Here is a 115343-nt window from a genome sequence, read left to right on the forward strand (position 1 = left end):
TACTGTTGTATAATTACGTATAGATGCCTGCACCATGGCGGCACGCTCAGCCTCCGACTCTGCTACTTTATAGGCATCAAAGTATCGGTAGGCTGCATCTATATAATTCTTTTCGTTTGGCTCCATCTTCGCCTTTTCCTCTTTATACCAAGCTGCCAGGCCAAATTGTTCCTTAGCATCCCATTGTACGGCAAGGCTATCGGCCGCAGCTACACTTGGTGTTTTTTTAAATTCATTTTCCAGCTTTACAATTTCTTCAACTTGTAAGGGGAGGTATTTGGCTTTTACCTGCTCTGCATACTTACTCCAGTTTAGTGTATCGGTAACCGTATTAGTTGTCTTTGTGCTATCGCTATCGGTTTTTGCTTTGCCTGTATTTGCTATTGGCAGTTGGTAAATAATATACGTTAGGCAAGCAGCTGCACCTAGTAGCAGTATCAGTTGTATTTTTTTTTGCATGTTAATGATTAGTTTTCGCTTTCTTTTTTTCGGGTATAGTGATATATTATTTTTTCTACTTTTTCGTTCCGCAAGGCTTCCTCATCCATCATTTCATTTATCTCTTCCTGCTCCCATTTATAGAGTTGCTTAGGCTCGCGCCCATCGTGTCTGAACAAATATGCTGCTATAATACCTGAAAGCATACCAAATAAATGTGCTTCGAAACTTACTCGTATCAGCACAGGAAATATTCCCCATATTAAACCGCCATACAAAAACACCATTAACAAGGATATAGCTACCAGTTTTGCCTCCTTGCGAATAATTCCGCTAACAATAAGAAAAGCTGCAAGCCCATAAACTAATCCACTGGCACCAATATGGTAACTTTCGCGGCCTCCCATCCATAAGCCAATGCCTGCAAAAAAAAAGATGGTGGCAAAAACCCGAAACCAAATGCTTCGGTAAAACCACAACAGGCAAGTGCCCAGCACAAACATGGGAAAAGTATTGCTTAACAGGTGATCTAAATCGCCATGTAAAAATGGAGAAAATAAAATCCCCTTCAGCCCTGACAGATGGCGTGGAAGCACGCCATATATTCCCAAATCGCCATGCAGACTTTGATACCCATATACTATCCACATGATAATTACAAAAAAAGCCGGAGGAATAACTCCGGTTACTAGACGTTCAAATATATTTTGGTTTTGCTGCACTTTTGGCAATGGCAATTATTTTGTTTCGAGAATAGTGTTTGAAGCAACCATGGCAAGTGCCCTTCCTAAAGCATAATTAAATACGCGCAAATATTCCTTTTCGTTTTCGGTAGCGTTGGCAAGACTTGTATAGTAATTGCGCCAAAGTGGTTCGGGCGCATTTTCTGACGGCACACAATAATAAAGAGGCGCTACACGCGGGCGACTATAAATTACCAAGATGGCACAGGGCTTCTTTTCGCCAGTACGATATAATGATTTAAATGAGAATGTGCGCTCGCCTTCGGTTAGGTTGGTGATGTCTTCCAGTTTGTATCCCCTTTTCATGGGCAACTCCATTTGGAGTTGCAGGCGATATCCGGTTGCGCAATAGTTATACTCCTCTTCGGTAGTTGGTAATATGGTTTCGTCTTTTACCTGCGCTTGCAAACTACTGCTGACAATCAGCAGCCATAAAGCAATCATCATTTTTCGCATTTGAAACATCTCGTTATAAAATTAATGTCACAAAGTAATAGATTGCCCGATTATAAAAATATGAATTTACATAATTTTTACCCGGATAGTATCCGCCTTCGCAGTACGATCTAACCATTGGATAATAATGCGAAGCATAAAAACGCGATTTTATGCCTGCCAGCAAATACAACAAATTACAGTTTAGTCCGCCTATACAAATTCCGGCCGAGAGCGAAAACCAAAATCCGAAAGAGGCCTTCAATCCAATAATCAACACACTTAATCCTATTAGCAGTTTCAAGGCAAGCCCCAATCGGTGAAATTGCTGTGCAGCTTTGCTGCGTGGAATATAAATGTCGTGCCTGTTATAAATGGTGCTGCTGTATAGTGTGCCATGTGCAACGGTTTCAAACAACAATGGTACACAAACCGGTGGGCCATCTGCTTTCGCGGTGCGCGTAAAAAAACAAGGCGTCTCTTCTACCATAACCGATACCGACCCGGTTTCATAAGCCTTATTAAAAATCTTGATACTTGCCTTTCCTATATGAACAATTCCCTTAGCATAAGGCGCAAGTACATACGACAAGCGCGTTCTGCGTTGTTCTATTCCATCTTTAAAAATAAAATCGTGATTCACATACGGCTTGCTTGCTATTTTAAATCCTTTAAAGTCGGGTCGCCTGAATACGCGCCCTTCGCCCGTATACTCAAACGTAACAATGAGCTCTTCATCAGCCCGCATTATATTCTTATCGGTGCTTATATCAAAATAATACGTTACCGGCAATAAAGGGTCATAAAAATATCCATGTAACAGGTTACTATCGTACATAGCCCGCAATTCAGGATCTGACAACGTCTCGTAAGCAGTTTGTATCAAAAGGAACCTGCTGTAAGCTTCCGTATTGGCCGGATTTCTGTCAGGATGATACTGCATAGCCAGCTTACGGTATGCCTTCTTGACATCGCTGGTGGTGGCTGTACTATTTACTCCTAATATCTGATAGTAATCGGGCATCTTCTTTTACCTTAACATAGTAACTACTTTAAACGAAAATTATTTTCCATTGCTTTGTTTAGTTCAATTGTTCAGTTAAGTAATATTTTAAATCACCACCCAGGTCTCTTGTAAAAAATGCAGTTATAGCTCCTCCATCTTTTAGCATATGTGTCTTTCGCAATTCTTCGGCTGTCAATGGAAAATTGCGTGCTGTGATATTCGCAGTAGTTATTTCCCGCTCACCTAGTAGCTTATTAAAATTCTTCTTGTTATAGGCACCACTTTTAGTCATTCGAAAAGTACGTCCTATAAAATCCGGAATCAAATACTCCGCCAAACCAAAGGTGTAATTATTATTCAGCACCTGCATACCATTTGATTCAAAATACTGCTTACTCAACCCCGATTTAATTATTGCATTTCCTGCTTCATAAAAAAAGTTGTCATTACCCGCAGTCGTATCATATGTTACCGTTCTTTTTTCACTACCACTATAACTCAATACTTTTTCTCTGCTTAATACATCAACCGCAATTCTCTGTAGTTTGGTTTTGCTACTAATATCTATTACAACTAGTATCTCCTTCATCTCATTCTTTTCCGAAATACAATAAATCACCGAAGGGTGCATGACATTTTCAAGCCAGGTAACATCCAGCATGGGCGATAATTTTATCGCACATAGCTTCGCTTTAGCTTTAAGCACCGGCAATAAAGCTATTACATTGGGCGAATAATCGCTAACTCCTAAATTACGGTTGCCATATTCATCGCGCCTGTCAGGGTCAACAAATATTAAATCAAATTGTTTCGAGTCTGCATTTAGATATGCTTCACCTTTTATATTATAGGTTTCTAATTCCTTACCAAACTTTAATAATTCAAAATTACTATTCAATATCGTCACATTCATTCTATCGGCATCACATACGGTCACCATGTCAAAATTCTTTCCCATATAATATGCATCTATTCCTAACCCTGCCGTTAGGTCCAACATTTTTTCTCCCTTAAAAAGTGTAGATTTATATCGTGCTACATTTTCCGATGTACATTGCTCTATCAACTTCCTTGTCAGTATAGGTTGTTGCGCACTCCATTCGGGCAATTTTTTCCTGATGCGCTGCAGCAAATCTATTTGCTGCAAGGCCGTGCGAATATCAAAATCATATTTATGATTTTGCAAAGCATAAGCGCTTGTAACTATGTCTATATGATTTGCAATAAACTTCCTTAGTTCCGCATTCTGTAACAACTCATCCAATTGTGCCTGCTGCATGCCGATCACATTTTATCCAAACAACATTTTAAAAACATCTTCCATACTCTTGGTTGCAATTAATTCTACCGGAGTAGTTTGCTGCAACTCTTTTAACTTAGGATGATATGCTGATAAATAAAATTTTTCGAATCCCAGCTTCTCTGCTTCCTTAATTCGTTGCTCTATCTTACTTATGGGTCGCAACTCGCCACTCAAGCCTACCTCGGCAGCATAGCAGGTGTTGGGCAGCAATGCTATATCATCATTACTGCTAAGTATGGCACACATCACCGCAAGGTCAATAGATGGATCTTCAACTTTAATGCCTCCCGCCAGATTCAAAAAAACATCCTTCATACCCAACTTAAAACCACAACGCTTTTCCAGCACTGCCAGTAGCATAGACAATCTGCGTAAGTCAAAGCCTGTAGCACTGCGCTGCGGAGTCCCGTACACTGCACTCGACACCAATGCCTGCACTTCTATCAACATAGGTCGCATGCCTTCCATCGTGCACGCTATGGCTATTCCACTGTAAGGCTCCTTTCTGTTCGACAACAATACTTCCGATGGATTACTTACTTCGCGCAATCCTTCAGTCACCATTTCATAAATTCCCAATTCAGATGATGATCCAAATCTGTTTTTCAATGTTCTTAATATCCGATACAAGTGGTTTCGGTCGCCTTCAAATTGCAATACCGTATCCACCATATGCTCCAGCACTTTCGGGCCTGCTATCACACCATCTTTGGTAATATGACCTATCAAAAAAACCGGTGTATTCGACTCCTTGGCAAAGCGCAATAATTCGGCTGCACATCCCCTTATTTGCGACACACTTCCCGGTGCCGACTCTATGCTATTCGAGTACAAAGTCTGTATCGAATCTATTACCACAAGGTCAGGCTGCAATGCATTTATGTGTTGGAATATCGCCTCTGTGCCTGTCTCACTAAGTATAAAGCAAGCTTTGTTTAGAATACCCACGCGTTCTGCTCTCATCTTTATCTGCTGCTCACTCTCTTCGCCCGAAATATAAAGGCACTTGCAACCCTCCATTTTAAGCACCAGTTGCAACAAGATGGTCGATTTGCCAATACCCGGCTCTCCTCCCAACAATATCAACGACCCCGGCACTATGCCACCACCCAGCACACGTTGCAATTCCTTGTCTGGCAATTCAAGCCTGTGCTCAGTGCTGCTATGTATTTCACCTATCTGTATCGGTCGCGATTTCCTGCCCGACTTCCCACTTCCATCCGTAATCCATGCAGGCACCTTACTGTCCTTGGTAACTATTTCTTCCACATAGGTGTTCCACTCCCCGCACGAGGCGCATTTGCCTATCCATTTAGCCGATTGCGCCCCGCAATTCTGACAGTAATATACAGTTCTTACTTTACTCATAACCTCGCCAAATATAATCCTATTCCTCCAATTCCATTTTAATTCAACTTGCTTAGGTAGGTAAATAAAAACCATGAACTGCGGTCTGTATCTTGCTAATAACAGTGTAATCGCGCTATCCGCTATATCTTTTATTTTTCTATTGTGTTTGTAAAAAATCGAAAAAAAATAAAAGGATGCCGCTACTATCGCGGTTACTGACATCACTTTATACCTTCGTTTTATTAGTTTATTCCAAATATTAATACAAGTGAAATATATCATGTTGCATCAATTTAAATTTAACAATCAAGCGCTCGTCAGCATTTGCAATGCGGATGTACCATCGCTGGCGCAAGCTTGCAGCTTGTGACGCCAAATTTTTTATTACCCACCACTCATCCGCATTGGCAATGCGGAAGTACCATGTTGTATTTTTAAATAATTTTAACCCACATTGCAGCTACCCCGATAAAGAAGGCTTATAATCTGGGATGGCTGCACTTAAAATTTGGGCTGGGGTGACTACAGATTTTTTTCGGGCAAAAGGCCTTTGCTTATAATTTAAGGCCTGGTAAATTTGTTGTACTTGCTTATTTGGTTCTGAACATTGACGAATAACAATGGATTGGTTGTATTGGTTTTGCATTGTGGTTGTTACTAGTTTTTGCGTATTCATTGTACGTACAATATCGCACCATTGTGTGTTTATGTTGTTTGCTTTTAGTTGATGCCGGATAGTGTTTACAGTCCAGTAAGCGAGTAGCGCCAGGTGTATGTGTGCCATTGATGCTGCATCGGTTTTGTGATATATAGGGCGCAGGTCTATATCTGCTTTAAGGCAACGGAAGGTAGATTCTATTTCGCGAATGCTGTTGTAGATTTGCCATAGTGTGGCGTTGTCTTTTTTATTGAGCGAGGTGCGTATAAAATAAGTGCCGTGTGTGTTGGGGTGTTGGTTGACAGTCCAATTTAAATCGATAGCTATGTTGCCTTTGTATGCAATGTCAATGTTGTAGTGCTTGTGTATGGAAGGATATTTTTGTTTGAGTCGCCCGATGCGTTCGTGTACTTTTTCTTTTTGCTTTACTCCGCTTTTTTTTGACAGTGCATCTTTTATATTTTGCAAGCCGAGTTCAAATTTTTTAGAGAAGCTCTCGTCCATGCTTTTTTCTTTTTTTTCTTTAGCACTCGAGTACACTTTTACAACATGGTCGGTGTTGCTTTTTTGCTTTAAGCTTTGTAGGGAGAGTAATTTTTTGTTACTATCAATGAGCACTTCTTGTGGTGTACTATCATCTATCTGATTGTGTTTGTAAGTTTTACACGATACGCATATATATCTGATAGGGTTTCAATAATCTCACCGATACTTTTGCTATCGCTCATGTTGCCTTCAAATATGTGCGAGTATTTTGGAAAGCCTTGTGTGTTTACAACCAATGCGAGCACTATCAATCGTGCATCGCTGCGCTTCTCTTTGCTCCTTCCAAATTTGGCAATGTTACTGTTGCGCATCGCCCCTTCGAAGTATGTATTGGTGAGGTCGTACAACAATATTTTATCTTCAAGGTCAAATAGTTCATTTGTTTTTCTGCTGAGATATTTTTCGAGTTCATCTTTTTGCTCATACAACCGATGACTAATGGAGTATAATTTATCCTTGGTAATTTTTTGCAACGGGTAATTTGTAATTTCGCATACACCCGAATTTTGTTTTATCCATTTAGCCGTTTTAAATTCTGATGCAGGATATACAGCGCGCCTGATGATGTGCGTATATGCTAACCGTATATGCTCATCGCTCCAATTCTTTTGTTGTAAAAAACTTCCTATCCCTAACTGGTCCAATGCTTGCGAGCAGAGCCATTCCGCTCCTACTTCTACTACATCTTTGTTTTCTATGGACTCAGTATCGATGGCTTGTATTTTATTGTTGGCCGATACATCCAATCGCTTTTTTAATTTTATCTCGTCAAAAAATGCGTTCGCTAATTTTTCAATAACATCCGTTTCGGGCGGAAATAATTTGCCCATGCCTGTTCGACTCTCCTGCACCAATTCGCTAATGCGTATGCCAAGTTTTTTCTTGTCTTCTACATCAGGTAGCGCCTCCAACATTCCTAAATCTAATATCACCTGATGGCGAACACTATCTGCAGTACGATAACTCTCGCACAGTTTAAAGTACAAACGCTGGTCGCCAGTAAGTGTACGTGATTTTCTATATGGTTTGAGGAACACGCGGCAAATCTATGTACAAATTTTTTGTTATAAAAACAAGTTAGGGGGACTACATTTTACTTTTTAAAAAACATGACAACTCCTTTGTAGTATTAGCAACACTTTGCTTTTTTTACCTCCACCCATTCGCCAAATTGGCAATAGTATTTTGCTGTTTTGAGGCGATTTGCCTGCAATGTGGGTTAACTACACAATATTATTAGAACTACTTTTCCAACAACACAGTTTTCGTAAAAACATTTTTCGAATCTTTTGCCCTTAATGTATAAATACCATTCGGCAAAAAACTACCACAGTTGATACTTCAGATAACATATCATCATTGGCTTCTGAAAAGGAGGTTTAACAACCCTGGTTTTTAAAAAAAGAGGCTGCCCCTTTTGAGACAGCCTACTTTATTTTTGTATATCATCAATAGGCGTAGCTTTATTCCTTTATCAGCTTTTGTATCGCGCTATGATTTTCATTGAATACTTTTATATAATAAATGCCTCTTGCTAAATCTGATAAGTCAATGTTGCTTTGATTATGAGTTTTGATAACCGTTTCGCCAAGCGTGTTTACAATTTCAATTTCAAAAATTTCATCCCAAGCAATTTCAATATTTAATTCTTCGTTAGCCGGATTAGGGAAAGCCGAAAAATTAAACACCTCATTTGTTAATGCAAAGGCTCCTTCTTTACATGGAACTGTAATTGCAACCCCTGCCGATGACTTTGTACAACCGTTAATGTTTGTTACTTCAACCCTGTATGTGCCCCCTGTTTTTGCTGCATAGTTTTGAAGCGTTGCACCAGCAATATAGTTGGCTCCTTTTTTCCATTTGTAAGTTAAACCTGTTCCTGCATTTGCCTGTAATATCACGCTATCTCCTGCACAAAAAGATATAGGTCCTAGTGGGGTAATAGTTGCAGTGGGAAGTGCATTAACTGTTACAACGGTTGCAGTAGAAGTTGCCTTGGAACATCCTGTAATGGTATTAGTAATGATAACTTTATAGCTTCCTCCTGCAGTTGCAGTGTAGGATGGTAAAGTAGCTGCAGCAATTGGAGCTGATCCTTTTTGCCATTGATAGCTTCTGTTTGCGGCAACCGTTGCATTTAAAACAACACTTCCACCGCTGCAGAATGTGGTAGGTCCGGCAGGTGTGATGGTGTTTGTTGGCAATGCATTTACAGTAATGCTCAATTCGTTTGAATAATCGATTAATCCGCTTGGGCATGTAACTTTCAATACATAATAGTATGTGCCTGTGGTTAACTTGCCAGTTGTATAAGCTGTGGTAGCAGCACCGCTTCCACCCGATACATTACTATAAGGTCCGCCTGAAACTGTTGCACGCTGCCATTGATAAGTGATACCGGGATATGATGCATAGCCGGTTGCCGACATTACATAAGTTTGCTGAGCACACACTGTTGCTGCATTGGGTGAAACTGTTCCCGCTTCAGCCCAGCATCCTGCCCAATAACAACCGATGTCATGCGGTGCTGTTCTTGTTCTGCAATCTAAATCTGTAGTGATGTATGCCGGAGGTGTAGTTCCAGTTCCATCCAAAGAAGTGGAAGCAGGAGTAGGATGCAAATCAGTTGCATTATTTACAAAATTCGGATTAGCAACCTGCGAATTAGCATCAGTGCCCGGATTCACAGTCATAGCTGCTTGCCATTGAGCTAGTGTTTTAAAATATGTTGAAGTGGCCCTTGCTATATAGCCATTGGCTGTATCAGCAATATAAAAATTATTATTATCTGATAACGAACCGGTATTTCCATATTGTGAAGCAGCATTCGTATAAAAGCAGGTGTGATGGGCTACGCCACTTTGAGGTCCTGTAAAATTTGCAAACACATTATTTCTTATCTGCGATGTTTTACTAACACTGTTCATTGAAATACATACAGAACTAGCATTAGGGAAGGTACTTCCATTTAAACTTACGCTATTGTTATATATTTCAGTTGTTATTGTACCGGTATTGGATTCAATAAAAATTCCAACTACGGCAGCGGTTGTAGTGGCAACTCCTGTATAAGATGATAAAAGATTACTGATACTATTATTAAAAACTTTAAAGCTCATGGTTTGATTGGGCCAATTGATTCTAATACCCGCAATCCAATGGTTCGAAAAAAGCCCTGTAGCGCTTCGCCTTATGGTACGAATAATGTTGTTGCTTATTTCATTTGTACCATGAGAATTGGTAACCCCAATGCCGCTTGTGCTATACCAACTTGTGGCTGTTATATTTTGAATGATACAATTGCGAATGATAAAATTATACTGCCCGCTAATTAATATTCCAGAAGGTGAACTACTAATGATATCATCAGGCACATTCGGGTCTCCTATGTAATTAAAGGTGTTGCAGGAGGAGGTTATAATCTGATTACCAAAGTCAGCCGGACCAGTAGCATTATTTACTCCCACCAAAGCGAATCCAAAATTACAGTCTCTTATATTAATATCCCGCCAGGTATTGTTGGAGTTGGTTCCAGGATTACCTCCGGGCGATGTAGTGCTGAAAGAATAAATTCCATAAACATCTCCCTTAGTTCTGTCAAGGTCAATTGATATTTTATCATAAAAATTATTTTGGGCCCCCTTGTTGCCAAATAATTCAAATTGTGCCAAACCTATTTCAACTGTTTGTGGCGAAGTTCCATGCGTATATAAATTGATATTGCTGATGGTGGTATAAGATGCACATACACCGAGAATTGGTTCTATTTCATCACCTACAGCAGTTGTGCTCACACCTGTTCCAAAACTTCCGGCATTGATGTCGGAACCTCTGTAAGCAAATGTTGCAGCGGCACCTGTTTTCGAAATGGTTAAACGGTTGGTAGTATCACCATTAGGTGTTGCCACAAAAATCGGAAAAATGTTGCTGCCGTTTGCTGCAGTGGTATCATATTTCGCATCGGTTAAGTTTAATGTAACCGCACCGGCAATACCTCTGTGATTAACATCGGCAACTGCTTGTGTTATGCTGTTATAAGTTTTACCTACACCAACATTAAATGTACCTGCTGCAATTTGTGTTGGTATGCCAGGAGTAAAACGAAAATTATATGAAGGCCATCCGCTTCATGGACTTAACATTCGGTGACTTACAATTGATGAACCTGTTACAGCATCAATAAATTTACCGCTCCCACCGGTGCCCCACTCCATAGCAATCATAGCGCCTCCTGATGTTGTTTGGCTGCCAATAATATTTAACGACCCGTAACGAAATTCTATAATGTTAGAAGTTTCATAAAGAATTATCTGGCAATTCATTCTTACGTTACTGCCCGGTATGCCGGTGAATGTTGGATAGTTTGTGTATTGAACAGTAAATGTTCTGCTCCCGGGTGAACCTTTTGTCTGATATAAAATATCTGATGATGCATCATCAATTAAATTATTAAACCATGGCGCAAGCGCCTGATTGGGCGCACTGGTGGTTACCATATTAACATTGCCCACTGTAACTGCAGGTGCAATTGCATCAAACCATATCAATCCGTTTGTGCTTAACCCAACATTTGTGAATGTGCTGTCAGCATAGCCAAAACTAAAACCGATAGGAATGCCGGTTTGATTGGCATTATCACCTGTGGCGGTTGATGAGGTTGCGCCACCTCCTAATGAAATTGGTGCGTAAGTTGAATTGAAAGTTGTACGTGTAAAACGTGTTTGTGCTGTTGCATAAAATTGCATTACAATAAGTGCTGCAATTGTAAATAAGAGTTTTTGTGCGATGACAACTTGCGACCGCTGGTAAATTGAATTTGCTTTTTGCATGGCTATTAGATTTTAAATGATTAAAAATGTTGCTCATTTATTTTCATCCCATTGATGAAAATATTCCATGCAAAAATCTGCGAAACAAGCTTTTAAGTCAATCACCAATTATGGTGAATTGTTATCTAACCTCTTATAGAGTTTAAATCTCTATAAGAGGTATAGTGAAAAGTGGCTTACAGAATTTTTTTCGTATTCGTTTTTGAAACCGCCTCCCCCACAGAATTTACCTTAAGCATTTTATAAATTTTTCGAATGTGCGAATGCACAGTTTCGTAGCTGATGTTTAATGTTAATTGTTTATTTAAAATTAAAAAAATGATTATCAGAATTATTTTCAGCATTTTTGCATCATGACAAGTCAGGAAATACTAGAGGTTATAAAATCAAATAAGAAATTGTTTGAACAAAATTATGGTGTTTTGAATATTGGCATTTTTGGTTCCTATGCCCGTGGCGAAGCCAATGAAGCAAGTGATATTGATGTTTTGGTAGAACTTCGTGAACCTAAGTATAAATATTTGTATGGGTTGAAATCATTTCTTGAAAACCGGTTGCATAAAAACGTAGATATTACAAGAAAGGGAAACCATCTCCGTCAGAATTTTTTAAACTCAATTGAAAAGGAAATTTTGTATGCATGATACCATCATCAACGAGCGACTTCATAATATTTTAGAATCCATTTCACTGATTGAGGAACGCATGTTGGATATTACTAATCCATCAGATTTCAGGTCTACAAAGGAAGGATTAAAAACATTGGATTCTATTGCTATGCGCTTGCAGCATATTGCTGAGAATATAAAAAAGATTGATGGATTACAACCTGACTTTTTTGAAACAAAAATTATAATGGATCCACAACCGATTATAAATTTCAGAGATTTTATTTCTCATCATTATGAAAGAACTGATGTGGAAATTATCTATGACATTTGTTTGAATGATATGCAGGAGTAAAAAGTGAAAATAAATAATTATTGGAAGTTTTCATAACTCGCACACTATACAAGTCCTAAAACAAATAAGTCCTCAGTATATTTTTCGAAATTGTTTTAGATACCGCTTCACCCACAGAATTCACCTGCAGCTTTTGATAAATTTTTCGAATGTGCGAATGCACGGTTTCGTAGCTGATGTTTAATTCATCTGCAATCATTTTATATGATCTGCCTTTCACCAAAAGCTGAAGCACATCCTTCTCGCGACTGCTCAAGTTATAGTTTTCATCGGGTTGCTTAACAGGTTGAATTTTTGCAAATTGAGTTAATACTTTTCTTGCTATAACGGGTGTCATTGGAGCACCACCATGATATAATTCATTTATGTATTGAATAAGCGATTGCATATTGGCATTCTTTAAAATATAACCGTTGGCTCCTGCACACAGCGAAGCAAAAACTTTATCGTCATCTTCAAAACCTGTCAACATTAAAACAGGCAATGCCTGATATTTAGTACGTAATAATTTTACAGCATCAATGCCGGTAATCAGGGGCATATCAATATCCATTAATACAATATCAGGGTTTATGTTTTCAATATCTGCCAGCATATTTTTGCAGGAGTCAAAAGCAGCAACGAGTTGCATGTTATCAGTAGTTGACAATAGCAAACCAATAGATTCGAGCACATTAATGTTATCATCAAAAATAATTACCTGAAGTATTTTCTTTTCCTCTGTTATCATGATGCAAAAGTGAGTGTAATTGTTTTCAATACCAATAACCAATTATGGTGAAGTGAATAGATGGCTTTATACAGTTAATTCAATAATGGTTCCTTTACCCGGAAACGATGTGATTTCTATACTACCCTTTATTTCAGAAGCTCTTGATTTCATGTTCTTAATGCCGTTGCCATTATATGATTTTAGTTCGTCTGAAATAAAACCACTTCCGTTATCTGAAATTGAAACATACAATTTATCTGCATTTTTCTTTATGCTAATGTTTACTTCCGTGCAGTTGGCATATTTAATAATGTTGTGAATGGCTTCTTTGTAAATCAAAAAAATATTTTTCCGTTCCGTCATTTCTAATTTCATTTCAGTAATACGTTCATCATATTCAATATTAAATTGAATGCCTGTTGCTCCTAAAATGGAAGCTGAATAACCTTCCATTCTCAATATTAAATTTTGCAAAGTATCATTTGATGCCTTGGCCGCCCACACCACATCACTGGTTTTATCAATAATTTCTACCGATGAATTTTCTATTTTTTCTAAGATAGATTTTATCTCTCTTGAGTTTTCTCCAACTAATTTAGCATTGGCAATCTGGCTGTAAAGGTGAATACTTCCTAACGTGCTGCCTATATCATCATGCAAATCGCGGGCAATCTTATTCCGAACTTCCTGCAATTTTAAAATCTGCTGGATTCGATAACGATACAAAACGTATACAGATGTCGATATTACTATTAAAAGCAAACTATAAAACCACCAGGTGAAATAAAATGGCGGTGTAATAATAAACGGCAATTCATAAACATCGCTTTCAATTCCATCGCTGTTCACAGCCTTAACATTAAGTGTAAAATTTCCATGCGGCAAATTGGTGTAGGTAATCAGTGGATTGGTTTGATTATTTCGCCAGGTATCATCAATGCCATCAAGCATATACAAGCATGTGGTTTGACCGTTGTCGGAAAAGCTATTTGCAGCAACATTGAATTTCAAAAAGTTTTGATTGTAATTCAATTTCAATTGATCAAACAACAACGAATCAGAAGGCGCATCCATAATCCACAATCTTGAAATACTGACAAATGGTTTTTCGTGGTTTGAAATAATCTGAGAAGGATAAAAGGAAATAAAACCACCATCGAAACCAACACTCATTTCATCTTGTATTGTTGAATTGTCATTTCGAAAAAAATACCCGCTGATATTTTCAGAAATCCCGCTTTGCATGTCAAACAACTTGTAACGGTTTCCTTTTACATTGTAATGCAACAAACCAGTTGAACTAACCATCCAAAGATTATCATTTTTATCTTTTGCCAAACCCTGCAACGACTTAATTTCATTTGCATAAGACACAAATGTTACAGAATTATTCTCGGGAAAAAACTTCAGCAGCCCTTGTCCCTGTGTGGTTACCCAGTAAGAGCCGTCAGTGTTTTCTGTCATGTCAAAAACATTGTTCACTGATTTTACATTTTTTGTATCAGGTCTATTCCAGGTCTTTGATTCGGAATGAATCACCCGCACAATACTGTCGGCAAAAGGAAACTCATCGAATGAAATCCTTTGTGGAATCAAAACCTGATTGATACCATGGGTGGCGCCACAAACCCAGATATTGTTTTTCGAATCACTGAAAATTTTCCGTGATAAATTATCCACAAAAGTTCCTTCTACGTTCGTATCCTTTAAATTGATAAATGCGTTTTTATGTTGGGTATCAAATAGCTTGATGTAATTGCCATAAAGCGAAACAGCAATAAGCGAATGCTCATGATGCCTTATTTGTGTAATTGAATTTGCACGCGAACCACCCATGAAAAAACTTTGGTGCTTGCTTGCTGCATAACTGACCTTAGGGAAAACTAATTCAAGTGTTACGGTATCCAATGTAAACACCGAGCGGTTGGTTCCTATATAAATTATGTTTTTTTCATCAAGAAAAATGCTGGTCAATTCCTGCCTTTCATCGCGATAATAAAAATCCTTATGCAGATAGTTTTCATCATTTGAATTTCTGTAAAAAAAGCCACACTGAGTTACAATAAATTCTCTCCCGCTTTTCAAAATAATCCTGTCATTTGCTTTGCATGAAGTAGTTCCGGGCGGAACAGGCAGCTTTGTAATTTCAAACTGATTTTGCAGCGGGTCGTAAACATACAATCCCGTTTCGGAGGCAATCCATATTCGATTGCGATTATCGCGATACAGACTATTTATTCTGGATGTAACGGGATTTGAAAATTTAATATCGTTGGTAAAGGATTTTGTTTTCAAATCAAAAAAACGAATGCCCGAAGATTTTGTACCACACCATAAAACTTTGTTTTCATCTTCTGCAAGGCAAAGTATTTCATCGCCTGATAGCTTCAACTTTAAACTTCTATCAAAAAACCAGGTTGCCAATCTTTTTCCATTTAAATCAAACTGATGCAACCCGTTATCCCATGCACCGCACCACAAATGATTATCGCTTCCAAGAAATATTTTATTAATAGTCATAGCTGTGTCTGAGACCTGCGTTCTGAATTTGCCAATATTCCCCAACCGTTTAAGCGATTCAATAATTCCTGCAAAATATGGTATGGTATCATTAACAAGTACATCATAATAAGTATTGGTGGAAATCAGCTTTTTATTTTTATCAGTAGCTTTTGTTTTTAAATCGAATAGCTGCAAGCCGGCATTATTCTGAGCAATCCAAAGACAATTTCTGTTTTTATCAAATGTGATGTCGTTGATGTTATTTACATTCAATTCTGAATTTGACTTATTATACGTTTTAAACTTACCAGTTCTGAAATCATAACTACACATCCCTGACGAAGCGCTTCCAATCCAAAGCAATGAATCGTTATCAATTTCAAGGCAAGAAATAATATTACCGCAAAGTGAGTTGATGTCCTTTTCATTGTGTTTAAAAACATAGAAGTCTTGTCCATCATAACGGTTCAATCCATCCTTAGTGCCAATCCACATAAAACCCTGTTTGTCGCGAATGGTACACGTAACCTGGTTGTCTGAAAGGCCTTGCTGTGAGGTGATACGTCTTAAAGTAATATTCTTTTGCTGACTTGAAGAAGCATTGGAAACCAACATGAAAAGCAATAATGATAAAATCTTCTTTCTCATTTTATTGTTAGCTTTTTGGTTGAATTGTCACAAGCTGTGTTCAACAGATAAGTACAACTCTTACCTTGTTTTGTAAAGGTACTTCATTTGGAGATAAGTAACTAAATTTTCTTATAAGTCTATTATCGATTTCGTTTTCAACTCTTTCGACTTCTCTTTTTTTGATTAAAGTGAAGTCTGTTATTTTTGAAATGAATTATCAAAAAACGCATTTCTATTTTTCCATAGTAGCATTATCTTGCAATGTGAATGGTCCGGTAAAATAAGTTATATTTTAAAGTGCTTCTGCTATTTTTTCTTGATGTGTAAATGCCTGGTCATTGTCTAATATCATGGTTTTGCTTTGTGTCTTATATTTGTTTTAGTTTGTGCGAGAGATGTAACATAGATTTTTGCACCTAAGCGTCTTTTTGGAAAGTTGCGCTTGAGTTATCTACATGCAGTGCTCTTGTGCTCACTGAGTGTAATAGAAATCTGTGTTTGTATTTCGCCAGCAATTATATAGGCTTCAATTTTGCACCTCCTATATTTTTTTATAAAAAAATTTACTCCTTCAGCAAAGAAGGCACATTATTAGAACTACTTTTCCAACAACACAGTTTTCGTAAATACATTTTTCGAATCTTTTGCCCTTAAAGTATAAATACCATTTGGCAAATGTGCCAGCGAAATCGAAAAAGTAAAATCGTGCGAAGTGATGTTTGATTGCTCCATTAATACTACGCTGCCTTTGCTATCAATAATTTCGAAAGTGGCATTTCCGCTTAACACTGAATTTGAAATTTCTATGCTGATGACATCACTTGTTGGATTTGGTATTACAAATAATTCGTCACCTGTGTCCGTTACTCCAAACCTTGCAGTGCCAATTACTATAGAAGCATTGCGGCTGCACTTTTTGTTGTCCTTTACTGTTACTACATAGGTGCCGGGTACAAGTCCTGTTGCTGTTTGTGTGGTTTTTATTGGCGATGTATTCCATGAATATCTGTAAGGACTAAAACCATTGCTGGGTGTGGCTGTTGCTGTTCCGTTGTTAAATAGAGGAGAAGTGGCTGGCGTGCCACTCATGGCGATTGCTATTTGAACCGGCTGTGTGAGCGTGTATGTTTGTGTTTTTGTGCATCCCGCAGCATCGGTTATGGTACATGTATAACTTCCTGCTTTCAAGTTGGCAATGGAGTCGATAGTGGCACCTGTAGACCAAAGGAAAGACTAGGGCGAAACACCGTTTGTTGGTGCTGCTTTACACACACCACTTTTTGCACCAAAGCAAGGCAGGTTTTTTTGTGTTGGGTTTGGACTTATGGCCACACTTGGGTTTATTATGGAGGTGGCAGTTATTGTGCAGCCATTGCCATCATTAACTATAACTGTATACGTGCCGGCAGCCAATGAACTAACATTTGCACTCGTGCTGCCATTGTTCCAAAGGTAAGTATAAGGAGGTGTGGCGTTGCTGGCCAAAACATTTGCAGTTCCATTATTGAAGCCACATGTTGTATTCGTATTTGTAGTTGTTGCACTCAGCAACGTTGGCTGTGCAATATTTACATTACATGTTTTAGAGCATCCTGCATTATCGGTTATGGTAACTGTGTAAACCCCGGCAACCAAACCTGTTGCTGTGGGGGTGCTGCTGCTATTGGACCATAAATAGGCAAAAGGAGCAATGCCACTGGTTGTGCTTACACTTGCCTGGCCGCTATTGCCACCATTGCACAATACGGCAGTTGTGGTTGCATTTGCTGTTACCGAATCTACTGTTACCATTACTGTGTCTTTCGCAATGACACCTGAGCGGGCATGAGTAACCGTAAGTATATACGAAGTATTTACTGTTGGAGATGCCTGAGGATTGCTCATAGTACTCGATGATAAACCTCCGGCAGGCGACCAGCTAAAATTCAGATTTGAATTTGTTGACATACCAATAGCTGCAGTGTTTCCTTTGCAAATAAGTTTATCTGCACCGGCTGAGGCGGCCACAGTTGCGTTTAAATTTACATTATCAATGTATAAATTATTGCCAAAGCGACCACGATTACGAAATGCAATATTTACTCCGTTGCCTATAAAACCATTGCCGGCTAATGAAGGTGATGTATCGTACCATCCCGTTAATACTAAATTGCCCGGGCGGGTTACATCAACTATTGTAAATCCATCGCGATAATATGAGCTTACTGCATACTCATCTCTAATATATGTGTTGTGAATGATTGATCCTGAAGCCGGATTCTGAGATTGTATTTTGTCAAGTAATTGAACGTTGTTGGGTCCGAAACATTATATGCAGCAAGGTATGAGTTGCTTACTTCGTCAGTTGTAAAACTACATTCTGTGACCCATTGAGCCAGGTGTTATGACAAAAAGCATTGGGTGTAGTTTGTTTGTTTGCAGCACACTGTAACTACCCTCGCTAAGGGATCCGCCATTGGTTCGTGTCCACAAGATTGCACCATCAGCATCTAGCCGCACTAAAAAGAAATCTGCAAATCCGTTACCATTGCTTTTGGTATAACCGGCTATAATAAACCCTCTATCAGCTGTTGCATTTATCCGCAAATAGACAATCCACATGTTAAAAACTTTGCATATTCTTTATTGACAATACACCTAAGGATTTTGACCTTGTAACCAAAACTTACAAATAATATGTGTTATAAAATTGAATATTCTGATGATAAAGTAAGTGCATGGGGAGGTTTTTCGTTAATGAAAAAATTCAATGATAAAATTGGTTTGAAAAGCGTTTTGCAAAATCTACACATTCCCGAAAGCAAGAGTAATAACAGGTTTGAGAATGAGGAAATCATTGAAAGTTTCCTATTGTCAGTATGGTTAGGCTGTTACAAATTTTCACACACACATGTGTTAAGATTAGATGATACGCTAAAAAAAATATTTGGATGGAAACAAATACCAAGCGATACAACCTACAAACGATTTTTTCAAAAGTTTAATCAAGGCATAAATAATGAGGTGTTTCCAACATTGCAAGAATGGTTTTTTAATCAATTGCAGTTTGATAATTACGCATTAGACTTGGACTCTACCGTTATTACTCGGTATGGTGATTTGCAAGAAGGCAATCATAAGGGCTATAATCCAACCAAAAGAGGTAGAGCCTCTCATCATCCATTATTTGCTTTTTTAGGCAACGAGCGCATGGTTGTAAACAGTTGGCTTAGAAGTGGCGATACCTCAAGCGCACATCAGTGTAATGAGTTTTTAAACGAAACATTATCCATACTCAAAAACAAAACAATTGGTTTGCTACGTGCCGATTCTGGTTTTGCAAGCGATTTAATTTTTAGACATTTAGAGCAAGAACAAATTCCATACGTGATAGCGGGGAGAATGCATTATCCATTACAAGATAAGATAAAGCAACAAAAAACCTGGACAGCTATCGGATTAGGAATTTGGATTAGCGAAACAAGGTATAAGGCATCAAAATGGGAATCAGAACGTAGGGTTATTGTTATAAGACAAAGCGTTGATTTAAGGCCCAAAGCAACAGGTAAAAAACTAAAGCTGTTTGATGATAAGGAATATTATGAGCAATACCGGTATCATACTTTTTATACAAATCAAACGCTACCTGCAACACAAATTTGGGAACAATACAAAGGAAGGGGCGATTGCGAAAATAGGATTAAAGAACTTAAATATGATTTTGCATTAGAAGGTTTTAATATGAAAGATTTTTTTGCAACAGAAGCAGCATTGCGTATGGTAAACTTAGCTTACAATATCATAAGTTTGTTCAGACAGGTTAGCTCCGAAAAGCCAAATCATCAACGATTACAGACATTAAGACTCAACTGCTATGCAGTTGGAGCTTGGATGACAAAAAAAGGAAATAGTAGGATATTGAAATTGGCTGTTCCAATAAAAAAACGAAAATGGATGGATGGAATTTTTGGCAAAGTGGATAGTTGCTCTTTCCCTTTATCATTAATAACTTAAATCCTACTGTCTATTTGCGGATAAATATCTTTTTTAGGGCGGCAACACTTTAGAGCCGGTTTCGATAATATTGCTTATTACAATACGACAAGAATTAGTCAATTATTTTAAAAACTAACGGAGATTTAAACCATCGTCATAATATTTTAAACTAACGTAACTTAAATGGCCTGTTAAATGCAAAAAGCCGGAAGAGTAAAACTCTTCCGACTTTGCTTTGGTTGTAATACTAATTTGTAGGGCAGGCTATTGCTTTACAAATTTGCTGGCATGAACTTCCTTATCGAGCTGTGTTGCTTTGATGATGTACATGCCAGTTTGAAGGCTGCTCACATCAATTACAACTTCTTTTGAACCTGTAGCAGAAGTAGTTTGCAACAAGCGACCATCAAGAGCATAGATGCTGAACTGCGTGGTCATGCCTTCGTCAACATCGTTTATAGTCACCGTTAAGCGACCTTGAGTTACTGGGTTGGGGTGGGTAGTCATAAAATTGGATTTGATTATTTCACCTGTTAATCTCATTGGGCCGCATGGAGTATTAGAAGAATAGCTATCTCCGGTTCCGCACGAAACCGTTTGATTACATTCTGCTGCCCAGGCAATTCCAATGAAAATATCATCACACGAAAACGTTGGTAGAGTAATATCAAAAACCTGGGAGGTTTGATTTAGGTATAAAGGAGATGGTAATATAATCGTTTGGCTGTAAGGTGCAGCACACATACCACCCTGTAAGTGAAAACTACCAACACATGGAAGGAAGGTGTTTTTAACAGCAAATGTAAAATGACGCTCAAATGTAATGGGACCTGTTTGTACACAAGTAATTTGTGGGTTCACAAAATCAATACAACCATTTGGACAATCGGGAAGATTAATGCAATGTGAACTTCCGTTTGCACAACTTGTTTGATTGTCACTTGCACCAAGCCCAAGGCAAATATATTGACCTCCAAATGCAGGCATCCATTGATTAGTAAATCCACACAGAGGTTGATTAGGAGCCAAGCCAGGTAGCGGTAGTGTGTAGGTTACTATATTACCTGTTTGACTTACGGTAACACCGGGAGGTAATGAAGGAAAACTTATTAAAGAATTTGTCCCCACATTCATATGAAATAATGTAATATTCGAACTCCTCTTATTGACAAGACAAAAAGAATGTGTTGGTGCACCACCTGGACCACAACTGAATGATTCATTGGTTAATTCTACACATTCATTACACCCTGATGGTGTAATGTTTACAACTGCACTGTTTGAACAAAATACTGAACTATTAGAACCCCCTACCCGATGTGCACGTAGGCAAATATCATTAATGGCAGTAAGTCCATTTGTTGCACCTGATGGAACAAGCGCGTCAATAAAAACTTCCATGCTTGCACCCGGTGCAAGTTGATTAGCTCCCGAAGTCATCGACATCGATAGCATGTTTGTAAAAGTTCCGCTGGCTGCACAAGGTGTACCATTACAAATAATTTGGTTGCAGCCATCTGAGGTATATAAATCAGGTCCGACAAAATCCACACCACTTGCAGCGGTATATGCCAAATGCGAAGTGCTGTTGCGCGCTACAGGTATACAACTAGAAGTAATATCTCCCGGACGCGGGCGCGTATTGAACAAGCGTATATCGTCAACTGTAACATTGCCATTGTTGGTAAGGGTCAATCGGTACTGAACTGGCGATCCGGCTGAGGCATCTGTTGTTGTGCTAAAATTCCCGCCATTGGTGCATCGAACTTCGAGCATTGCCGTTAGCAGAAGGCTTTCGTTTACTTCTATATTTACAACATTTGAAACTTTCGGTACAGTATAATTTGTTCCTGTAAAATTAAAAGTATTTTGAACGGTAGTGGATGCTGTGAAAGGTCTAACTCTTGCCTGAAACTCAACAATAAATTTATTGGTTAAATCACAAGATGGCAAATTTGCATTGCTTATTGTAATTGTTTGTCCATTAATATTTGATGCAACTGGGGAGCTACCTGGAAATGCAAAATTTGGCATAAAGGAGGAAGAGGTGGGACATATCTGATTCCCGTAATAATATGCTATTGATTGAGGTAGGATATCAAAAATATTACTCACTGCATCGGTTATCAAACCATTAGTTACATTGGCCGAACCGGTATTCCATGCATTTAATCTAAACGTAACTATATCATTTGGCAATACCGATTGATAATAACTGCATGAGCCATTGTTTACAATCCATTTTTGAACTTTTACATTTGGTTTACATGCAACAGGTTTTTTCGAAATTGTTGATGTCCTGGTTTCATTTGCATTATTTAGTATATAATTTACGGTAGCTGTATTTGAAACATTCACATTGACTTGCGCTGTACTATTTAAAGAAAAATCGAGACTATTGGTTATGGTTCCAAAGGCTGGGAATGTGGAGTATCTCCATTGTAGTTGCGTTATTCTACAGCCTGGTAAATTACAATTCATTACATTATTAGACTGAACAAAAATATGAAGCGGAACAGGTGATGGATATTGCACCAAGCCACTATTGGTTGTAGCATACCATAACTCCACTGTTGCACCTGCTGGTGGCACAGGTGTCGTAATTTTTCTTACATCAACAGTAGCTGGAATATTATCGCTGATTACCACATTGCTGGTTGGTAAATGGGTATTGGAAGCATTAAATTGAATATTGTATTGTGGGTTTTTACCTACTTGCCCTTCTTCATAGCATCCGCCCGGGCAATACTCAGTTCCTTGCAAAAGTGTTTTGCTTAATGTTGGCTGAGTAATAACCGCATCACAACATATACTAGTAAATTGAAAAGTTCTTTGAGTTGATTGCATGCATTTTCCAGCTTGACAGCAGTCTGTTCCACTTAGCCTTGCCCTTGTTACATAGTTTGTATTCAACTGAAATAAGCTACATGGAAATTGAACTTTAAAAGTTATCAGATGTGAAATTTCAGGTTGTAAATAATTTGGTACCGGTATATTGGCTGACCAACGTGTTACACCATTAGGGGCATTACCACAACCCGGACTCGTATTTGAAAAAGCAAGAGGCACCCCTTTATAAATCACTCCATGTACAATTGCACCTGTAGGCAGGTCAAGGTATATACGGGGATTTCGTAATCGAATTGCTCCCCTGTATGTTTGCGGATGAGTTAGGTTTGTAGTGATATTAAAAATGCCTCCTAAGCACCGGCTTGCTGCCGCTGCAGGAGTACCTACGATCCATTGGTGGTATGCATTTATTTCACGCTGTAAATTGTTTGAATTAAATGTGCCGCATCCGCCATTATTTCCAGTGAATGTGACTGATGACGAAAAAGTTATTTGATTTAAACCATAGCCCGGAAGTGGCCAACCTCCTTCACAAATTTCTCCCCACTTGGTGCGCAGGTTAAATTGAATATTGGCAACACTACCCGGAGTACCTGTAATAACTAATGTTGTAACAGAATTGTTTTGATTAAAAGATGTGTTTGGTGGAAAAATGCTACTCGTATTTCCTCCTTGAAAAAATGTGCCACCTTCTATTAAAACATTACTCCAATCAATACATGAATTATTGCCGGTAAATGACAATGTTGTTTGCACCTGATTACAATTTAAGGGAAAAGTAAATGCCAGATCAACAATAAACGGGTCATCACTTAGCAATGGATTAGGGCCTTGAAATGTCAAGTTTTGCGTTCGTGATACGAATGAACATACCAAAAGCAGCAGGATTGAAAATAATTTTTTCATAATAATATTGTTTAATTGATTTGATACCAACAAACGTATATTGCTACCGTCAACCAACAAAGCAATATCATACCTGTGCTAATTTTATTTAAACTAACGTTGGTATTAAACAATCGATTTCTAAGATAAATCATCATAAAAAAAAGCCGGAAGAGAAATTTCTCTTCCGGTTTATTACTGCTCTTGACATATAGTGTTGAGAAAACTATTCCTTTACAAATCTACCATTATGCACAACCTGATCCAATTGCATTGCTTTAATAATATACATACCTGCAGGTAATTTGCTAACATCAATGGCCTGTGCTTTTGTACCGGTTATTGTATTTGTTTGCAACAAGCGGCCATCAAGTGTATATATGCTTTGGTGCGTTACCATATCATCAGCTACATTACTAGTATTAAATTTTTGTATGCAATGAATGGTTTGGTTGGCTCGAATTTTAATCATGATTCTATTTATTTCTTAAAATCATTGGAATTTTCTGCAAACTCACCTTTTCCTTTATCGCTCATTTTAAAATTTCAAAACTCAACTTTTATAATAAGTATAAATAAGCATCTTTCCATTATAAATTTTAATAAAAAAGCAAAAAAGGCTGCTATAGATGCAGCCTTTCCTTATAATAATAAGTAACAATTTAGTTCCTGATAAATTTAGAAGTTTCAATTACAATATTATTTTCAAGTACTTGTATTAAATAAATCCCCTTTGCAAAACTAGAGACATCAATTTTCTCTTCAGTGTTGCCCGCTACAGTTAATGATTGCAATAAACGACCATCAATTGAAGTAATTTGAACTTCATTCTTAGCATTTTCATCGCCTGACAAGACCGCAATATTCAAGAAATTTTCTGAAACGGGATTCGGATAAATGCTTAATATACCGGAGGTTGATTCATCTATGCTTCCTAAGCGAGGGTTGCAAGTGGTAAATGAATTGTAACAAGCTTTAGTTGAAAAACTACTAGTACAAGTTGGATAAATCGCTCTTACTTTCCAGGAAAAACATTTATTGAGGAAGAAATTTGTAATTGTCCAATTATTTGTTGACACATTAATCGTATAAGTATTAGCATTGGTTAAAGTAGGGCAACAATCTCCATCATTAGTTCTAATTTGAATTTGATAACTTGTAGCACCCTGCATTGCATTCCACGTTAATATTTTATTTCCACCTTGATTTAATCCGCATGTTAAAAAGGTAGGCGGTGCACATGTTGGTAATACACAATTAGGCAACGGCCCACAAAAGCTACATGGTGCAGCTGCACCGCCACCAGGGTTCTGAAAACATTCTTGTTGTCCATAGCATACTTTGCCACAAGCAGACTCCAATACCCGAATTACCAAATAACACTTTCCAACCTGAACAGGAAATAAGAAATCATCAGCATGATTACTGCTATCTAAAAATGTATAATAATTATTTATTTGATTATATTCATAAATTATCCAAGTTTGGTGAATTTCCAAATTTCCATATTTATTATGACCACTTGGAAACAAGTTGTTGACAAAACCATTTCCTACAATAAATAGCGCAAACGCACCATTTAATGAATTACATGGAGTTGAATTCTTAATGCAAACAAGATCAAAAGCCTGAAAACTCTCTTCATAGGGATCACAGGCATTGGAAACTGCCAATCGTACTTTGTAATTTCTACTATGCGATAATTTATAATTTGGCTGAGTTGCCAATAAAAATTGTGACAAGTTTATAGAGAAGACTTGTCCATTATTCCATGCAATACTGTTCATATTATATCCATTAATAGTTCCCCATACGAAAGGCGCAAAAGGACCGTCAGCATCTTCTCGTTCTTGAATGGCAATTTGAAAGCTCGTCTCGAATTGACTTCCACCACCAATTAAGTATATGTCTTCCCCTAAACAAAACTCAGTCATTGGTTGCCCATACTGGGAATTGCTCAAATAGAAACTGCTTATCGGTGGATCACATTGGCCAAAGGATTTTTCAAAAATACTAACGCTAATTAGCATTGAATAAAATAATACATAAAATAATTTTTTCATAATTTAATTTTTTTAATTGTTTAACATGGGACAAACGTATATCCCCACCGTTAATCAGCAAAGCAATATCATACCTGCGCTAATTTTATTTAAACTAACGTTGGTATTAAACAATCGTAAAAATTTATTTTTAACGCACCTTGCTGAATAGCTCCATGAACTCGGCACGCTTGCGAACCGCAAGCGGCACAAGGGTTTGGTCGCGTAGTTGTATTTGATTGTTGTTAGTTAGATTACTAACATAGTCCATGTTTATCATGTGCGATTTGTGACAAAGAAAAAAACCATGATGCTGCAACGAGGCGGTGTATCTTCCTATATTGTAACTACTTGTTAGTGTGCCTTTCGATTTTGTATGTATGCGCGAGTAGCGATCCCATCCTTCTATATGTATTATATCTTTTATATCAATCAACTCTGTTTGATTATGATTATATACAGCCAGTTTGTGTTCTCTCACATTGCTTTTTTCCATGTTGTACAATAGCGCATCGTACAGTTGTTTTTTTTGTTTCAGCTCCAGACGTTCGCGCACAAGTTGCAGCGCAGCCTTTATATCTTCTACAGCTACCGGCTTTAGCAAGTACGCCAATGCCAGGCAACGTATGGCATCAAGCGCATACTCCTGATGGCTTGTTATAAATACTATTTCAAAATGGATAGTTGAAAATCGCTTTATTAATTCAAACCCTGTTTCCTGAGGCATTACAATATCCAAGAAAACAACATCTGGATTGGTTTCAATTATTTTTTGATAGGCTTGCTCAACACTATTTGCGGTTCCCACAATTTCTACTTCGGGCAGATGTTCGGTCAATATGTATTGCATGGCTTGCAATACTTTATTCTCATCATCTACCAGCAGGCATTTTATTTTACTAGTCGAATTTAACATACGTTACTAAAAATTAGTTTTACTACTGTTCCCTTATATTGAGGCGCATTATCATCCAAATTGGTTATGGTACATTGCAGAGCTCCCGGCTTAATACGATTTACAATTTCCAGTTTTTCCTCAAATATTTCCATGGCGCGTGAGCTTATTATTGAGTTGTTGTGCTGTTTAAATTTTTTGGAATTTTCAACGCCAACTCCGTTGTCGGTTATGGTTATGTGCAAGTCAGCTTTTATTTTGGTAAATGTAAGGTCTAAAATTCCGTGGTCAATACGGTGAAACAAGCCATGCTGTATTGCATTTTCTACAAATGGTTGCAGCAGCATGGTATTTATTTTTACATGCTCAAGGTCAATGTTCGGGTCAATGCTGATGTGATATTCAAACTTGTCTTCGTAGCGTAACTTTTCTAACGTCAAATATCTTGTGAGTAATTCTATTTCATCCTTTAGGTTGATAAATGATTTGCGCGAGGCTTCAAGATACTGCCTTACCAACTTCGAAAAACTTGTAAGAAAATGCTCAGCCTCGGCTTTCTTATTTGCCTGTATATATGACTGAATGGCCGCCATAGAGTTGTATATAAAATGAGGATTCATTTGGGATTCGAGTGCATTTAATTTCAACTCCTTCATACTTAACTCCAATGTTTTAATTTTATTTTCCCGTTCGGCCTTTGCCTGTATCCTATTGCGATATAGCCATATGACAGCGCCTAACACCACAAAATTCACTAATAAGCGAAATAGCAATGTTCCATACCATGGGACTTTTACAGAAAATTTTTTCTCTAATCTTGCGAGCACATCTCCGGTAAATTTATTTGTTGCTGTAACGGTAATTGTATACTCTCCTGATTTCAACTCCTTTAGTCGCAAGTAATTGGTTTCAAGCAACGTTGGCTCAGTATTTTCATTAAGTATATAGGAGTATTGTATTTCATCTACATAATCAAAATTAAACAAACTAAAATACATTTCAATATTTTCGAACGTGTTAGGCGCACTGAATAAGGGCAAAGACGTAAACTCAACACTATCGCACATAGCCTTGTATAATAATAGGGCTTTAGGCTTAGGCGGATTTGGATTAAATGCTATTTGCAGAATTTCATTTCGCATAATTGCGTTAAGCGTATCATTGTTAATATAAAAGTCTATAAGGTCATTACCATTAATACCATCCTGCGTAGTATATGCTATACGGGGCGAGAGCGTATCATTTTGCAATCGATAGTAATATATACCTACATCATTTGAAAACACAATGCCCCCCTTGGCAAACAAAAATTTATTTACCGTCAGGTTGGTTGATACTTTTCTAATTGACCCTGAAGAAATTTTATAAATCCCCTGCCCATCAGTGCCAATAAATATATCACCTGTTTGTGGATGTTGATTTACATGAGTTATAGAAAGTGTTTTAAAATAAGGTTCATATGAAATGGTATCGTTACAAATAAAATTCCTGTTTAAGACATAGATATTGTATTTAGAAAAAAAGTAAATGATGCCATCCTTGTCAATAAATGAAAGCTGGAAACGTTCATTATCAACAAACAGTGGCAGTTCCCTAATCGAATCATGCACAAGACAAAGTAATGATGCCCGTTGCATTTGCCGGCTTATTAGCAATGTATCCTTATTGTAATAATTAACTCTACTTGGGACAGATGGTTCAATACCGGTAAATTTCTCCATATATTTATAAGGAAGCCATTTGCCACTTTTATTTTCAAGCATAATTGGTTTGGAGAGGGTAATTATAAACTCATCATTATGAAAAAAGGGAGAAGCAAATCTTACTTTCGGAATAGTGTACTTATAATTAAATGTAAATGATGCAGTGTCAAACGAATAGATATTGTTATCCATATCCGCATACAAGTTTGATTTGTTATATGGTATTATTGAACTTAATGGAGATGCAGTGTTTAGATCAAGTCGCTTCAGGCTTCTGTTTTTCTTTTTATACAAGTACACCCCCTGTTCGCGCGTAGTTGCCCATATGTTGCCATCATTATCTAAGTAAACTCTATTTAATGCATTTGGCAAGGTGTATTGATACTCCATTTCTAAACTATCCTGATTAAATAAGTGCATTCCTATGCTGGATGATAAAATCAGTTTCCCATTTTTAAAAACAGGCGATCGATAATGAATATCCTTTGCCGAATATAATGTATACGTTTTTTTACTCTTCAACAACGTCACCTCTGCTGTATCCCTAAAGGCATTATATTCAATAGTATAATTATTATTGTAATAAAAATTTGTTTGGGTATTCTGTATTGAAGGCTTACTGACCTTTGAAACGAATTTATAATTATTGTTTTCATACATAAGTACAAAACGAATGGACGTGTCATTGCAATAAATATTTCCATTTTGATCAGACTCTAATAAGTTGATCGAATAAGTTCCCGGCAGATCAACCGCCTTTTTTACCTCCTCATTTTCGATATAATATAATGAACGGTCATACACATGAATCCATATTTTATTTAAAGAATCAATGCTTAAAAACCAAATATCATTGGAGGGCAAGCCATCGTTGATTGAAAAATTTTTGAACCTGTGTCCATCATATCTACTTATGCCACGTGTGCTATAAAACCACATAAAGCCTTGGTAGTCTTGCAGGCAACCATATACTGAATTGGAAGCAAGGCCATCCCCTTTGGTAAAAACCCGATCAGGCTTTCCCAATCGTTCAATGATATGTTGTCCATTTACACTCCTTAAAGTAACCAAAGCGAGTATGCACGCAACAAGAAATATGACTAATGGTTTCAATTACTATTTGAGGCTAAATTTTTCAGGAGATGAAAGTAATTAATTCTGTTCTATTAAACAGAGGAACAAAAAAAAAACGGCACAATTTAAATTGTGCCGGTCTATCTAAAGAAAAGAATTTTAATTTTTAATAATTCTGGTTTTATAAACTACAGCACCATCATTCACCTCTATCATATAAATGCCTGCAGTTAGATTTTGCAGCGAGAGCATCGTAAGATTTTCTCCTTCACTAATGTCAATGTTAGATTGGCTAACAGGCTTTCCAAGCATATCAAATACGCGAATGGTGCCGGTAGTCTGCATTTCGCTAGTGAATAACAAGGCAACGTCATTTTCTGATGGATTAGGGAAAACTTGCAAATCACCCTCATCACTATATTTATTAAACGCTTCATTTAAAGGCATTGATTTTACAAAGTTTGTACTGCTTACGTCCACACGCAGTTTGTAGCAAACAGTATTATTGAACGCTCCATTATATCCATTTACACGTACCTTATAGGTAGCAGCTGTAGTAGCATTACGGATGATAGTTTCATTGGCCGTGCCGTTGTTCTGTGATTTAGCCAACAGCGCATTGCTGCTGCTATACAGACGTAAATCGTAATCTGCAGGCAAATTCTGAAGCGTAACTTTTAATTTTGTATTGGGTGAAACAGTAGCAAATGTTAACCAATCTAAATCGCCAGACACGCCAATCAAGGCAAATATATCAATGCTTACAGGTATTGCTTTGGCAGTACTTGATGAATTGTTGGTTTCATATACATCGGTGCAAGCTGCACCTACCGGTACCAATGCTACGTTTAAATTTGTTAAGCTACCATTAGTGAGAACCACATCTGAAGTAACTTTAGTGGTATAACCCGTTTTACTAACGGTTACTGTATATGTTCCGGAAGTTACCGTTCCTGATTTATACTCACCATTAACTGCCGAAGTTTCGTTTAAGGTGGCTGGTCCGGTGATGCTAACAGTAGCACCTGCTATGATTAATCCCGTTTGCTGATCGGTAATAACACCTTCGATATGGCAGGCCCGTGTATACGTAGGTGTTAATACGAATAAACCATTTTCAATATCACTAACGATTACGTTACCCGATGCAAAATAAGGGTATACACCCCATGCGCCATTAAATCCATTGCCGGCTAATGAAGGTGATGTATCGTACCATCCCGTTAATACTAAATTGCCCGGGCGGGTTACATCAACTATTGTAAATCCATCGCGATAATATGAGCATACTGCATACTCATCTCTAATATATGTGTTGTGAATGATTGATCCTGAAGCCGGATTCTGAGATTGTATTTTGTCAAGTAATTGAACGTTGTTGGGGTCCGAAACATTATATGCAGCAAGGTATGAGTTGCTTACTTCGTCAGTTGTAAAAACTACATTCTGTGACCCATTGAGCCAGGTGTTATGACAAAAAGCATTGGGTGTAGTTTGTTTGTTTGCAGCACACTGTAACTACCCTCGCTAAGGGATCCGCCATTGGTTCGTGTCCACAAGATTGCACCATCAGCATCTAGCCGCACTAAAAAGAAATCTGCAAATCCGTTACCATAGCTTTTGGTATAACCGGCTATAATAAACCCTCTATCAGCTGTTGCATTTATTCAATAACCTTCATCGTCATATTCCCCACCAATGGTTTTAGTAAATAGGGTGTCACCATTGATGTCAAATTTACAAACGTATACATCTTTAAATGCATTGTCTACAATAGAGCTGCCACATGCTGCAAATTTCCCATCGGCCAATGCTACTTCAGAATTGCCGGTACAATTAAATCCATTATTTATCATGATGTTGAAATTGGAATTTTGCGCATTGGTAACATAATAGCTAGCACAAAATACAATTAGGCAGGATAGTAAATACTTAATTGGCCAACAACTGAATTTAAGTTGCCAGTGTGTGTGTAAGCGAAAATGGTTTGCGATGCAATACTGCTGATACTCTCAACTTCGCATACAGTAACCGGTACATTGCCGGATTTGGAGTTTTGATTTTTCATACGTTTGTCTTTTAATTTGTAAATACTGGTAAAAACTCGGAATACAATGTGCCCATAGGCAAATGATTTTTTTGCAAATACAAACTAACGTGATTTATTTTTACAAAAGCAAAATTAATTTGTAGAAGCCATCTGCTTTTGCACCAGAGTCAAATAACTATTTTAATTTTTTCAATAACATCCGCATTTTGAAAAAAAAAGAGGCTGCCTCTTTCGAAACAGCCTCTCTGGTAATTTGCGTTTATTCTTTACTTAAAACTACTTCTTAATAAACCTTACAGTTTCAGTCATACCATTCAACTGAACGTTTACTAGATACATTCCGGCTGCAAACTGAGTCATGTTATACAAACGTGTGTTATTACCTGCAAAGGCTGCTTCCTCTAAATTAAATACCACTCGGCCAATGTTATCATACACAGTTACGCGTACTGTACCATCTTCAGTCGCTTCAAAGTTCATATTCACCATTCCTTCTCCTGGATTAGGATAAATAGTTACCATACCGGTAGTGCTTACGATGTCGCTGGTAATCTTTGGAGGTGCAGGGCAAGTTAACATACTTGAAGTGCTACCTTGTATACCACCGGCCCATGCTCTCAATATATTCCATACCGCTGTACTACACTGCGCAGATGTATAAGGACTTGAACATGCACCAAGTTTCTTATTAGCTTCGTTTAATACTTGCGTTACAGTCATACCAGCAAATGGCGCTGTACCATATATTAGGTCACCTAATGTTACTGTTGGCACAGGCGCAAAGTTCGGATCGTATGCATCAAATACCACACTTAGTTTCAAGCTCACTACCAATGCTGCAAACGAACTGTTAAACGAGCCACTTGTTGGGTTGTTCAGGTTAGAGCTTAACTGTAATGCACCACCTGTTGCAGGTTGACCGGTTAAGAAATTGCGCACTGCCGTAGAGCTGCTTAAGGTAAGAGTCTTGCTTCCACCGCAACCGCCACCTACAACCAAACTAGCCGGGAATGCGGCCGGGAAATGGTTAGTCAGGTAAGTACCTATGTTATTGCCTGCGGCCGGTGTTGTCCAACCTACTGCATTTCCATATGTACCAGGATTCGGGAACTCAGTATGGAATGGTGTACCATTGCTACACAAGAAAGGTGGCTGAGTAATCGTTACTGTTGCTTGGGTTAAGCATCCACTTGCATCCGTTACCGTTACCTGGAATGTTCCTGCGGTTAATCCGATTACATCTTGAGTGGTCCTTACTGGTATGGTATTCCACTGATACGTGTAAGTACCGCCTCCACCGCTTACGCTAATGTATGCTGCTCCATTGTTACCTCCATAGTTGGTTACATTGCTTGTGCTATCAACAACTACAACAATTGACGTTGGTGCTGTTATTACACAACTGCTGCTGTTACTGCAACCGTTTGCATCTGTTACCGTTACGGTATACGTACCCGGAGGCAAGTTGCTAATGCTACTGCTTGTAGCAAAAGTATTCCACACATAAGTGTATGGCGCACTTCCACCTGCTGCGGCTACACTTGATGCACCGTTGCTTCCATTATTGCAAGTAGTATTAGTACAGCTTTGGCTCAATACGATAGCGTTAGGTTGCGTTAACACTACACATAAGGTGATGGTACATCCATTGGCATCTGTAACCGTTACGGTATGTGGTCCTGCTGGCAGGCCAGTGCGGTCTTCGGTAGTAGCTCCGCCTGTCCATATGTAAGTATATGGGGCCGAACCTCCGGTTACGGTAATGTTAATACTACCATTGCTGCCACCGTTGCAAGCTGGATTTACATGCGTTTCGGTAATGTTAAGTCCGCTTGCCGGAGCTGTAACTTCATAGCTTGCCGTGGCAGTACATCCGTTCGCGTCTGTTACGGTCACCGTATATATTCCACCCATCAAGCCTGTTGCTGTTTGAGTAGTTTGACCGTTACTCCACATATAACCGTATGGCATAGTTCCGCCACTTACCGTAGCCGTTGCAGTACCATTGCTATTTCCATTACAACTTGCATTGGTACCACTAGCAGTTACAGCTAATGCTGCAGGCTGCGTTAAGGTAATACTTACTGTTTGTGTACATGTTCCATTACTTACTGTTACTGTATAGATACCTACTCCAATACCCATCAAGTCTTCAGTTGTTGCTCCGGTACTCCATGTATACGTGTAAGTGCCTAGTGGATTGGTGGTCAGGTTAATGCTACCATCCAAACCTCCATTACAACGGATGTTATATCCGCCTGCATAGGTTGGGCTATTCAAACTAGCGGTAAAGCCACCGTTATCTGTAACCTTCACACATACGCTTATTACACATCCGTTGGCATCAGTTACAGTTACAAAGTTATTACCTGGACATAAGCCGGTAGCAGTTTGGCCAGTCTGACCGCTGCTCCACAAGTAACTGTATGGCATTGTTCCTCCCGTAACATTTACCGTTCCTTCGCCATTGCACAATCCGCAAGTTGAGTTAACGCTCGAAGTGCTTATTGTATCCAGTACTGCCGGTTCTATTATCTCTCCTGATGCGGTTACGGTACATCCATTAGCATCGGTTACCGTTACGGTATACATTCCTGCTCCGGTATTTACAATATAGCTTAAGCTTGCTCCTGTGTTCCATGCATAACTGTATGGCGCTGTTCCTCCGGTCACTGCTATGCTTATGCTGCCATCCATCATTCCATTACAACTTACATTTACTGCTGTAGCTGTAGCTTCTAATAAGGCTGGCTGAGTTATCGTTCCGCTTAAGCTTGCTGTACATCCACTGCTGTCAGTTACAGTTACAGCATAGATTCCTGCACCGGCCGTAATCGAAGTAGTAGTCATACTATTACTCCAAGCATAGGTGTAAGGAGCACTGCCACCATTCAGATTAGTGATTGATAACGTTCCATTTCCTCCGTTGCATAATGGATTAACTGCACTCAAGGTAAACTGTATGGATGCCGGTTGACCAACAAACGCTGTACAAGAAGTAGTACATCCTTGATTATCGGTAATTAAAACAGTATAAACACCTGCTGTTAAGCCTGTATTAATTGCGTTGGTTCCTCCATTACTCCATTGGTATACATACGGTGGTGTGCCTCCAAATACATTAACTGTTGCAGTTCCTATTGCCTGTCCGCAAGCAGTAGGCGTGCAAACTGTGTTGCAATTAAGTGCTGCACTTTGTGACATGATAATGGCAACCTGAACGTTACAACCCATACTATCAGTTACGGTAACATACACTGCCCCTGCACTCAAGCCGCTTGCAGTCTGAGTAGTTTGGCCATTGCTCCATAAGTAAATATATGCATTGCCAATGGTGAATGGCGTACCTCCTACCGGAGTTATGGTTGCTGTTCCATTGTTTCCACCCTGACACACAGGACCTCCTGTAGTAAAGCTATAAATCAATGGGCTTGGCTCAGTTACTATGACTGTACAAACACTGCTACAACCATCACCATCAAATACTGTTACTTGATATGTTCCTGCTCCAAGTCCTGTAGCCGTTAGCGTAGTTTGTGCAGGAGCTGTGTTCCAAATTACATTATATACTCCATTTCCGCCTGCGGGTACTACCGTAGCTTGCCCATCATGATAACCACTGCAACTTACATTTTGTGTTACACTGGCTGTACATGTAACTGGTGTTGGAGCATTAATAACTGCCGTTGCAGTTATTGGTCCGCAACCATTTGCATCATTTATAGTAACCGTATACGTTCCTGCTGCAAGACCGGTGATGGCACTCGTAGTTGCTCCATTGCTCCAGCTATAGGTATAAGGTGGTGTTCCACCTCCTACTACCGCTACTGCGGTGCCGGTTGGATTGTTACAGGTTACATTTGTATTGCTGGTGCCTACACTTAATGCCATTGGCTCAACAATAACGATGCTGCAAGTGCTGCTACATCCATTAGCATCTGTCACAGTCACAGTATATGTGCCTGATGCTAATCCACTAATGCTGCCAGTAGATGCGCTGTTGCTCCAACTGTAGGTATATGGAGCGGTACCGCCTATTGCATTGGCAGTTGCCGTACCGGTACTTCCACCGTTACAACTTACTCCTGTACTGCTAATTGCACATTGTACTGCTGCAGGTTGATTTACTACAAAGCAATACGTTACACTACAACCCAAACTATCTGTTATGGTTACATAATAAACGCCTGCAGGTACCGTAGCCGTATTGGTAGTATTGCCTGGATCCTGACTCCAGCTATAAGTATATGGGCCTGTTCCGCCTGTTGGGCTCACAAGCAATACACTTGTACCACCGTTACATAAAATAGGTGTCTGCGTTGGGTTTACTACAATACTTGTAGAGTTTAGTATCGTATAGCTCATGGTGGTAGTACAACCTTTGTAATCCGTTACGGTTACAGTATATGTACCGGCTGTTAAACCGGTAGCGGTTGCACCCATCTGACCATTGCTCCATAGGTAGTTATAAGGGGCGGTTCCTCCGCTTATTGCTGCAGTTGCGCTTCCTGTATTGGCTCCGTTACAAGCAATGTCAACCTGACTTGGCGCAATAACCAAAACTGTTGGTTCGGTTATGGTGACACTTGTTTGGGTAGTACATGCATTTGCATCTGTTACAGTTACCGTGTAAGTACCTGCTGCCAAACCAGTTGCTGATGCATTAGATTGACCATTACTCCAACTATAGGTATAGCCCGGTGTTCCTCCAATTACATTTACTGTGGCGCTACCGGTACTTGCACCATTGCAATTTACATTCGTTTGTGAAGTAGTCGTAATCATTGCACTTGGCTCATCTATTTCAATATCAATCGAAGCTGTACAGCCTGCGTCATCTGTTACCGTTACGGTATATGTTCCTGCTGCAAGGCCGGTGGCCGTAGCATCAGTTTGTCCATTGCTCCATAAATATGCATAAGGGGATGGACCAACACTTGCTACCACGGTTGCCGTGCCGCTTGTGCCTCCATTACATAATACATTTGTTCCACTAATATTTAATACCAGACTACCCGGTGCTGTTATGGTTAAACTGGCTGTAGCTGTGCATCCATTAGCGTCTGTTACTGTTACGATATATCCGCCAGGCACAAGTCCTGTGGCGGTTGCACCTGTTTGTCCGTCACTCCAAAGGTATGTGTAAGCCGGAGTGCCTCCTGCTCCCTGTGCCGTAGCACTTGCTGTGCCACCACCTGTACAGGTGATTGGTACAACAGTAGGGATACTTGCAGTTACAGGGGTTAGTGGTTCTGTAATTTCTATACTTGCCGTATATATACATCCTTGTGCATCAGTAACGGTTACTGTATAGGTCCCAGCCGTTAAGCCCGTGGCGGTCATCGTGCCCTGGCCTGGTACCGTATTCCAACTGATGCTGTAAGGTGCTGTACCTCCGGTAATGCCGCTAATAGTTGCGCTGCCGTTATTACCTCCATTACATAATACATTTACTCCTGTTAATGGATTGGCTGTTATCGTGCTGCCCTGATTAATGATAATTCCTGTAAGTTGTGCGGTACATCCATTGGCATCCGTTACTGTTACACTGTAGGTACCTGCTGGCAAGTTAACAGCGGTGGCTGTTGTTTGACCATCACTCCACAAATAGCTGTAAGGCATGGTGCCTCCGCTTGCTGTTACTGTGGCGGTGCCTATTCCCGTTTGACACGTAGGTTGGGTTGTGGTAAACGCTGCCATTATTCCTGTAGGCTGAGTCACAACCACACTTGCGGTCTTGGTGCATCCATTGGCATCAGTTATGGTTACGGTATAAGTACCTGCACTTAATCCTGTAGCTGTTGCTGTAGTTTGGGCAACACTGGTATTCCACAAGTAAGTATATGGGCCGGTGCCTCCTGTTACTCCTGAAACAGTAGCTGTTCCATCGTTACCTCCATTACAACTTACCGCTGTGATGGTCAATGGATCGCAGGTTATGGCTGCCGGCTGACTTAACGTCACACTGCAACTGGTTGTACAGTTGTTCTTGTCTTTTACGATCACCGTATACGTGCCTGCTCCTACATTGTTTACTATCGCGGTAGTGGCTACCGGTACGGTATTCCAGGTATATGTGTAACCTGGCGTGCCGCCTGTTACAGTTACGCCTATCTTGCCAAGACCTCCATTACATGTTATCGTTTGCAATACGTTTGCACTGCAACTTAATACTGCTGGCTGTGTTAACGTTACACTCTGTGTCTTGGTACATCCGTTGGCATCAGTTATGGTTACGGTATAGGTTCCTGCCGCTAGGCCAGTAGCTGAGGCGGTGGTTTGACCGCTGCTCCATGAATAGCTATATGGTGTTACACCTCCCGAAACGCTTGCCGTTGCCTGTCCGTTTGCCGCTCCATTACATTTTGGATTCTTTGGTGTGATGCTTACAATCATTGCATTGGCCTGGGTTATTACAACCATCGCATTGCTTATACATCCGCGCTTATCCTTTATGGTCACATTATACATGCCTGCCATTACTCCCGTAATATCCTGTGTCGTGGCTCCTGTGCTCCATAAGTAGGTATAGCCCGGGGTGCCTCCTGTTACGCTTAAGTCGATGGCGCCATTGCTGCCACCATTACAACTTACATTGGTTACAGTATACAAAGCCAACAAGGCACTTGGTTGGGTAATTACTACGCTCAATGTCTTGGTACATCCTCCTGCATCTGTTACTGTTACGGTATACGTTCCTGCTGCAAGGCCTATTACAAACTTCGTTGTTTTTCCATTGCTCCATAAGTAACTATATGGTGCTGTTCCACCTGTTGGTACTACCGTTATGGTTCCGTTGCTACCGCCATGGCAGCTTACATTGGTCTTCTTGCTCGTTACATTCAAGGACGGTGGCGCTGTTAAAGTCACGCTCGCGGTTGCCGTACATCCGTTGGCATCCGTTATGGTAACTGTATACGTTCCTACGCCTAAGCCGGTTGCGATGGCTGTGGTCTTTACTGGTACCGTGTTCCAGCTATAGCTGTATGGTGCTGCACCTCCTATGGCGATGGCCGTTGCCGATCCGCTGTTAGCTCCGTTACATGCCGGATTGGTACCGTTAACAAACACAAATAATTGTGATGGCTGCGTTACCGTGGCCGTGCCCACTTTGGTACAGCCGTTGGCATCCGTTATGGTTACGGTATACGTTCCTGCTGTTAAATTGTTGATCGTTTGTGTTAATGCGCCATTGCTCCATACAAATCCATAAGGTGGGGTACCGCCTATGGGTTGTGCTGTTACACTGCCATTGCTGCCACCAAAGCAGCTTACATTGGTTACACTTGCATTGCAAATGCAACTTAAGGCGCTTGGCTCTATGATGGTGGCACTTGTACTCTGTGTACATCCACTTCCATCTGTTACCGTTACTGTATAAATACCGGCTGCCAGATTGATGATGGTGGCCGTACTAGCTCCATTGCTCCAACTATAGCTATATGCTCCACTACCTCCGGTAGCTGTGGCGGTTATACTGCCATTGCCTCCTCCATTACAACTCACATTGTTGGTTGCAAGGCTGAGGGCTATAGCGGCTGACTGTCCTACGGTGTAGGTCGTATTGGTGCTTACCGTACATCCATTAGCATCAGTAACAGTTACCGTATAGGTTCCCGCTGATAAACCACTGATGTCTTCGGTTGTGGCTCCGGTGCTCCATAATACTGTATAGCCCGCTGTGCCACCTGATATGGTCAGGTTAACAGCTCCGGTGTTGCCTCCGTTACATCCTACATTGGTTACTACGCCACTTAATGCCAGTGGTGCCGATGGTTGGCTAATTGTTACCGAACCGATTGTCATGCATCCCATGGCATCGGTAATGGTTAACGTCCATGTTCCTGCCGTTAGGCCGGTTTGCATTGGCGGTAGTCTGTGCTGGAATCGTATTCCACTGGTAGGTATATGGGGCCGTGCCTCCTACTACATTATTTAAACATGCCTTGCCATCATTGCCACCATAACATTTGATATTATCGCAAACAACTAAGGTAAAGGTTATGGCAGGTGGCTCTACTATATTATACGTGCAACTCATGGTACATCCATTGGCATCAGTTACCGTTACTGTATACGCACCTGCCGCTAGGCCTCCTATTGTTTGGGTAGTAGCACCCGTGCTCCAACTGTATGTATAGGGGGCGGTGCCTCCGGTTATGTTGCTCGTTATCATTCCATCGCTGCCTCCGTTGCACATCGTATTGCTTACGCTGCCACCACAAATAAGTGGTGCCGGAGCTGTGATGGTAAATACAACTGCCAGATTACAGCCGTTGCTATCCGTAATTAATACCGTGTGAGTACCTGAGCTTATGCCTGTAAACAAGCCACTGCTTTGAACTGCTCCACCATCAAGGCTATAGTCGTAGCCTGCTGCGTGTATGCCTGCACCGCTCCATGGCGTGCCGCCAAAGGCTGTGATATTTATGCTACCTGTTTGGCCAGCACATAATGGTTGGGTAATCGTGAAATTCTTATCTAACATGTTAGGCTCGAATATGTAGAAGGTCATGATCGTATCGCATCCTAAACTATCTGTTACTGTAAGTGTATATGTGCCTGCAGTCAAATAATTGTTGATGGCGGTGGTGGCGCCATTGCTCCATTGATAGGTGTAGGGTGATACCGCACCACTAACATATACTGCAATCTGTCCTGTACTATCACCGTGACATAAATTAGGGCTTATTGTTTTACCTATAGCAAATGCCGGGTTCTCGAGAATCTCTATTGCAGTAATAAATTGACAACCTAATGAATCAGTAACTGTAAGTGTATACGTACTTGCCACAACATTTGAAAGATCTTCATCGGTTGTACCATTGCTCCATTCATAAGTAAATGGCGCAGTACCATTAATCATTGTCATATCAACTGCACCTGTTGCCTCACCATAACAATTTACATTAGTTATAGAAGTAATTTCAGCAACAACATTATTTGAAAGTACTGAAACCATAGATCGAGCACCTTCGCAAGTTGGATCAGCTACTGAATCAGCGGCTACATAGAAGTGATAAACTGTGTATCCAATGCCATTTGGTCCTGGATTATATGCATCATAAATATCGGGATAGTTAGTCGGAATATCTGATAATGCACTGTAAGATAATGGATTGGCTGTGCAAGTTGAATCTTCGTACCACTGAATAGAAATACTAGGATCTACTCCACCAGGGAACACCATATCCTGAACATTCAATTGGGTGCTGTCAGAGCATATTGAAACAGTAACATCAGCAATCGGCATTGGGGGATAATTACATCCGCCACCTGTAATACTTATCGTATCTCCATTTGCATCCATGAATAAGGCATTATAGCTGTCGCCATCAAACATATAGAATGTCAGTGTTGAGCTATCATTTGCTATATGTTCAATAATATCAGCGCTTGATACTGCTACTGTCTCAAGGGTATTATCACCGGTGCAAACAGGTGCTGCAACATTTGATGTCGGGCGCCCTGATGATGTAGTTAATGAAACCAATGACCATGGACTAGACCCACCATAAAGTGTAATTAACTCACTGAACTGTCCATCTGTTGGATTGCTTCTAAATCCAGCATCAATATTATTGGTACAAACGCACGGATCAGTAATATTTAGACATCTCTTACGACCTAAATCAATTGAAGCCGTGGCAACACAAGAAGGAGGAGGATAAGAAGAACTTGCATTGGTAGAAACATAAACTGTGTAGTTACCAACTTGGAGTCCACATACAGTGTCGGAATAAATTGTGTAAATATCAGGACCAGGGTTTCCATCAAAATCATCCAAAATCAAGTCTCCATCCGTATCATAAGGGCCAGAAACACTATTAGCAGAAACCACATTTTTAATAGTATCACCATTTTGGTCAACCCATACATAACGGAAAGGTCCATTGCCACTAATATTCTCAACATAAACACAGCCAGAGTTTGGCGTACAGCCATCTACACTGTCCTGAGACAAGAAAACTTGAGTTTGTGGTTCCTGGAAATTTAATGTGATCGTATTTGAATAACCAATACATCCACCTAAGGCCAGAGGAAGTGTAACAGTTACCGATACCAAACCGCTTAATAATTCAGCAGGGCCTACAATGGCGCTATCTTTATCAGCTATAGGGCCATTAAGATCCCCCCAATCAAAGGTAGTTCCTGGAGGATAACCAGCAGCATAAGCACCCGTATCAACAGCATATACATAGTAGTTTGTTATAGCGTTAACACATGCAAGCGTATCGCCTGGAGTAATGACTGGTGTGGGGAAAGGCGAAACAACAATTTCAACTGAATCAGTCGTTGTACAACCAGTATTATTATTTGTGAGAGTTAATGTGTAAGTCGTTGTAGCCACAGGTTTCGCTATCGGATCTGCTACGGTTGTGGAGCTTAAGCCTGCTGCAGGCGACCATGAAATAGATGTAGGCGGAGGAATAACAAAACTGAACCCTGTATTAGTAGCTGTAAACGGGGTCGAATTAAAACCAGGTGATGCTGTGCCTAAAGTTCCCACATCATTCATCACTCCTTGTGTTTGACTGCTTCCATCAGATGTAACAGCATTAGTAAAGATTTGAATTTCACCTGATTGAAATAGTACAATTTGACCAGTCACTGGGACACCACCGCCACCAAAATGTGGAACTCCGGTATATTGAATTACAAAACGATTGGGTGCTGTTAAGTTAAAATGAGTGATGCTTCCAAAACCTGCATTCAAATCATTCCAGGCTAAAGCAATCAGATCATTTGGATTAAATCCGGGAGAAGGAAGGAAAGCTCCTGAACAGCAGCCGTTGCCGGAAAATGGATTGAAAGATATAAAACCATTAGTGCTGATAAATACATCCGTCTTATTTACCCCATAAAATGGGAAACTAAATCCAATTGGGAAAGGACCTGTGATTACATCATCACCTGATGGGCCATTGTTTGGTGCTCCTACAGGCGAGAGAGGTACAAATGGTATAGCAGTTACTTGATAGTCGAGCGATGGCACAGGAACAACTGCAGTAATTTGAGCTGAATCACCTAAACACATAGCCAACGGAGTGGCAGATATACTTGTTAAAATTGGTGCCGGATTTACTGTAACCACTCGGGTTGCTGTACCTATACATCCTGCTATAGCATCATAAGCTGTTACTGTATATGTTGTATTGGCCGTAGGGCATACTTGCACGCTGCTTCCGGTTGTTGCGCTCAATCCAGATGAAGGAGTCCACTCAAAATTTTGATATGCCAATAAACCGGCAGCATTAACACTCAAAGTTGCACAATTTCCTTCGCATAGGGTATCGTTTGATGATACTATAGCAAAGGTAGGTGGAGCAGTTACTATTGCAGTTACCGTATCTCTTATTGAGGTACATTCGCCACAAGGGGCAACAAAAGGTAACAATTGAGGATTTGCGGCACCCATATTTATGGTAGGAGGGCCAGTTGATGCAGCCCAATCGCTTGACTGATTATTGTCAGAACTAATACGGATACAACCACCTAAACCGCCTAAATTATCTAAGGTTGTGCCGTTATATGTCCAATCTGCTGAAGTTACCGTTGGTGCTCCGGGGAAACCTGATGCTACCCCAATTGGGTTAAACAGGTTAACTGACACTACATCTATTATATTATCAGATGCATCGCGTAAAATATAGGCTTCGGAAGCACCGGAAAATGTTGCATCAGTAATACCACCTGTATTAAAGTGATGATTTACAGGATCGTCTGCCTGGCCTGGAGTACCCATATGAAGCGTTAACACGCCTCCTGATGGAATAATCTGTCCTGCAGGAATTACGAAGGTGAAAGGAGAATTACCAATTCTTTCTACCTTAAATCCACCCATATTGCGTGGTGAGGTTGCCATATTCATAAATTCGATAAAATCCTGTCCGGATCCATCGTTAAGCACTCCGCCAAATCCGGTTCCTTGACCACCGTTAAATTTAATAACCTCGGCAATTTTGAAGCAAGTTCCTTGCACACTTGTGTCAACTACTGCTTCAACAAAGAAATTAGAAGTTGCATTTACAAAGGTTGTAAAAGTATCTCCATAGTGCACAATAGCGTTAGACTGATTATACCATCTGATAGGATAACCATTATTTGAAGACGCTATTAAGGTTACTGTTCCCTGTCCGCAAACGGTATCATTTATAGTTGCAGTAATCATAGGGTTATGCACTTTTACAAATAATACATTCGAGTAAGAAGTGTCGCCACAATGAACAAAAGCACGATAATAGATGTCGTTAAATAGTACCGGACTGGTATATGACAAGTTGGTTGCCGCAGCTATGTCTGTAAAATTAATTCCATCAGGCGAACTTTGCCATTGATAATTACCGTTAGAGTTAGTTATTGAAAGAGTAACAGAACCCGAATTACATATTGAAGAATCACCATCAAATACAATAACCGGAACTTTTGGCGTAGTGCTGGCTATAAAGCTTACACTTCCAGTTGCTGTACAACCGGTTGCCGGATCGGTAACCGTTACTGTATATGTTTTAGGTCCATCAGTTACAGCAGTAAATACAGGATTGGAAACAGAAGTACTTGTAATTTCAGATGCAGGGGTCCATGAATATGATACGGTTCCTCCGGTAAAACGGGCATTTGGACGATTTAATGTTGCTGTTCCATTTGGTGCGGTACATCCAAGAAAAGCTATTCCTATTGTTTGATTTAAAGAGGTAGGTGTGCAAAATACCTGATCGAAGCCGAATGGAGGGCCATTGCCATTACAAATATCTACAATAATATTTGAGACACCGTCCCATGGAAATGCAGTCGTAAGGGTAAAATCATTCCATCCAACAGTAGTTGAAATGTTTCCTGTAAACACATTGGTAAATGTAGGAGTTAGGTATGTTCCAAATAGCGGTGGAGCCGTTCCGGTATGCGCCATTTGAATTGTAAATCCAGAATAGATACCTGTGCTCAACTTATTTGCTACCTGGAAGCCCATAGTTAATATATTAGTTGGGCCTACTAAGCCTGCCGCATTCAACTCGGCAGCGGTGTACAAAATTTGTGTTCTAACGTTGGCATTACCACCGTTAAATACATCGGCTGTATTGTTAACCGGATTGGTACCGTTTCCAAGTTGCTTAAAACTCGATGACCCGGCAGTAGCATTTAGTTGGAATGAATAACCAATACATATAGAATCAAATGGTGATGCAGAAACATTTACAAAAGGTGCCGGGAAAACCTCAATTGATACTGACTGCGTATCAACACAACCTCCAGGGAGACCATCGTCTGCTGTAACCGTATATGTATATTTTCCGGGAATATTTAATGTTGAAGTAACTGTTGAACCTGTTGTTTGATTTAACCCTGTGGCCGGAGACCAACTAAAGTTAACCCAAGAAGGATCTCCACCAGCAGTAAGCAATACTGAACCGCTATTGCAGAAGGTAGTTGAACCGCCCGGTGTGATAGTTAATGGCGGTGGGGGATTTACAACTAAGGTAACAGCCGACTTTGGACCGTTGCAACCATAAGTAACACTCCAGTTATAGAAGAATACATATAATGTTGCTCCACCATCCCATCCGGTAATGGAAACTACATTAGGTATCGTATAAGGATTAGTGAATCCTGACTGATGATATTGTAAATTAGGATTTTGAGCAGGGCGAAGTCTGTATCCTGTACCCTGAGGAACCACAAATCCAAGTGGAATAGTTTGTGTAGCACCTGCAACAGTTGTAATAGCTGATGCGGTTGCCAATATATTACCTAAATTATCTTCCAACTGAATTGTTATTGGAGTGCTTAATGGCGTTGCAAATGATGGAACAATATCAACTGTATTGATTATTATTCCGGTACTTGCTGTTACATCAAAGGTCTGATAATTTCCGGCTGAACTGGCAAATGCTGTTGCTCCGGGTGCGGTGGTTGTTAAACCTACGTTGGTAGTAGTTGCTAATGGATCTTGCTCATACACATAAAATGTGGTAGTAGAACCTACGGTGGTGGTGTATGATGGACCGGTAGTCAATACCTCTCCGCTTGTTGAGTCCGGAATCCAAATTAAGGTTCCGCCATTGGTAGCTGTTGCAGTTAATGTTCCCGGTGAAATACCGCAAACCGTATCGTTAACTGTAACGGGTGCCGGTGGAACAGCAAATGGTACTATCGTAATTGTAGCTGAGGCCGAACATCCAGAAGAACTTTCGGTTGCAACCACGGTATAGGTCGTTGAACTCGAAACAGTTGCTATAGGATTTGCACTCGTGGTGCTGCTTAAACCCGCAGCTGGCGACCAGGTAATATTTACCGGTACACCTGCGTTGTTGGCAGAAAAAACCATATTAGGTCTTGTGGAAGCAGTACTTGTAAATGTTGTCTCAACACAAGCATCACCAGGGTCTTGTCTAACCCAATGCGATGAAGTGAAAGATGTATTTGTTTGATTAAACGTACAATTGCTTGTAAACGATCCGCCAGTATTGAAACAAGTTTGAACTACTAAATTTGACACTCCATCCCAAGTAAAAGCAGATGAGAATGTGTGTGGATTAGTACCAACAACGGGTACATATGTTGCCGGATTTAGAACCTGAGTTACAGGAAGCCAAGTGCCACCAGTTAGCGTAGTAGCATTGGTGTGGCCCAAATAGATGGTCCAGTTAGGTAATGGAGCAGTACCATTTGTACTTACAACATCAAACGAAACACCATTTAAGCTTGACCCTGGTATTAAACCAGCTGCTGATAATTCAGATGCAAGTATTAACATTTGGGTTTTGTTGGTTCCCCAAAAATTACCGTACGGTGCCGGCTCAGATGTCGATCCATTTTGCGTTGTGCCTGTACCTATAATAGCATTAACTGCTATAGGTGGAGTACCAGGTACCATGTTGGCATTTAATTGAGTGATCAACGTTCCACAACCGTCATTCAATGCACTGGCTGTAGGTGCCACAGAAGGCGTATTCCCTACTCCTACTGTAATTGTATCCTGATTTAAGCATCCGGATGTAGGATCAAATGCCACAATTATATAATCTGTGGTCACTGTTGGGCTTGCAATTACCGAAGTGCCGGTTGTAGCGGATAAACCAGCTGCCGGAGACCATGAATATGCATAATTAGTATTGGAAGAAGAAACTGTCAATGTAAGAGGGCCTGCGCCATTACATATTAATGTATCGTTACTTACAGTTATGGGGTCTGGTGTAAATGGCGTAATAGTTACTGGCAATCTTATTGATCCGCAACCATCAGCCGTAACGGCTTCGGCATACCACGTTTGCACACCACAAGAATAAGGAGTAACAAAAGCTGTTAATCCATCTATTGGGGTATTACCTACCGATGTGCCTCCGGTTGGAGTCGAGTACCAATTAATTGAAGTGGCCGGAGCAACCGTCTGGGCAAAAATATTTGCTGATCCGCAACCACAGAAAATACTATTGGTGCTGTCAAGTGTAGGTGTTGTAGGAGAAGGATTAACATTAACAGTTACCGTTGCAGTAATGGTACAGCCGTTATTCGGATCTGTACTTGTTACGGTATAGGTTGTTGTTGAAGTTGCAGAACATATTGGATTAGCACAAGTTGTGCAGCTCAAACCGGTTGCCGGAGCCCAAGTAACACTTGGCAATGCCTGCAAAGTTGAAATTTCAAGATTAACCTGATTTGTAATTCCATTGCAGGTTCCAATGTTAATACCGCCTGAGTTAAAACCTGTTAAATTAGGGCGAATAGACCATCCCGGATCAATACAAGAACACGTTGAACCATCAGAGGTTAATTCAACCGTGGCAGGTGTTGCTCCGCAGCCACTGCCGCATGATGCAGCGTTAACAATCCAGGTATTAATGCCATCAGCAGCAGCAAATGTGCTAGTAGTTCTATTCTTTAATGCGGTAGCTATTGCTTGAGCAGTTGCAACATTGGTCACAGTACGCCCTGTAATTGCAACCGGGTTCTGATCTCCATACATTTTTATTGAGTTAACAAATGATGGATTAATAGCAGCAAGGAAGTTATCCCAATTCTGACATTGAGTTGTAGTTGCACCATTACCGACAAACGTTTCAGAATATAAGCTTATACTTCCAGCTAATACTGATAATGTGGCTGTATCACCAGAACAAATTGTCGATTTTGTAGTGTTAGCTACCATAGGAATAGTATTCACTAAGGTAACAGTAACAGGAACACGCTGGCTAGGGCAAATTCCATTATCACTACTAACCCAATAAGTAAATGTAGCAGGGAAAGCTTGCGTCCATGTTGATCCGGTGTTAACAATTGTTCCTCCAACTTCCGAATCATACCAATTTAAGGTGGCTGCACCAGTTGCAGTTAACGTTGCCGGAATGCCCGGGCATTGTGTTGCACTAACCGTTGTAGGTGCTGCATTTCCTGTGACAAGTATATCAATAGAAGCTGTTGCTGTTATAGTACAACCCGATGTTGGGTCTGTAACAGTAACCGTATAAACGGTTATTCCAATAGGTAATGCACTTCCATCAATAACAGGATTAGAAACGGTAGAACTACTTAACCCTGTAGCTGGCGCCCATGCATATGATGGGAAGGCGGTACCATTAGTTATGCTTAAAGCCACAAGGCTAGTTGGTGCGCCACAAGTAGAAACGTTTATACCTCCTGAATTGAATCCTGTTAAGTTTGGGCGAATAGACCATCCTGGACTAACACACGAGCAGCTGGTTCCGTCAGATGACAGTTCTACTGTTGCAGGGACAGCACCACAACCGCTGCCACAAGATCCATTAGATACAATCCATGTATTCGCGCCATCGGCAGCAGGGAATGTTCCTGAAGCCCTGTTTTTTAAGGCCGTGGCAATAGCCTGGGCCGTAACAGCGTTTGTAACCTCACGTCCGGTTATTGCTACTGCATTTTGGTCTCCGAACATTTTAATGCTTGAAACCGTTGACGGATTTATTGCAGCAAGGAAATTATCCCAAGCCTGGCATTGGGTAATAGTTGAACCACCACCAACAAATATCTCTGAATAAGATGATATAGTTTGAGAAGTAGCAGTTAGCGAGGCGGTGTCACCGCTACACATGGTGGTTTTAGATATAGTAGTAAATAATGGAGGCAGTGTAGGTAAGGTAACAGTAACCGGAACACGTTGGCTCGGGCACACGCCATTATCGCTAGATACCCAATAGGTAAAGGTAGCGGGGAATGTTTGAGTCCAGGATGGACCTGTATTTACCAGAGTACCACCAACCTGTGAGTCATACCAATTTAATGTATTGGCACCAGAGGCTAACAATGTTGCCGGAACACCCGGACATTGAGTTGCACTGGTAGTGGTTGGAGCTGCATTACCTATTCCGTTATTGGTAATGCTTACACTTCTTGTTGCCAAACAACCAGTTGTAGGGTCGGTTACAGTGATGGTATAAACCGTTGTTCCTACTGGAATTAAAGATCCATCAACTGTTGGATTTGAAATTGACGTTGAGCTTAGGCCTGTTGAAGGCGACCAGGCAAAGGTTGGAGGTAAGGCGGGTGAAAATCTCCAGCCTTCATTTGAGGTTGACCAGGTGCCAGTATTACGACCCGGAGGAGTACCGCCTGCGGTTCCTCCTGAATTTTCCCATCCAATGGCACGTGTATTAAATGAGGTGGTAGATAAACTTGTAATAAAAACATCCACAATATTAGATGTTTCATTCAATTCAATTTGATAAGATAAACCTGGAGTAAAACTAAAGAAATTGGCATTTGTAAATCGTGAAATTAGCTTTCGATTGGGTGCAGAACCTACTATTCCCCAACTTGTTGAACCTGCTTGAGGCTCCATGTCTGCCCAAAAGCCTATCCAATTATTTGGTAGTGCCGTATTTGGAATAGTTGGAGGGCTAAAAACATTAACTGCCGTGTTTGTTGTACCCATTACAACTTGTCCGTTGGCATGCAATATAACGTTGGTAAAATTGGTACCATTAAAATTAAATGCAAATGGCAACGCAACCGAAACGGAACCTTCGTCACCAAGAGGACCTGCATTGACCAAGGTGCTTGCATCAGGAGTATGAGCTATAGATGAGATAGAATATCCTACTGAGTTACCGGTAACCGTTGTTGTTAGTTGAGATATATCACCCGAGCAGATAGTAGCAGGAGATGCGGTAGAGGTAATGCCTATGGTAGTGGTCACTGTTATTACCAGTGTATTGTTTGCGGAGTTACCATCGCCTGTCGGAGCAGGATTAAAGGAATACGTAAATATATATGTACCGGCAGCACTCATATCATATGACCCGGCAGCAAAGGTTACTACTTGTGTACCAAGTGAGGCCAAGGTACCAGCACTTATTGTTTGAGCTGGGAAAGTGGTAGGGTTGGGTCCGGTAACAGAACACTCAACCGTAACCGGATTAGCTCCGAAATCCCATGTACTTGATCCGGAATTTGACATGGTAACAGACACATTTTGTAACCCATTGCAAACTGGTGAAACCGGTTGAGCTGGAGTTACAAGACCCAAATCGTTAGCTACTGCAGAAGTGAAAGTTACAGATAATGCCGGTGGATTGGGTCCTGCCCAACCACGGAAAAAATATGTATTAGTGGAGCCTCTTGCTAATCCCATAGAAATAAAACCAGCACCACTTGAAGCGGCAAATATTGCTGTATTAGCAGTTGAATTCAATGCTAAATTTATGGTGCCAGTGCCTGCCCATGATGCACTTGAATATATGGTTCCTACACCTGTTGCGCCAATATCCGCAAATAATGCGGCCGCAGTCCCAGTCAATGGATTTTACCGTCATCCCTTTAACATTATTTGTTGCACCTGAAGTAACAGATCCATTATTGGTTAACGATAAGCTTGATGCAGTTACAGATGCCAAGGGGCCCAATACGGCTAAATCAAATCGTGCCCAACCTCTCGCAGGAGTTAGTGTAGTAACTTGTATATCGCCACCGGTTATGTTATTTAGTGTACTGCCATTAGTCCAGCCTGTATAACTATTTATTGTAGCAGGATTGATAATGGTAGTAGGGTCAACCACTACAGGGTAATTACGTGAGGCATCGGTAAGCCATGCATAATCTACTAAGGTATAAATTGTGATTTCATTTCCATTTTGCTCCACCTCGTACTTTCCAGATATACTTCCACTTGAAGCTGTAGCTCCAGCTTCAACATCAGCACCGGCAAAATTTTGCTCATATATATATGGTGTTGTATAAATCATTCTTACTATTCCGGCACCATCAAATATGCTAATATCCTGACTAGAAGCGCTTAATTGCCATGTCCATCCCTTGGGAAGGGTAACTACTTCTGAAAAAGCTACATCGCTAACCCCTTGCGGAGCATTGCCAATTGCTTTTTTGCTTTGAAGAATATAGTCAAGGTGTCGCCCATCGGCAAATTGTGTAAACCTTGCATCTACAAATGGATAAATGCTGGCATAAGTCACCTGATTGCCATTTAGCGTTCCGTTTACATTTGCTGCGGTTTGATTAAGTTGGTACGCATAGTTTGCCTGCGCTTGCATAGCATTACTTACACGCCAATTTAACGTGGGGTTTGCCCACTCATGTATGGGTTGATTGTCTATTATCGTTTTTACCGGCTCGGTAGTATTGGTTGGATAATAAGACTTAAAGCTGTTTTCGGTATTTGCAAATGCATAACCTGCAAATGTTGAGCTATTGTAAATCTGCATATCAATCAGATTCCATTGGTTATTTTCCCAATAGTTAACCGATCCGGCAGAAATAACCGCCTGATTAACACCCGGAGAAACCTTGAACACACAATGTGTTCTGCTTCTCAAGCCTTGCACTTCAGGATATTGCATGGGGAAATTGACAGGCCGCATTTGCGCAAGCAAATCGGAATTCGTCATAAAAAACATTCCGCCAAAAATCAGAATCATCACACTTCTGTTAGCTTTATTTAAGCATTTTGCAGCAATGCCTGACAGCATTTGTTTGGTAATTTTTTCCATAATTGTCTTATTTTATTGATTTTCTATTTTCTTTAAATTCACTACTAAAGGTAACGTATTGTCTATTTAGGATAATATTAAAAGGGGTATGTGTGGCTGGAAATAAACAGAATATTCTTTCGAAACCCTTAATAATAAAGGAATTACGAGAGGTATAGATCCAAAATAAAAGTAAGTTTATTTTCAAATTAATTTTTAAAAAATGATCTCTTAAAACTGCTTAAAGGGGGAATTTATTCCATTAAAACGGCTGCTAAGTTATTAATAGTAAATACAAAACCAACAGTCCCTTTATGTATTTCATTTTTTTGTTCTTAACAGTGTTTTCACACAGGTGTTAATATTTTTTTAATTCAAGGGCAAGTAGTTGATTATTAAGGCCAAAAAATGATATGGAAGGAAATTCTGCTGTTATACTTGTTTTATCATCTTTCAACTTAAAGATCAACAGGAATATGAATTGAAAAAATATTCCGATAGATTTGCTGCATGCAATTAAACCTATTAATCCTGTTGATTTTTGTTGGCCTTTCCTTTTCATGCAGCAATGACAGAAAAGAAAAACATACCTATAGCGGTTACGACCTTGCTGCGGCAAATAGCAATCTGACCGAAGTGATAGTTGCCGACATTTTTAATCCACCTTTTGCAAGCCGAATATATGCTTACAGCCATCTTGCAGCTTATGAAACACTGACTGCCTGCGATACCGCATTGGGGCCATATGCACTGCGAAATAAGCTTAACGGACTACGTGCATTTACATTTGAAGTGCCTCAGAAGCCCGTAATAGCTGAAGTTGCAGCCATACATGCCTTTTATAAAACAGCAAAAAAGTTAGTTTGGAGCGAAGCAAAAATAGCATCCTTCGATTCGTCATTTTTAGCATCATGTAAATTACGGCATTCCCAAGAGGAGATGAAAAATTCAATTGCCTATGGCGAAAAAATGAGCACCCTTATACTGAAATGGGCCAAACAGGACGGTTTTATTGAAACAAGAAAAATGACACGCTATACACTTACCAATAAACCTGGTGATTGGAAGCAAACACCGCCTGATTACATCAATGCATTGGAACCATATTGGGGTACACACCGCACGTTTATGATTGACAGTGCTTCACAATTTACGTTTGATGCCCCTCCTGAATATAACCTTACTAAAGACGCTGTGTATCGTAATTACCTTGATAGTTTATATACCCTAACATCAAATTTAAACGAAACACAAAAAGAAATTGCCACCTTTTGGGACGATAACCCAAATGTATCAACACATCAAGGACATATAACTGTACAAAACCAAAAAATGACACCGGGTGGGCATTGGTTGGCTATAGCTCAGGATATAATCATTAAAAAAAATAAAACATTTGCTGAAGCAGCAAAAGCATTTGCTTTAACTTCCATTGCAATACAGGATGCGTTGATAGCTACCTGGCATGCCAAATACTTTTACAATACCGTAAGACCTGTTACGGTAATACTTGAAAATATCAGCGAAGAATGGGATCCTTATTTACAGACCCCACCTTTTCCTGAATATCCAAGTGGACATAGCACCCTTTCGGGAGCTGCATCATCGGTGCTTATTGCCTTGTGGGGCGATACAATTGCCTTTACCGATAGCAGCGAGTTTGAGTATGGATTGCCGGTGCGCTCATTTGACTCATTCACACAAGCAGCCAATGAAGTAAGCATTAGTAGAGTCTATGGTGGTATTCACTATCAATTTGCTTGCGATAATGGACTCAAAAACGGAAGGCGGATAGGCGACTTCATCGTTAAAAAACATAAACAACAGTAAAGATGCCCGCGCTTAATTCAGAAAGAATAAGTGTAAAGATATTTTCTGTTTTCTCTTACAAGGTTTAGTTGCGTTCATTTTTTTGCAACAACTTGGTGTTTATTTTTTTGAAGCATCTTCTTTTTTGCTATATAATTCATGCATAATAAACAACCTGCCTCAAACACGTGACCTTACATTTGTTTCCACCGCAACTTCTTTACCTACTAAAGGAATTTTGACCGTTCGAAATTCGTTTTATCTTTGCGCTTCCCCTTACGTTATAATTCTAAATTTCATGTTTAATCGTATACATTGTAATTGGTTAGTGGTTGCGGTTTGTCTTTTGTTTTGTGCATGCGGCAACCCCGCAGAAAAACGCAACAATACCAATACCCCTCTATTCGAATTATTAGATGCGGCAACATGTGGTGTTGCTTTTAGCAATACCGTTAACGAAACCGCGCAACAACATATTTTTACCTATCAATACTTTTACAATGGGGCCGGTGTTGCAACAGGCGATTTGGATAATGATGGCAAACCTGAAATATTTTTTACGGCTAATCAGGCCAGTAGCAAGTTGTTTCATAATAAAGGAAACTTAAAGTTTGACGACATAACCTCAACCTCTGGCACAGCCACTACCGGATGGTGCACCGGTGTTACCATGGTGGATATTAATGCAGACGGATGGCTCGACATTTATCTATGTCGCTCACAAAATAAAGAAGCATCCATGCGTACTAATTTACTTTTTATCAATCAAAAAAATCTAACCTTTAAAGAAGAAGCAGCTGTGTATGGCCTGGCCGATGCAGGTTACAGCAATCATGCAACTTTCTTTGATTATGATAATGATGGCGACCTTGATATGTTCCTATGCAATCATACCGTTGTTTGGGATTTTAAAATTGAAAAGCAATACAAACAAAACGAAAAGAAAAACGAATTCGAAACCAACAAATTATATCGCAACGATAACGGCAAATTTATAGATGCCACATCCACTGCTGGTTTGCAATCTAATGCATTTAGCCTGAGCGCCATTATTACAGATATGAATAATGATGGGTGGCAGGACCTTTATGTGTGCAACGATTACACGATGAATGATTTTGCTTACATTAACCAGAAAAGCGGGACCTTTAAAGAAGATGGTTTCAGCTACTTCAGACATACGAGCAAATTCTCGATGGGTTGCGATGCGGGGGATGTGAATAATGATGGTTTGATGGATATTGTTACACTGGATATGTTACCCGAAACAAGCAAGCGTCAAAAGATGCTTTCGGGCAGAACCGATTATGATCATTACTATGCTACGGTAAAGTGGGGTTATGGACATCAGTTGATGCGTAATATGCTGCAACTTAACAATGGAAATAATACGTATAGTGATATTGGGTGCCTGGCAGGAATTGAAAAAACAGATTGGAGTTGGACTGCCCTCCTTGCTGATTTTGACAACGATGCATGGAATGATTTGTATGTTACCAATGGTTACCTCCGTGATTTTACTGATATGGATTTTATCAATTACGGAGCCGAAAAAGTACGCAGCGCTGCCGGCAAACCTGTTGATGTGCTTGGCATAATCAATATGATACCATCGGTAAAGCTGAGCAACTACTGCTTTAGAAATAATGCGAATCTTACCTTTAGTGATAATGCATCTTCCTGGGGCTTAAGCATCCCCTCTTTGAGCAATGGCGCATCCTACAGCGATTTGGATAATGATGGCGATCTCGATCTGGTGGTAAATAACATTAACGACAATGCATTTGTATTTAAGAATAATACTAATAGCCTTGAGCACAACTTCTTACAAGTCAAATTTAAAGGAGACATAAAAAATCCTTTCGGCATAGGTACAACAGTTACTGTAAAAACCGATTCGGTTACCCTAACAAAAATTAATTATGCTTCGCGGGGATACTTGTCATCGGTAGAGCCTAACTTGCATTTCGGTCTTGGCAAAACAAAAAATATTGTTGAAATAAATATCCGTTGGCCCGATGGTAAAGTGCAAAAAATTGTGAATGCAAAACCTAACCAAACCATGGAAATAAAGTATTCAGATGCAACATCTACCGGTGAAAAAGAAATAAAACCAGAACCACTATTCGTGCAGGATGCATTGCAAATGAAACTCAACCATCAGCACCTTGAAAATGAATTTATTGATTTTAAACGTGAACCATTAATCCCGCATACATTTTCGCAAAGTGGCCCACATATTTCGGTAAGTGATGTGAATGGTGATGGCGCTCAGGATTTCTACATTGGTGGAGCGGCAGGTCAGGCAGGCGTATTGTATGTGCAGCAAGAAAATGGAACATTTAAAAAAATAAGTGCACCCTTTACAGCCGATGCTGCATGCGAAGATCTTGGTAGTTTATTTTTTGATGCTGATGGCGACAAGGACATAGACCTGTATGTATGTAGCGGTGGCAGCGAGTTTGATGCGGGATCAGAGAAATACCAGGACAGAATTTACATGAATGATGGCAACGGAAATTTCAGCAAAAACACGAAAGCCATTCCCGCCATGAATACCAGCAGCAGTTGCGCTGTGGCGTTAGACTATGACAACGATAATGACCTCGATTTATATGTTGGCGGTTTTATTACACCCGGCAGCTACCCAGTAGCTGATCGAAGCTACCTGTTGCAAAATAATAAGGGAACCTTTACTGATGTAACGGTAGCTGTATGTGAAGCATTACTAAATCCGGGTATTATTTATTCGGCTGTTGCCGAAGATATCGATAACGACCAAATTTCAGAATTGATAATAGCAGGCGAATGGACACCCATACAGGTATTTAAATGTAAAAGCGGCAAGATAACATTGCTACAAAACAATGGCCTTGAAAAATCAAATGGTTGGTGGCGAAAAATTATTTGTGCTGATGTTAACAACGATGGCGTTAAAGATATTGTTGCCGGAAATATGGGACTTAACTCGCGCCTTACTTGCAGTGCAGATAAACCCGTAAGCGTCTTTTATAATGATATTGATAGTAATGGTACCATGGATGCTTTGCTTTGTTACTATTACAGTGATGGCAAGCAATATCCCATTGCAGGCCGCGATGAAGTAGTTGATCAAATACGAAGCATGCGTAAACGTTACCTTACGTATGGTGAATTTGCTTCTAAAACAATAAACGAATTACTTACCCCTGACGAATTAAAATTTATTAAAACACTAAATGCATATACGTTTGCTAATTCAGTTGCCATAAACAAAGGTGGCGGCAATTTCAGCTTAAGCGCTCTTCCCATGGCTGCACAATTCAGTCCGGTAAATGGTCTGGTTGCCGAAGATATAAATGGTGATAATAAAACCGATTTAATACTTGCCGGAAATCACTATGGAAGCGAAGTTAACATAGGTGTATACGATGCCGGTAATGGATGTGTGCTGGTGCAAGAAGCAAGCGGTGGCTGGAAATCGCTTTCGACAACTGCGAGTGGTTGGTTTACGGCAAACGATGTAAAAGATGTGCAGGTAATTACACAAAAATCATCCGGCAAAAAATTGTACCTAATTGCGAATAACAATAACCAGTTGCAGGTTTATTCAAAACGATAATATTTCTGAAACAATCAGGATACCAGTTGTTGTCGGGAATATTCTTCCCAGACCATCTCAATACCTTGCTGTAAATCAATTTTATGTTTCCAGCCCAGGCTATGAATTTTTGTTGAGTCCATCAGCTTGCGTGGTGTACCATCCGGTTTGGTGATATCCCAAATTACTTCTCCACTGTATCCGGAAACCTGTTGAATTCTCGTTACCAGTTCCTTTATAGTTACATCGGTTCCGGTACCTACATTAACATGTTGCACTTCATTGTAATGAAGCATAAGAAATATGCTTGCATCAGCCAGATCATCCACATGCAGAAACTCACGCATGGGTGACCCCGTTCCCCATACGGTTACGGTTGGATTAGTATTCTGTTTGGCTTCAAAAAACTTTCGAATCAATGCTGGTAAAACATGAGAGTTATTTAAGTCGTAATTATCATTTGGGCCATACAAGTTGGTGGGCATAGCCGAAATAAAATTGCAGCCATATTGTAATTTATAAGCCTCACACATTTTTAATCCTGCTATCTTGGCAATGGCATAAGGTTCGTTGGTTTGCTCCAACGCACCGGTTAGCAAATGCTCCTCCTTGATGGGCTGCGGAGCCAACTTAGGATATATGCATGATGAACCAAGAAAGAGCAACTTCTTAGCCCCATAACGATAGGCCGCATTAATCACATTGCATTCGATAGCCAAATTATCATAAATAAAATCGGCTCGATAAATATTATTTGCTTGTATGCCACCAACCTTGGCAGCAGCAAGAAAAATATATTCCGGTTGCTGTGTATCGAAAAAATTCAACACATCGTATTGATTGCGCAGGTCAAGCTCTTTGGAGGTTGCCGTTATAATATTGGTATAGCCATCTTTCTGCAAACTTCGTACAATGGCACTGCCAACCATACCGCGATGTCCGGCAACATATATTTTCGAATTCTGTTTCATCTGTATTAATGATAAAGATTCAGCAAAAGTAATGGAATATATAAGTTGTTGTTAAATCCGTCTTCTTTTGATAACTAATGCATGGCTCGGTTGTTTCTATTTTTATATTTTTGCAAAAAATAATAATAACATGCCATATCCGGAACAATTAGTAACTCCCTTTCGTGCAGAACTTACGCAAGCAGGATTTACAGAACTAACATCAGCCGAACAAGTTGATCAAACCATACCAAACAGCGAAGGCACCATGCTGCTGGTAATTAATTCAGTATGTGGATGCGCTGCAGGTGCTGCGCGCCCCGGTGTGCGACTTGCCTTATCCAAGTCAACTAAAAAGCCTAACAAACTTATTACCGTTTTTGCAGGTCAGGATCTTGATGCCACAGCCCAGGCACGCAAATATACTGCTCCCTATCCGCCTTCATCTCCGTGCATTGCTCTTTTTAAAGACGGCAAACTTGCCCATTTTATTGAACGCCATCACATTGAAGGTCGCAGTGCCGAAATGATTGCCGAAAATTTAGGCATGGCTTTCGAAGAGTATTGCTCATAAACTTACCCCTCCTATTGGCATCCAACTTGGCTCTAATTGCGCTTGATTTAGAACGGATTGTAACACCCTTGCAACGAGTTTTATCAAATGCCTACAAAATTAGACCGACTAGTTGGTATTCGGCTTACTTATTTTTATTTTAGCGCAAATAATTATTCTTAAAATTTTTAAATCGACAATGAAGAACAAATACATAGCACTAATGTGCTTTCTATTTTTATCAAGCATTAAAATAAATGCACAAAATGCACCACATTGGTGTGCTTCTCATCATGAGTTTGAATCCCAGATGAAAACTAATCCTGACTATGCTCATAGCCAGAAACAGTTAGAAGAATTTACTGCCCGGTTTGTAGAAGATTATCTTAAGAGTAACGATAATCAAAAATTCGTAAACAAGGTGATTCCCGTTGTATTTCATGTGGTTCATGAGGGAGGGGCAGAAAATATTGACCGCTCTCAAATTCTTAATCAATTAGAAATATTGAACAACGATTATCAACGTCTGAATGCAGATACAGGAAACACTCCGTTAGTATTTAGGCCTCTTGCTGCAAATTCAAATATTGAATTCCGTTTGGCAACATTAGATCCCAACGGTAATTGTACCGATGGAATTACGCGTACCTTCAGTGGTATAACTAATGGATGTCGTAATAATGTAAAGGCGCTCATTTATTGGCCAAGCAATAAATACTTGAATGTGTGGGTTGTAAAGAGCATACAAAATACGGGTGGTTCGCCTGGAACGGTATTAGGTTTTGCTCAGTTTCCCGGAAGCGGAAGTTCGCTTACAGATGGAATAGTGATGATTCATAGTTTTGTTGGTGCTGTGGGAACAGCTGCTGGCAATGGAAATAATGGCCGTGTGCTTTGCCACGAGGCCGGACATTGGTTTAACCTTCGCCATATATGGGGAGATGCCGTATGCGGTAGTGACTTTGTTAGCGATACACCGCCACAAGAAGCGCTAAATTTTGGTTGCGCCACATGGCCTAGTGTTAGCAATTGCAATGGCAATGCCCCTAACGGAGATATGTTTATGAACTACATGGACTATAGCGATGGCGATTGTATGAATATGTTTAGTGCAGGTCAAAGCGCACGAATGGCAGCGGCTCTTAACAGTGGAGCAAGCGGACGAAATAATCTTTGGACAACCGCAAACCTTGCTGCTACCGGAACTGATGGCAGCGCCCCTTGCAATCCGGTTCCAGTTGCACTTATCAATGGTGAAATTAAAAGATTATGTGCTGGTGGAAATGCTATTTTTTCAAGCGGCTCATACAATGGTGCTCCATTTACATATCAATGGACATTTACAGGCGGGAATCCCTCAAGTAGTACCCTCTCCAACCCTACCATAAATTATCCAACTGCAGGAACTTATGATGTAACTCTTGTCGCTACTAATCCAAACGGTTCTAATACCATCACGCGCACAGGAATGGTTAAAGTATATGCATTAGCATCATCTAACTTACCTCCCTTTTCACAAGGGTTCGAAACTCTTACACTGCCAGACCCGGATTGGTATACGTTTTCAGATATTAGTCAACAGTGGACTGTAACAAGTGCAGCTGCAAAAACAGGCACCAAATCTTTGGTTCTCATAAACAATACTACTACGCTAAACGGGAGTGATGAATTTGTAACACCTGCCTATAACTTTATTGGTGCAAGCAATATTGGACTTAACTTTCAAGTAGCATTTGCGCAAAAAAATACGGCTGCTGATAATGCGCTTAAAGTTTATGTGAGCACGAATTGTGGCGCATCATGGGTTCCACGCTTATCAAAATCAGGGGCTTCTCTATCTACCATTCCGGGTACCAATAGCGGCAATTTTGTTCCAACTGCTGCACAGTGGCGCCTCGAAACGGTGAATCTTAATAATGTGGCAAATCAACCAAGTGTTATGTTTAAATTCGAGTTTACGAATACTGGTGAAGCCAATAATATTTACCTTGACGACATCAACATACAAGGAACTGTAGGCTTAGATGACGGGCTTGCTTCAGAAATCGATTTCTTTATAGCACCAAATCCTGCTGATAATTTTACTACTCTTAATTTTACGTTTATTAAAAAAGCAGATGCAACGGTTACCGTATACGATATGATTGGCAAATCTATCTCAGAGCAAAATTTATCAAATCTTGGAGCTGGTTCTCATATAATGGAAATAGGCCAAAACCTGAATCCTGGTATTTATATGGTGGAATTTAAAGTTGATAATCGCAAAATTGTACAACGCTTCATTAAACAGTAAGTTGTAAAATAAAAATAGCGAAAAGCCACCTCAACGGGTGGCTTTTTTATGGCTTCTTAGGGCTAGTATAATTCGTAAGAGATGATAATAATTCATTAACGAATCAATTGTTTCAAAACCATTTTCGCGTTATCTTTTATACATATAAATATCAGGTTACAATTTGAATTAGAATCTTGATTGAACCGAAAATAGATAGTTGAATTCCAAATATGGTCGGTAAGCCTTATGAGTAAAGGATTTGCTTGACCCATTTAACCCTTGTAATATTTTCAACTGCATAGCAGTTGAGTTTTTTGTGAATAACATAATGATATCAACGGTTTTAAGCCAAACCTGTATATAAATAAACTCTACTGTCTATTTGCGGTTGAATAAATTGATTACTACATTTTCTAAGAATACGACTATAAAAAAAGTTGAGTTTCGATCATTTACAAAGTATCATCGAACATAATTTGTCGCCTTTAGAAAAAGTTTTAATAAAGAGTGTGAATACAATTGCTTTCGTGTGTTTTTTTGCCCCTTACCTATGCATGAGATATTTGAATGATGCGGTGTGAACGCAGATATGCCATAAATGACTTTTTAGAGTGACTCAGCAGAAAACACAAAAATGCAGTTGCTGCCCTGCCTGTAGCAAACAGGCAATAGACGTACAACAATTTTGTCGATGTATTTCAATCAAGTTTAAAGTAGATCCAATTACGAATACTTACTATTTCACTATAATTTGATTTGCTCTTTTGGTCGATTTTTAAATACCTTTATTTAGATCTTGCTAATTAATTTGCGCATTGAACAAACCAACAACTTGGCAATTCGAAGAAAAAAATAAATGCAAACAAAAATGACCAAAGAGTCATAAACTCATGTATTAAGACAATAGTATGAGAGTTTGAAAACAACCAATATTGCAAAGATTTTCAATGTCAAGAAATTAATAACTATCCTCTGTTTATCGCAAGGTAATTTTTACCCAACAAATAGCAATTTGTTATTAGTGTCCTTCAAAATGATTTTAGTACTGAGTGTTTTTTCGAGGAAAACTGTGTCGCTCCTACGGAGCTAAACAATAAGGGCGCTAATTCATTCTATTGAATGGTCGCTCCTCCGGAGCGCTAAGATCTTTAATGCAGCTGACAAATACTCAGTGAGGCGGCAGGTTAATACATTTGCAACCGACAAAAAGCAACAAGCCATAAATATAAAAAAAATTCTCCGTGTTTCTCCGTGTCTCCGTGCGCCCTTGTATTTAAGCATCAAAGAATACGTATGCAACCGACAAAAAACAACAAGCCTAAAAAAAAAGAAATTCTCCGTGTCTCCATGCGCCCTTGTATTTAATCATCAAAGAAAAAATGTACAACCCACAAAAAACAGCAAGCCCTAACTATAAAAAAAGAAATTCTCAGTGTTTCTCCGTGCCTTATATTTAATCATCAAAGAATACATGTGCAACCAACAAAAAACAGCAAGCCCTAATTAATAATCTCTTTCGTTAAAACATGAAACAGAGGCAATCAAAATTGATCACCCCTGTTTGCATTAGGTTTGATAAGACAATTTACTCCACAATAAGGCGTGCCATTTGTGTTGTGCCTTTGGATGTTACCTTAACGATATAACAGCCAGACGCAAGATTGCTTACATCAAAGTTAAACCTGTTCTGTCCTTCGGCCAAGGCAATAGACTGAGCGTATACTTCTGCGCCTAGCAAATTATATAACTGAATGTTGCCTTCTCCGCTTTCAAATGCATCAAAGTCAATTAGAACATTCGCATTAGCCGGATTGGGATATAAGAAAAGACTTGAAAGCAACTCATTACCTGCACGACAAGTAAATGAAACTGGATGTGTTGCTGTTACACTTGTAGCGCAAGTGGTTGTCGCATTTGCCTTACAGGTGATTATCCCGTTTATATGTCCCCAGTTTACAACAATGTTTGTAGTTCCCTGCCCACTCACAAGTGTGCTTCCTGGTACAACTGTCCACGTGTAACTTAAAGCACCTGTTACCGGTGTACATGAATAAGCTACTCCTGTTTGCCACTTACAGGCTGTATTGGAGCCAATAATAGTAGGCGATACTAACTGACCATAGATAGGATAAGAACGCACCGAGCTGCTTCCGCATATGTTATTTGCCTTAACTGTTACAAAACCTGAATTAGTAAAGGTACCAGCAAAGTTAACGGTAATACTTGTTGTTCCCTGTCCTGAAACAATGGTTGCTCCTGTTGGTACAGTCCAGGTATAACTTGTAGCACCTGCAGATACCGAACAACTATATACAACTCCAGTCCTATTGCACAATCCTCGTTGCAATCCAGTTATCGTAGGCATAGCCGGCACTGTATTTACCACAGTTACAAACAAAGTTCTTGGTGTACTTGTACCACAAATGTTCGAAGCAGTAACACTAATATTCCCGCTAACCGCGGCATTAGAGAAAAACACAGTTATACTGGTAGTCCCTGCACCAAGGCTTATAGATGCTCCTGAAGGTAATGTCCAGGTATATGATGTTGCACCTGGAACGGCAACTATAGAATATACTTGCGAAGAATTTCTGCATACAGTAGCTAGCCCTGAAACTACTCCGGGCATTGCTGGTGCAGAACCTCCGGAACTAACAATAGCGCTGGCACTAGCCGTGCATCCATTACCATCTGTCACCGTAATTGTATATGTTCCGGCTATAAGTCCACTTAAATTTGTGTTAGTACTTCCATTACTCCATAGGTAAGTAAAGACTGGTGTTCCGCCACTAATAGTTGATCCGATAGAGCCAGTATTAACGGTGTTACATGCTACATGCACAGGAGTTAAACTAACACCTAGCGGAGTTGGAGAAGTAATTGTTGCTGAACAGGATGCAGTACATCCTGTTACTAAATCCGTAACCACAACGGTATACGTTCCGGTTGATAGACCGCTTTGGCTTGCATCGGTAGAGCCATTACTCCACAAATAACTTACTCCCGCAGCGGTAGCACTAACCGTTCCATTCGGAATTCCACAACTTATATTATTCGTTGCTGAACATGTTAGTGAAGGATTGATTGCATTAGCATTGACAGTTGCTGTGCAGGAAGCTGTACAGCCTGTTACTAAATCCGTTACTACAACCGTATACGTTCCGGCTGATAAAACGCTTTGGCTTGCATCGGTAGAGCCATTACTCCACAAATAACTTACTCCCGCAGCGGTAGCACTAACCGTTCCATTCGGAATTCCACAACTTGTATTATTCGTTGCTGAACATGTTACTGAAGGATTGATTGTATTAGCATTGACAGTTGCTGAGCAGGATGCTGTACATCCTGTTACTAAATCCGTTACTACAACCGTATACGTTCCGGCTGATAAAACGCTTTGGCTTGCATCGGTAGAGCCATTACTCCACAAATAACTTACTCCCGCAGCGGTTGCACTAACCGTTCCATTCGGAATTCCACAACTTGTATTATTCGTTGCTGAACATGTTACTGAAGGATTGATTGCATTAGCATTGACAGTTGCTGAGCAGGATGCTGTACATCCCGTTGCCAAATCCGTTACTACAACCGTATACGTTCCGGCTGCAAGACCACTTTGGATAGCATTGGTTGAGCCGTTACTCCATGAATAACTTACTCCAGTTGCGGTGGCTGTTACACTTCCGTTAGGTTGAGTACAACTTGTATTGTCTGTGGCACTGCAAGTAACCGTTGGATTACTAGTGTTATTTGCAACGGTTGCTGAACATGATGCTGTGCATCCGGTTACTAAATCCGTTACTACAACCGTATACGTTCCGGCTGCAAGACCGATTTGGCTTGATGTGGTTGCGCCATTATCCCATAAGTAACTTACTCCAGTTGCGGTGGCTGTTACACTTCCGTTTGGTAGAACACAGCTTGTATTGTCTGTGGAGCTGCAAGTAACCGTTGGGTTACTTGTATTATTTGCTACAGTTGCTGAGCAGGAAGATGTACATCCTGTTACTAAATCCGTTACTACAACCGTATACGTTCCGGCTGAAAGTCCGCTTTGGCTTGATGTGGTTGTTCCATTGTCCCATAAGAAACTTACTCCACTTGCTGTTGCTGTTACACTTCCGTTAGGTTGAACACAGCTAGTGATATCTGTGGCGCTGCAAGTAACTGTTGGGTTACTTGTATTATTTGCTACAGTTACTGAACAAGATGCTGTACATCCCGTTGCCAAATCCGTTATTACAACCGTATACGTTCCGGCTGCAAGACCGATTTGGCTTGATGTGGTTACGCCATTATCCCATAAGTAACTTACTCCAGTTGCGGTGGCTGTTACACTTCCGTTTGGTAGAACACAGCTTGTATTGTCTGTGGCACTGCAAGTAACCGTTGGATTACTAGTGTTATTTGCAACGGTTGCAGAACATGATGCGGTGCAGCCTGTTGCTAAATCGGTTACTACAACGGTATACGTTCCGGCTGAGAGGCCGCTCTGGCTTAATGTGGTTGCGCCATTATTCCATAAGTAACTTACTCCACTTGCTGTTGCTGTTACACTTCCGTTAGGTTGAGTACAACTTGTATTGTCTGTGGCACTGCAAGTAACTGTTGGGTTACTTGTATTATTTGCTACAGTTACTGAACAAGATGCTGTACATCCCGTTGCCAAATCCGTTATTACAACCGTATACGTTCCGGCTGCAAGACCGATTTGGCTTGATGTGGTTACGCCATTATCCCATAAGTAACTTACTCCTCTTGCTGTTGCTGTTACACTTCCGTTAGGTTGAACACAGCTAGTGATATCTGTGGCGCTGCAAGTAACTGTTGGGTTACTTGTATTATTTGCTACAGTTACTGAACAAGATGCTGTACATCCCGTTGCCAAATCCGTTATTACAACCGTATACGTTCCGGCTGCAAGACCGATTTGGCTTGATGTGGTTACGCCATTATCCCATAAGTAACTTACTCCAGTTGCGGTGGCTGTTACACTTCCATTTGGTAGAACACAGCTTGTATTGTCTGTGGCACTGCAAGTAACCGTTGGATTACTAGTGTTATTTGCAACGGTTGCAGAACATGATGCGGTGCAGCCTGTTGCTAAATCGGTTACTACAACGGTATACGTTCCGGCTGCAAGATCGTTTTGGATAGCATTGGTTGAGCCGTTACTCCATGAATAACTTACTCCTGCTGCGGTGGCTGTTACACTTCCGTTTGATTGAACACAGCTAGTGATATCTGTGGCGCTGCAAGTAACTGTTGGGTTACTTGTATTATCTGCTACAGTTGCTGAACAAGATGCTGTACATCCCGTTGCTAAATCCGTTACTACAACAGTATATGTTCCGGCTGAGAGGCCGCTCTGGCTTGATGTGGTTGCGCCATTATCCCATAAGTAACTTACTCCAGTTGCTGTTGCTGTTACACTTCCGTTTGGTAGCACACAGCTTGTATTGTCTGTGGAGCTGCAAGTAACCGTTGGATTACTTAAATTATTTGCAATTGTTGCTGAGCAGGATGCTGTACATCCTGTTGCTAAATCGGTTACTACAACAGTATACGTTCCGGCTGCAAGGCCGCTTTGGCTTGAAGTAGTTGCGCCATTATCCCATAAGTAACTTACTCCATTTGCTGTTGCTGTTACACTTCCGTTTGGCTGCAAACAGCTAGTGATGTTTGTGGCACTACATGTAACCGTTGGGTTACTTGTATTATCTGTTACGGTTGCTGAGCAGGAAGCTGTACATCCTGTTGCTAAATCCGTTACCACAACCGTATACGTTCCGGCTGAAAGTCCGCTTTGGCTTGATGTGGTTGTTCCATTGCTCCATGAGTAACTTACTCCACTTGCGGTGGATGTTACACTTCCATTTGGTAGAACACAGCTTGTATTGTCTGTGGAGCTGCAAGTAACCGTTGGATTACTTAAATTATTTGCAATTGTTGCTGAGCAGGATGCTGTACATCCTGTTGCTAAATCGGTTACTACAACAGTATACGTTCCGGCTGAAAGGCCGCTTTGATTTGGTTGGGGGGCCTATGACCCCGTTCCGGCTAAAGGCCGCTTTGGCTTATGTGGTTACGCCATTATCCCGCAAGTAACTTACTCCAGTTGCTGTTGCTGTTACACTTCCGTTTGATTGAACACAGCTTGTATTGTCTGTGGAGCTGCAAGTAACCGTTGGGTTACTTGTGTTATTTGCAACGGTTGCAGAACATGATGCGGTACAGCCTGTTGCTAAATCGGTTACTACAACGGTATACGTTCCGGCTGAAAGTCCGCTTTGGATTGATGTGGTTGTTCCATTGTCCCATAAGAAACTTACTCCACTTGCTGTTGCTGTTACACTTCCGTTAGGTTGAACACAGCTAGTGATATCTGTGGCGCTGCAAGTAACTGTTGGGTTACTTGTATTATTTGCTACAGTTACTGAACAAGATGCTGTACATCCCGTTGCCAAATCCGTTACTACAACCGTATATGTTCCTGCTGACAGGCCGCTCTGGCTTGATGTGGTTGCGCCATTATCCCATAAGTAACTTACTCCTGCTGCGGTGGCTGTTACACTTCCGTTTGGTAGAACACAGCTTGTATTGTCTGTGGAGCTGCAAGTAACCGTTGGGTTACTTGTATTATTTGCAACGGTTGCAGAACACGATGCGGTACAGCCTGTTGCTAAATCGGTTACAACAACGGTATACGTTCCGGCTGCAAGTCCGCTTTGGCTTGATTGGTTATCCATTATCCCATAAGTAACTTACTCCAGTTGCGGTGGCTGTAACTCCTTTGCGCCACACACCTTGTATTTCGGGGTGTAAGCAAACCGCAGGGTTACTAGGTTATTTGCAACGGTTGCTGAACAGGATGCTGTACATCCTGTTACTAAATCGGTTACCACAACGGTATACGTTCCGGCTGAAAGGCTGCTTTGGCTTGATGTGGTTGCGCCATTGTCCCATAAGTAACTTACTCCAGTTGCGGTGGCTGTTACACTTCCGTTTGGTAGAACACAGCTTGTATTGTCTGTGGCACTGCAAGTAACCGTTGGGTTACTTGTATTATTTGCAACGGTTGCTGAACATGATGCGGTACAGCCTGTTACTAAATCGGTTACTACAACGGTATACGTTCCAGCTAAAAGACCGATTTGGCTTGAAGTGGTTACGCCATTATCCCATAAGTAACTTACTCCAGTTGCTGTTGCTGTTACACTTCCGTTTGATTGAACACAGCTTGTATTGTCTGTGGAGCTGCAAGTAACCGTTGGGTTACTTGTATTATTTGCAACGGTTGCTGAACATGATGCGGTACATCCTGTTGCTAAATCGGTTACTACAACAGTATACGTTCCGGCTGCAAGACCAGTTTGGATAGCATTGGTTGAGCCGTTACTCCATGAATAACTTACTCCACTTGCTGTTGCTGTTAAACTTCCGTTAGGTTGAGTACAACTTGTATTGTCTGTGGCACTGCAAGTAACCGTTGGGTTACTAGTGTTATTTGCAACGGTTGCTGAGCAGGATGATGTACATCCTGTTACTAAATCCGTAACCACAACGGTATACGTTCCGGTTGATAAAACGCTTTGGCTTGCATCGGTAGAGCCATTACTCCACAAATAACTTACTCCCGCAGCGGTAGCACTAACCGTTCCATTCGGAATTCCACAACTTGTATTATTCGTTGCTGAACATGTTACTGAAGGATTGATTGCATTAGCATTGACAGTTGCTGAGCAGGAAGCTGTACATCCTGTTGCTAAATCCGTTACCACAACCGTATACGTTCCGGCTGAAAGTCCGCTTTGGCTTGATGTGGTTGCGCCATTATCCCATAAGTAACTTACTCCAGTTGCTGTTGCTGTTACACTTCCGTTTGATTGAACACAGCTTGTATTGTCTGTGGAGCTGCAAGTAACCGTTGGGTTACTTGTGTTATTTGCAACGGTTGCAGAACATGATGCGGTACAGCCTGTTGCTAAATCGGTTACTACAACGGTATACGTTCCGGCTGAAAGTCCGCTTTGGATTGATGTGGTTGTTCCATTGTCCCATAAGAAACTTACTCCACTTGCTGTTGCTGTTACACTTCCGTTAGGTTGAACACAGCTTGTATTGTCTGTGGAGCTGCAAGTAACCGTTGGGTTACTTGTATTATTTGCAATGTTGCTGAACAGGATGCGGTACATCCCGTTGCCAAATCCGTTACTACAACCGTATATGTTCCTGCTGACAGGCCGCTCTGGCTTGATGTGGTTGCGCCATTATCCCATAAGTAACTTACTCCTGCTGCGGTGGCTGTTACACTTCCGTTTGGTAGAACACAGCTTGTATTGTCTGTGGAGCTGCAAGTAACCGTTGGGTTACTTGTATTATTTGCAACGGTTGCAGAACACGATGCGGTACAGCCTGTTGCTAAATCGGTTACAACAACGGTATACGTTCCGACTGCAAGTCCGCTTTGGCTTGATGTGGTTATTCCATTATCCCATAAGTAACTTACTCCAGTTGCGGTGGCTGTAACGGTTCCGTTTGCGCCAACACATAATGTATTATCTGTAGAAGAACAAACAACCGCAGGATTAACTAGGTTATTTGCAACGGTTGCTGAACAGGATGCTGTGCATCCTGTTACTAAATCGGTTACTACAACGGTATACGTTCCGGCTGAAAGGCTGCTTTGGCTTGATGTGGTTGCGCCATTATCCCATAAGTAACTTACTCCACTTGCGGTGGATGTTACACTTCCGTTTGGTAGAACACAGCTTGTATTGTCTGTGGAACTGCAAGTAACCGTTGGGTTACTTGTATTATCTGTTATGGTTGCTGAACAGGAAGCAGTACATCCTGATGCTAAGTCCGTTACCACAACGGTATATGTTCCGGCTGAGAGGCCGCTTTGGCTTGATGTGGTTGCACCATTATTCCATAAGTAACTTACTCCAGTTGCGGTGGCTGTAACGGCTCCGTTTGCGCCAACACAGCTTGTATTGTCTGTAGAAGTACAAGTAACAGTTGGGTTACTTGTATTATCTGCTACGGTTGCTGAACAGGAAGCTGTACATCCTGTTGCTAAATCCGTTACCACAACGGTATACGTTCCGGCAGCAAGGCCGCTTTGGGTAGCATCGGTTGAGCCATTATCCCAAGTAACTTAAGCCTGTTGCTGTTGCTGTAACGGTTCCATTTCCACCAACACATAACGTATTGTCTGTAGAAGAACAAGTAACGATTGGGCTAACTGTATTATTAGAAACAGTTGCAGTACATGTTGCAGTACAACCAGTTGCCTGATCGGTTACCATAACTGTATACGTTCCAGCAGCAAGGCCGCTTTGGGTAGCATCGGTTGAGCCATTGCTCCACATGTAGCTAACACCTGTTGCAGTTGCTGAAACGGTTCCATTTCCACCAACACATAACGTATTGTCTGCAGAAGAACAAGTAACGATTGGGCTAACCGTATTATTAGAAACATTTGCAGTACACGTTGCAGTACAACCAGTTGCCTGATCGGTTACCATAACTGTGTACGTTCCAGCAGCAAGGCCACTTTGGGTAGCATCGGTTGAGCCATTGCTCCACATGTAGCTAACACCTGTTGCAGTTGCTGAAACGGTTCCATTTGAACCTACACAAAATGTATTATTTGTAGAAGAACAAGTAACGGTTGGGCTAACCGTATTATTAGAAACAGTTGCTGAACATGTTGCAGTGCAACCAGTTGCCTGATCGGTTACCATAACTGTATACGTTCCAGCAGCAAGGCCGCTTTGGGTAGCATCGGTTGAGCCATTGCTCCACATGTAGCTAACACCTGTTGCAGTTGCTGAAACGGTTCCATTTGAACCTACACAAAATGTATTATTTGTAGAAGAACAGGTAACGGTTGGGTTAACCGTATTATTAGAAACTGTTGCTGAACATGTTGCAGTACAACCAGTTGCCTGATCGGTTACCATAACTGTGTACGTTCCAGCAGCAAGACCGCTTTGGTTTGCATCGGTAGAGCCGTTGCTCCATGAATAACTTACTCCAGTTGCAGTGGCTGTTACACTTCCGGTTGGCTGCAAACAGCTAGTGATGTTTGTGGCACTACATGTAACCGTTGGGTTACTTGTATTATTTGCAACGGTTGCTGAACATGATGCTGTACATCCTGTTGCTAAGTCCGTTACTACAACAGTATATGTTCCGGCTGTAAGGCCTATTTGGCTTTGATGTGGTTGCGCCATTATCCCATAAGTAACTTACTCCAGTTGCTGTTGCTGTTACACTTCCGTTGGGTTGCAGGCTGTTACACTTCCGTTGGGTTGCACACAGTTTGTATTGTTTGTGCCGCTGCAAGTAACCGTTGGGTTACTAGTATTACTTGCAATTGTTGCTGTACATGATGCTGTACATCCTGTTACTAAATCCGTTACCACAACAGTATATGTTCCTGCTGACAGACCGCTCTGGCTAGCATTGGTTGAGCCGTTACTCCATGAATAACTTACTCCTGTTGCTGTTGCTGTTAAACTTCCGTTTGCGCCAACACATAATGTATTATCTGTAGAAGAACAAATAACCGCAGGATTAACTAAATTATTTGCTAAAGTTGCTGAGCAAGAAGAAGTACAACCACTCACCCCATCTGTTACCGTAACCGTATATGTTCCAGACGCCAGTGCATTCTGACTAGCATTTGTATTCCCGTTACTCCAAAGATATGAAGGAGAAGTGGCATCTGTTATAACCGTAACAGAACCATTAAAAGGAGCTGAACATCGCGTGTTTGCAATTGCCGAGCATGTTGTAGTGTAAGAACAGCCAAAGTAAACAGTATAAAGCTGATTGCATTCGTTGAAATTATTACATAAATCCGTAGCTCTATATGTTCTTTGAACTATATAGGCGCATCCGGAAGTATTAATTGGATTAGCATCTCCAACATGCGTTATCACAACCGGACCATTCATATCGGAAGCAGCAACCAAAGAAGTATCGGCTGCCGGTATAGCAGCAATGGCATCTGCCTGATTTGCGTAACATCCTGAAACAGTTACATTAGCCGGGCAGGTTATAGTTGGCGGAATAATATCAATTGGACATTGGGATGCTGCTGTAATGGTTGTAACCGGACTAATAACATTATTATTAGCATCACAAAGACAACGTGCATGATAAGATTGCCCTGCAGAATAAGTTGGAAGCGTAGTTACGCCTCCGGTAGTCGTACTTGCATTTGTAAACCATCTTAAGGTAGAGCCTGATGGACATCCGGCACCGCTTGTATTGATAGTTCCGGTTCGGATAGGCGCGCAACCCGCGCCACAAGGGTTATCAGTAATTGTTACACCCGGTGCCAATGTAAGAGAAGGACAAGTTATGGAAGCACCAAAGTGTATTGGAGCACCAACATTAACTGCCGGGTCATCACATCCGGAATCTAGCCAGCTACCAGTTGTGCCATCACCTGTTGTTTTAACATTTATTTGAGAAGAGCCAACATTTGAGCCAAGTGTAATAGCAAAACAAAAGGTTAAACCACAAGGCCCACCCAAATCATCACCACAAAGTTGATCTCCAAAATTACTACAAGGGTCATCATCCGCATCCTCATCAAAATACCATCCCTTTGGTCGGCTATTGCAACCAATACTATCCCACATCCATGGAGAGCCGGGAACCGGAGTGCCTGGATTTACGATGGACCCGGGTGGTAACCCCGTCAGATAAACACCATGCAACCAATTGGTGTTAATTTGAATAAAAGAATCTACAGTAACACAAACCTGAATAACGGCTCCAACTGTATAGGGAGAACCACTAGTACCATTGCCACCACCGGATATCAATGTAATGGTTTTGTTGCCTAATATCGCACATTGCGAATGCACTTTTAAAAAACTTATGCAGCAGATTAAAAAGCACAGAATGAATATTTTTTTTATCATCAGTTTAAAAATTTATTTTTTGTTAATTAAGGAAGAATGGCAACCTGCGCAGCGGTTAATTTAAAGTATTGCTTTAACACAGCCTTTCCGTTGGTTTTTGTAAGCTTAATAGTGAAATAGTCTTGCGTATTTCTATTAATAGAAATTATGCCGTCAATCGATTTATACTTCTTCTGAAACGAAGATTGAGAAACACCTGAAATTTTTTGATAAATTGCAGGTGCATACACCTTTACAACATAATCGTTTGCTCCGGTAGTAACAAGCTTTACAGTGTTTGCTTGCTGCGCCTGAACAGGGTTTATAACAGCACTGACAGCAAATAAACTAAAAGCCAAAATAGCCACTAAAAAAAATTTTTTGTTTAATTTTTTCAACATAAATAATGAAATTAAAATTTAATCAACACTAAGGGTACCTGATTTAACATCAGACTTTGTGAGCGCAATATAAAAAGGATTAGTAATTCGCCTTATGGTAATCACCAAAAAATGTTGAACATATTATTGTTGGCGTTTAGTCCCTTTATTAGACTGAAAGATTAAACGTTTATAAAATCTATTGATGATCTTTTACAAATAGTCTAGTAAAAGTCAAAATATGTGCAGTGTTATTTTTGTTGCAGCAAAAATTTTAATAAAACAATTTACAATTTAAGGTTTTTTATGGCTCTTTGTTCAATAGAAGAAAAGTTATGTAATCAAAATAAATTAAACAGGAAACTCATTAACATGGGTAATACTATTTTGAAGGCTAACCTCTTACAGAATGGTGGTCTTTGCGGTTTGCCAATATTACATTTACTTTGCGGCCTCTTTCAACCAAGGTTGAAAGTGAGATTTAACGAGAAAAGTTATGTTTGATTGTATAGTTATTGGTTCAGGTCCTGGAGGTTATGTTGCAGCCATAAGATGTGCTCAATTAGGCATGAAGACTGCTCTTATTGAGCGTTACGAAGCGCTGGGCGGCACTTGTCTTAACGTTGGCTGCATTCCTTCGAAGGCGCTACTAGATAGTAGCGAACACTTTTATAATGCCAAAAATCATTTTGGTGCTCATGGAATAAAGCTTCAAAAACTTGAAGCTGATATTAATCAAATGATTGAGCGTAAGCGAGGAGTAGTTAGCCAAACAGTGGCAGGCATTCAGTATCTTGTAAAAAAAAATAAGATTGATCTTTTTCATGGACATGCTTCATTTTTATCGCCTACCAAGGTTAAAATAACAGTCGCTGAATCGTCACATGAAATAGAAGGACGAAATATTATAATTGCTACTGGCAGTAAGCCAGCTGCCTTACCCAACATTCCCATTGATAAAAAAAAGATTATAACCTCAACGGAAGCATTGGAGATGAAAGAAATTCCGCAAAAAATGATCATCATAGGCGGAGGGGTCATTGGGTTAGAGTTAGGTTCGGTATATGCTCGTTTAGGTACCAAGATTCAGGTTATTGAATACATGGATTCCATCATTCCCACCATGGATAGTGTATTGGGGAAAGAACTTGAAAAAACACTAAAGAAAACAGGGTTTGAGTTTTTCTACAAACACAAAGTAACAAGCGCAGTTGCCAAGGGTAAAAAAGTGATAGTTTCAGCTGAAAATTCAATGGGAGAAGCAGTAAATTTTGAGGGCGACTATTGTCTGGTTTCGGTTGGTCGCAAGCCATATACCGAAGGACTTGAACTTGATAAAGCGGGTGTAGAAACGGATGAAAAGGGACGAGTTAAAGTGAATGAGAACCTGCAAACAACCACTGCAAACATCTATGCAATTGGCGATGTGGTTGCAGGTGCGATGCTTGCTCACAAGGCATCGGAAGAAGGAGTATTTGTGGCCGAGCGCATGGCTGGTCAACACCCACATATTAATTACAACTTAATACCAGGTGTAGTATACACCTGGCCTGAGGTAGCAACTGTAGGCGCAACTGAAGAAGAATTAAAAAATAAAAACGTTTCTTATAAAAGCGGAATTTTCCTTTTAAAGCAAGTGGACGCGCACGTGCCAGTATGGATACAGATGGATTGGTAAAAATATTGGCCGATAAGCAAACTGATGAAATTTTAGGTGTACATATTATTGGCCCTCGTGCCGCAGATTTGATTGCTGAAGCAACCGTAGCGATGGAGTATCGTGCCAGTGCTGAAGATTTAGCCCGCATTTGTCATCCTCACCCAACATACAGCGAATCTATTAAAGAAGCAGCCCTTGCAGCATGGAACAATAGCCCCATTCACCTCTAACAATACAAAACATGGACAGCACACGACAACAAAAATTTGCACGAACTATTCAAAAAGATTTAGGCGACATTTTCATTCACGAAGGAAAAAGCATTTATGGCAATTCGTTTATAACTGTAACTGGAGTGCGAGTAACGCCAGACCTTGGTATTGCTCGTGTGTATATAAGTATTCTGCAAAAAAATAATCGCGAAGGAACCCTTGAGTCTATTCGAAAAGCAAAAGGTGAAATTCGCAGGATGATTGGTATCCGCATGCGCAATACCATTCATCATATTCCGGACCTCGAATTTTTTCTGGATGAATCACTGGATTATGTAGAAAATATTGATCGTGTTATGAAAGATATCGTGGTGCCTAAAGAAACCAAAACCAACAAAAAAGACTATAACGAAGAAATTTAACAAACCATGCATTACGATCCTATAAAGCGCGCACTGGGCAATGTTTTTAATAAGAGTACCGGCTTACGAATATTTTTTTACAAGCTGCTTGACTTACTGTTGCTGCGTTGCTGGCATATTCACCGTGAGTTAAAATTATGGAAGAAAAACAATCCTGCGGCAACAAAAATATTTGATGCCGGTGCCGGATTCGGACAATACAGTTATTACCTGCATCAGATGAACCATGATTACAAAATTGTGGCGGCTGATGTAAAAGACGAACAAGTAGCTGATTGCAATAATTTTTTTAAAAAGCTTAATACCAATAACGTAACATTCGTTGTTGCCGACCTTACACAATACCAACAACCCGATACTTTTGATTTGGTGCTTTGTGTAGATGTGATGGAACATATAGAGGATGATAATGCCTGCTTCAGAAATTATTGCACTTCTTTAAAAAAAGGCGGGATGCTATTGATTAGCACCCCTAGCGACCAGGGAGGAAGTGACGTACACGAAGGAGAAGACGCCTCCTTTATTGAAGAACATGTGCGAGATGGATATAACATGCAGGATATAATAGATAAAATTACGAAAGCCGGCTTTAGCAAAATAGAAGCATTGTACAGTTATGGCACTCCAGGCAAAATATCGTGGCGTCTATCCATGAAATGGCCAATACAGTTGCTTGGCGTTAGCAAATTGTTTTTTCTAATTGTTCCTTTTTACTACTTACTGGTTTATCCATTTTGCTATTTGCTTAATTGGGCCGATACCAATGGCAAACATGCCACAGGAACTGGCCTTATTGTTAAAGCCTGGAAGTAAACATGTTTTTGACTGAGTGGCTCGCACACCTTGCAGAGCGTTTTTTCTGTTTATTCTTAGTTAGATGTCATGCTTATACAGTATTTTTAAGATAGTGTTTAAAAATCAACCTGCAACTGGCCAATTCTCAAAATTTGTCATTCCGTAATAATTAGTTAATTTCGCGCCTTCGTTTTTTAAAGGGTACTTTTTACCCCTAAACAGATACCAAAACTTATATAATTTTTTTATTTGAATATATGATGGATAATGTTCTTTATCTGGTTCCGGCTGTTGCAGTACTGGGACTTATTTACATGTTTATTAAGGCCCGTTGGGTGAGCGATCAGGATCCCGGAAACGAGCGTATGAAAGAAATTGGAGGCTATATAGCAGAAGGAGCCATGGCTTTCTTAAAGGCCGAGTACCGAATTCTTGCCATTTACGTAGTAATTGCAGGAGCTGCTTTGGGTTGGCTAAGTACAATGGTCGAATCTTCGCATCCGTTAATTGTTGCAGCATTCGTAATTGGCGCCTTCTTTAGTGCCCTGGCCGGATTTATTGGTATGCGTATAGCTACCAAAGCCAATGTGCGCACCACACAGGCAGCGCGAACTTCTTTAGCAAAAGCACTGCGTGTTTCTTTTACCGGTGGTGCGGTAATGGGCCTAGGTGTAGCAGGACTTGCTGTGCTAGGTCTTAGCATGCTATTCATATTCTTCTACCAACACTTTATGGAAGGTACAATGACCGCAGATGGCTATGTAAAAATGACCCGCGTTTTGGAAGTGCTTGCCGGATTTTCGCTTGGAGCAGAGTCTATTGCACTTTTTGCCCGGGTAGGCGGTGGTATTTATACCAAAGCTGCCGATGTTGGTGCAGATCTTGTTGGAAAAGTAGAAGCCGGAATTCCCGAAGATGATCCACGCAACCCTGCAACTATTGCTGACAACGTAGGTGATAACGTTGGCGATGTTGCCGGTATGGGTGCCGACTTATTTGGTTCGTATGTGGCCACCGTGCTTGCCAGCATGGTACTTGGTAATTATTTAATACGAGATGTGCTTGCTGCCGGGGCCGATTTCAGTTCCATTCCTTTTAACGGAATAGGACCCATTCTTTTGCCCTTAAGCATAGCTGCTGTAGGTATTATTGCCTCTATTATTGGAACCTTCTTAGTGCATATAAGTGATACTGCCAAAGCCGATACGAACACGGTGCAGTCAGCTCTTAATCGCGGCAATTGGGCTTCTATCTTACTTTCTTTGGCAGCTGCATTCTTTTTTATAAAAATGATGTTGCCTGCAGAAATGACCATGCAGGTTTTTAGTGAGGGCGAATTTGGCTCCATGACCACTACTAGCATGAATGTATTTTATGCTGTTGTAATTGGAATGTTTGTTGGTGCTGCAATAAGCTATATAACAGAATTTTACACTGGCTTAGGCAATAAGCCTGTGATGGGCATTGTGCAAAAGTCAGCCACAGGAGCAGCTACCAACATTATTGCTGGTTTGGGTACAGGTATGTTGAGTACAGCCTTACCGGTAATTTTATTTGCAGGAGCTATTTGGGGTGCTTATGCTTTGGCAGGATTTTACGGTGTGGGTATTGCGGCAAGTGCCATGATGGCCAATACTGCTATGCAACTTGCTATAGATGCCTTTGGCCCTATAGCTGATAATGCAGGCGGTGTAGCTGAGATGAGTGAGTTGCCAGCTGATGTGCGCGAAAAAACGGACATCCTTGATTCGGTTGGAAATACTACCGCGGCCATTGGCAAAGGCTTTGCCATTGCCTCTGCTGCACTTACAGCACTGGCGTTATTTGCTGCTTACGTAACATTTACAGGCATTAAAGGAATCAACATTTTTGATGCTAAGGTTCTTGCAGCCTTATTTATTGGAGGAATGATACCTGTTGTATTCAGTGCACTTGCCATGAACAGTGTAGGCAAGGCAGCTATGGATATGGTGAATGAAGTACGCAGACAGTTTAAGGAGATACCCGGAATTATGGAAGGTACAGGCAAACCGGAGTACAGCAAGTGCGTTGAAATAAGCACAAAAGCTGCTCTTCGCGAAATGATGTTGCCTGGTGTAATTACCATAGTTAGCCCTGTCATTGTTGGATTAGTTATGGGTGCCGAAGCACTTGGAGCATACATGGCCGGAGTTACTGTTAGTGGAGTACTTTGGGCAATATTTCAAAACAATGCCGGTGGTGCCTGGGATAATGCAAAAAAATCTTTCGAAAAAGGCGTTTTAATAAATGGCGAGACTTATTACAAAAAATCAGAACCACACAAAGCAGCCGTAGTTGGTGATACCGTAGGTGATCCTTTTAAGGACACGAGTGGTCCTTCTATGAATATTCTGATAAAGCTCACTTGCCTTGTAGGGCTTACCCTTGCACCGCTATTAGGACACATGAATGACGATGCTTGTTGTGAAGGTAAAGATGAGGCCTGCTGCCATAACGAAATGAAATGCGATGTTGAAAAATGCAAAAATATGTCGGCTGCTGAGTGTGCTGCCTATTGCGACAGCATGGGATGCTCAAGCCAGGAAAAAGCTGAGTGCCTAAAAATATGCAAAGGTATCTCAGCTGCTACTGCTTCTCTTTCAGATGCAACGTTAAAAGGTACTTACGAATTTGATGTAACCCACTCCTTTGTTGATTTTAAGTTGCGTCACTTACTCACCGATGCCAAAGGGACTATTGCTATTGATAGTGGTTGGATAGATTTAACAGGCGATCTGTCAACATCAGCAATCTATGCTCGTGGAGATATTCGCACCATTGATACCAAATCAGAAAAGCGTGATGAACATTTGAAAGAAGCTGACTTTTTCAATGCAGGGGCATTTCCATATCTTACTTTTAAAGCTAACGGAATTCGCAACAGTGAGCGCCAAGGATATACCTATGTTGCCAATGGTGATCTTACTATAAAAGATGTTACTCGCAAGGTTGATTTGTTTTTTAATTATGCCGGAGCGATGCAAAATTCTTATGATAGCAGTTGGGCACATACCTTTAACGGAACTACTGCAATTAAACGTACAGATTTTAAAGTTGGAGAAGAAGGTACGATGGTTGGCAATGATGTGTCTATTGAATTTTCGGTAGAAACATACAAGAAGTAATAATTACACAGTACACACAAAATAAGAAAAAAGCCCCAACATTCGTTGGGGCTTTTTATTTACCTTTGATTTAATTTTTCGAGAACAAAAATGTCGGTTAATATAAAAGATATTACTAAATTGTATGGCACCCAAAAAGCGCTTAATAAGGTCAGCCTGAGCATTAATAAGGGCGAGGTGGTTGGCTTGCTTGGCCCCAATGGTGCCGGCAAAAGCACCTTGATGAAAATTCTTACCTGCTACATTCCTGCAACAGATGGACACGCCACCGTAAATGGTAAAGATGTTGGCACACAGAGCATGGAAGTACGAAAATGCGTTGGTTATCTGCCAGAACATAATCCATTGTATCTTGAAATGTATGTAAAAGAATATTTATCGTTTGTGGCCGGTATGTACAACCTGAATGGTAATATTAATAAGCGTGTTAGCGAAATGATAGAGCGAACTGGTCTTGAATTGGAACAACACAAAAAGATTGGAGCACTGAGCAAAGGTTACAGACAACGTGTAGGGTTGGCACAGGCCATTATTCACAACCCCGATGTTTTAATTTTGGATGAGCCCACTTCTGGACTTGATCCTAATCAATTAGTTGAAATACGCCAATTGATAAAAGATATGGGAAAAGAAAAAACGGTAATTCTGAGCACACATATCATGCAGGAAGTAACAGCGCTTTGTAATCGTATTGTGATAATTAATAAAGGAAATATAGTGGCTGATGATAGTACCGAAAATGTGCAAAAGCAAGGCGCACCTGAGGCCGTGGTTCTGGTTGAGTTTGGAAAACCTATTTCGGTAAAGGAGCTCTTAGCTAATAAGCGCATCAAGAATGCAATGCTTACCGAGGGGAACAAATACAAAATTACTTCTGTTAACTATGATGATATACGAAGTGATTTATTCAACTATGCAGTACAAACCGGGAACACGGTTTTGTCCATGCAAATGGAAGAGCGTAACCTGGAAGATGTTTTCAGGCAATTAACCGGTAAGAATAGTTGATGCGGTTAAAAAATCTTTTAGATTTTTCTTCCCCTATAGCCACAATTACACATCATACATTAACTCAAAAATAATATTAGAAAAAAATTACCACTTCACAAACTCCATGTTTGTAAAAATCTGCAACATGATAAAAGGTGCAAAGGGAAAGCAAAAATCTCAGAACTCAATTTTATCGAAAGTAAAATTACGTTTACTATAATAATTTAATACGGCTGGCAGACAGCCCATTAACCGTGCCTTTGCCTTTTCGCTATCGTGCATTACAATGATGCTTCCATTTCTTGTTTTATTAATTACTAGGGCAATGCACTCTTTTTCATTCAACTGGGAGTCATAATCACGGCTCAGCACATCCCACAAAATTACTTTATACTTACTGCGCAAAAACCGGTATTGCCATGGGGTTATTTTACCATACGGTGGCCTGAATAATGAAGATGGAAAAATTGCGGCCGCTTGATTAATATTATCGCGGTAGTTAGCTGCGCTGGTTTCAAAGCCGTTCAAATGATCGTAGGTATGATTTCCTATTGCGTGTCCCTGTGATAGTATACGTTGCACATGGTCGGGATACCGCTCTGCATTTTTCCCAACCAGAAAAAGTGTTGCCTGCGCATTATACTTCGCCAAAGTTTCGAGTACCCATGGTGTAATTTCGGGATGTGGTCCAAGATCAAAAGTGAGGAAAAGTTTTTTTCGCTTTCCCGTTCATATGTGTAATAATTCCCGGATAAGCTATTTGCAAAATCGCATGTGTTGTATTTCGCATTCCCATTACGCTATTAGTTTATCAACGGATATCCAATTCGGCACATTAAAATGATTTCCATATGTTCATTTCTTCCAATTTAATTCTTCCTTTAAAAAAATAACGGGTACTTTGTTCAAACGATTGGGTATAGTCGCTTACATAAAAATGGTGTTTACGCACTTTACCTGAATTCAAGAGCTTTTGAGCTTTCAATCGCTCCTTAACAAAAGCAGCGACAATCATAGCCGAATCAATTATGTGCACTTTGCTTTTATAATAACTTTCTATTTCAGGTTTTATTAGAGGGTAATGCGTGCAAGCTAAAATGAGCGCTTTGATGTTTTTTAACTTCGCTCGCGATAAATAATCGTGTATGATGGTTTTCGAAATTTTGTTGTTAAAGAATCCCTCTTCAATCATTGGTGCCAACAAGGGTGTAGCAAGGCTCGAAACCTGAAGTGATTTATTTCGTGCCATTATTTTTTTTGCATAGATGTCTGTTTTTACAGTGTTATTGGTACCAATAACACCAATGTGTTTCAGATTCAGACTACATACATCTTCAACCACCGGATCAATCACGTTAATTACCTCTACACTACCGGCCACATGCTCCCTTACCGTTTGCCATGCAATGGCCGAGGCCGTATTGCATGCTATTACAATCATCTTGCATTTGTGTTTCAACAATAGATCGGCAATGTGTAAGGAATAACTTTTAATAGCAGCTGCCGACTTTTCGCCATAAGGCAAGTGAGCAGTGTCGCCAAAATAAATGAGCGTTTCGTTAGGCATTAAGGTATGAATGGCACTGGCAACGGTGAGGCCGCCTATTCCACTATCAAAAATCCCTATCGGATTATTTGCACTTACGTTATCAGGTTTCATCAAGCAGCAATTTTAAGAATATATTCTAAGATATAAAATCAATTGTTGCCCAATCATGTTATAAGTTGTTGATTAATTATTATTTAGTAATCAGTTTGTTTACTCCACGCTCAAGCAATGTTTCGTTTTCGCCATTTACCGATTGGGTAATTTGTTCCAGTGTATAGGGTGTTAGCTTTTGCTTATTCTTTTCGGAGGTTCCAAGTAACTGCCCGGTGGCAGCATCCCAAACATTGAGATTAAACACTTTAAAAAAACTGGAATTTGCATCTAATTGAAGTTCGAGAACAGCATATTTATTTAGCTCTTCGTTTTCTAAAATTTCCATTAAAGCAAAACGGTCGCTCACTATCTTATATGGAAAAGGATACACTTGTCTTATCTCTTCGTCCGTCAGTGGTTTTTCCATATCCTGCTTTACCATCAACAAAGTTTTATTTTTTAGTGCACGCTTAGATAATGATACCTGTGTGTAGAGGTAATTGTTAGTCAACTCAAAATTGTCCTTTACCAGTCGATTCCATATATCAAAGGCTGCTTGTATAAACATGCCAACATCATGCTTGCGTGGTATGTACCGCCATGTGCAATAACTAAAGTTGGGCACTGCTGTCGACTCATGTAATTGTTCCATTTCATATATTTCTAAAAGCACCAGGAAGTTTGGCTCACGCGAAATTTTCATCTCGGCACGTAGAATATTATTCCAGGGCATGTGGGTAATGTACTCTTTACGCACCCCTTCAAAGATGCAACCAGTACCACATAATATCATATAGTTGGCTCGCTCCTTTTTAGGAGTGCTTTCTATAAATGCCCTGTTTTCAAATCTAACAGGAGCATTTTTTAACGGCCACAATTCGGTAACTTTTTCACGCAAAGCATCATTAAAATCGGCAATTGCCGACCTATAAAATTCGACCATAGCACTATCATTTGTTTCCCATTTATAAATCGAATCAATAACATTTTGTTCCTCTTGTTCTAGGATTACAACTAACTGCCGATTGTTTATTTGAGTCCAATCGTACTTGGTTAGTTCCCACAATGTATTTTGACCATAAATTAAAATGGGTAAGACAAATGCCAACAAGAAGGCTTTAACAAACTTCATAATTCTATTAATTAGTAATTTCAATGGTGCTAAACTGTTGCTTCTTCATCCAGTTGCCATAGATAAAAATTTTGTTAGGCTCAATTTGTTTACACGATTGACTAACAATGGCCGTTTCGGCTACATCAAGATTGATAATTTCTTCGCGTTTCAACTTACCGCTGTTATCAAGTGTAACCATTACAAATGCTCCATTTCTATTAAGTTGCATACGGTAGATTTCATCGTATGTTTTATCAATGGTATTTTTAACATGGTCGTTGTAAAAGAAATAAACCTTGTCCTTTACTGCTGCTGCTGCAAATGATGAGTAATTACCATTGTCATCTTGTGTGCTTTGCACCTTAGGCAATTTACTTGCCCACAAAACTTTACCATCGGGCGCAATGTTTACCGAAATAATATCTCCATAGTAAAAGCTTCCCCTAGAAGCAGCTACGCCACTTGATTTGGCTACCATATTGCTTAAAGAGATGTCTAGGTTAATTTCGGTTTCTTCACCAATAATTATGCACCCTCCATCTTCTTTCATCACAAGCGGGCGCATTTTAATATTCTTTATATCCAGATCTTTTCCTTCGGCTGCGCGCTTGCGAGCGCGCTCAGCAGCATTGGGCGACATACCTTTTACAACAAACTCCACATCAAATTCTTTAATCGTACTCACGAGCACCTCCTCATTTACGGTATTCATGCGCATATAGTAACAACCATCAATTGATCTGCGCGACTGCTCGGGTTTGGCATAAAATCCACCAACTACTATTTCATTATTTTTTCCTGTGGCAAACGAAACCGATTTTACAAACTGTCCATTTTTGATTTTGATTTCAAAATCAGATTTTTGAGCACCCTTATCTCTAAAGCTTATGATACGATAAGAAAAATTCTGTTCTCCTTTTTTATTTTCATCTTTATATAATTTGCCCAGCAGATAGGTGTTTCCGTCATTATCTATTTTCCAATCTTCGTGTACAAAAAGATCAACATTATATTTCCATTTTACTTCTTTATCCCATAAGGTATTTAGATCGGCATCCATCACTTTCATAAAAAAGTTTTCGTCTTCATTATCTTGCTGGGGCTTCTCACCTATAACAAGGAACTTGGTTTTGTCGCTTGACTGATAACAGTAGAAGTCACCTGAATTATTTTTTTTCTCGAATGGAAAGTCCATAATTACTTTAGGCTCGCCAATAGGTTTCATGGTATTACGGTCCAAAGTAATAACCTCAAAGCGCGATTTTTTTGCCTTATCATCGGCCACATAATACATGCAATACGCTTTGCCTGCCACAATATAATAACCGGTAAAGTATTGATGCAGCTTGGTTTTTTCATTCTTATTTTCGAAAGCATAATACGACTGCTGTTTAAAATCCTTATCAAGTTTCATCAACTCATCGGTTAGTGCCATGCCATCTACAGACTTTACTTTGGCATAATAGCCTGTCTCATCACTGGTAAGTACTTCGCAGGCCAGAATTAATGTTTTTTCAACAGTACCCCATGTAACTTTAGTGCCAGCAGGTTGCGCATACATGGTTACCGTTACAAGCAGGCATACCAGTATCAGAGTCAATTTTTTCATTTTTTAAATTTATTTAGAGTTTTTGCAAAAGTTGAAAATTATCCTTCATCAAACAATACTTTTTTTCAATTAAAAAGGCCTGCATTTGCATGCAGGCCAATTCTTTCAACCGGATAAACTATTGATTATTGCTTAACCAATTTCTTGCTTACCCAACTATCGTTTACAAGCATGTTAATAAAATAAACTCCGCCTGGCAATTGCGATAAATCGAACTGATAATAAGCTCCTGAAATAGCAGTAGGGTTAGTGATGTCCTGCATTTTTTCGCCAAGTGCATTTACAATGTTTACTTGCTGCAATTTAAATGATAGCTGCGAAGTAGATATATAGAATAACCCAGTTGCGGGGTTAGGAAAAATCGAAATTTCGGGGCTAATATCTGCCACATGAGGAGTGCCTGCGCTTACGCTAAACAAATCACTCTTCCATAACCCACGTCCAAATGTTGCAGCCCAGAGTTTATTATCCTGATAGGATATATCCAAATCGGCTACAACCACATTGGGCAACTGACTGCTAAACGGTAACCAATCACTCATGTTATTGTCACGATAGAAAATGCCCACATCGGTTCCAACATAAACTCCATCAGCGCTACCGTTTTCATACACTATGCAGTTGGCTGGTACATTTGGCAGAGTGCCTGATATATTTGTAAAAGAGTTGCCTGCATTTGTAGTTTTAAAAACTTTATCGCCATTAGCATACCCACTCATGGTTACCCACATGTTACTCGGATTGGTATTGCTTACCGCCAGGCCTGTAATATAAGATCCTGTATTACTAAGCACTACATATCCCCAACTTTGCCCACCATCTGTCGTTACAAAAAGTGTATCGTTACTTGCGGTATAGATGTAGTTGCTGTTGGATGGTGCTATGGTTAATGTTAGTAATTTTGATGCTGACAAAGGAGGCGAAATGCTTGTCCACGAATTTCCACGATTGGTGCTTTTGTAAATGCGATCGTAGCCTGCATATATTGTTTGCGGGTTGCCGGGGTCAATAGCCATAGGCGTTATCCATCCACCGCTTTGCTGCCCTCCTGGCAAATTGCTTGATATGGTAGTTTGGGTGCTCCAATTATCAGTTGTGCGATACAAAACTCCTTGCGCATACGAAGCATATTGAATATTGTCGTTACTATAATCTATTTGACAATCCATGCCATCGCCACCGGTAACATCATTCCAGTTATTGCCTGAGAGTAGCTTGCTTCCATTGTCTTGTAAACCACAAATGACCTTGTTGCTTGTTTGTTGCGATACCCCAATGCGATATATTTCGCTGTTGGTAATGCCGTTACTTAAGTCTGACCACGACTGCCCGCTATTGGTAGTTTTATAAATGCCTCCATCGTTGCACTGAAACAAGATATTTGAATTAAGCGGATGAAAAGCAAGCGCGTGTTTGTCTGCATGCACCGTTGGCACTCCCGGATTTTGATACGTAGACCAATAATTTTGCAAAAAATAATTTGTACCACCATCGGGCGTAGCCCACAGGTTAACTCCACCTAACCAAATCTCGAGATAGTCGTTCGGATGCATTACATAACAAAGGTCGTAGGAGCCTTGCCCACCGCATCCTGTGGCACCTGCATCCCAATTAAGCATATTATAAGAACATGAGCCAAATATGTACGGATTCATTGTGAAACCGGCATCGTCACTGTAAATCATACCGGCCAATCCACCGGTTTCATCGGCAACAACAGCATCAAGTAAGTCAGGAAAATTGGGAGTGACCGCCAAAGCTATTCTTGAATTTTGAGTCATAAATGTTTTTTGCATAAACGTGTTACCACCATTACTAGAAACAAATATTTGTGCATCGCCATTAAATAAATCTTTGGTGGCCGCATAAATAATCTGTGGATTGTTAGGGTGAAACTCTAAATCGCAAAAATGGCCGGTAGCAACCTTGGTCCAGGCGGTGCCTGCATTGGTAGTTTTGTAAATGCCATCGCTGGCTGCAGCATATAATATTTGGGGATTGGAAGGGTTAATAATCAATCTGTTCAACAACTTTATTTGTTGCACATTCCAGTTTAATCCAGTGGTATTCCAGGTAGCGCCTCCATCAGTAGATTTGAGTACACCAATACTCTTGGTATCGCCCGTACCATAGTAATAGCTAAATCCTTGAAACGAAGCGGTACTTCCATTATTGCCATCGCCTGTGGCAATGTACATGATGTTTGCATTGTTAGGATTGATAGCAATATCTGTAATGCCAAGTACAGGTAGATCATCTGTGTTGGTAGTCCAGGTTTGTCCACCATCTGTAGTTTTCCATAATCCGCCTGCAGGAGTGCCTACCCAAAAGGTATTTGCTTGTGTTGGATGGAATCCGATGCAACTAATTCGGCCTATACCCGAATAACCTCCTGGTGAATTATTAGGCCCTTTCGAAATCCAATTCCCTTGGAATTGCTGCGTTGTTTTTTCATGGAGATCTGCATGTTGCAACTTATACTTTTCCCACTCTTCAAAATTTACTGTTGGGGCAGGGTAAGTGCCAGTCTTTCCTAGACGTTGCTCCCAATACCACTCCCATCGCCTGAATATCTTGTACCCACTTCCCTTTTCCACTTCGTGAGTGAGGTAGTAATCGTTAAATGCCTTTTGCACTTCGGCAAATGTTTTTGGATTTTGCTGATGTATAAACTTAGCATGTGGTTGTGCTAATATCTTAGCACTGATAAAAACTAAAAGAATTAATAGTGATTTTTTCATAAAGCAAAAATTTAGCTCAAAAGTAAACCCCTATGCCTTAAAGAAGAATCACGAGAACTCGGGATATGATTAAAACGAACATCAAAAAAAAAGACACCGCATGGGTGTCTTTAACTTATAGCTTTATACTAATTTATTTTACTTCTTCTTCTTTCTTTTCTTCAAGTTTGCCCGAAGAAGCATCTTTAAATTCGCGTATACCGCGCCCCAGGCCGCGCGCAAGTTCGGGTATCTTACGACCACCAAACAACAGTAACAATGCCACAATGATTAACGTTATTTCGGTAGCTCCTAACCCTAACATTCCTAAAAGGACGGTGTTTAACATTTTATTGTTTTTTTTAAATTTAACGGCATAAAGGTAAGCATTTAATTGAGATAGCAGCAAACCTGCGCATTTATAACCGCTCAAAACATGGTTTTACACGTATTAATTATCACGAAAATAACTTTTATGATTTCAAATGGGATAAGTATCAAGGCGTTCTGTACTAATTCATCCACCAAACCTTTTGATTGAGGTTATTGCCTGATGTTCCATAGGCTGCGCTCCAACTTGCCAGGTTATAACTTAGCTCAGTTGGTGGAATAGGAAATCGAAACACATTTAACGGTGCACTCCCCTGCCTTGGTGTAGCCATGGTTCTTCGTGCAAGTGAGAATGCTTCTTGCGGTTGGCGAAAAAAGTCAATATAACTTTGCTCGTAAATTTCTTCAAGCTTTTGTTCAGCGGTACCAAACCAAAAGCTCAAATTATTTTGAACCGAAAAAAAGTCGAGGTTGGCAGGAACATTAATATTAGTTGCAAAAGTGGCACCTAGAGGAAGCTTTGAGTTGGTCATCACGTACTGCCAAAAGGTTAACGATGACTGTATACCATCTAAGAAGGCAGTAGCTGCCAGTCCTTCGTCCTTTGCCACACCAATACCGCGCATATACGCCTCGGCACGCAAAAACAAAACTTCGGCACCACTCATTAATAGCTCAGGTTGGTAATCCATATCGCGCACCAGATAATAATTTACAGGCGAATATTTACAATCTGTTCCTTTTACTGCATACGCAATATCGCGTTGATAGTCGTATGGAATACCTCCATCAGGAATACCGGTAGCAGGATCGTTGTAATACGGCACCCATTTGTTATCAATATTGGTTTCGAAAAAGTAATACGCACGTGGATCGTAAATTCCGCTTCCATCCACACTATCATGCTTAGCAAGCAAGCGCCACATATTGGTGCCCATGCGTGCATCCTTCGATTGATTAAAAGCCCAACCCTTGCTTTCGTTTCTATACCCCAGCTTAAATGGCCAAATAGCAGCAGTTTCATTTTGCGGGTCATTTGCCAACTGCCCAAACTCATTTATTCCTAAACATGGTCTGTTGTTTTCAATTATATCTTTTATCATCTGACCTGCAAGCAGCGGTTCCTTATTTGCCATGCGCATAGCATATCGCAGGCGCAACGAGTTCGACAATTTCCGCCACTTCTTCATATCTCCATAAAAGAGGTTATCAAATTTTTTAAACGTGAGAAAAGGGTCGCGATTAACTGCGGTATCGTTTATGTTTTCGTGGCACCATTTCAAATCGTCTAATAAGGCTTTATAAATTTCTTGTTGCGAATCGAACCCGGGATGGGTTTGGGTAGCATCTTGAAATCCATATCCTGCCTGGCTGAATGGAATATCGCCAAATAGGTCAGTTACCTTAAATGTTTTTAAAGCAAGCACCACCTTCATCATTGCTTGCATATTTTTTATTTCGGGCTGTGCAATGTCTTGCGCATTAAATCGCTTCTCTAATTCGCGCAGCGCAGGCAGGGTGGTATAATAATTACTCCATATGGCTTCGGTGCCAAGCGTGTAGTTTACCCAGCGCACTTGCGGCAGCGCAATTTGTTGCGTTTGAAGTTGTAGTACCGAAAGATTCACATAAAGTTGTTCATTCCACTCCGGTTGTAAAGAACGTAAGGCCGAATTAAACAAAGAGCCATCACTTGCCGAGGTGAAGCCGTTGGGATTTTTATTTATCTCCTCAAAATCTTTGCGGCAACCGCATATTACAACAACCAGGAGTGTAACTAGGAGTGTATATGTTTTGAATGATTTTATTTTAATTTTAACGGTCATGTTGTTTTTCAATTTCATTGGTGGTTATTCAAACAAAAAATTATTTTAATCTTTTTTATCTTTTATTGTTTACTAGTTAATCAGTATGACTTTCGGCATAAGAACTATCGTGGCATGCCTTCATTTATCATCTACCGTATTTAATTTGCTATTCATATTAAAATCGTGCATTTATACTTACGGTAAAACTTCTCACACCGGGCAAAGCTCCCCACTCAAGGCCCTGGGCATTGCCGGCACCTATGGTTCCTTCAGGATTAATATTATCAGGAAGTGTGGTATAAATATAAAACAAATCGCGGGCGGTGAATGCAATGCTCATATCCTGCAATACACGAGTGCGTTGCACCATTCGCGCAGGCAATTGCCATGCAAGGGTTACCTCACGAAACTTAACCCATGTATTTTCAACAATGCCTGGTTTGGTAAGAAAATTTCCCCACCCTCCGGCATTAGGCATATACTTATAGATATAATTAACTACCGTAGTATTAGGAGTTCCATCGGCATGTACTCCTTCTAATATTACTCCTGTATTGGTAATATTTCCATTAGCATCGGTGTAAGGAAGCCCTCCGCCATCGCGCTCTTCAAGGGTAGCTGGGCTTTGTCCGGTTTGTAAGCCGGTAACGTAACTACCACTGTATATGTCGCCACCCCATTTGGTATCAATTAGGGTACTAAGTGTAAGTGAGCGATAGCGCCATGCAGTATTCCATCCACCAATAAATAATGGTGAGGCATTGCCAACAGGCACCCTTGTTGGTGTAAGCAAATATCGGGTACCATCATCACTCACCACAGGTTTCTCATCTTTATAAACATAATCCCAACCTACAATAGTTCCAAAATCATCACCTTCCTGCAAGGCTATTTGCGGGCCATTCTCTCCCCAGATGTCGGCAAGAATATAGGTATCGGCATAATCGCCTAGGCTGACAACCGTATTGCGATTGCGTGCATAATTTAATCCAGTCTTGATACTAAAATTATTGCGTTGTATTACGGTGGCATTTAATATTATTTCAACTCCTTTATTGGAAATGATTCCTTCGTTAATTAAAGCTGTAGCTGCACCTGCCGAAGTAGGAACCGGTGTGCGAATAATCTGATCGAAAGCATATTTATAATAGTAAGTCAAATCAAGCGTGATGAAATCCTTGAAAAAACCAAGGCTAGTGCCTATCTCGTAACTGTTGACACGCTGTGGCTTGAGCGATATAGGTGGTATTACCGCAGGAAAAGACGATGCTTGTTGCCCACCATATAAAGAGGTCTTATAATAAAATTCTGTTTGATAAGGATCGGTATCAGTAGCAGTTTGTGCTGCGCCTCCACGAACTTTACAAAAACTCAATATTTTATTACTCCATTTTAAAGCATCAGACAAAATAAAACTCAAAGATGCTCCGGGATAAAAATATGAGTTAGCATTTTGCGGTAAGGTTGACGACCAATCATTACGACCTGTTACTTGCAAAAATAAATAGTCATGTAACGACACATTCATAAATGAGTAAAACGAATTGATGCGCTTACGATAAAAATTAGTAACCGGCAACAAGGTTGCCGGATCATCGCCAAGCGAAGCTACAGTAACGTTTCCATCAGCATCAGTTCCATAAATAGTTGGAGTAAAATTACTCAGGCTATACCAGTTAGGAAAATACCAACGCCCTGATTGCGCTCTTACATTTTGCATGTTACGCGACCAACTTGAACCACCTAAACTCCAACTAACATTAATGGGCTTTCTAAACAGGCTATCCTTTTTTGCTGTGAGCAGCCACTCTCCATTGACACTGCGGTCGCGCTGCAATTGCTGTGCATAATACCCGTCCTGCAACCCGATTAAGTCTGTAGGTTTATTTTTTGTTTCATATTCATCACTTGTATTATCAAGACCGGTAAGGCAACTAAGCGATAGCCACTTACTAATGTTATAATTCAAGGTAAGACCTCCAATTAATTTGTTTCGATTAAGTGTCGTGTTATTATTAAAATAATTCCACCAAATATTATTGTCGATATAATTGTAGGGATATCCTATATTAGGATTTTGAGTGCCATTAGAAAGCGCATAGGCATCGAGGTCTTCGCCCAAATAACTTCGTGGCCATGAGTACAGCAGGGCTTTGTTTATAGAGTTAGCATCGTCTCCCTGCAAGGGGCTATTTAGTCTATCGAAAAGCGCGTATGAAAGCGCCAGACCAAGTGTCACCTTATCAGTAACCTTCATAGTAGTATTGGTGCTGATGGTGGTTTGGCTAAAGTTACTGTTGTATATAATAGGTGTATTGGTGTTACGGCTAAACGAAAAGCGCATGCTACCGGCATCTCCTGCCCCTTCTACCGACACATTATGCATCACATTTTGGCCGTTTCGAAAAGGCAATCTCAAGTTATCGGGTTGTGCTTCCCAGGCGCGCATCTTACCATCCCACCAACGTATATACTCACCGTTATAAGCCGGTCCCCACGAAACTGCTGTGCCAGGATAACCAAACTTTGGATCGGTACTAAGCGAAGGTGTCATTGGTACGCTGTCACTGCCATATTCAAAATCAGGCGACCCAAGGTCGGCACGAGGAGCCCCACCACCATATTTATTTTGCACCTCGCGATAGCGAAACGGACGCATGGTTTTATACATCATGGTATAGGAGGCGCCAATGCCTTTGTGCTTGCGGCCTTTGCGGGTAGTTATCAAAATTACACCATTGGCACCACGCGAGCCATAAAGGGCACTTGCGGCTCCGCCTTTAAGCACATTAATATCTTCTACATCGGCCATGTTTATGTTGTTAATGGCGCTACCCCAATCACGCCCACGACCTATATCGGTAAGGCCGGGATCGTTGTTCATGGGCATACCATCTATAACAATGAGTGGCTGGTTGTTACCATCAATGCTATTATTGCCGCGAATGGTGATACGTGTTGTGCCTCCATCTACTCCATCGGGGTTAGTAACTTGTACACCTGCAGCCTTGCCACTAAGGGCGTTAATTATATTAGGTGCATTGCTCTGCTGTATCTCATTGCCTCCAATTTTTTCGGTGGCATACCCCAACTCGCGCTTTTGGCGCGATACACCTAAAGCCGTTACCACTACTTCGCCCAACTGCTTGCGATTGGTTGTAAGATACACTTGCATGTTGCCACCCAGCTGAGCCGGTAAACGAAGTGTTTCGTAGCCCACAAAACTAAAAATAATGGTGTCTGTTGTTTTTACACTCTGCAATGAAAATTTACCGGCAACATCGGTGATGGTGCCATTGGTTGTAGCATATACTGCCACCGTTACAAAGGGGAGTGGTTGCTTATCATCGGCACCATAAACAGTACCTTGCACAGTGCTTTGTGCGTGGGCAATATTTATTGCAATGCCCAATAAGATTAAAATGCGAAACAAGTGTTTCATAAGTTGAGAAGGAAAATTGTGTGCGGCTAAAGTAATGAAATATTGATTTGAAAGGGTAGAAGGATAAGGATGCATTACTTAAACATTATATCGGTATAGGAGATGTATTAATCAGAACCTAGGAGGCTCAAAACTTTTACTGCAAATCAAAGGAGTCCCATGGCTTAATGGAATATCACAAAAAACATTTCCATTTTTAAAGTAAAAAATTTCTATGGTCAAAATGTAAGGGGTAAGAATTAGTTTTTACATTTATGCCGCTATTACCTATCTAACTGCCATCTAACTACTTAATTAAACTATGTCAGAAATTTCAGAAGAAATTAAAAAAGATCACAGCTTTGATCCGGATGTAATTATTGCAGAAGAAAAAAAGTACCTAAACCTGAATGAAACAAAACCTGTTTCAGGTTTTGCCATTTCAGGCGGTGGTATCCGCTCAGCATCCTTTGGCTTGGGTGTAATGCAGGCTCTTGTAGCTAACAAGCAAATGAGTAAGATGGACTATATGTCCACGGTTTCAGGTGGTGGTTTTTTGGGATCGGCTTTAACATGGGCTTTGCACTGTGGGGGCAAAGCCGTAGGAACTGACCCAGAAAATTTTCCCTTAGGAAAGCGTAGAGCACGTGGAGGTAAAAATGAATCAGCAAAAATTACTTCCGTTTTTGAAGACGAAAATAAACTGCTCGACTTCATTCGTCAGCATGGTTCTTATTTAACTCCTACCAAGAACCTTGATATTCTTTCTTTTGCAGGTGTGATTGTAAGAAGTATGATTATGTCACTGTTTGTGTATATCAGCTTTTTAACCGTGTTAATGACTTCCTGCATTTGGCTTATTTATTTTTTAACTAATAGTGCCTTAAACTCAGATGCTGACCAAGGAATAAAAGATGGTGTATTGCTTATGGCAGGCATTGGCTTGCTATTATTGATGGTGCTACTGGGGTTCTTTTATTCGCTCACTACCTATTTCAAATATGAAAATATCAGTACAAACAGATACAAGAATTTTATCAACGGTCAAATAATGCTGGGATGGATAATTAAAATAAGTGGAACCTTGATTTTATTTGGAACGCTTCCCTATGTTACAAATTTTCTTAAAGATTTTTTTGAAAATGGTGTTGCCTATGCTGCCGGTGGGTCCACTTTATTTGGCACTGCAACCGGAATTTGGCAATACCTTAAGGCAAGTAAGAATGAGGAAAATAAGGGAGGACTTTCTGACATTATTATCTACCTAGGTGTATTTGCATTGATCTATGGCGTTTTACTTTTTGCTTACTATTTCAGTACCGAATTCTTTTTAAATGAACATGGGTATACGAGACTTGAAAACCCGATTGTTTTTTTGGTGTTCATTGCATTGACCATCATGTTTGGCTTTTTTGTTAATCTGAATTTAATAGGTCCACACTATATGTGGCGCAACAGGCTTATGGAAGCCTTTATGCCAGGCAGCAAAGCAATTTATACGAATTCATGGAAAGTCGCAGAAGAAGCTGATAAGGCTATGATGGAAAATATGTGTAATGAAAATAATCCGAGGCCATATCATATTATTAATACTAATGCAATATTAGCTAACTCGCCTAAGGTTGATTATAGTGGGCGTGGTGGCGACAACTTTATAATCTCGCGTCTGTATTGCGGTAGTGATGCTACCGGATGGAGGGAAACAAAAAGTTTTCAGAAAGATAAAACCAGAGGGATGACGTTGGCATCGGCAATGGCAACCTCTGCGGCTGCATTGAATCCAAATGCAGGTGTATCAGGAGAAGGAGTTACTAGGAATGTAATGGTATCAATATTATTATCGATGCTCAATTTGAGATTGGGCTACTGGACTAGCAACCCTGCAAAAGAAACTATTCTTGGATCGCCCAATTTTTTTAATCCCGGCTTGACTTCCGAAATCTTCAGATTTGGCTTGACTGAAAACAGTACACACTTATTACTTTCAGATGGTGGACACTACGAAAACCTAGCACTTTATGAATTAATACGAAGGAAGTTAGATTTAATAGTGGTATCGGATGGAGGCGCTGATGCAATGTTTAATTTCGATGACCTTGCCAATGCAATTGAAAAAGTAAGGGTTGATTTTGGAGCACGAATTTATTTCAGACAAGGTTATGGTACCGATCAAATATTACCTCGAACAAGTGGTGACAGTTTATTCCAACAGAAATATGAAATTTCAAAACATGGATATGCGATTGCTGATATTAAATATAGTGATGGTAAAAAAGGAGTGTTGGTTTATATGAAATTAGCCGTGATAGAAGGCTTATCGGTTGATGTGTACAGTTACAAAGGAGTTAACCCAACATTTCCGCATGAGTCCACTTCAGATCAGTTTTTTAATGAAAAACAATTTGAAGCTTATCGCGAACTTGGCTACTATGTAGGCTGGCAAATGATGGAGTCTGAAGATGGAATGAAAATTTTCCCACAAACGACTTAAGTAGAATTGTAAAAAAGGCAAAGGGTGGAGGTTGGTAAAGCTTGTGGTTGTTTTTTACCAAGCAAAGACAAATACAAGATAATTTTTTTAAAATTTTATAGCTGTATTCAACTAATTAATCAACTTTGATGGGATAAATTCAACTATTATAATTTCGTTTTCATAATCGAAAAATGCGATTGTATATTTCTTATGCTGAACACACTTTAAACCTGCTAGTTTTCTCTTAACACCACGGCAAGGCGGGTAAGCTCGTTTGTCATTTGTTATGTGTTCAATAAAATCATAAGCTTTTTCAGAAAATCTTGCGATTGGTTGTAAGATACACTTGCATGTTGCCACCCAGCTGAGCCGGTAAACGAAGTGTTTCGTAGCCCACAAAACTAAAAATAATGGTGTCTGTTGTTTTTACACTCTGCAATGAAAATTTACCGGCAACATCGGTGATGGTGCCATTGGTTGTAGCATATACTGCCACCGTTACAAAGGGGAGTGGTGGCTTATCATCGGCACCATAAACAATACCTTGCACAGAGCTTTGAGTAAAATCCAACTGAGTGCAGCATAACAATAAAATAAAAATTCGAAGTATTAATTTCATAACATCAGCAGGAATTAGGACGGTGCTAAATTAATGAATAATTAGTTTAGAGTTGTGGATGAAATTTGATTAGAATAATCAAACATTCCTGACCTAAGGCCATAGTGAATATAGGTTGGTAGAGGGGGTGATACTTATTTAGGAGTCTAAAAATAGTTGAATTCATTTCAAAGAAGAATCCTTATATTTGAGTAACTCTAAAATGTCAAAAAAATGAAAAACACACTTAACATTGCGATACTACTTTGCATTTCATTAGTTGCAAAAGCACAAAGCTGGAATCTTTCTACAGTACAACCATTTGCTTATGGCTGCCCCGGCACTATTTGCATTGGCGGACCAACCACAGGTTATACTTTTGAATCAGTGCCTCCTGCTCAAGTTACCAATATACCTGGCTGGTGTGGCGATGTTGAATTATTGGGATGGGCCGGCACTTATACAGTTATCATCAGAAATGCGAGTAATGGAAATATTGTTCAAACTTTTCCCAATATAGTTTTAGCTCAGCCTCCATGTATGCTTGAGTTAATTAATCTATCGGTAGTATCAGGGTGCTATAATGATAACGAAATTTGGTTTTACAACAATGGTTTATTTTGCGGAGGTGGAAATGTAGATTTATATAAAGATGGCTTCTATCAAACAACTATGCCATTTAATGCACCGGGTGGTCCATTTTATTTTAGCAACCTTACACCTGGCAATTATCAATTAACTATTAGTTCGTTTACATGTACAGATACAAAAAGTATAACCATACCCGCCAACTGCAATGCTCCAAGCAGTGGATTTGTGGCGACAAATATCACTAGCAGTAGTGCCAAGCTTAACTGGACTACGATACCTTGTGCTTTAAAATATACCATCAGCTACAGAAAAAAAAATACAAGCAGTTGGACAACCGTGTACGTTAATTCAAATAGTTCGTTTAAGAGTATCACAGGACTTTTGCCTTCTACTATTTATCAATGGAGAATTAAATCGCGCTGCAATCTGAATCCAATAAGTGCATCTACATGGTCGCCCATACAATCATTTACTACAGCACCTTTGCGCATTGGGCAGGATGTAACAGAAACAGAACCGACTCTAGTGTTGAGTGTTTATCCCAACCCTGCAAGTGAAACATTTAAAATTGAAAGCCCTTTTGATTTGACCAACACCAATATTTCTATTTCAGATGTGAATGGTCGCGTTCTCAATTCATCCGTACAAATAGATGAAAACATGGCCGAGATTAACCTTCAGAATTTTGACAATGGAATATATACAGTCATTGTTAAAACTGAAAATAATATTTATAAAAATAAAGTTGTTGTTTTAAAATAGGAATTGTTGCTCTAGTGAATAAATTTTTTGCATTTCGCTTGAGTTTAAAGATTAATCCTGACTAACTTTCTATCTTCTTCACCATGGTTAATATAGTTGCAAGTGCAACTGTCTCATTCGTATCATCATAAATATCAACCAGCCATTTCACTATACCTTTTGGTATATCATCGTCTGATTTTTTTTCCTGATCAATTTTTTCTTTACAGGTAAATCGCACACCAATGGTAGTTCCGGGATAAACAGGCTTTACGAAGCGACATTCATCTAACCCATAGTTTAATAATACCGGGCCTTTGCGTGGTTCAACAAATAGGCCTGCTGCTTTGCTCAAAATAAAATATCCATGTGCTACCCGTTGGGTAAATATGGTTCCATCAAGTGATGTTGCATCCATATGCGCATAAAAATTATCGCCACTCACATTGGCAAAGTTGGTTATGTCTGTTTCGGTTACTGTATGCTTTGCAGTAATCCATGTTTCGCCAATTTCCAATTCTTCAAAATTTTTTCGGAAAGGATGTACATCCTTCAAAATATAATTAGCTCCATGCATGAACGTATTAGTTACGTTAGTAAGCATAGATGGTGAGCCTTGTATGGCAGTGCGTTGCAGATAATGAAACACGCCACGCTTACCACCCATCTCTTCGCCACCACCTGCGCGGCCGGGGCCACCATGCACCAGGTGCGGCATGGGCGAGCCATGGCCGGTGCTTTCTTTTGCGCAATCATTGTTAAGTATCAAAATGCGGCCATGCATACACGCTGCACCAATGGTGTACTCGCGCGCAATTTTTGCATCACTTGTAATTATGCTACTCACCAGCGAGCCTTTTCCCATTCGGGCCAACTCTACCGCTTCGCTAATATGTGTGTATGGCATGATGGTGCTTATGGGACCAAACGCCTCAACGTTATGACAATCGGTTTTTGTAAATGGATTTGCATTCAAAAAAATAATGGGAGCTATAAACGATCCCTTATCCTTATCGCCACCCTTAAGTTGAAATGCTTCGCGACCATCATAGATTATTTGTTGCGATTGTGCAAGTTGCGCCACCTTCTCGGTCACTTCTTTAAGTTGTTGCTTGCCGGCAAGTGCGCCCATTCGCACACCTTCCAACTGAGGGTCTCCAATTACAGTGCTTTGCAATCGCTTGCTAAGGGCAAGTTGAACATCCTCCACATACTTTTCAGGCACCATAATTCTGCGCACTGCTGTACATTTTTGACCTGCCTTGGTAACTATTTCGCGATGGATTTCTTTTATAAAAATATCAAAGTCGGCACTACCCGGAGCAGCATCGGTACCAAGCACACAACAATTAAGACTATCGGCTTCCATATTAAACGGTACACTTTCTTCAATAAGTCGTGGTTGTTTCTTTAGCATCATGCCGGTGTGGGCACTACCGGTAAAGGTAACGATGTCTTGATTGATAACATGATCGAGAATACCATTGGCGCTGCCACAAATCAACTGCAAAGCACCTTCGGGAACAATCCCTGATTTTACTATTTCTTTAAATACGGCTTCGGTAAGAAAGCTGGTAATGGTAGCAGGCTTTACAATTGCAGGTACACCGGCAAAAAGGTTTACAGCAATTTTCTCGAGCATACCCCACACCGGAAAGTTAAATGCATTGATGTGTATGGCCACTCCTTCTTTGGGCACGCAAATATGATGACCGATAAATGTATTGCCTTTACTTAGTTTAGCTATATCGCCTTCAAGACAAAATGTTTCGTTGCCAAATTGCCTGCGCAAACTTGCGTAAGTAAACAGGTTGCCAAATCCACCTTCGATATCTACCCAGCTATCGGCACGAGTTGCGCCTGTGGCCCAACTAACTTTGTAGAAATCTTCTTTACGATCGGTAAGGTACATTGCAAGTTTCTTGAGCATCAGTCCACGCTCAAAGAAAGTCATTTTACGCAATGCAGGTCCACCAACGGTTCGGGCATAATTGCACATCATTCCAAAATCAAGACCAGCGCTGCTTGCCACTGCTACTTCATCGCCATTAATGGCATTATATAATGTTTGCGTTTTTTCAGCGGATGTTACCCACTCACCGCATGCGTAGTTACTTAGTATTTGCATTTATAAATATGTTTTAAATTAAATTAGATTAGCATCAACTAATCAATTGGCAGGAAAAAATTACCGAAGGCGAAATTAAAAAATGGAATGAAACAATTAAGCAGCAATTAAATTAATCCTTCCCCCATTGAAAACTATTGTTTTCAATTCCTGCCAAAGAAAGTACCCTATCGATAACAGTTGCGGCAATGGCTTCAGGAGATTCGGGTTTACTGTAAAACGAAGGTGTTGCCGGGCAAATAATTCCTCCTGCCTCTGTTACCAATCTCATATTGTTGATGTGAATTAAGCTCAGGGGTGTTTCTCTTGTTACTAAAATTAATCTTCTACGTTCTTTTAATATCACATCTGCAGCTCGGGTTATTAAATCATTGGATATGCCACTGGCAATTCGTGCAAGTGTACCCATGCTGCATGGGCAAATTATCATGGTATTAAATCGGGCACTGCCCGATGCAAATGGCGCCATGAAATCATCTTTTTCGTAAGTGGTATATGGAAGCAAGTTGAAATTCCTGTTACCAAGTTCATACTCCCATACTTGCCTGGCGTTACTAGAAAACACTATTCCCACTGCATCAGGCTGGGGTTGCAGCGTTTGCAGTTTATCCAGCAGTACTTTAGCATATATGCTACCACTTGCCCCTGTTATCGCTATTACTATTTTATTTACACTCATACTTATTTGTTTGAAAAAGGAAAATTAAATCTTCATCCACGTCCTTTTGCTTAGCCATTCATCTTCAGCTTTGCGCATCATGGCAATTTCTTTTTCTGTTTTATCATCATATCCGATCAAATGCAGCAGACCATGTGCCAATACACGATGCAATTCATCTTTAACGGTTACCTTATACTTTGTGGCATTTAATCTTATCGTTTCATATCCAATATATATTTCAGCTATTAAATTGGTTTTATCCGCAGATAAATTAAAGGTGATAATATCAGTTGGGTAATCATGGTTAAGAAATTGTTGATTGATTCCTTTAATGTATTTATCGCTGCAGAGGATGTACGTTATCGAACTTATATGCTTTTTATTTACTTGCGCCAATTGCGTAAGCCATCGGCAAATCAGTGTAGAATTTTGAACACGTACTCCTTTGAGCTGATATATGAATTGTATTGAGCGAGGCATTGTCATTAGTATAAAAAACAAAAATAGGCTTTCTGGGCCATCTGCACATTTATTAAACAGATAATTGTGCAAGTTGTTACCTGCCTCACAATATTTGTTTGATATAGTTCAAAAAAAAACGCAGCCAGATTACTGGCTGCGTTTTTTGCGAATTGTGCTTATTTAGTATTAATGCTGTACAACAAGACGGCTAACCGCTTTGCCAAAACGAACACTGTATATGCCTTGTGGCATAAGTGATACATCAAGACTATAATTTTTATTGCCACTCAATGATCGTACAGTTTCGCCTATAGCATTTATTATTTCCACGGTTTCACCTTCATCAGCATTGGTAACAATGTTCACGAATGAACTTGATGGATTAGGAAACAAGCTAATATACTCGGGCTTATCGCTAAAGTTGTCTTCAATGGCCTGAAACAGGTTATTGCTGTATCCAAACGTTTGTTGCTGAAAAATAAAACCACCGGTACCATTGGGAACACGCGCATACCCCTGATCAACCTGTTGCACACCAAACAGTATACGGTCTGCAATCTCATGATTGGCATTTAGCAAAATCAGATCTTCGCCTTGCGAAGATAATTTGAAGTTACAATGATTGTTGCCCTGACTTGCATCTTCATCAGCCCAAAAGGTGATGTATGAATTTGGATTAAGTATGGTGCCTTGTGGAATAGCATATTTATCAAGGTTAAGCGAATCATCTGTCAACACCCATCCTGATAAATCTACCGGAATAGCACTTTTGTTATATAACTCTATCCAATCATCGTACTCACCAAAGTTATCAGGAACCGCAGTGGCATTGGCTGCCATTAATTCGTTTATTACAACGGATGTATCGGATGAGATGGCAGGAGTAACAAAATATACATATACATCGTGTTCAGCTCCTTCTGGAGAAAACTTTACCGACTTGTACGTATTGTTAGAAGCCGCTTCTATGTAGTAGCGCACCCAACTTCCGCTTGACTTAGCAGGTATATAGGCACCGTATACACCATCGCCAGAAGCACCATCATTATGCATGCCATCGTCAAACATGGTGGTAGCTGTAAAATTACCTACAATGCCTGTTGCATAAAATAAGCGAACAGCAAAAATTCCATTTGTACTTGTTACGGTTGCTAAAATATTTACACTATCGCTACCAGTGGGATAGGACCATTGTGCTCCATTTGTACCAAACGATACATTGCTTATAGCCGGTGCTTGCTGATTTAACTCTGCAAGCGCCATCATATTATTCTTGTGCGAAAGAATAAAGTTTTTGAGTACCGGTATTTCATTATTAAATGCAGCGTAACTGTACAATTTTTTAGGATCGTTAATTACTACTGAATCAATGAGAGACTTGATGGTATTTATTTTGGCATTGGCAGTAGCTGTATCAAACGCTTGTGTTAAGATGGTGCGCACATGCGCCAGATAGCGTTGTCTTAATCGAGGTACTTGTAAAATCCGATTCATCAACGGGTAGTTGGCATTTGATTGATTGTAAAAAGCACTCCATGTGTTATGTGCAGGATCCATGGCACTGTTGCCATCATACTCAAGTGGAGTTAAGCGATGTGTTTCGGGTTCGTAATACGCGAAATAATCCATTTTGCCTTTGTACACATAGCTATCGTCATCGCCAAAAATAATTTCCGAAGCAACATGCCAAAGTGAACGGTCAACATCAAGACTATCAGGCAACATGGTTTCTAAATTAATGATTGGTGTATTTTCTAATCGGCTGCAAGCATTAATTAAATCGGCCCAGGGAGTTGCGCTTTTAGTTGATTTAAGGGTATAATGCGGCTTATATAAGGCAGAGTCGCCACCGAGATAATTCAATGCTGCGGTGCCATCGCCCCAGTTTCCTCCGCCTCCTCCACCTCCTCCTGGTGGTTTGTCGGCACGCCAGTTGGTTCCATCGTTGGTCATGAACCGCTCTTTTAAAAATGGCTTATTAATTTGCTGTACCATCGGATACAATCCCCAGTTTACTCCATTCAAATACAAGTGTATGTAAGAGCACTTTGCTGCAGGGATATAAGTTTGAATATTATCGAGGAAAAAATACTCCCGCATAAACGATTCGTCCTGATAGCAGTTGTTTATATTGAAAATAGTATACCCTTCAATATCCTGATTTTTTTTAAAGCTGTTGGTTGTTAAATTAAATGATTTTTTTTGCGAATTCTGCGCTCCCATATATGAAGTTTGCCCTTTGAAACGCACACCCACACTATCATATGTTTGTCCATCAATTATCATGGTTGCAGGAATGTCAATTTTGGCATTAAAATTACTAAGGAGCAAACTCCAGTAATTAGCTTGCGGAAAAACCAGGTTTACCTGATGGATGGTGCCTTGCTCAAATACTCCATTGGGTGCTTTTCCTCCGGTATAAAGTGTGCGTAAATCAGAAGATAAATACATCTCGCGGGGCAATCCTTGTCCATAAATTAAATGTATAGTATTTACTAAAAATAATACAGTTAAAAGTCTGATTTTTTGCATTGGTTTATTATTTAAATGTGTTTATTTTTTTTTGATGTGCGAAGATATTAAAAGTTTAATGCAGGTTGTTAAAAGCAACTGAACAAGCAGAAGCAATAATCCAATGGGAAAAACCTTACAATAAGAGCCTTTTTAAAATTTTTGTTTAGCAAGGCCTATTTTGCGGCCTATAGCCTGCATCCTAAAGGCAAAAATATAACGCAGATAAACTGAATATTTGACATAATAAAACAATTCGATAAAAATTAAACAGGCTCTAAATACATTGAAAATTTTTCAATGATTTTAAAAAATTGTCATGCATTTATTGATGCTATTGGCAATAAATGGAAGAAAACATAGCCACCTATTTGCATTAATCTACAGATTGTAAATAAAGTTGTTACTCTTGGCTTCTTTATGATTATTGAAAGTTTGATAAAAAACATTTTGCTCATGAAAAGTAACAATGTCAGCAGGTTTCATGTCAAATGCCAATGCTAATTTTTCAATTTTATCCTCATCAATTTTGCTGTGTCCGGTTTCAAGGTTTGAATATTGCTTTTGCGAAATACCTAGCAACTCTGCTACATGCTCCTGTGTGTAATTTTTTAACTCACGTATTCTTTTAATGTTTTCAGCTATTTGCATAATGTTTTGTTTTTACAAAGGTATAAATTAGAAATGAAAGGTATAAATTAGAAATATTAGGTATTACAACCAAGCATAATTTTCTATTATATTTGTAATATTGAATTACGCTTTATTTATGAAAAAAAATACAATTGCTGCTATAATAATTATTTCAATGTTTGTAAGTCTATTTCACTCTTGCAAAAAAGTTGATAAGGATGAAATAGATGCAACTATATGCGTAAGAGAATATGGCACATCTAAACCATTAGCAAATGCAACTATAATTATAACACGTGGAAGTCCTGCCAGTGGCGTTGGCACAGGAGAGGTAGAACGCCTAACCACAGACGAAAATGGTATATGTGAATACAAAAAGAAAGTAGATGGAGATTACTTTTACTATGCCGAGGCGAAGCGATTGGTTATATTGATTATAATCAACAGAATAGTTTAGGAGTTGGAAGGAAAAACTCGACTGTTCCAATTGTATTATATTCTTATGGTTTTGTTAAAGTTCGGGTTGTTAATATGGCACCATTTAATCAGCTAGATGAACTTTCTTTAGGCTCGTATTGTTACCCCATCCATTTATTTGGAAATATAGATACTACATTTTTGTATTGTCCAGATGGATGTAATTGTTTTTGGAGAGCTTATTATCAAACAGAGTTTAATGCTTTTATTACAAAAAACAATACTGATTCTACAATAAGTTTCAAAGTTATTCCATTGCCTAATGACACTTCATATGTTGAAATAAGATATTAGTTATAGCCAATATTATATTATTGTTTATAATGAATGCTCGTCAATAAACTATAAAATTTTTGAATTATGAAAAAAATGAATTGAGTATTTATATGCTCCTATGGCTAGCTTTGCCGTAATAAAAGCGAATTCCAGATGCATATTTCATTATTTAGACAAAACAAGTCTAACTAACAACGTACTTTGGCCATTTGCTTTTGGTTGGTGTTATCACCAACCACCTCAGATATGTTCAACATAATGCGTTATGAAATCATAATTCGGTTCATTGAGGAGATAGAATTTAGCACTTGAATATTTATAGTTTTCAGGTTGCGTTACCAAGCTCCATTTTACCACAACAGGATTATTGTGGATATAATCAAGTTTTTGTTCAAGTACTATCCTGTTATACATGGTAGATGAATATGGCCTTCTTTCCCAAATCTGAAATGCCCTATCACTCTGAGTTGATTTGAAATATGGAAGTACTTTGGGGTGATTAGCTATTAAATCAAATTTTATTTGTTGTGCGGTAAATTTTAAAAATCCCTTTGCACATCTTTATCATTTATTCCTTCGTGCATACGCCATAGCAAATGAATATGATTTGGCATTATGACAAATCCGTAAATCCACACCCGTTTATTTTCAACCAGAAATTTCATGCTATCAACTATAATTTGTTTATACTTTTCCGGTTGTAGCAACTTTTGCCATTGGAGAATTGTTGCAGTGAAGAATTTTATTGAATTGCCCATCGAAAAGCAAACATAATGGAATCGATGCTTTTTTGCAAAATTATTTTTGGTGGTGATAAGACTGACCAAAGGCAAAATTGGTTGGTGATAACACCAACCAAAGGCAAATAGGAAGGGCGTAGTAACAAGTCGTCAAAATGGGCTTTGCCGGCAACCATCAATGCACTTTGTGCCATATAGCTTACAGCATTGTTGTGCGTGGCTATGTTAAGCAATGTTTGTACATCCATAGAATCTATGTTTTCAATTTGCTCATTGTTATCGGCCATGTCTATTTTGCTTTTGGTTGGTGTTATCACCAACCACCTCAGATATGTTCAACATAATGCGTTATGAAATCATAATTCGGTTCATTGAGGAGATAGAATTTAGCACTTGATATTTATAGTTTTCAGGTTGCGTTACCAAGCTCCATTTTGGCACAACAGGATTATTGTGGATATAATCAGTTTTGTTTCAAGTACTATCCTGTTATACATGGTAGATGAATATGGCCTTCTTTCCCAAATCTGAAATGCCCTATCACTCTGAGTTGATTTGAAATATGGAAGTACTTTGGGGTGATTAGCTATTAAATCAAATTTTATTTGTTGTGCGGTAAATTTTAAAAAATCCCTTTTGCTTTTGGTTGGTGTTATCACCAACCACCTCAGATATGTTTTGCTTTTGGTTGGTGTTATCACCAACCACCTCAGATATGTTCAACATAATGCGTTATGAAATCATAATTTCGGTTCATTGAGGGATAGAATTTAGCACTTGAATATTTAAGTTTTCGGGTTGCGTTACCAAGCTCCATTGGCACACGGATTATTGTGGATATAATCAGTTTTTGTTCAAGTACTATCCTGTTATACATGGTGATATTGGCCTTCTTCCCCACGAAATGCCCTATCACTTAGGGGGTGATTTGAAATATGGGTACTTTGGGGTGATTAGCTATTTTGCTTTTGGTTGGTGTTATCACCAACCACCTCAAATATGTTCAACATAATGCGTTATGAAATCATAATTCGGTTCATTGAGGAGATAGAATTTAGCACTTGAATATTTATAGTTTTCAGGTTGCGTTACCAAGCTCCATTTTGGCACAACAGGATTATTGTGGATATAATCAAGTTTTTGTTCAAGTACTATCCTGTTATACATGGTAGATGAATATGGCCTTCTTTCCCAAATCTGAAATGCCCTATCACTCTGAGTTGATTTGAAATATGGAAGTACTTTGGGGTGATTAGCTATTAAATCAAATTTTATTTGTTGTGCGGTAAATTTTAAAAAATCCTTTGCACATCTTTATCATTTATTCCTTCGTGCATACGCCATAGCAAATGAATATGATTTGGCATTATGACAAATCCGTAAATCCACACCCGTTTATTTTCAACCAGAAATTTCATGCTATCAACTATAATTTGTTTATACTTTTCCGGTTGTAGTAACTTTTGCCATTGGAGAATTGTTGCAGTGAAGAATTTTATTGAATTGCCCATCGAAAAGCAAACATAATGGAATCGATGCTTTTTGCAAAATTCTTTTTGGTGGTGATAAGACTGACCAAAGGCAAAATTGGTTGGTGATAACACCAACCAAAGGCAAAAGCGTTTTATGCTCAAACAAAGCCTCTACGAAATATTACAGATTTTAAGCATCTCCATTTTTGAAAGAATGCCCATAAATCAACTGTTTCAGGAAACTCAATTACAATATTTCAAAGAACAAAGTTCTAAACAGTTGATACTGTTCGACTTATAACGCAACGCTAATGATATTGGAAAATATTTTGCTTTTGGTTGGTGTTATCACCAACCACCTCAGATATGTTCAACATAATGCGTTATGAAATCATAATTCGGTTCATTGAGGAGATAGAATTTAGCACTTGAATATTTATAGTTTTCAGGTTGCGTTACCAAGCTCCATTTTGGCACAACAGGATTATTGTGGATATAATCAAGTTTTTGTTCAAGTACTATCCTGTTATACATGGTAGATGAATATGGCCTTCTTTCCCAAATCTGAAATGCCCTATCACTCTGAGTTGATTTGAAATATGGAAGTACTTTGGGGTGATTAGCTATTAAATCAAATTTTATTTGTTGTGCGGTAAATTTTAAAAAATCCCTTTGCACATCTTTATCATTTATTCCTTCGTGCATACGCCATAGCAAATGAATATGATTTGGCATTATGACAAATCCGTAAATCCACACCCGTTTATTTTCAACCAGAAATTTCATGCTATCAACTATAATTTGTTTATACTTTTCCGGTTGTAGTAACTTTTGCCATTGGAGAATTGTTGCAGTGAAGAATTTTATTGAATTGCCCATCGAAAGCAAACATAATGGAATCGATGCTTTTTGCAAAATTCTTTTTTGGTGGTGATAAGACTGACCAAAGGCAAAATTGGTTGGTGATAACACCAACCAAAGGCAAAATGCGATCAGTCAACTATATTGTCTCAAAAACTAAGCCTAATAAAGGTAAAATACTTACAGATAAAATTACGCCTCTTCCATGTTGTATAGATTTCTCTTCGCAAATCGTAAAACTGTCTTCAATTTGGAAACGTAAAAATATCACTTAAAATTTTGAAGCTCAAAGATTTGTAAACATTTGATACGTGTTTCATATACGAGAGTAAAATCGCTAATTTATATTGGAAAATATTTAAAAGAATTTTTTCCGCAAAAAAAGGAGAACTAATAAAAGCCCTCCTCCATGATATCTAAACCAATATTTAATTATTCTACTTCCATCCTGCCGACTGCAATAATTTCATCATTCATTTTTATGATAAACATATTTACGCCTCTAGTCATTTGATTACGTTCCACCTTTACGGTATTGGAATTATTGTTTTCTATTCATTTAATTAGCCTTCCTGCCATATCTACTAAAGGTTTTAAATAAAATTTGAGAAAAAATCGAAAAGGCAAAAAGGCTTGTTATAAAGGCAGAAACAATATCTCAGTGGTCAAAATGGAATAAAAAAATATTGACACCGTGTTCGATGTTATTGAAAAGCATTTAGCTATTCTTACGCTTATTAATTTCATCACGCAAGTGAGATGCTTTTTCATAATCCTCGTTTTCAAGTGCTTTATTAAGTTGGTCATTGAGGTCATCGAGCGTAACTTCGTTAAGCTCCACGTTTACCATTGCCTTTGATGGTGTTGTAATTTCTTCCGGTTCATCATGTTCATCGCTTTCACTTTCTTCAAATATTACTCCCGATTGCGACAGAATAAATTCGAACGTATAAATGGGGCAAGAAAATCTTACTGCCAATGCAACCGCATCGGAAGTGCGTGCATCAATTTCATGTTCATGTCCTTGCTCATCACTACAAACTAACTTGGCATAAAAAATTCCTTCTTTAAGGTTGTAAATAATAACCTCGGTAATGGCAATGTTAAACGTTTCGGCAAAGCTACGAAAGAGGTCGTGGGTAAGAGGTCGCGAAGGAGTCATTTGCTCAATAATAACGGCAATGGCATGAGCTTCAAAATTGCCAATAATAATAGGCAACCTGCGTTTGCCGTTTAATTCACCAAGGATAAGTGCATAAGCCCCTGTTTGGGTTTGACTATATGTAAGCCCAACTATTTCAAGTTCTATTTTATCCATGGAAGGCATTTACCAGTGCGATTAAGCGTTGGCGGCTTTGAATTTTTTAACTGACTCAATAAGGCGAGGTATTACTTCAAAAGCATCTCCAACTATACCATAGTCAGCTGCTTTAAAAAAAGGTGCCTCTGAATCTTTATTAATTACTACAATGGTTTTGCTTGAACTAACTCCTGCTAAATGCTGTATTGCTCCTGATATACCAATGGCAATGTACAAATTTGGACTAACAGCAATGCCAGTTTGCCCTACGTGTTCAGAGTGTGGCCTCCAATGAGCATCGCTCACGGGCTTGCTGCACGCAGTGGCTGCACCAAGCAAGGATGCCAACTCTTCTATCATACCCCAATTTTCGGGTCCTTTAAGACCGCGGCCTGCACTTACTACCAATTCGGCCTCAGGCAAGGATACCTTATCTGACGCTCGCACCGTTTCGCGCACCCCCATCGAAAGAGCGTTTTCACTTATAGCAGGATTAAAATCCTCCACGGAGCAGTCTGTGTTTTTCTCTTCAATCTTGTAGCAGTTGGCCGAAAGGCTAATTACTTTAATATCACTGATGATGTTTACATTGGCATACGCCTTACCTGAGTAGGCACCTTTGCGAATGGTAAATCCATTTTGAGTTTCGGGTAATGCAATGGCTCCATCAACCAATCCAGCCTTTAGGCGGATGGCTACACGCGGTGCCAGGCCTTTTCCTGAAAAGGAATTGCTCATGATAACCACCTTAGCATTGCTTTGAGTAGCAGCTGCAGCAATTACTTGTGCATAAGCCTGACTGTTGAAATTGTCAAGTCGATTATTATGGCAATGCAACACCTTGCTCACTCCATATTTTCCCAACAACATTAGCTCGTCATTTGCTACTGCGCCAAGCACAATAGCCGTGCACTGATCTTGCAACATGCCCGATACTGCAGCCGCATAGCTTGCTGCTTCTAATCCTGATTTTTTAAATTTTCCGTTTGTATGTTCTAAGTATACTAGTACCATGAGTTTCTGTTTGATGGTTTTAAATAACTTTTGCTTCGTTATGTAATAAGTCGATCAGTTTATCTGTTTCGTCAGCATTTACAAGGTTTACAGATGACCGTGGCTTGGGCTTGTCAAAACTTACCACTTGGGTAAGCACATCGAAACTGACAGGCTCAATTACTGCAAGCGGCTTGGTGCGCGCGCTCATTATGCCACGCATGTTTGGTATTCTTGGTTCAGCCATACCCTCCGAAGCACTTGCTATCATTGGCATAGGCACTTCTACCACCTCTTTGCCTCCCTCTATTTCACGCTCAAGAATCACCTTTGCGCCTTCTACAACCAATGACTTGGCAATAGAAACATTAGGCAGGTCGAGCAATTCAGCAATCATGGCAGGTACCTGAGCGCCATTATAGTCAATGGATTCGCGACCACACAATATGAGATCAAATCCCTTATCATTTGCATAATTAGCCACCTGAGAAGCAACATCAAAAGCATCGCGAGGTGCACAATTAATTCGAACGGCATCTGTAGCCCCTATGGCTAGCGCTTTTCGAATGGTAGGTTCGGTAGTAGCATCGCCTACATTAATAACCGTTACACTGCCACCTGAAGCTTCGGTAAGCTCTAGTGCGCGGGTAAGGGCTATTTCATCATACGGATTAATAATAAACTGAAGCCCTGCTGTTACTAGGCCTTTACTATCATCTGTGAAATTAATTTTGGAAGTCGTATCCGGAACGTTACTTATACAAACAAGAATTTTCATATTTTTCTTTAAAAACGGACTGCAAAAGTAAGGTAAAACTTAGAAGGTGCAAATTCAACTTGTGCTGCATGGCATGAATAATGTCTGCTTTTAAATATATACATTGATTTTCGAGGTTTTATGTTAAAGATTTTCTTAATTTTCTATCCTAATTAATTAACCAACACTAAATTCACTTACTTTCGCAGCCAATCAATGAAAAGTTTTGTTAGCTGCATATTGTTATTATGGTTCACTGCCTATATGGTGGCTGAAAATGTTTTTGTGCCGCTAGCTGAACAAGCCCAAATTGAATTGAATATCGAAGACTATTCAGAATCGAGTGAAAAAGAAGGCAAGACTAAGGCTGAAAAGGATATAAAAGACAAACTCATTTTTTTTAGCAAGGTAATAAATTGGGATAATAAACGAAAGCTAAAAAGTTGCCTCCTGTTTGATGAAAATATTTTTCATTCCATAATTATTGAAATCAATACACCTCCTCCCAAAATTTAATTTCAGCATCCCTCCTTTTTTCTTATAAAAACGTTGCGGTTATTTAACTGTTATGAATTTATAACATTTTCAATTTTAAAATAAATTTAAATATAAATGAAATTCAATCATAGAGACTTACTTGCAGGCCTTATAGTATTTTTGGTCGCAGTGCCGCTATGCCTTGGCGTAGCGCTGGCTTCGGGCGCTCCATTATATTCGGGTATGATTGCCGTCATTACAGGTGGTATTGCAGTAGGTATCCTTAGCCAATTGCCCATCAGGTTTATTGGGCATGCTGCTAGCTTTACAGACATCGTTTTAGCGGGGATTACCAAGGAAGTAACAAGTTTAAAAGACAACATTGATGTAACAAACAAGATAAAGAAACAATGAAAACGTTAACAAAAGAATTACAAGATGCCATTACACCATCTATTGCATTACAATTACTTCAAGATGGTAATAAGAGATTTGTCAATAATTTAGAAGCAAATCGCAATCTATTGCAACAGGCAAACGAGACCTGGGATGGACACCATCCATTTGCGTTGGTTTTAAGTTGTATTGATAGCAGAATTTCATAAAAAACGAACAATTCTAAATAAATTTAGTAAAAAAAATAACGAACAAGTCACAGTCTCTCACTAAACAAATTAAAGATTATGCAAAAAAATAAAATTAAACAAGCGTACGAAAAGTTATTAAAAAACAATAAAGAGTGGGCAACGGATGCAGTCCTAAAAGACCCTGAATTTTTTAATAGGCTAGCCAATGTCCAGTCTCCAGAGTTTTTATGGATAGGTTGCAGCGATAGTCGTGTGCCAGCGGATAGGGTAACTGGAACTCAACCTGGAGAAATATTCGTACATAGGAATATAGCTAATATGGTTATCCATACAGATTTAAATTTACTTTCAGTTTTAGAATACGCTGTAGACCATCTGAAGGTTAATCACATTATCGTGTGTGGTCATTATGGATGTGGTGGAGTAAAAGCAGCTATGTCAAGACATAATTTTGACCTAATCAACAAATGGATTCGGAATATTAAGGATGTATATCGAATCCATCGTGATTTAATTGACCATCAGACTAAGGCCGAAGATAGATTGAATAAGCTTATTGAGCTAAATGTGCAAGAACAAGTTATGAATCTTGCCAAAACTAGTATCGTACAGCGAGCTTGGAAAGATAGAAAAGGTCCAGAAATACATGGCTGGGTTTATAGCCTAGAAGATGGGTTAATTAAAGAATTATGCAACATGACCCATGAGGATTATTTAGATCCTTTGTATGAGTTTGATGATTTGTAGAATTACCTTTAAATAGTGTAGTAATTAATAAGCATGAAAATACAGCTTTTACCTAAAAAAATATAGTTAGTAATCTAATAAAGTATGAATTTAAAAAATCTTAAAAGCGATTTCCCAGCGAGCATCGTTGTGTTTTTTGTAGCACTCCCTCTTTGTTTAGGTATAGCTCTAGCCTCTGGTGCACCGCTTTTATCGGGTTTAATAGCAGGCATATTAGGTGGTGTAATTGTGGGATTTTTAAGTGGATCAAATCTGGGTGTGTCTGGCCCAGCAGCAGGACTTGCAGCAATTGTTGCTGTGGCTATCAAGGATCTTGGCAGCTTTGAGGTGTTTCTTGTTGCAGTGGTTTTGGCCGGAGTTATACAAATTGTATTTGGTATATTAAGATTTGGTATCATTGGTTACTTTTTCCCAAACAGCGTAATACTTGGTATGCTTTCGGGTATAGGAATAATTATTATCTTAAAACAAATACCACATTTAGTTGGATATGATAAAGAACCAATGGGCGCAGATGAGTTTGCAGAAGCATCAGGTGAAAATACATTTTCCGCTATTACACATATATTTAGCAATATAAGTCCAGGTTCTATAATTATTGGTGTTTTGGGTTTTGCTATAATACTATTTTGGGATAATATTTTGGCCAGTAAGTCCAAGATATTCAAAGTAATTCAAGGTCCAATTATAGCTGTTTTCGTAGGCACTGTTGTAAAAATAATTTTTGACAACTATTCAGATTTAGCTGTAAAAGACATTCATTTGGTTTCAATTCCTGTGGCTAATAATCTTAATGACTTAAAAGGCTTCCTTACATTTCCTGACTTTAGTGCAATCACTAACCCTAAAGTTTTAACTATTGCTTTTACTTTAGCTTTAATAGCAAGTTTAGAGACTTTATTGAGTGTAGAAGCTACAGATAAGTTAGATCCTGCTAAAAATACAACACCAACGAATCGTGAACTATTTGCTCAAGGTACTGGCAATATCTTATCAGGCTTAATAGGTGGTTTGCCTTTGACTCAAGTGATTGTAAGAAGCTCTGCCAATATACAATCTAATGCTAAAAGTAAATTATCTACAATTATTCATGGTCTATTTTTATTACTTGCTGTATTGGCTTTGCCAAAATTATTAAATCATATTCCATTATCTGTATTGGCTGCTGTACTCCTTGTAGTAGGGTACAAACTAGCTAAACCAAGCCTATTCAAAAAAATGTGGGACAAAGGCTGGACGCAATTTGTGCCTTTTGTGGCTACAATTGTTGTAATCGTAGCAAAGGATTTATTGTGGGGCGTGTTAGTAGGGTTATTTATAGGCATTATCGTAATTATGGTTAAAAGCTACCAAAACTCAATGTTTCTTCACATAGACAAAGCAAATGACAAATTCGTTAAAATGGCTTTTGCCGAAGAAGTAACTTTCTTGAATAAAGGAGCTATAGCAAAACAACTTCAAAATCTACCAAGTGATACCACTTTGGAACTTGATATTAGAAATAGCAAATATATTGATAGTGATATCATTGATATTCTTGAAGATTTTACCGTACAAGCCAAGAATAAAAATATCACAGTACATTTACTTTCTGAAAGAGGTAATGAAACTAATCCTCAGAGTTATGTAGAGTTTTTCAAGAAAGAAAAAATCATGAAATATTCTTATTTTGATTCAGGCGATACTGCTTATAAAAAATAATAGGAATATATTTCTGTTTTCTTAATAGAGAACTAAAAACCGCAAAACACCCTTAGTAGATTTACTGAGGGTGTTTTTTTATCTCAATATTTGAACTTGATTCCTATGGCCTTTTCATTGGTGGGATTGGGGTTTGGGTAGCTAGCAATATGATAAAACCATTTGAAATTAAAGAAATCAAACATGAAGGAAAATTCGAATTTTCGATGATGGTTTACACTGCTATTATGGTACCAATGACAGGTTTTTTGACTGGCGTACTTTCCTCATTAGTTATTTACCTTGTGGTAAAATATGCTTTCAAAAAAAATTGAAAAGAAAAAAATTAGTCAGTAACAATAAAGCGGCCATCAAGATTACCTTGCAAATACTTCCCAAAAAATTCCACCGTAATTATTGATGCATCTAAAACCAGTTACATCGATTATGATGTTCTTGAATTAATCAGAGATTACCAGAATTCGCAGGCCACCTTAAATGGAATAAATCTCCAGCTATTCGGATTTAAGGAAAGGTACAAGTTAAAAAATGATGGAAATATTATTGTTGAACATTTATCTGATGCCAATGCAACTCCCAATAAAGTGAAAAAACTGAGTTCAAAAAAAGCCTTAGAAATTTTATCTAAAGCAAAAAAACAAGATTAAAATTTATAAACAAAAAAGATATGCGAGCACACACTGCTCTTTCGCAGCAATCAACTACTCCGCAGATTGCACTTTATTACTTAAAGAAGGCAATGAACGATTTACAAAAAACCTAAAAGTGAACCACGACATGCTTCAGCAAACTAACGAAACCCGGGATGGGCAATGGCCACTTGCTGCAATTATCAGTTGCATGGATAGCCGCACTTCTGCCGAACTGATTTTTGATCGGGGTTTGGGAGACTTATTTAGTATTCGCATTGCCGGAAATATCATTAACGATGCTATTCTTGGTAGTGTAGAGTTTGCAACCGCAGTAGTTGGGTCAAAACTAATTCTTGTATTGGGGCATATATCAAGCGGGGCTATAAAAGGCGCACAAGGCAATGTGCAACTTGGTAATCTGAGCGGGTTGCTCGAACGCATAAAACCAGCCATCGAACGAAGCAAACAATAAATCAGCGGGCTTACTAATTTTTTAGATGATGATATTTATGCGTATTCCAATGTAAAACACAGCATGGAAGCGTTGGTTATATCAAGCACCATTATCCGCCAAAAACTGCATGAAGGAGCTATAGGAATTGCCGGAGCGGCATATAGAGTTAAGTCAGGTAGCGTTGACTTTT

At 39.7% G+C, this 115343-nt stretch carries 71 protein-coding genes and 3 pseudogenes (2 of these 74 only partly in view); 22 read left to right on the plus strand and 52 right to left on the minus strand.

Annotated elements, in window-relative coordinates; translation table 11 throughout:
- The 10 genes from IPO27_10780 to IPO27_10825 all read right to left on the minus strand — a co-directional run.
- Positions 1–459, minus strand: the 5' portion of a protein-coding gene (locus tag IPO27_10780; GenBank protein ID MBK8846994.1) for a tetratricopeptide repeat protein. 375 nt of this gene lie to the left of the window's left edge; only the first 459 of its 834 coding nucleotides appear in the window; it begins with the start codon at positions 457–459; its stop codon lies beyond the left edge, outside the window.
- A gap of 8 nt (positions 460–467) precedes the next feature.
- Positions 468–1160, minus strand: coding sequence for a rhomboid family intramembrane serine protease (locus IPO27_10785; GenBank protein ID MBK8846995.1), 693 nt, complete (start codon positions 1158–1160; stop codon positions 468–470).
- A 15-nt stretch (positions 1161–1175) separates the two neighbouring features.
- Positions 1176–1646, minus strand: coding sequence for a hypothetical protein (locus tag IPO27_10790; protein MBK8846996.1), 471 nt, complete (start codon positions 1644–1646; stop codon positions 1176–1178).
- A 4-nt stretch (positions 1647–1650) separates the two neighbouring features.
- Complete coding sequence (locus IPO27_10795; GenBank protein ID MBK8846997.1) at positions 1651–2640, minus strand: DnaJ domain-containing protein; 990 nt, start codon at positions 2638–2640, stop codon at positions 1651–1653.
- Positions 2641–2698: 58 nt separating this feature from the next.
- Positions 2699–3901: an RsmD family RNA methyltransferase gene (locus tag IPO27_10800; protein MBK8846998.1), complete on the minus strand. Its 1203-nt coding sequence runs from the start codon at positions 3899–3901 to the stop codon at positions 2699–2701.
- A gap of 12 nt (positions 3902–3913) precedes the next feature.
- Positions 3914–5293, minus strand: a complete 1380-nt coding sequence (gene radA, locus IPO27_10805; protein MBK8846999.1) for a DNA repair protein RadA — start codon at positions 5291–5293, stop codon at positions 3914–3916.
- Positions 5294–5735: 442 nt separating this feature from the next.
- Positions 5736–6551, minus strand: a complete 816-nt coding sequence (locus IPO27_10810; GenBank protein ID MBK8847000.1) for a transposase — start codon at positions 6549–6551, stop codon at positions 5736–5738.
- Positions 6552–6571: 20 nt separating this feature from the next.
- Positions 6572–7516 carry a hypothetical protein gene (locus IPO27_10815; protein ID MBK8847001.1) on the minus strand — a complete coding sequence of 315 codons (945 nt, stop codon included), beginning with the start codon at positions 7514–7516 and terminating at the stop codon, positions 6572–6574.
- Positions 7517–7942: 426 nt separating this feature from the next.
- A complete protein-coding gene (locus tag IPO27_10820) occupies positions 7943–10387 on the minus strand; it encodes a T9SS type A sorting domain-containing protein (protein ID MBK8847002.1) in 2445 nt (814 codons plus the stop codon).
- Between the two features lie 219 nt (positions 10388–10606).
- Positions 10607–11308 (minus strand): hypothetical protein, encoded by a 702-nt coding sequence (locus IPO27_10825; protein ID MBK8847003.1) that lies wholly within the window; start codon positions 11306–11308, stop codon positions 10607–10609.
- Between the two features lie 353 nt (positions 11309–11661).
- Here IPO27_10825 and IPO27_10830 point away from each other — a divergent pair, with 353 nt between their 5' ends.
- Both IPO27_10830 and IPO27_10835 read left to right on the plus strand, forming a co-directional pair.
- Positions 11662–11952 carry a nucleotidyltransferase domain-containing protein gene (locus tag IPO27_10830; GenBank protein MBK8847004.1) on the plus strand — a complete coding sequence of 97 codons (291 nt, stop codon included), beginning with the start codon at positions 11662–11664 and terminating at the stop codon, positions 11950–11952.
- On the plus strand, positions 11945–12271 hold the full coding sequence (locus IPO27_10835; protein MBK8847005.1) for a DUF86 domain-containing protein: 327 nt from the start codon (positions 11945–11947) through the stop codon (positions 12269–12271). Before IPO27_10830 ends, IPO27_10835 begins: the two co-directional genes overlap by 8 nt.
- 55 nt (positions 12272–12326) lie before the next feature.
- On the opposite strand, the gene IPO27_10840 is transcribed toward IPO27_10835, so the two are convergent.
- The 4 genes from IPO27_10840 to IPO27_10855 form a co-directional block, all read right to left on the minus strand.
- The gene (locus IPO27_10840; GenBank protein ID MBK8847006.1) at positions 12327–13001 is read right to left on the minus strand and encodes a response regulator transcription factor; all 675 of its coding nucleotides are present in this window, start codon (positions 12999–13001) and stop codon (positions 12327–12329) included.
- A gap of 66 nt (positions 13002–13067) precedes the next feature.
- Positions 13068–16133, minus strand: a complete 3066-nt coding sequence (locus IPO27_10845) for a hypothetical protein (GenBank protein ID MBK8847007.1) — start codon at positions 16131–16133, stop codon at positions 13068–13070.
- Positions 16134–16712: 579 nt separating this feature from the next.
- Complete coding sequence (locus tag IPO27_10850; protein ID MBK8847008.1) at positions 16713–17303, minus strand: T9SS type A sorting domain-containing protein; 591 nt, start codon at positions 17301–17303, stop codon at positions 16713–16715.
- Positions 17304–17348: 45 nt separating this feature from the next.
- Positions 17349–18122 carry a SprB repeat-containing protein gene (locus tag IPO27_10855; GenBank protein MBK8847009.1) on the minus strand — a complete coding sequence of 258 codons (774 nt, stop codon included), beginning with the start codon at positions 18120–18122 and terminating at the stop codon, positions 17349–17351.
- Between the two features lie 25 nt (positions 18123–18147).
- Between IPO27_10855 and IPO27_10860 the strand changes: the two genes are divergently transcribed.
- Positions 18148–18309: a hypothetical protein gene (locus tag IPO27_10860; GenBank protein MBK8847010.1), complete on the plus strand. Its 162-nt coding sequence runs from the start codon at positions 18148–18150 to the stop codon at positions 18307–18309.
- 158 nt (positions 18310–18467) lie between these two features.
- Here IPO27_10860 and IPO27_10865 read toward each other — a convergent pair whose 3' ends face one another.
- Entirely contained in the window at positions 18468–18716 is a 249-nt protein-coding gene (locus IPO27_10865; GenBank protein MBK8847011.1) for a hypothetical protein, read from the minus strand.
- Positions 18717–18791: 75 nt separating this feature from the next.
- Between IPO27_10865 and IPO27_10870 the strand changes: the two genes are divergently transcribed.
- Positions 18792–20108: an IS1380 family transposase gene (locus tag IPO27_10870; GenBank protein ID MBK8847012.1), complete on the plus strand. Its 1317-nt coding sequence runs from the start codon at positions 18792–18794 to the stop codon at positions 20106–20108.
- Positions 20109–20354: 246 nt separating this feature from the next.
- On the opposite strand, the gene IPO27_10875 is transcribed toward IPO27_10870, so the two are convergent.
- The 10 genes from IPO27_10875 to IPO27_10920 form a co-directional block, all read right to left on the minus strand.
- Positions 20355–23846: a T9SS type A sorting domain-containing protein gene (locus IPO27_10875; protein ID MBK8847013.1), complete on the minus strand. Its 3492-nt coding sequence runs from the start codon at positions 23844–23846 to the stop codon at positions 20355–20357.
- Between the two features lie 205 nt (positions 23847–24051).
- Positions 24052–24297 (minus strand): T9SS type A sorting domain-containing protein, encoded by a 246-nt coding sequence (locus IPO27_10880; GenBank protein MBK8847014.1) that lies wholly within the window; start codon positions 24295–24297, stop codon positions 24052–24054.
- 190 nt (positions 24298–24487) lie between these two features.
- On the minus strand, positions 24488–25888 hold the full coding sequence (locus tag IPO27_10885) for a T9SS type A sorting domain-containing protein (protein ID MBK8847015.1): 1401 nt from the start codon (positions 25886–25888) through the stop codon (positions 24488–24490).
- Positions 25889–26018: 130 nt separating this feature from the next.
- Positions 26019–26783: a response regulator transcription factor gene (locus tag IPO27_10890; protein ID MBK8847016.1), complete on the minus strand. Its 765-nt coding sequence runs from the start codon at positions 26781–26783 to the stop codon at positions 26019–26021.
- Positions 26777–29578, minus strand: a complete 2802-nt coding sequence (locus tag IPO27_10895) for a histidine kinase (protein MBK8847017.1) — start codon at positions 29576–29578, stop codon at positions 26777–26779. Before IPO27_10895 ends, IPO27_10890 begins: the two co-directional genes overlap by 7 nt.
- A gap of 120 nt (positions 29579–29698) precedes the next feature.
- Complete coding sequence (locus IPO27_10900) at positions 29699–30421, minus strand: T9SS type A sorting domain-containing protein (GenBank protein ID MBK8847018.1); 723 nt, start codon at positions 30419–30421, stop codon at positions 29699–29701.
- Between the two features lie 785 nt (positions 30422–31206).
- Positions 31207–31395, minus strand: a complete 189-nt coding sequence (locus IPO27_10905; protein MBK8847019.1) for a hypothetical protein — start codon at positions 31393–31395, stop codon at positions 31207–31209.
- A 56-nt stretch (positions 31396–31451) separates the two neighbouring features.
- Complete coding sequence (locus IPO27_10910) at positions 31452–31607, minus strand: hypothetical protein (GenBank protein MBK8847020.1); 156 nt, start codon at positions 31605–31607, stop codon at positions 31452–31454.
- Positions 31608–31865: 258 nt separating this feature from the next.
- A complete protein-coding gene (locus IPO27_10915; protein MBK8847021.1) occupies positions 31866–39455 on the minus strand; it encodes a T9SS type A sorting domain-containing protein in 7590 nt (2529 codons plus the stop codon).
- Positions 39370–50355 (minus strand): lamin tail domain-containing protein, encoded by a 10986-nt coding sequence (locus IPO27_10920; GenBank protein ID MBK8847022.1) that lies wholly within the window; start codon positions 50353–50355, stop codon positions 39370–39372. The genes IPO27_10915 and IPO27_10920 overlap by 86 nt, the downstream gene beginning before the upstream one ends.
- Positions 50356–52051: 1696 nt before the next feature.
- Between IPO27_10920 and IPO27_10925 the strand changes: the two genes are divergently transcribed.
- Both IPO27_10925 and IPO27_10930 read left to right on the plus strand, forming a co-directional pair.
- Positions 52052–53371 (plus strand): vanadium-dependent haloperoxidase, encoded by a 1320-nt coding sequence (locus IPO27_10925; GenBank protein MBK8847023.1) that lies wholly within the window; start codon positions 52052–52054, stop codon positions 53369–53371.
- A gap of 277 nt (positions 53372–53648) precedes the next feature.
- Entirely contained in the window at positions 53649–56951 is a 3303-nt protein-coding gene (locus IPO27_10930; protein ID MBK8847024.1) for a VCBS repeat-containing protein, read from the plus strand.
- A 14-nt stretch (positions 56952–56965) separates the two neighbouring features.
- On the opposite strand, the gene IPO27_10935 is transcribed toward IPO27_10930, so the two are convergent.
- The gene (locus IPO27_10935; GenBank protein MBK8847025.1) at positions 56966–57901 is read right to left on the minus strand and encodes a GDP-L-fucose synthase; all 936 of its coding nucleotides are present in this window, start codon (positions 57899–57901) and stop codon (positions 56966–56968) included.
- Positions 57902–58031: 130 nt separating this feature from the next.
- On the opposite strand from IPO27_10935, the gene IPO27_10940 reads away from it, so the two are divergent.
- Entirely contained in the window at positions 58032–58454 is a 423-nt protein-coding gene (locus IPO27_10940; GenBank protein ID MBK8847026.1) for a BrxA/BrxB family bacilliredoxin, read from the plus strand.
- Between the two features lie 178 nt (positions 58455–58632).
- Positions 58633–60726 carry a T9SS type A sorting domain-containing protein gene (locus tag IPO27_10945; protein ID MBK8847027.1) on the plus strand — a complete coding sequence of 698 codons (2094 nt, stop codon included), beginning with the start codon at positions 58633–58635 and terminating at the stop codon, positions 60724–60726.
- Between the two features lie 1567 nt (positions 60727–62293).
- Here the strand turns inward: IPO27_10945 and IPO27_10950 are convergent.
- The 7 genes from IPO27_10950 to IPO27_10980 form a co-directional block, all read right to left on the minus strand.
- The gene (locus tag IPO27_10950; GenBank protein ID MBK8847028.1) at positions 62294–66484 is read right to left on the minus strand and encodes a T9SS type A sorting domain-containing protein; all 4191 of its coding nucleotides are present in this window, start codon (positions 66482–66484) and stop codon (positions 62294–62296) included.
- A 301-nt stretch (positions 66485–66785) separates the two neighbouring features.
- Positions 66786–67457: a hypothetical protein gene (locus tag IPO27_10955; GenBank protein MBK8847029.1), complete on the minus strand. Its 672-nt coding sequence runs from the start codon at positions 67455–67457 to the stop codon at positions 66786–66788.
- A gap of 15 nt (positions 67458–67472) precedes the next feature.
- Positions 67473–68903 (minus strand): hypothetical protein, encoded by a 1431-nt coding sequence (locus IPO27_10960; GenBank protein ID MBK8847030.1) that lies wholly within the window; start codon positions 68901–68903, stop codon positions 67473–67475.
- Complete coding sequence (locus tag IPO27_10965) at positions 68798–69802, minus strand: hypothetical protein (protein ID MBK8847031.1); 1005 nt, start codon at positions 69800–69802, stop codon at positions 68798–68800. The genes IPO27_10960 and IPO27_10965 overlap by 106 nt, the downstream gene beginning before the upstream one ends.
- Positions 69803–69854: 52 nt before the next feature.
- On the minus strand, positions 69855–70949 hold the full coding sequence (locus IPO27_10970; GenBank protein ID MBK8847032.1) for a hypothetical protein: 1095 nt from the start codon (positions 70947–70949) through the stop codon (positions 69855–69857).
- A gap of 36 nt (positions 70950–70985) precedes the next feature.
- Positions 70986–72653: a hypothetical protein gene (locus tag IPO27_10975; GenBank protein ID MBK8847033.1), complete on the minus strand. Its 1668-nt coding sequence runs from the start codon at positions 72651–72653 to the stop codon at positions 70986–70988.
- Positions 72654–72679: 26 nt separating this feature from the next.
- On the minus strand, positions 72680–73033 hold the full coding sequence (locus IPO27_10980; GenBank protein MBK8847034.1) for a hypothetical protein: 354 nt from the start codon (positions 73031–73033) through the stop codon (positions 72680–72682).
- 475 nt (positions 73034–73508) lie between these two features.
- Between IPO27_10980 and lpdA the strand changes: the two are divergent.
- The 5 genes and pseudogenes from lpdA (at position 73509) to gldA (ending at position 80255) form a co-directional block, all read left to right on the plus strand.
- A pseudogene (lpdA, locus tag IPO27_10985) lies at positions 73509–74902 on the plus strand (dihydrolipoyl dehydrogenase).
- 11 nt (positions 74903–74913) lie between these two features.
- Positions 74914–75306: a 30S ribosome-binding factor RbfA gene (gene rbfA / locus IPO27_10990; protein MBK8847035.1), complete on the plus strand. Its 393-nt coding sequence runs from the start codon at positions 74914–74916 to the stop codon at positions 75304–75306.
- Positions 75307–75312: 6 nt separating this feature from the next.
- Positions 75313–76119: a class I SAM-dependent methyltransferase gene (locus IPO27_10995; GenBank protein MBK8847036.1), complete on the plus strand. Its 807-nt coding sequence runs from the start codon at positions 75313–75315 to the stop codon at positions 76117–76119.
- Between the two features lie 239 nt (positions 76120–76358).
- Positions 76359–79247 (plus strand): sodium-translocating pyrophosphatase, encoded by a 2889-nt coding sequence (locus tag IPO27_11000; GenBank protein MBK8847037.1) that lies wholly within the window; start codon positions 76359–76361, stop codon positions 79245–79247.
- Positions 79248–79337: 90 nt separating this feature from the next.
- Complete coding sequence (gene gldA, locus IPO27_11005) at positions 79338–80255, plus strand: gliding motility-associated ABC transporter ATP-binding subunit GldA (GenBank protein MBK8847038.1); 918 nt, start codon at positions 79338–79340, stop codon at positions 80253–80255.
- Between the two features lie 159 nt (positions 80256–80414).
- Here the strand turns inward: gldA and IPO27_11010 are convergent, their stop codons facing one another.
- The 8 genes from IPO27_11010 to IPO27_11045 all read right to left on the minus strand — a co-directional run bounded on the left by IPO27_11010 (position 80415) and on the right by IPO27_11045 (position 92902).
- On the minus strand, positions 80415–80912 hold the full coding sequence (locus IPO27_11010; protein MBK8847039.1) for a polysaccharide deacetylase family protein: 498 nt from the start codon (positions 80910–80912) through the stop codon (positions 80415–80417).
- Positions 80913–81072: 160 nt separating this feature from the next.
- Positions 81073–81897, minus strand: a complete 825-nt coding sequence (gene murI / locus IPO27_11015) for a glutamate racemase (protein ID MBK8847040.1) — start codon at positions 81895–81897, stop codon at positions 81073–81075.
- A gap of 79 nt (positions 81898–81976) precedes the next feature.
- Positions 81977–83011, minus strand: a complete 1035-nt coding sequence (locus IPO27_11020; GenBank protein ID MBK8847041.1) for a hypothetical protein — start codon at positions 83009–83011, stop codon at positions 81977–81979.
- A 7-nt stretch (positions 83012–83018) separates the two neighbouring features.
- On the minus strand, positions 83019–84602 hold the full coding sequence (locus tag IPO27_11025; GenBank protein MBK8847042.1) for a hypothetical protein: 1584 nt from the start codon (positions 84600–84602) through the stop codon (positions 83019–83021).
- A gap of 125 nt (positions 84603–84727) precedes the next feature.
- The gene (locus IPO27_11030) at positions 84728–87343 is read right to left on the minus strand and encodes a T9SS type A sorting domain-containing protein (protein MBK8847043.1); all 2616 of its coding nucleotides are present in this window, start codon (positions 87341–87343) and stop codon (positions 84728–84730) included.
- 133 nt (positions 87344–87476) lie between these two features.
- Entirely contained in the window at positions 87477–87671 is a 195-nt protein-coding gene (locus tag IPO27_11035) for a twin-arginine translocase TatA/TatE family subunit (GenBank protein ID MBK8847044.1), read from the minus strand.
- A 163-nt stretch (positions 87672–87834) separates the two neighbouring features.
- A complete protein-coding gene (locus IPO27_11040; GenBank protein ID MBK8847045.1) occupies positions 87835–89496 on the minus strand; it encodes a SusD/RagB family nutrient-binding outer membrane lipoprotein in 1662 nt (553 codons plus the stop codon).
- A gap of 139 nt (positions 89497–89635) precedes the next feature.
- Positions 89636–92902: a SusC/RagA family TonB-linked outer membrane protein gene (locus IPO27_11045; GenBank protein ID MBK8847046.1), complete on the minus strand. Its 3267-nt coding sequence runs from the start codon at positions 92900–92902 to the stop codon at positions 89636–89638.
- Positions 92903–93203: 301 nt separating this feature from the next.
- Here IPO27_11045 and IPO27_11050 point away from each other — a divergent pair, with 301 nt between their 5' ends.
- On the plus strand, positions 93204–95372 hold the full coding sequence (locus IPO27_11050) for a hypothetical protein (GenBank protein MBK8847047.1): 2169 nt from the start codon (positions 93204–93206) through the stop codon (positions 95370–95372).
- Between the two features lie 295 nt (positions 95373–95667).
- Here the strand turns inward: IPO27_11050 and IPO27_11055 are convergent, their stop codons facing one another.
- Positions 95668–95973, minus strand: a complete 306-nt coding sequence (locus IPO27_11055) for a carboxypeptidase-like regulatory domain-containing protein (GenBank protein ID MBK8847048.1) — start codon at positions 95971–95973, stop codon at positions 95668–95670.
- A 213-nt stretch (positions 95974–96186) separates the two neighbouring features.
- On the opposite strand from IPO27_11055, the gene IPO27_11060 reads away from it, so the two are divergent.
- Entirely contained in the window at positions 96187–97305 is a 1119-nt protein-coding gene (locus IPO27_11060; GenBank protein MBK8847049.1) for a T9SS type A sorting domain-containing protein, read from the plus strand.
- A 61-nt stretch (positions 97306–97366) separates the two neighbouring features.
- Here IPO27_11060 and paaZ read toward each other — a convergent pair whose 3' ends face one another.
- From paaZ to IPO27_11085, 5 genes are all read right to left on the minus strand, one after another.
- Positions 97367–99412, minus strand: coding sequence for a phenylacetic acid degradation bifunctional protein PaaZ (gene paaZ, locus IPO27_11065; protein ID MBK8847050.1), 2046 nt, complete (start codon positions 99410–99412; stop codon positions 97367–97369).
- Positions 99413–99524: 112 nt separating this feature from the next.
- On the minus strand, positions 99525–100091 hold the full coding sequence (locus tag IPO27_11070; GenBank protein MBK8847051.1) for a UbiX family flavin prenyltransferase: 567 nt from the start codon (positions 100089–100091) through the stop codon (positions 99525–99527).
- Positions 100092–100115: 24 nt separating this feature from the next.
- On the minus strand, positions 100116–100553 hold the full coding sequence (ybeY, locus tag IPO27_11075) for an rRNA maturation RNase YbeY (protein ID MBK8847052.1): 438 nt from the start codon (positions 100551–100553) through the stop codon (positions 100116–100118).
- A 168-nt stretch (positions 100554–100721) separates the two neighbouring features.
- Entirely contained in the window at positions 100722–103067 is a 2346-nt protein-coding gene (locus IPO27_11080) for a CotH kinase family protein (GenBank protein MBK8847053.1), read from the minus strand.
- Positions 103068–103427: 360 nt separating this feature from the next.
- A complete protein-coding gene (locus IPO27_11085) occupies positions 103428–103697 on the minus strand; it encodes a helix-turn-helix transcriptional regulator (protein ID MBK8847054.1) in 270 nt (89 codons plus the stop codon).
- A gap of 118 nt (positions 103698–103815) precedes the next feature.
- Between IPO27_11085 and IPO27_11090 the strand changes: the two genes are divergently transcribed.
- Entirely contained in the window at positions 103816–104136 is a 321-nt protein-coding gene (locus IPO27_11090) for a hypothetical protein (protein ID MBK8847055.1), read from the plus strand.
- A gap of 1038 nt (positions 104137–105174) precedes the next feature.
- Here the strand turns inward: IPO27_11090 and IPO27_11095 are convergent.
- The 5 genes from IPO27_11095 to IPO27_11115 form a co-directional block, all read right to left on the minus strand.
- The gene (locus tag IPO27_11095; protein MBK8847056.1) at positions 105175–105459 is read right to left on the minus strand and encodes a hypothetical protein; all 285 of its coding nucleotides are present in this window, start codon (positions 105457–105459) and stop codon (positions 105175–105177) included.
- Positions 105460–107004: 1545 nt separating this feature from the next.
- Positions 107005–107523 (minus strand): transposase, encoded by a 519-nt coding sequence (locus tag IPO27_11100; protein ID MBK8847057.1) that lies wholly within the window; start codon positions 107521–107523, stop codon positions 107005–107007.
- Positions 107524–108223: 700 nt separating this feature from the next.
- Positions 108224–108823 carry a bifunctional nuclease family protein gene (locus IPO27_11105; GenBank protein ID MBK8847058.1) on the minus strand — a complete coding sequence of 200 codons (600 nt, stop codon included), beginning with the start codon at positions 108821–108823 and terminating at the stop codon, positions 108224–108226.
- A gap of 21 nt (positions 108824–108844) precedes the next feature.
- The gene (locus IPO27_11110; protein MBK8847059.1) at positions 108845–109819 is read right to left on the minus strand and encodes an electron transfer flavoprotein subunit alpha/FixB family protein; all 975 of its coding nucleotides are present in this window, start codon (positions 109817–109819) and stop codon (positions 108845–108847) included.
- A 19-nt stretch (positions 109820–109838) separates the two neighbouring features.
- Positions 109839–110576, minus strand: a complete 738-nt coding sequence (locus IPO27_11115) for an electron transfer flavoprotein subunit beta/FixA family protein (protein MBK8847060.1) — start codon at positions 110574–110576, stop codon at positions 109839–109841.
- 195 nt (positions 110577–110771) lie between these two features.
- Here IPO27_11115 and IPO27_11120 point away from each other — a divergent pair, with 195 nt between their 5' ends.
- From IPO27_11120 to IPO27_11145, 6 genes and pseudogenes are all read left to right on the plus strand, one after another.
- On the plus strand, positions 110772–111071 hold the full coding sequence (locus IPO27_11120) for a hypothetical protein (GenBank protein ID MBK8847061.1): 300 nt from the start codon (positions 110772–110774) through the stop codon (positions 111069–111071).
- Positions 111072–111167: 96 nt separating this feature from the next.
- The gene (locus tag IPO27_11125) at positions 111168–111446 is read left to right on the plus strand and encodes a hypothetical protein (GenBank protein MBK8847062.1); all 279 of its coding nucleotides are present in this window, start codon (positions 111168–111170) and stop codon (positions 111444–111446) included.
- Positions 111443–111628, plus strand: a pseudogene (locus IPO27_11130) (carbonic anhydrase). Before IPO27_11125 ends, IPO27_11130 begins: the two are co-directional and overlap by 4 nt.
- An 87-nt stretch (positions 111629–111715) precedes the next feature.
- Positions 111716–112366, plus strand: a complete 651-nt coding sequence (can, locus tag IPO27_11135; protein MBK8847063.1) for a carbonate dehydratase — start codon at positions 111716–111718, stop codon at positions 112364–112366.
- A gap of 84 nt (positions 112367–112450) precedes the next feature.
- Positions 112451–114067 (plus strand): SulP family inorganic anion transporter, encoded by a 1617-nt coding sequence (locus IPO27_11140; GenBank protein MBK8847064.1) that lies wholly within the window; start codon positions 112451–112453, stop codon positions 114065–114067.
- Between the two features lie 777 nt (positions 114068–114844).
- Positions 114845–115343, plus strand: a pseudogene (locus tag IPO27_11145) (carbonic anhydrase); it runs 56 nt beyond the window's last position.

The sequence above is a fragment of the Bacteroidota bacterium genome (assembly GCA_016714535.1).
In the GTDB taxonomy this organism is placed as follows: domain Bacteria; phylum Bacteroidota; class Bacteroidia; order AKYH767-A; family OLB10; genus JADKFV01.

Bases quoted from the DNA above. Each gene is read 5' to 3' on its own strand.
- IPO27_11110 (MBK8847059.1), bottom strand. From the start codon at position 109,819: ATGGTACTAGTATACTTAGAACATACAAACGGAAAATTTAAAAAATCA.
- IPO27_11105 (MBK8847058.1), bottom strand. From the start codon at position 108,823: ATGGATAAAATAGAACTTGAAATAGTTGGGCTTACATATAGTCAAACC.
- IPO27_10795 (MBK8846997.1), bottom strand. From the start codon at position 2,640: ATGCCCGATTACTATCAGATATTAGGAGTAAATAGTACAGCCACCACC.
- murI (MBK8847040.1), bottom strand. From the start codon at position 81,897: ATGAAACCTGATAACGTAAGTGCAAATAATCCGATAGGGATTTTTGAT.
- IPO27_10835 (MBK8847005.1), top strand. From the start codon at position 11,945: ATGCATGATACCATCATCAACGAGCGACTTCATAATATTTTAGAATCC.
- IPO27_10830 (MBK8847004.1), top strand. From the start codon at position 11,662: ATGACAAGTCAGGAAATACTAGAGGTTATAAAATCAAATAAGAAATTG.
- IPO27_10790 (MBK8846996.1), bottom strand. From the start codon at position 1,646: ATGTTTCAAATGCGAAAAATGATGATTGCTTTATGGCTGCTGATTGTC.
- IPO27_10905 (MBK8847019.1), bottom strand. From the start codon at position 31,395: ATGATAAATAATGGATTTAATTGTACCGGCAATTCTGAAGTAGCATTG.
- IPO27_11095 (MBK8847056.1), bottom strand. From the start codon at position 105,459: ATGGCCGATAACAATGAGCAAATTGAAAACATAGATTCTATGGATGTA.
- gldA (MBK8847038.1), top strand. From the start codon at position 79,338: ATGTCGGTTAATATAAAAGATATTACTAAATTGTATGGCACCCAAAAA.
- IPO27_10995 (MBK8847036.1), top strand. From the start codon at position 75,313: ATGCATTACGATCCTATAAAGCGCGCACTGGGCAATGTTTTTAATAAG.
- IPO27_10960 (MBK8847030.1), bottom strand. From the start codon at position 68,903: ATGTACCGCATCCTGTTCAGCAACATTGCAAATAATACAAGTAACCCA.
- can (MBK8847063.1), top strand. From the start codon at position 111,716: ATGCAAAAAAATAAAATTAAACAAGCGTACGAAAAGTTATTAAAAAAC.
- radA (MBK8846999.1), bottom strand. From the start codon at position 5,293: ATGAGTAAAGTAAGAACTGTATATTACTGTCAGAATTGCGGGGCGCAA.
- IPO27_11020 (MBK8847041.1), bottom strand. From the start codon at position 83,011: ATGAAGTTTGTTAAAGCCTTCTTGTTGGCATTTGTCTTACCCATTTTA.
- IPO27_11030 (MBK8847043.1), bottom strand. From the start codon at position 87,343: ATGAAAAAATCACTATTAATTCTTTTAGTTTTTATCAGTGCTAAGATA.
- IPO27_10870 (MBK8847012.1), top strand. From the start codon at position 18,792: ATGTGTTATAAAATTGAATATTCTGATGATAAAGTAAGTGCATGGGGA.
- IPO27_11000 (MBK8847037.1), top strand. From the start codon at position 76,359: ATGATGGATAATGTTCTTTATCTGGTTCCGGCTGTTGCAGTACTGGGA.
- IPO27_11055 (MBK8847048.1), bottom strand. From the start codon at position 95,973: ATGAAATTAATACTTCGAATTTTTATTTTATTGTTATGCTGCACTCAG.
- IPO27_10845 (MBK8847007.1), bottom strand. From the start codon at position 16,133: ATGAGAAAGAAGATTTTATCATTATTGCTTTTCATGTTGGTTTCCAAT.
- IPO27_10955 (MBK8847029.1), bottom strand. From the start codon at position 67,457: ATGGATAACCAATCAAGCCAAAGCGGACTTGCAGCCGGAACGTATACC.
- IPO27_11035 (MBK8847044.1), bottom strand. From the start codon at position 87,671: ATGTTAAACACCGTCCTTTTAGGAATGTTAGGGTTAGGAGCTACCGAA.
- IPO27_10885 (MBK8847015.1), bottom strand. From the start codon at position 25,888: ATGAAAAAATTATTTTATGTATTATTTTATTCAATGCTAATTAGCGTT.
- IPO27_10935 (MBK8847025.1), bottom strand. From the start codon at position 57,901: ATGAAACAGAATTCGAAAATATATGTTGCCGGACATCGCGGTATGGTT.
- ybeY (MBK8847052.1), bottom strand. From the start codon at position 100,553: ATGCCTCGCTCAATACAATTCATATATCAGCTCAAAGGAGTACGTGTT.
- IPO27_10910 (MBK8847020.1), bottom strand. From the start codon at position 31,607: ATGAAAAATCAAAACTCCAAATCCGGCAATGTACCGGTTACTGTATGC.
- IPO27_10925 (MBK8847023.1), top strand. From the start codon at position 52,052: ATGCAATTAAACCTATTAATCCTGTTGATTTTTGTTGGCCTTTCCTTT.
- paaZ (MBK8847050.1), bottom strand. From the start codon at position 99,412: ATGCAAATACTAAGTAACTACGCATGCGGTGAGTGGGTAACATCCGCT.
- IPO27_11025 (MBK8847042.1), bottom strand. From the start codon at position 84,602: ATGAAAAAATTGACTCTGATACTGGTATGCCTGCTTGTAACGGTAACC.
- IPO27_11090 (MBK8847055.1), top strand. From the start codon at position 103,816: ATGAAAAAAAATACAATTGCTGCTATAATAATTATTTCAATGTTTGTA.
- IPO27_10860 (MBK8847010.1), top strand. From the start codon at position 18,148: ATGTATAAATTATTGCCAAAGCGACCACGATTACGAAATGCAATATTT.
- IPO27_10890 (MBK8847016.1), bottom strand. From the start codon at position 26,783: ATGTTAAATTCGACTAGTAAAATAAAATGCCTGCTGGTAGATGATGAG.
- IPO27_10840 (MBK8847006.1), bottom strand. From the start codon at position 13,001: ATGATAACAGAGGAAAAGAAAATACTTCAGGTAATTATTTTTGATGAT.
- IPO27_11085 (MBK8847054.1), bottom strand. From the start codon at position 103,697: ATGCAAATAGCTGAAAACATTAAAAGAATACGTGAGTTAAAAAATTAC.
- IPO27_10880 (MBK8847014.1), bottom strand. From the start codon at position 24,297: ATGATTAAAATTCGAGCCAACCAAACCATTCATTGCATACAAAAATTT.
- IPO27_10970 (MBK8847032.1), bottom strand. From the start codon at position 70,949: ATGGCGCAACCACATCAAAGCCAAATAGGCCTTACAGCCGGAACATAT.
- IPO27_10915 (MBK8847021.1), bottom strand. From the start codon at position 39,455: ATGCAAACCGGCCTAACGGCAGGAACATGGACGTTAACCATTACCGAT.
- IPO27_11080 (MBK8847053.1), bottom strand. From the start codon at position 103,067: ATGCAAAAAATCAGACTTTTAACTGTATTATTTTTAGTAAATACTATA.
- IPO27_10930 (MBK8847024.1), top strand. From the start codon at position 53,649: ATGTTTAATCGTATACATTGTAATTGGTTAGTGGTTGCGGTTTGTCTT.
- IPO27_10865 (MBK8847011.1), bottom strand. From the start codon at position 18,716: ATGTGGATTGTCTATTTGCGGATAAATGCAACAGCTGATAGAGGGTTT.
- IPO27_11040 (MBK8847045.1), bottom strand. From the start codon at position 89,496: ATGAAATTGAAAAACAACATGACCGTTAAAATTAAAATAAAATCATTC.
- IPO27_10875 (MBK8847013.1), bottom strand. From the start codon at position 23,846: ATGAAAAAATTATTTTCAATCCTGCTGCTTTTGGTATGTTCATTCGTA.
- IPO27_11100 (MBK8847057.1), bottom strand. From the start codon at position 107,523: ATGGGCAATTCAATAAAATTCTTCACTGCAACAATTCTCCAATGGCAA.
- IPO27_11115 (MBK8847060.1), bottom strand. From the start codon at position 110,576: ATGAAAATTCTTGTTTGTATAAGTAACGTTCCGGATACGACTTCCAAA.
- IPO27_11140 (MBK8847064.1), top strand. From the start codon at position 112,451: ATGAATTTAAAAAATCTTAAAAGCGATTTCCCAGCGAGCATCGTTGTG.
- IPO27_11070 (MBK8847051.1), bottom strand. From the start codon at position 100,091: ATGAGTGTAAATAAAATAGTAATAGCGATAACAGGGGCAAGTGGTAGC.
- IPO27_11060 (MBK8847049.1), top strand. From the start codon at position 96,187: ATGAAAAACACACTTAACATTGCGATACTACTTTGCATTTCATTAGTT.
- IPO27_10940 (MBK8847026.1), top strand. From the start codon at position 58,032: ATGCCATATCCGGAACAATTAGTAACTCCCTTTCGTGCAGAACTTACG.
- IPO27_11125 (MBK8847062.1), top strand. From the start codon at position 111,168: ATGAAATTCAATCATAGAGACTTACTTGCAGGCCTTATAGTATTTTTG.
- IPO27_10980 (MBK8847034.1), bottom strand. From the start codon at position 73,033: ATGTTGAAAAAATTAAACAAAAAATTTTTTTTAGTGGCTATTTTGGCT.
- IPO27_10975 (MBK8847033.1), bottom strand. From the start codon at position 72,653: ATGATAAAAAAAATATTCATTCTGTGCTTTTTAATCTGCTGCATAAGT.
- rbfA (MBK8847035.1), top strand. From the start codon at position 74,914: ATGGACAGCACACGACAACAAAAATTTGCACGAACTATTCAAAAAGAT.
- IPO27_10800 (MBK8846998.1), bottom strand. From the start codon at position 3,901: ATGCAGCAGGCACAATTGGATGAGTTGTTACAGAATGCGGAACTAAGG.
- IPO27_11120 (MBK8847061.1), top strand. From the start codon at position 110,772: ATGAAAAGTTTTGTTAGCTGCATATTGTTATTATGGTTCACTGCCTAT.
- IPO27_10945 (MBK8847027.1), top strand. From the start codon at position 58,633: ATGAAGAACAAATACATAGCACTAATGTGCTTTCTATTTTTATCAAGC.
- IPO27_11045 (MBK8847046.1), bottom strand. From the start codon at position 92,902: ATGAAACACTTGTTTCGCATTTTAATCTTATTGGGCATTGCAATAAAT.
- IPO27_11050 (MBK8847047.1), top strand. From the start codon at position 93,204: ATGTCAGAAATTTCAGAAGAAATTAAAAAAGATCACAGCTTTGATCCG.
- IPO27_10825 (MBK8847003.1), bottom strand. From the start codon at position 11,308: ATGCAAAAAGCAAATTCAATTTACCAGCGGTCGCAAGTTGTCATCGCA.